This window comes from Flavobacterium ginsengiterrae, assembly GCF_039539785.1.
Taxonomy (GTDB): Bacteria; Bacteroidota; Bacteroidia; order Flavobacteriales; family Flavobacteriaceae; genus Flavobacterium; species Flavobacterium ginsengiterrae.
Map to the genome: position 1 here is coordinate 1 of NZ_BAABDU010000011.1, position 115,343 is coordinate 115,343.

The window sequence follows — 115,343 nt, forward strand, 5'->3', positions numbered from 1 at the left end:
AGAGAAGTTAAGCCCGCCTGCGCAGATGGTACTGCATCATTGTGGGAGAGTATGTCGTCGCCTTTCTTTGAAAAACCCTATCTAATTCGGATAGGGTTTTTTGTTTTATACAAATTCTTTTTCTTCTGGATAATGTACGAGATGAATTATTTTTTCAAATTTTATATTCATAATATAAACTGACATAATGGAATTTTTGTCCTAAAGTGTAATATTAAAACCTTTTAGAGGCACTAAAAACTTTATCATATACTGATATTTGTATATGTAATATCAGGCTGGTTGTGAAATTCTCGGTTTCGATATTTACATTTTTTACGGTTTATCTTTTGAGAGAGAAAATGATATAATTTTCTCTCTCTCTTTTTTTACCCAAACGGAAAAAAGTTTTTATAAAAAATTAAATTACATCTTAAATGATGTAATGGACATATATGCGTATTTTATTTTTTTACGAATAAAAACTTTTTTTTCTTAATTAAGATTCTGAAAAACAGTATATTTGTCATGTTGTTTGTTATTCATATTGTTGATTTTAATTACATACAGTTCAATTAAAATCTCTTTTACAAGCCGTCAGTACTAGATTATCTGCTTAGTATTGAAAATTCTTTTTGCAATTATTGCCAGTATATTTTTTGCGGTAATTGATTGTACATGCCCTTATTTATTAATTTACCAATTTGTGGAGTTTTTCTACAAGCGTTTTGTTTAGTCAGATCCTGTATTTTAAATATGGTATAGATCAGGCGCCAGTCTGCTGTACACTATTTATTGCATACAGTATATTTTAAGTATGCTGTTATTGTTACTGCTAAAAAAATGCCTATGCGCCTCTGCAGTTATTTAGACTGCTGACTTTGAGGAAAGATATGTCTTAAACTGATACTTTAAAATCGTTTACGGGCAGTATTAATTCAAGCATAGAAGGAACTTTGCATCGAGAGTTGTTAAATTATTAAGTAATCCAAGAGATTAAAAGGAATGTATGCGGCCTAAGTCAGTTTGCTGACTTATGGCGGTTGTATTTTTTTTAATTAAAAGCAAGATTTATGAAAACAAAATTTACATTAACATTATTGTTATTGTTGCTTCCTGTGATGTATTTCATGGGTGGTCGGATTTTTGCTCAGGCGTATCAAATTAATACGCCTGCAGCTTATCAGCCGGTTAGTATAGTACAGGGCGGTGCACCTGATACTTATAAGGTCGATGTCGTAAACAATAGCACAACGGCACTGTCCGGAAGCACTTTTACGGTAACCCTGCCGGCAGGTATGGAGTATGTTGCCGGCACAATTACAGGAGCAACACAGTCAAATGTAAGCAATTTACAAAAGCCTGTTTTTACCGTAGTTAATATTCCGTCGGGGAATATTCAGGCGGTAACTTTTCAGGCACGTATCAATTGCGGATACACGCAGGCTTCTACCATTGGCTATAGCCTTGCGTCGGGAGCAACATCTTTGGCAACAGGTACCAGTTCAGTGGCGTCTAATACACCAGCCCCGGCTTTTGTACTTTCGTCTGTTCCAAATCCGCAAGTACTTTCTATTCAATTAAAAACAGATGGTACCCGAACTATTAAATTTAAAAATAGCGGGGTTATACCCGTTACTACAGTTTATGTAGAAGGCAATGTAACAACGGCTGCGCAAATACCATCGTACAAAATTTCTAGTGCCAGTAATGGGATAGTGTCTGCTGTAACAAGCGGACAACGAGTAACATTAACAGGAGCCGAATTGCAAAATGCAATAACAACCTCAGTAGGAGCACCAAATGCGAGTTTTGATCCTGGTGAAGAAATTACAATCGTTTTAAACGAACAAATTTTGAGCTGTGTTACAGGATCTAGTATTCCGTTAGTAATAAGTGTAGGTTCCGGAGATATAAAAGGCAGTTTTTGTTTTGCCGATTCTTCTACGGCTTCTATATCTGCTATTACAGGTGATCCTGCTATTACACTGGTGCGTAATTCAGCGGCGACAACATGGCCTGATTTCTGCAATGTAGGAAAAACTTCGTATACTATTACAAATACTGGTTCTGCTTCTTTTGGAGCAGCTTCAAATATGTATAAAATTAAATTGCCCTGGAGTACTTTTTCTACAGATGCAACGCTGGTAAATACCGTAGAACCAGCAAGCCTAAGAATTACAAAAGTATCTCTTAACGGTACTGATGTTACCTCGCAGGTATTAAAACGAAATGGAACTGTAGCGCCCTATCTTATTAGTGGTGTTACCACAAATTGTTGGGTTATAGATTTATCAGGATTGACACAGGCATACGGAACCGGATTACAGGATCTTGATGGCGACGGTCATTTTGATGACCTTGCTGTTGGCAAAAGTGCTGTACTGGATTTTGAATATTCTTGGGACTTAAGTAATGTGCAAACTTGTACCTTAAATAGCTGGGGAATTCCTAGTGATCAAAATGGCCGCTTTAATCTGGGAACATCATTTCAAAATCAATGTGGGACTACGATTATAAAAAAGAATTATGCCGCCAATACTAAGGGGGCTGATGGTGCAACTTATCCTACATTTCAGGTTGGTTATCAAAATGGTCTAAGGACAACATCTTCTCTTGATGTTGTAGCTTTATATCCGGGAGATAAAACAATATTAAATGCCTCTATTCAAGGCAGTCTTCAAGGAATTTTTGGACAGCCTAATATTACAGTAAAAACTTTTACTATAACATTGCCAGACGGATTAGATTATGACCCTACAGGAAATTTAATATATTCATCAAACAGTACCTATAGTCCGTCATATATTATACCAAGCGCTGTTATAAATTATAATGCAGTAACTAAAGTGCTTACTATAACACCTTCTAATACTCAAAGCGGTATTAATGGTACAAATGATTTTTTTAAAATACCCGTTATAGCATCTAATGTTACGGTTGTTAATAAAACGGTAAGCACAAGTGCCACTGTAGGATTTACAGGCTGCAGTACAAAAGCCAGTTATGGATGTGGCACGGTACCAATAAATTATGCTATTCTTTCAGGAAATTGCCCTACTGTGGGCACAACAGCTTTTGGACTTACACGTGCCACTTTTGGTTTTGCGCCTGTTCCAGGAGGAAGTATCTGGTATCAGCCGACAGGTTTTGTAAACGAGAATACCCCCAATATTAATTTAAAAGGGGCAGTGAGCAAGGATAAAGTAAAGGTTTCATTTAACGGACGTGTAAATGGTACAAACTTTACAGAATTATGGGCACGATTTAAATTTATACCAACAGGTACAACACCACAGACATCCAATTTTATTCCCCTTTCAACCAATTCAACAGATGTAATTGGAACACTTACAGTAACAAAAGCCTCAGATGGTAGTACTTTAAGTACTGATATTCTTGCAGGAGATGTGCAGTATAATTATATTGCGGCCGAGACTCTTCAGGTCCAGCAAGTAAATTTAAGTGCTAAAATAGGTGTAGGTAAGGCTATTAATTATGTTTTGGCGTCAGGTGATACTGTAGCAGTAAACTGGCTTATGAGGGTTTCCAGAGATAATCTCAGTTATACTTACAGCCCATTAGGAAACCTTTTTGGAGACTTATATACAAAAGATGCTGGAGGTACAGAAAGTAGCTGCGAAGCTATACCAGATCAATTTAATGTACAAAGATTAACCCGCTCTTCAAATGGTTATGTAGGTCAAGCTAATTATTATGGTAATAGCTCTGTTTTAATTCAAGCGAGTATTATCAATTATAACAATGTTCTAGATGTATCGGGAGACCATTTTCCTTATGAAACTAGAGAGTATGCGCATCATCGCAGTATAACTTGGACCATAAATGGTATTTGGCAGCCAGATACAACATCATCACCTTACATATCTCAAAATGCAGTAGCTGTAAACTACGTGTTAAATTGGAATATGTTTACAATAAGTTACAGCGGTGAAAATACTATAGTTACTTTTAAGGATGATGCCTGGGGAAGTAATGGTATGCCGTCTCCAACAGCAAACATACCAGTAGTGAGTGATTTTGTTGGGGCAAACGGTAATTTTTCAGTTAGTTTTAGAATGTTAGCGATTTGCAAAAGTACTGGTCCAATAACGGCTAATGTAGTAGCAGTCGTAGATGATTTTACTACTGCAGAGGATAATAGTAATACAGAAAGCTTTACCTACAACTATACTTTTGGAACATCAAATTACATTTATAATACATATGCAGCAACTGCCACACCTAGTCTTCAAAATGTAGATGGTATATCGAGTACTGTAAATTGGCAGGTAAGTGTTACCAATACAACAGATAAAGGAGCATTCCAGAGCGGAGGGGCAAATGCAGATTTACCAAATAACTGGATGAGTTTTGTTTCTCCTAATACGACAATAAAGGTGTTTTTTTAAAGATGTTTAAAAGAAAATTTAAAAGCGATTTTGAGTTTTCTGAAGATTCATTCTTACTAGAAAATGGCAGTAAGTCAAGTGAATTTGACCGTTCTATTTTTGTGGTATACGATAAAACAGAATTACTTGATTTTTTAAAATTAGAAAAGAAAGGAAAAAACGTTATGGTTTGCCTGTTTAATAAGCAGCTGCACAACAGTTTTTCTTTTTTTAAGGATATTAAAAATTTGTTTTTAGTAGACGGATCAAAAAACAGAACAGAGATTTTTAAAGATCTGAATGTATATTTTGAAAGTAAATCGAATTTTGTTCCTAAAATTCCGGATATAAAGCTTTCTAATATAAGCTCAAGCCAAATGCAGTTTGATAACTTTCAGAAGGCTTTATTTTTTATGATGTAGGATATTTTGTTATTAGTGTTTTTATAAAAAAAGACGAACTGCTATATGCGTTCGTCTTTTTTGTTTTTATTTTAATTTATAAATTTCAGATCCGGCTAATAAGAAACATCCTAATCCATAATCCTCAAAATCAGGAATTTTATCATAAGAAAGCGGCTGACCGTCTTTTGGCTCTTTTCCTGTAGACTGCAGATATCCCAGAAATCCGTTTGTGTGCAGACTTTCTGTTGTAATAGCATTCCAGGCTTTTTGAATAACAGGCAGATATGTCTCTTTTTTTAGAATACCGCTGTTAATTCCGTAAGCCATTCCGTATATAAATAATGCAGTTCCTGAAGTTTCTTTTTCTCCAAAATTTGTTGGGTCATGCAGACTTACATTCCAAAATCCATCTGCTCTTTGTATAGGAACTAACGCAGCTGCCATTGCTTTTAGATCTTTTACATATTGTTCTCTGTGAGGTGCATTTTCCGGAATAATGGTAAGAACTTTTGCTAAAGCGCCAATAACCCAGCCGTTCCCTCGGCTCCAATAACAATTTTTGCCATTTGGTTCTTTATACGGCGGATCAAAATCGGCATCGCGCCACCATAAACCTTCTTTAGGATTAAATAAACCATTGTCTCCGTGTTTGTTTCTTGAGAACATATACATTTCATACATTTTCTCGAAATAACGGTTGTCTTTTTCTAAAACTCCCATTTTAGCAAAAACAGGCATTCCCATCTGGATAGCATCAATCCATGACCAGTCATTAAGCTGAGGAGTATTAAGGAGCATATTTATATTTGCCTTTGTATTTTTAAGTTTTTTGGCATCAGGCTCTAAATTATATAAATCGATATAGGTTTGTGCGGCGCAGTAATTGTCGGCATTTCGCGTAGTATTACCGCTGTTGAATCCCCATTTATGAAATTCGGCCCATGCAAACGCATAATCATAATACGCCTCTTTTGGAAAAATTTCATGCAGCGCCATTAATCCTTCATAATAAACCCCGCGTGTCCAGATATTGCTTGGGCGTTCTTTGTTGGTAATAATAGTTTTTCCTGTATCCGGCCATTTTTGCATAAAGTAATCATTGGCAAGCATCATTTGCTTTAAAACCAGTTTTTTATCAAAAGATTCCTGTGCTGAAAGACTGGTTACAGATAAAATTAAGACGGTTAAAATTGAGATTAATTTTTTCATTTTTGGTTATTTGGCAGTTAGTTTTGTTGTTTTAAAGCACTAAGGGTAACAGGACCTAAAAGACCTGACGGCATTGGATTCCATTTTGTCGCATCAAATTTTTTATAGTCTTTATCGACCATATTTATTTCGTAAAATATTTTCCATTCCTGACCTTTTAGTTCCATATCGCGTATTCGGTTGGCGGGAAGATTGGTGACCTGAATTTTTAAAGTATTTTTTCCGGATTTTAAATTATTAATATTCAATTTATACGGTACAGACCAGGCGGCGCCGATAAATTCATCATTAAGCCAGACTTTGGCACTTTCTCTCACATCTCCCAAATTAAGGCTCCAGTTTTTTATTTTAGAATCAGGATTTTCAAACTGAAGCGTGTAAAATGCTGTTCCTGAAAAAGCTTCGGCATCAGGATTTAGTTTTGTCCACGATTCTAAATTGGAAACCACAGTATCGGCTGGTAATTTGGGGCCGCCTTTCTCAAAAGATAATTTCCAGTTTCCTTTTAAAGCAAATGTTTCAGGAGCCGTTTCATAGTAAATCCATTTTTTTTGTGAAGCTGTAGTTTCAGTTTTTAAAAAATAGGATTGTCCGGGCTCTATTTTGATTTTGACATACGTTATTTTATTTTTTTTATTGACCATTGCATTTCCGTATTCACCCGTTAGCGGATCGAGAATAATGACTTCCTTGTTTTCAATCTGAAGCGGCACAAACTCATCAATAGTTTTAGCAGTGTGATTTACTAAAAAATATATTTTCTCACCGTCAACATCTCTGCGAATGAATTTTAATCCTGTATTTACAAGGCTTTCCGGTTGAATATTTGTATCTTCTAAACTTTTAAAAATATCAGAAACAGCTTGTATTTTGTTTTCAGTTAAAAGATTTTTAAGGTTTTGTTCTCTTTTTTTGTAATCTTTAAATCCCGGAACAGATTCTGGTAATCCTTCAAATAGAATAGAGGCGCCGGCTTTTTTTAGCTCGATAAGTTTTTGCAGTGTTTCAAAAGGCATTTTTTGGCATGACGGAATAACCAGTGATTTGTATTTTCCGCCGGGCAGTACAATAACTCCGTTTTTAAATTGTGCTTCGGCAATAAAATTATCAGATATAAAATCAACGCCGTATCCTTTTTTTATCAGGCTTTTTGTTGTGTCGTAAAAGGAAGTTCCGTACAGCCATTCTGTTAAAGAATGTATTTTGAACTGATAAAATAAAGTGCCTTTTTCATATTTATCCCAAGCATCAAAAATAGGCCAGTAAAGCAGAATTTCATTATCAGGTTTTCCTTGTTGTAAAAGTGACTGACAGTTTGAAATATAAGAAAATAAAGCTGGTGCATCTTCCCAAATCGTGTTATTTGAATTGAAATTTACAGAAGCATAAAACTGCCATCCCGGCCACACAGCCCTATCTGGCGAATACGTTGAGCCATGCAGAAAAATATGATTTACTCCATTCAGCATTAAATCTTCGGCTTCTGGTTTACATTGTGATAGCGCCGTTTTAAAATGTTCTCTAAGCCATGTGAAAGTTTCAGAAGAAACTAATTTTTTACCCGAAATATGTGCTGCAGAAGAAGAAAACTTAAGCATTACCGGATCTGCATCGCCTTCGCGGATATCTTCTTTTTCGCGTCTAAAACCCGGAATAGCAAAAGGCATCGAACCAAAAGTTTCGCATTCAGGAATATCAGCAGAAGCATACAAATCGATTAAATTTCCGGGAGAACCATGTGCCTGAAGTTTGGTTTTAAAATTTTTAGAATGCGCCCAGTTGGTCCACGATTTATCAAACTGATTTAATAACAAATCCGATATTGTCTGGCGGTAATCACTTCTTATTCGGTTTCCAATTTCATTATCGGTTTCACTTAATAATACAGGAAGTTCTTTTTTTAAATCGTAACCACGCAGTTTTTTAAATTCATCAAAAAAATCAGGAGTAAAATCGGTTCCGTACACTTCAAAACTATCGTTAAAAATGGCTCTTATTTTTCCTTCTCGTCCTTTTAAAGCATTGTTAAAAGGAACAACATACGCTTTTAAAGCATCGGCAGAATAATGATCTAACGTATAGCCTTTACCGCCGGGCGCCGCTCGTTTTACCTGTTGTCCGGTTTTACCGCTGAAAACCGCATAAATGGTATAATCAGTATTTTTGGCTTTCCATTTTAGTTTATTGGGTTCTAATTTATTAGGAAGTTTGATATTAGAACCTTCAAGTCCTTTGTCTTGTATATTTACTTTTTTATTTTGAAGTTCATTAGTTAAATCAACAAACGAACCGTCACTTCCGTATGCTGTAACGTATAAAAGCATCGCGGGTGTTTTTTCTTTATTGCTGTCAAGAGTAATGCTTCTGTCGAATGTTTCGCTTTTTTTAAGCGAATATTTTTGTACAATAAGTTTTGTTGCGGCGTGCGGCAGTGTAACATGCGAACCTCCGTACGGCCATCCGGTTCCTAAAACCATATCGACCTGCATGTTTAAACTGTCTGAAATGTGAATGGTATAATCCAGCATTTCTATCCATTTTGGAGATAAATAATCAATAAAATTATTTTCTTCACCTTTAACACCATAAATAGGCGTAATTTCTACACCGCCAATTCCGGCTTTATGAAAATCAATAAGGCTTCTTTTTAAATTTGGTTTGTCAACCGCACTTCCCATCCACCACCAGCGCGTCCAAGGCTGATTGACGTTGGTTGATTTTGGCCACGGTGAAACTGTTTTTTCCTGAGAAACCATATTAAAAACACAAAAAAATAAAAATAACAATAAGCAGATATTTTTGGATTTTTTCATGATGTATTTTCTTTTTTGATTTATTTAAAAATAATTCGTTTCTTACTTTTTTGCTTCAAAAATTGCTATCGAAACTTCTTCGAAATAAAGTAAAAGTATTATCAGTGTCTTGAAAAGCTATCCTGTAGCGTCCTGTTTTTTTTAAATATTTTAAAAAATTGATTTTTCATGTATTTAGCCAGTTGATTTATTATTTGATATTTTTTTATGTAAATAAATATGAAATGTGAAAAAATAATTTACTAAAATTTTTGATAATATATTTTTGAAATTCGCAATGAATTAAGAGTTGTAAATCAGACAGTTGTGCGTGTTTCTTGTTAAATTAAACTTAAATAATTTTATAAGATATTGAAAGTTAACAGGATACTACAGGATACTGCGAAAAGTGCTTCTAAATAAATTTGGTTTGAACTAAATAACTAACCAAATTGAACTTTTATGAAAAACAAGCTTAATCTTTTGCTGATTATAGCCTTATTTGTACTGGCGTACACATCTGGCTATGCGCAGGAAAAAACGGTTACAGGAACCGTTACTGATCCGGCCAAATTATCAATCCCTGGAGTTAACGTAATTGTTAAGGGAACTAACAGATCTACCAGTACAGATTTTGACGGTAAATATTCAATTTCGGCAGCATCTGGAGAAACATTAGTTTTTTCTTTTGTGGGATTTGTGAAACAGGAAATAAAAATTGGCACTGCAGCGAATTACAATGTTTCGCTCGATGCAGAAAGTGCCAATCTAAACGAAGTCGTAGTAATTGGTTACGGTACCCAAAAGAAAAAGCTGACATCTGGCGCCATTTCGGGAATTAAAACAGAAACTTTTACAGAACGTCCCATTTCGAGAATCGATCAGGGATTAGTGGGGCAGGTTGCCGGAGTTCGTGTTAAACAGACTACAGGTTTACCTGGACAGCCTTTTAGTATTGAAATCAGAGGTGCAGGTTCTATTACCGCAGGAAATGAACCGTTGTATGTTATTGACGGATTCCCAATTTATACAGAAGGATCAAACAGTAACGGTGCATTTGCCAACGGAAGTCCGCTTGACAATATGAATCCGAATGATGTAGCTTCAATTGAAGTTTTAAAAGATGCATCGGCAGCCGCGATTTATGGTTCCCGTGCTTCAAATGGAGTAGTAATTATTACCACAAAAAAAGGTAAAAAAGGGAAGCCAAAATTTACTTTTAATACCTACGGAGGTGTTAATAAAGAGGCAAACCGAGTAGATATGCTTTCTGCTGAAGGATGGATTAAACGTGCAAAAACGATGATCGACTCTCAATGGGTTGGATCTGGAATTGCCGGAGCTTCTGCAAGTCAGACAACTGCAGAGAGAATTGCCGCTTACAATGCAGCAAATCCAGCTGCGCCGCTTACAACGGCCAATTCAAGATATTACACGTATTTGTATGATGACCGCTGGGATATGCCGGGACATCCTGGACTGGATTACATCGACTGGCAGGATAAAGTTTTCCGTACAGGAGAATTCAGCAATTATCAATTAACGGCCTCGGGTGCTACAGATGCTGTAAACTACTATGTTTCTGCTAACTATCAAAAAAATACCGGATATATTGTAGGTACAGATTATTCTCTTTTTTCGGCAAGAGCCAATGTAGATATTAAATTGTCTGAAAACTTTAAAATGGGAATTAATCTAGCGCCGTCATATTCTATTAAAAATGATCCGGGAGTAGAAGGAAAAGACAATACTTTGTTTAAAGCGCTTACTGCAACTCCGGTTTTTGAAAGTGCCGCTAATGCTGCCGGAGAAAAATACACAACCCGCTATGCATGGGGTTCCAGCACTACCAATATGCTGAATGCTCTGGCAAGAACAGGAAGAAACTCGATGTACAGAAATCTAATTTCAGGATATGCCAGCTATCAGTTTGCTAAAAGTTTTACTTTAAAAAGCACGATTAACTTTGATAATTCAGATAACGTAAACGAAAGTTATACACCAAACGATGTTATTGCCAGTATTAGAGGAGCTTACAACACATACAGAAGACAAAACATCGTAAACGAAAACACGCTTACGTACGATAAAACATTTGGAAACCATAGTTTTAACCTGCTTTTAGGAGAGTCGTTTAATGCTTATGAAATTACAAAATCGACTATGTCTTCGGGAGCACTTTACAACAGTTCAAGTATCGAAACACTGCCTGCGGGATCTATAGGTTCTACAACGGCTGAAAAAAACACACTGCTTTCTTATTTCTCGCGTATTCAGTATAATTTCAAAGAAAAATACATTTTATCAGCGAGTATCAGACGTGACGGTTCTTCAAAATTTGGAACTGACAGAAGATGGGGAACTTTCTCTTCGCTTTCATTAGGATGGAGAGTAAAACAAGAAGCATTCCTTCAAAATGTAGATTGGTTAACTGAGTTCAAGTTAAGAGCCAGCACAGGTATAAACGGAAGTAATAATATTGGAAGTTATGCACAATATGCTACACTGGGGACTTATAACTATTCAATTGGAGGCGCAGTGGCAATTGGTCAGGGAGCAGCTTCTATTCCAAATCCTTCATTACATTGGGAAGAATCAAAAAGTATTGATTTTGGACTTGATTTCGGATTCATAAAAAACAGACTTACAGGAACATTTGAATTATATAGAAAAAATAACAGCGAACTGCTTTTAAGAGTTCCGGTTCCGGGAGATTCTGGTTTCCAAACGTATTTAACCAATATTGGAGAAGTACAAAACCAAGGATGGGAATTTGAATTGAACTCACTAAACGTAAAAACACCAAGTTTTGAGTGGAGAACTTCTGCAAACATAAGCCATAACGAAAATAAAGTTTTAGCATTAGGACCAGATCAGTCAAAAATTGAAATCAGTAATGCGTATGACGCAGGTGTTCCTTTTGTAAAATTAGAAGTTGGAAAACCAATGTACACCATTTTTGGATTGAAGCAAAACGGCGTAATAACTCAAGCTGATATTGATGCAGGAGGAACTACAATTGGAGGAAATAAACTCGTTCTTGGCGATCCAAGATATGTAGATCAAAACGGAGATAAAAAAATCAATTCTGAAGATCGTGTCGATTTAGGAAATCCAACTCCAAAATATACATGGGGAATCACAAACAGCTTTAAATACAAAGATTTTGATTTGAATGTTCTTGTTCAGGGACAAAATGGAGGAACAGTTTACGGATTAACAGGACGTGCCATTGACCGTACCGGAATGGGGTCTGTAGAGAATTCTCTAAACGTTGATCCGGCTGTAAGAGGAAACTGGAGAACATCTTTTGGATATCAGGCTAACTCAGACTGGTTGTACAAATCAGATTATGTAAGTGTTAGAAGCATTTCAATAGGATATAATTTAAGACAGGCATTAAAAGGAATTTCAAGAATTGATAATGCAAGATTATATGTAACAGGCGAAAACTGGTTTTACTGGAACAAATACAAAGTAGGTTTTAATCCAGAAGCAGTAAATACGTCAGCAAGTTCAAACAGTGATTTTTCTGTTCCGGTTGATTACGGTGGAGCGCCGCTGGCAAAATCTTTAGTAATTGGGCTGAACATTAATTTTAATTAAAAGAAAATGAAAAAATATATCTTCATAGCCGCAGGTGCTTTACTTTTATGGGCACAGTCATCTTGTACAGACGAGCTTACACAGCTGCCTTTGTCACAAGGAACAATTGAAAATTTTTATGCAACTCCCGGCGATTTTGTACAGGCCAGAAATGCAACGTATTCGATAGCTTTTCACGGAACTAGCGTTTACGGCTACGCAAACCGATTAATGAACTTAAGCGAAACCAGATCTGATAACTTGATGGCGACAACACAAGCATCAAGAGACTGGGAGGGAATTAACAGTTTTTACACTTCTATCAGCTCGAACACTTATGTAAAAGAAGCATATTTAACCAATTACAATGCGATTTACAAAGCCAATCAGTTATTAGAAAAAATAGCCGAAAAAGGAGATGCCATTTTTACAAATCCGGCAGATAAAACGTCAATGGCTGCAGAAGCCCGTTTTTTAAGAGCATTTTGTTATTTCGATTTAGTAAGATGGTTTGGCCGAGTGCCGTTAATCGACAGAACGGTTACAGCTCAGGAAGCTTCAAAAATACCTAGAACTGCTGTTGCAGATGTTTATAAACTGATTATTTCCGATTTAGAACTGGCAATTCCGGATCTTGCCCCATCTTATGATACGGCAAATTTTGGACGTGTAACTAAATACGGTGCAAAAGCATTATTAGGTTTAGTTTACATGACACGCTCAAGCCCAACTTACGGAATTGACGGCGCAACATTAGGATTAAGCGAATGGGATAAAGCATACAAAGAATTAAACGATATCAAGCTAAGTGGTTTATATGCTTTTGGAACAGATTACGATCCAATTTTTAAAACAGAAGGAAATGCCAACAAAGAAAACGTATTGGTAATTCCGTATACACAAAATATTTCAACTCCGGTAGGAGGTAACTTTATGGTAGAATTAGGTTACGAGCCTTATTTTGCATCTTTAAATTTATCTGCACAGGGCGCTTTAGAAGCCAGACCTATTTCAAACGGATTTATGAGTTTGTTTGCCGCGACTGATAAAAGAAAAACTTTTGGAATTGCAACAAGTTATACCGTAGCTTCCGGAACTTACAAAGGAAGTTATACACAACCGGTTTTTAAAAAGTATATTGATGCTTCAAGATACGGAAACGGTCGTGAAGACTGGGGAGTTGATTTTATGATTACACGTTACACAGATGTTCTAATGCTGATGGCCGAATGTACGCTGCATGGCGGAGGAGGTTCTCAGGCTGAGGTAGACGATATTGTAAACAAAGTAAGAACCAGAGCCGGACTTACAGCAAATGCTGCAAATATTACATTAGATCAATTGTTTCAGGAAAGAAGAAAAGAATTTTTTGCAGAAGGAACGAGATGGTTTGATTTAATACGTTCAGGAAAAGCTGTAGAGATAATGAATGCCTGGAAAGCGGCCGAGGATACCGAAAACAAAATCAGAACCATTGATAATAATTCGCTCTTATATCCAATTCCGTTATCAGAAATGTTAGCAGTTCCTGGACTATACGATCAAAATATTGGTTACGATTAATAAATTTTGCCCCACTTTTATTTTTTGTTTTTTGAAAGAAGCTGTCTTTTCAGACAGCTTTTTTTGTCATTTTTGTATTACGGTAAACAGGAAAGCACAGGATGCCCAACTGGTTTAACTATTTTAAATTTAAAATGTACTTAAAAAATCAAAGCCAATGATTTACTCAAAAAAAATACTATTACTTTTTTTAGTTTTAAGTGTAAAACTTTCTGTATCAGCACAGGTAAAACTGCCCGCTCTTGTTGGCGATAATATGGTTTTACAGCAAAATGCCAAAGTTAATTTATGGGGATGGGCTTCCCCAAACGAAAAAATCAATATCAGTTTAGGCTGGTCAAATGAAACAGTTGAAATAACTGCCGATGCAGAAGGAAACTGGAAAACGGCTTTTTCTACCCCAAACGGAAGCGAAAAAGCCTATGACATAACTATAAACGCATCCAACAAAATCCTTCTTAAAAACATTTTGATAGGCGAAGTCTGGCTTTGTTCCGGACAATCGAATATGTTTTTTCCGGTAGGAAGAGAAGAAGGTACATGGAAAACAGGAGTTAAAAATTACGAAGAAGAAGTAAAAAACGCTTCATATCCAAATATCAGATTATTTACTGTTGCACTTAATGCAGCACAAAAACCGCTGGAAGACGTAACAGGAAACTGGAAAGTATGCAGTCCGGAAACCATTAAAACATTTTCGGCAGTGGCTTATTTCTTCGGAAGAGATTTATATCAAAAACTAAATGTTCCAATTGGGTTAATTTCCACATCTTGGGGAGGCACAAAAGCCGAAGCATGGACAGCGCAGCATATTTTAGAAGATGATGTGGCTTTTCTGCCGATTCTTCAGGAAGATGCAAAAAATGAAAAAATATATCAGGAAAAACTCGAAGCCTATTATCTGGCTTTAACCAATGAAAAAATTGCCAGCGCAGCCAACGCACCAAAAGGACAATTAAAAAAGCCTAAAAAAGAACCCAACAAAACCTCTTATGTTTTATACAACGCCATGCTGCATCCGCTGGTAAATTATACCATAAAAGGCGCAATTTGGTATCAGGGCGAAAGCAATTCTGGAAAAGCCTATTTGTACAGAAGTTTGTTTCCGGCCATGGTAAAAAGCTGGAGAGACGAATGGAAACAAGGAGAATTCCCTTTTTATTATGTGCAGATTACACCGCATAAAGGACAAAATGCTGAGATAAGAGAAGCACAATTAATGTCTTTAAAAACAATTCCGAACAGCGGTATGGTTGTAACAACCGATGTTGGTGATGCGCAAAATATTCACCCAATAGATAAGCAGACCGTTGGCTACAGACTCGCTTTATTAGCAAGAGCAAAAACTTACGGCGAAAATAAACTCGTTTTTTCAGGACCTATTTTCAATACTATGAAAATCAAGAAACAAAAAGCACAATTGTTTTTTGATTATGCCAATTCAGGATTAAAGAAAACAGGCGATGTTTTAAAAGAATTTGAAATTGCAGGTGAAGATCAGATATTTTATCCAGCCGATGCTAAAATTGATGGAAAAACAATTGTCGTTTCATCTTCAAAAGTAAAAGAACCTGTCGCAGTTCGTTTTGCATGGAAAGCCGTTCCCGAACCTAATTTATTTAATAACGAAAATTTACCGGCATCACCATTTAGAACAGATAATTGGATGTTAACAGAGAAAAAATAATGTAATTTCTTTAGCCACAGATTGCACAAATTAAAAAGATTAATCATTGAAATCCGTTTAATCTGTGGCAAAAAATAAAATAATAAAAAAACGAAATGAACAGAAGACAATTTATTATCGGGAATTCTCTTGCCGTAATGGGATTATGTCTTCCGTTTTCGGCGAAAGCCTTTGATTTTTTAGACGATCCCAAACTTTCAGATTTTGAAAAAAGACTCAAACCTGTTGGACGTGCTTTAGAATTTGAAGATTATTACGTTTGGTGCAACAGCCCAATTGAAGGTCCCGACGGCAAAATTCACGTGTTTTTTTCGCGATGGAAAAAATCAAAAAGCATGAGCGGCTGGATCAACGGTTCTGAAATTGCCCACGCCGTTGCCAATAAACCCGAAGGTCCATACGAATATGTAAGTACTATTTTAGCACCAAGAGGTGAAGGATTTTGGGATGCAACAACCTGTCACAATCCAAGTATTCATTTTGTAGACGGAAAATATGCATTGTTTTTCATGGGAAATTCAAACGGAAAAATGAACACAAAACGAATTGGATTAGCTGTTTCAGATTCACTTTACGGTCCGTGGGAACGCCCAGATGAACCTTTATTGCTTCCGGGAGAAACCGGTTCATGGGATGATCTGCTTACAACGAATCCTTCTTTCTTAAAACATCCAAACGGAGAATATTGGCTGTATTATAAATCATTGGATACTGAAAATTATGAACATCCAAAATTCCCAATAAAAGGAAACCGAAAATACGGTTTAGCGATTTCGAAATCACTCAAAGGGCCTTATATCAAAATTAAAAATAACCCTGTAATTGATTTTTCAAAACTGGGCGATAATAAACAATGCGAAGATGCTTTTGTGTGGTACGAAAACAAGAAATTCAAAATGCTGGCAAGAGATATGGGCGTTTTTGGAATGGATTACGGACTTTACATGGATTCTGATGACGGAATTCACTGGAATGATCCGCAGATTTCCTATCAGCCGTTAGATAAATACATCAAACAGCCCGAAGCGCCAAAACATTTAAATCGTTACGGACGTGCAGAAAGACCTCAGTTGTTATTTCAAAACGGAAAACCGACTTATTTATTTACCGCTTCGCAAGGCGGAAAATATGAAACTTCATCAGCTTTTATTTTTAAAATCGTTTAAAAGTCAAAATATGGAAAACACAGTAAGAAATGCTTTTACCATGAAAGTAAAGTCAGGTTTTGAAAACGAATATAAAATACGTCATGATAAAATCTGGCCGGAACTTACTGCGTTACTCTCAGAAAGCGGTATTTGTGATTATTCCATTTTTCTCGATGAACAAACAGGAATGCTTTTTGGTGTTCAGAAATTAAATCCGCATTTTGACCGTTCAAAACTTTCCAGTCACCCGCTTATGAGAAAATGGTGGAACTATATGTCAGACATTATGGAAATAAATCCGGACAATTCTCCAAAAACAAATCCGTTAAAAGAGGTTTTCTATTTAGATTAAATGATTAAATTGTTTTCAATAAAAAAAGTAATATAATAATGAAAAGTACAATCAAACTTTACGTCCCAATTGCATTTTCGGTATTAGTTTCTGCCGGCTGTTATGCCCAGAAAAAAACAGGAAATACAATTGTATTAAAAAACACTTCAAGTATAGAACTGCCTCAAAAAGCCATTACGATTAAAAGAAATCAGCTTTCTGTTAATAATGATTCAGGAAAATATCCAATTATCATTTATAAAAACGATACAATTCCGGCTCAGGTAAATGATTTAGACGGCGACGGAAAGTGGGACGAATTGTTTTTGGTAACTGATTTTTCTGCAAAAGAAGAAAAGAAAGCAACGTTAACGTGGTCAAAAACTGATCCTAAATTTACAATAAGAACCAGCGCCAGATTCGGAAAAAGAGAAGGCAAAAATCTTCCGGTTCATCCAGATACACAAGAAGTTTTATTAGCCAATCAGGTGCATAAAAAATTGGGATATCAAAAATACCAAACCGACGGTCCAACATGGGAAAATGACAAAGTAGGTTTTAGACATTATTTAGACGGAAGAAACTGTAAAGACGTTTTTGGTAAAAAAACACCCGGAATTACACCAGAAGATGTGGGAATAAATAGTAAAGGCGCCGTAGAAGATAATTACCACGTAATGCTCGATTGGGGAAGAGATATTTTTCCTGTGGGAAGTTCTTCAGGATTGGGCGGTTTTGCTTTGCTGACCAGCGATAATAAAGTAGCAAGATTGGGAATTTTAGGAAATGACACGATTAACAATATTGAAAAAACAACTTTTAAAATCGTAAGCGAAGGTCCGGTAAATTCTGTTTTACATTACAATTATGAAAATTGGGAAGCATCAGGAAATAAATATCAAGCAGAAGAAACGGCGTCAATCTGGCCGGGTATGTACGGTTATAAAAACACGATTTCTATAAATGGATTAAAAGGAAATGATACACTTTTAATTACCCTTTCTAATATTAACAATCAAAATCCGCTGCAGGTAATTGATTCCGGCGATTTTGTATGTTTTATTCAGCATGATAAATTAACGTATGAGCGCCAATGGATTTTAGGAACGGCCATAATTGTTCCAAAAGATGTTTATAAAGGTTATTTTGAAGCTCCAAAAACAGGTCAGCTTACTGATTCATATCTTATAAAACTTTCGGCAAAAAATAATCAGCAGGTAAGTTATTACCCAATTGCCGGCTGGGAATTAAGCCAGGATAAAGGCTTTAAAGATGCCGCTTATTTTACAACCTATGTAACCACTTTAGCCAAACAATTATCAGCTAAAATTAAAGTTGAGGTGAAATAACAAGCTATAATTCTAAGAACTTTTTCAAAGCTTATAGCTTTGAAAAAGTTTAATAACCACAAAACTAACTAACCAAATGAAAACCATTTTTAAAATTCTAATCTGCGTGATTGGCTTTTCTCAGCCGTCTTTTTCGCAGAAATATTCTAATGATACCTTTCCAGACGGAAGTCCGATTTCAGATTGGTTTAAAGATTACTCTAAAATTCAATTAAAAGATTTAGGAAAAAAATACACCATAACCGATTTTGGAATTGTAAAAGACAGTACGAAAATCCAGACTGCCGCAATTCAAAAAGTAATCGACAAAGCTTCGGCAAATGGAGGAGGGGTAATCGTAATTCCAAAAGGAGTTTTTTTAAGCGGTGCCTTATTCTTTAAACCTAAAACAGCTTTGTATGTTGAACAAGGCGGAGTTTTAAAAGGCTCAGATAATATTGCCGATTTCCCTATAATGCCGTCCAGAATGGAAGGGCAGAATCTGGATTATTTTCCGGCCTTAGTAAATGCTTACGGAGTCGATAATTTCTCTATTTCAGGAAAAGGAACTATAAACGGAAACGGTAAAAAATACTGGGAAGCTTTTTGGCAGAGACGTAAAGAAAATCCAAAATGCACCAATCTCGAAGTTTCGAGACCGCGATTAGTATTTGTATGGAATTCAAACAATGTACAGCTTCAGGATGTAAAACTCATTAATTCAGGTTTTTGGACGAATCATTTTTATAAATGTAATAATGTAAAAATGCTTGATTTGTATATTTTTTCACCGCATATCGAAATCAAAGCACCAAGCACAGATGCTATTGATATTGATATTTGTAATAACTTTTTGGTAAAAGGCTGTTATATGTCGGTTAATGACGATGCGATTGCTTTAAAAGGCGGAAAAGGCCCTTATGCCGATCAGGATAAAAACAACGGACCAAATTCTAACATCATTATTGAAGACTGTAATTTCGGATTTTGTCATTCGGCTTTAACCAACGGAAGCGAATCTATTCATAACAGAAACGTAATTATGAGAAACTGTAAAATTGACGGTGCTTCGCGAATGTTGTGGCTTAAAATGCGTCCAGATACACCGCAGCGATACGAATATATAAGAGTAGAAGATATTAAAGGAGAAGCAAAAACCGGTTTGGCCATTTTTGCATGGAAACAATTTTTTGATTTAAAAGGCCGCCCAGACATTCCGCTTTCTTATGGAGATAACGTAACGCTTAAAAATATAGATTTAAAATGCGATACATTTTACGGAGTAGAGAACGATCCCAATGTGCGTTTGACCAATTTTACTTTTGAAAATTTAAATATTCAATCTGTAAAAAGCAATATTGACAAAAGCTTAATAAAGGGTGTTGATTTTAAGAATGTGTACGTAAATAAGCAGTTAATCGAGTAAAATTTCCGCACATTCTCAATTCGTTGTATAACTTTTTAAGCCAAAATCTTATATTTTTTAACAATTTTAATGTTTAATAAAAAATATTTTTACCCCGTGTGTGGTGCGTACATAAAGAGTTATGTTTTAAAATTTGATAGTAAATGTCTGATTAATAGTTTATTGTAAAATGAAAAAAATCAAAAAAAACATGAGTAAAGATTTAGTTAAATTTTGACTCGAAAAACAATGATAATTTTAACAGCAAATATGTTGTAACTATCAATCAAACTTCTATTTTTGCGCCTTAATTTAATAATTATAAGCATGAAAGATCTATTAGTAAAAATCAACGCCGAAATTGACACATTCAAAGCAGAAGCTGAATCTTTAACTGAAAAAGGTATCAAAGCTGCAGGACCAAGAGCACGTAAAGCTACTTTAGAAATTGAAAAACTTTTAAAAGAGTTCAGAAAAGTTTCTATCGAAGAATCAAAAAAATAATACAACTAAAACCTCGTCACCCGACGAGGTTTTTTTTTGCTTCAGATTTAAAAGGTTTTAAGTTTCAGGTTTTAAGTTTCAAGTTTCAGGTTTCAAGTTTCAGGTTTCAAATTGGTTTAGACTCATAATTCACCATTCACAACTCACAACTCACCATTCAACAACTTTCCTAATACATTTTGCTGCTGTCTGAGCGTTTAAATCAGCACCTTCTTGTCCGGTGTGAGTGTGGTCTTTTGGGAAAAAGGCTTTTACTTTTTCCTTTCCCAAAACTTCATATTTTTGAGCAACAGCGCCGCTCAAATCAATATAAAAAACATTTTCCTGTTCAGCGATTTCCTTCGACCATTTAATATAGGTATCAAATCGTTGTTCTACTTTATCATTTGGCCATTCGTTTCTTGGCGTTAAACTCAAAACAATTGGTATGGCACCTTTTTCTTTTGCCTCACGAATCATTTTGATCATGTACCAGCCAAAAGTATAAAACGTTTCTTTTGAACCGTCAGGACGAATTATTTCCTGAGATTCGCTGCCAATTCCTTTTAAAGAACCTCTAAACTTCTCTTTGTCAACGGCGCCCGCATCATTATGTCCAAACTGAATTAGAACAAAATTTCCGGGCTGTAATTGGTTTTTAACGTCTTCCCAAAGTCCTTCAGTAATAAAAGTTCTGGAGCTTCGGCCGCCTTTTGCTTTATTGATAACCTCAATTTTCGTTGTATCACAGTATTTAGGAAAAGAAACACCCCAGCCCACAGCATCAGGATTTCCATTATCGGCCATGGTTGAGTCGCCAATTAAAAATACTTTGTTCTTAGAGGGAAGAACAATTTTAGGATTTTTTAAAATATAATGTTTTAAAGAATTCTTACTCACTTTCAATTCATTAATAATCACAGAAGCCGACAAAACAGCACCTTTTGCAGAAGTATGCGTATGATCTCTTTTATAAAAATAAGTATCCGTTATTTTTGATTCGCCCAGCTTTTCCATTTCAAGCGCCATTTTTTCATTCAAATTAATGAAAGTCACTTTTTCCTGCAATGCGATTTGTTTCGCCCAAAGTCCATAAGAATTATCATTTCTGGGAACTTTTCCGTCTTTCCAATCGTTTCTCGGAATCGGAGAACACACAATCGGAATTGCGCCTTTGGATTTTGCTTCACGAATTATTTTCTGAATATACCAGCCATAACTATGTACAGTTTCATGTTTTTTGGTCAGGATATTATCGATTTCCTGTGTTTCATTTCCAATTCCTTTAATCGTTCCTCGCGCACGAAGACTGTCATTTATTGGGCCGTCGTCATTATGTCCAAACTGAATCAAAACATAATCACCTTTTTTAAGTTTATTCAAAACCACATTCCACAAACCTTTATCCTGAAAAGTACGGCTGCTTGTACCGCCAAGCGCATGATTTTCTATATGAATTTTGGTTGTATCTAAAAACTGACCTATAAAATCGCCCCAGCCCCAAAGTCCGCCCGCACCGTTGCCTTTTCCGTTTTTCACAGTAGAATCGCCCACCATAAATAAAGTAGGTTTATGATCTTGTTTAGTAGTAAAATTGAAAAGTAATAAAGCAAGAAAAACAAAAGCGAATATTTTAATTGATTTCATGTTTTTTTTAATTGTGAATTGTGAGTTGTGAGTCGTAAAGCTGAGCGGAGCGAAGCCTTTATAGGTAAAATCTAAAATCTAAAATCTAAAATCTAAAATCTAAAATCTAAAATCTAAAATCTAAAATCTAAAATCTAAAATCTAAAATCTAAAATCTAATCCCGAAGTTTCGGGACTAAAATCTAAAATCTCGAAAATCAAACCATAAATCCATTTTGATGCCATCATCGCCTTTTTTGATTCTGATATTTGTAGGCTGGCTTTGCGGACCTTGCTGTTCTAAAGGTTTAAAATCACGCATAGCCGGAATTTCATACATAAACGAAATATCGCCTTCTGGAAAATCAGGCTGCGGAGAACTTCCCGAAAAAGCATTTTTAGGTAAATCAGGTGTAAATAATCTCAAGAACAAATTATCAGATTCGCTGAAAACTTTAAAAGAAGATGTTCCCGCTTTTAAATCAGCGCCCAATAAATTAGCATGGTAACCTTTAAACTCCGGATAGATAAGATTTTCAAAACTTTCTCCTGTAATCGTATTGTTGTATTCTTTTTCCCAAAAACCATATGTTGTTCCTTTAATGCGGTTTTTCCAAACGCGGTACGGACCTCTTCCAAACCATTTAATTCCGGTTACCTCTTTTTCAGGAAAACTGAACGTAATACCAAAAGCATTGATTTTATCTTCAAAAAAAGCGCCGTCAAAACCATCTCCGCCAGAAGCATTTTTTAAAGCCAGCATTTCCATTTTAAATCTTCCGTCGGCTTCCATAATCCATTTTATAGATGATAAACCGCCGGAATAATTAACCTGACAAATCGCTTTTTCGCCTTTCTGAGATATTTGAATATCTTTTAATTTTGCTTTCATACCAATAAATCGCGGTCCGTTTGCCAGCGGAATGGTTGAGGTTTTATTTGATATTTTTTGAATTTCTCCTGTCTGCGAATTTATAGTTACCGTTACATCATTTCCTTTCAATGTAATTACAGAGTCAGTTTTGGTTACCAATGCTTTTGCTTTTAAATCTTGAACTTTCAAGAATTTTGAAACATAAAATTTAGCTTTATGAATAGGCCAGGTCCAGGTATAAATTTCCTTGTTGAACTGATCGAAAGCCGTTATAGATAAAACATCGCCTTCAAAGAAATTTTCAGGAAGATTAAATTTGATTTTTCTCGTTTCACCCGGATCAATACTCGGAATTTCAATATTTCCGGAACTTATTTCCTGAGCCGTTTTATCAGAATATAAAATATCATCGTCGGCTTTTAAAACTTTAAATTCCATTTTACAGGAATTCAAATTGCTGAACAAATAATCATTTGTTATTAAAAAAGAACCGTCAAACATATCTGAAATGTGTTTGGGCTGAAACTGAATGGGCGCCCAGATTTCTTTTACAGAAAAATAACTGCCTTCTCTTTCGCGATGAGGTCCCAGAATTCCGTCGGCGGCGAGAGAACCTTTAGAATCAAACTTTTGCTCACCTTTCCAGTCAGAACGTTTTACCGCTTCGTCGAGCATTGCCCACATAAAACCTCCGGCAAAAAGCGGACTTTCTTTGTAGCGGTTCCAAAAATCTTCTAATGCGGCACCGTGACCGTTATCATACGTTCCATGCATAAATTCAGTTGGGAAAAATACATTTTCACCCGAATTAAAACGATGCATTCCTGTTAAATACGTTGGATAATGATGCGTGTCCCAGCCGTCAAAATCAGCCCACGGATGAATTACAATTCTTTTCTGCGGATCATTTTCGGTAAAAACTTTATCGACTTCATAATTCCATCCGCCTTCATTTCCGTTGTCCCAAATAATTACAGATGGATGATTTACATCGCGCGCAATCATTTCTTTCGCCAGTTTTGTTCCTGTTTCGGTATCATACGAATTCTGCCAGCCGGCGAGTTCATTCAAAACAAAAAGCCCAAGAGAATCGCAGACATTCAGAAAGTGATCATCTGGCGGATAATGTCCGCGAACCGCATTCATATTCATGTCCTTAATCAATTTTACGTCCAGTTCGCTTATGCGTTTGCTTGTACTGCGTCCGCCTTCCGGCCAAAAAGAATGACGGTTAATGCCTTTCATGATAATTTTAGTGCCGTTTACGTAAATCCCGTCCTGCTTTTTAAACTCTAAAGTTCTAAAACCAATCTTTTTATGATATTCATGAAGAATCTTTCCGTTTTGTTTTAAAACCAATTTTAAGTTGTATAAATTGGGATTTTCAGGATTCCACGGTTTAATGTTTTCCCATTTTGCAGTAATTGTTTCTTTTGTAGTTTTCGCTTTAAGCGGCAATGTAAAGGCGGGAAAACTTTCGCCGTTTTTATCTGAAATAGAAGCTTCTAAAACAACATTTTTTGAGATGTACTGTAAATCCAGATCAACTGTAATCGAACCATCCATTTTTGGATTTACCGCAATATTCTGAATCTGTGTTTTTGGAGAAACTTCTAACCAAACCGGACGATAAATACCGCCAAAAAGCCACCAGTCGGCTCTTCTTTCAGCATTATTTACCGATTTATTAGCAGAATGTTTCCAGACATGAACTTCTAAAGTGTTTTTTGAACCCAATTTTAAAAGAGGCGAAATATTATATTTGAATTCATAAAAACCGCCCTGATGAACCGGTCCTGCTATTTTTCCATTGATTTTCACCTCAGTATCAGTCATAGCGCCACCAAAAGCGATTAAAACCGTTTTATCTTTATAATCAGCCGGAACATCAAATTCATATTTATAAAAACCTTCTTCTTTGCTGGGCTCTTTTTGATTGAGTTCTTTATACCAGCGTCCGTACGTGTACTCGCCAAAACCTTCTAATTCCCACTGCGACGGTACATTTATTTTTGTCCACACTTTGCTGTTTTGGCCGTCGGTGCAATAAAAATCCCATTGTACAGGATGTTCAAAATCTACTCCCGAAAGATAAATTTTATCAGTCTGCTGTGCATGGGCACTAAAAAGAAACGTAATGAAAAAAAGAAATCCGGGAATGTTTTTTAAAAGCCTTCTGTTCATATAAATTGGGTTGGTTTTGCGGTTCGTTTTCTTTCAGTTTTTAACTGCTGAAAGAAATTGTGTTATCAAATCTAATTGTTCGTTTTAGATATTGTATCCTGTACTATGATGTTAAAAAATGTAAGATTATTTTAAAAATTAGTATTTTCTTTAAATTTCTAAAATCAGGTAGGTACAGGATACTATCCGATAAAAAAACAAAGAAATTGCAACTGCATTATTTAATTGATAAAATAATAAAGGAAAAATTTTATTATTCAAATTTCAATAATCCTCAATATTTTGAATTTTTATGAGAATTAAAAAACAATCTATTTGCACTTTAGTTGTCCTTTTTTTGTCGTCGGTTGTTTTCATTTTTGGACAGGAAAAAACGTCAATCCGCAAAATACATTATGTACCAGAGGGCAATAGTTTTGTTTTAAAAAACGGAACCCGAAAATTCAACAGAGCGCTTTACGGATCTAATACGGCTTTTAGAGTTGAAACAGGAGATCTGCCTGAATTTGCCATGTATATGCCCGGAATGGGAGGCAATTTTAAAATGGCATTGGTAAATGGAAAAGAAAGCAAATGGATAACCGAAGCTTCTAAAATCGATACCCGATATGTTTTAGGAACCATGCATTATACCATTGAAGATCCGATTTTAGGAAACGGAAAATTATTTGTAGATGTTGCTGCTCTAAAAGAAAGCGAAGGTTTTATTGTAAAAGTATATGGAGAAAAATTACCAAAAAATACAAATCTAATTTGGGCTTTTGGCGGTGCGACGGGAAAGAAATTCAGCCGTGACGGCGATATTGGTGCAGATCCGGAATCGGTTTTTTATTTACAGCCGCAATATTGTCTCAATAATATATACACACTTAAAAAAGAATCTTTTGTTTTAGAGTATGGTTCAGAAAGCAACCGTCAGAAAACAGGAAATAACAGAACTTTAAGCGGTTTCTTTCCAAATTCTGAAGTTCATTTGGCTAATGCCGATCTGCAGAAAAATCCGTTGGAATTATTTAATTCAAAACCTGAATCTCTGCCTTTAATAACAGGTAAATTAAGCTCAATTTCAGAAAAAGGAAATTACTGGCTTTTTGTTCCTGAAGTTTCAAAAGTAGATTACACCCAAAAATCTATTGCTGAATTTTATGCAAAAGCGGTTGAAGAAACGCATCTTTTAGCGAATCGAATAAAAGTAAAAACGCCAGATGAATACATAAATACACTGGGTTCTGCGCTGGCAATTGCTTCAGACGGAATTTGGGAAAGTCCAGCGTATCTGCACGGAGCCATTGCGTGGCGAATGTATCTCAATGCGTGGCGAGGTGCTTACACAGCCGATCCGCTTGGATGGCATGACAGGGCAAAAACACATTTTACAAGTTACAGCAATTCGCAGGTAACCTCTCCGGAAAGCGGACCTGTGGTTTTTGATGAAGAAAAAAATTTGGCAAGACAAAAAGAAGAAATCGGAAACTCGATGTTTAGCAGCGGTTATATCAGCCGTAGTCCGAATAAAAATAATGTAGCGCACCATTATGATATGAATCTGGTTTTTTTCGACCAAATGTTTCGTCATTTTAAATGGACGGGCGATCTGGCTTTCTTAAAAGAAATGTGGCCGACAATTGAAAGACATTTAAATTGGGAAAAAAGAAATTTTGATCCGGACAATGACGGACTTTACGACGCTTATGCTTCAATTTGGGCGAGCGATGCTTTGCAGTACAGTGGCGGCGGCGTTATTCATTCATCGGCCTATAATTATTATGCGAATAAAATGGCGGCTGAACTGGCTAAAAAAATAGGTAAAGATGAAACTCCTTATTTAAAAGAAGCAGATAAAATCCTGAAAGCCGTAAACCAGCAGCTTTGGATTTCTAAAAAAGGAATTTTTGCCGAATATAAAGATGCTTTAGGAAACAGATTACTGCACGATTCACCGGGAGTCTGGAGCATTTATCACACCATCGATTCAGAATTGTCGAATCCTTTTGAGAGTTATCAAATGCTGGATTATGTCAATAATCAGATTCCGCATATTCCAATTTCCGCAGAAGGATTAGATAAAAAAGACCTATATGTAATCAGCACCACAAATTGGCAGCCTTATACGTGGTCGACCAATAATGTGGCTTTGGCTGAACAACTGCATACTTCGCTGGCTTTCTGGCAGGGCGGACAATCTGAAAAAGCCTATACAATGTGGGAAAGTGCATTAATCGAAAGTATGTATTTGGGCGCTTCGCCGGGTGGTTTCGAACAGCTTTTGTTTCAGGATGCCATGCGCGGCGAATTGTATCGCGATTTTGCTGATCCAATTGGTATGGCATCGAGAACTTTGGTCGAAGGACTATTCGGGATTCAGCCTGATGCTGTTAATGAAGTTCTGACCATTCAGCCCGGTTTTCCTGAAAAATGGAATAACGCTTCTTTAGAAATTCCGGATATTTCAATTGATTTTAAAAGAGAAAACAAAGAAGAAAAATATTCGATTAAAAATAAGTTTTCGGCAAAAATGAATTTAAAATTGATTTTGAATTCGTCTTTTGAAAGTGTAGAAAGTATTCTGGTGAACGGAAAATCAGTTTCGTGGAAATTGATTTCTGAAAGCATTGGAAAACCAAAAATCAGCATTGAATTTCCTTATAGTTCGAATTATGATATTGTGATTAAATGGAAAGGAGATTCTTTAGAAAATATAAAAGAAAAAGATTTTTATACGTTAAATGAAGCTTTAGAATTTAAAACGTCAAAAGCTGAAATTGTTTCGGTTTATGATCCGCAGGAGGTTTTAAGTTCAGTTTCAAAAGAAAATCATTCGCTTAAAGCGAAAGTAAATTCGGCTGGTAATAAAGTATTTTTTGTAGAATTGAAACAAGGAGAATTGACTTGGCAGCATCCCGTTCATTTGAATGTAAAAGCTGAAAAACAATCTAATGAAAATCATACAAATTGGGATTTACCGCTTGATAAATCAGCGAAAGTAGAAACAATACCATTAACAGCTTATTTTAATGCAAAAGTTACTGATATTTTTAATTACGAATATTTGTCGCCAAGACCTAAAACTGTGACGTTACAGCTTCCAAAACAAGGAATTGGAAATTGGTGTTATCCAAATGTAACGGTAAAAATTGATGATTCCGGACTTCGCGAAAAAGCAAAACTAAACGGGGAAATAAAAACACCAAACGGAATTCCGTTTCAAACACCTTCAAATGAAAACCTGAAAAATATTGCTTTCACCTCGATGTGGGATAATTTTCCGGAAAGTATCAATATTCCGTTAAACGGAAAAGCTTCGCGCGCTTATTTTCTGCTCGCCGGAACCACAAATCCTATGCAAAGTAGAATTACAAACGGCGAAATCACAATACATTACACTGATGGAACTTCGGAAATTCTGCCTTTAAAAAATCCGGAAAACTGGTGGCCAATCGAACAGGATTATTTTACAGACGGATTGGCTTTTACAACCGATGCTCCAAAACCACTGAGAGTTTATTTTAAAACGGGTGAAATTTCAAGAGATTTTAAAGATTTTAAAACCATAAAAGGTTTCAGTAATTATGGCGTAGACGGCGGTGCAGGAACGATTTTAGATTTACCGTTAAATAAAAACAAAACCTTGAAAAGTCTTACTTTAAAAACCATTGCCAATGATGTGGTGATTGGTTTGATGAGTGTGACTTTAATTAGATAATCTTAAAAAATAATATGAATGAAGCAGTTTGAAATTTAACCGCAAAGCACGCAAGTTTTATATGCTTGTATGATATTGAAAACCACAAAGTACGCAAAGCTTTGTGTAGAGAAAGCTTTGCGTACTTTGTAATTTACAAACGTATTACTAAGTGAAAAAAACTTGCGTGCTTTGCGGTAAAAAAACATTTCAAACTGAAACAAGAAACAAAAAAACAAACCAAAATAACCATATGAAAAACTATCAACTCATAACCGTATTCTTATTTTCGATTTCGGCTTTGGCGCAGAAAATTGATCGAAAAGTCTTAGTAACGCGTCATAATGTTCAAATTTCGGCTATTGATACTTTGGCATCTTTAACGGTTGGAAACGGTGCTTTTGCTTTTACGGTTGATGCCACCGGACTTCAGACTTTCCCGAAAACATACGAACACGGAATTCCGTTGGGAACTCAGTCAGAATGGGGATGGGACAGCTATAAAAATACGGAGAATTATAAATTTTCTGAAACCTTAAGAGATTACAAACAATACGGAAGAGATATTTCGTATACTGTTCAAATTAAAGAACCTAAGCGAAAAGTAGAAGCTGTAAACTGGTTTAGACAAAATCCGCATTTATTGCAGTTAGGGAATCTGGGTTTTGAAATTACAAAGAAAGACGGCAGTCTGGCTCAGTCTTCTGATATAAAAGCAATTTCGCAAAAACTGAATGTGTGGACGGGAGAAATCGAAAGTTATTTTGAAATTGAAGGAACGCCTGTAACCGTTTTAACAGCTTCACATCAGGAAAAAGATGAAATCGGCGTAAAAGTAAAATCAGATTTATTAAAAGAAAAACGTTTAAAAATCAGTTTGCGAATTCCGTTTCCAACAGGCGATTGGGCAGATATGGGAACCAAATATGAAGGAAAACAGGATTATAAAAGCGAGCTTATAGAAAAATCTAAAACGGAAGCTGTTGTTACACACAAAATGGACAGCATTTCTTATAATGTCAATTTTAGATGGAAAGGAAATGCTAAAATCAAAAAAGCTTCGGATCATTATTTTGTGGTGGAAGCTTCGGATGTAAATACTTTAGAATTAAGTGCGCTTTTTGCTTTGGCAGAAAACAAAACAAAAAATTCTTCATTTACAGAAATTCAAAACAGCAGTATAAAAGGCTGGGAAAAATTCTGGAAAAGCGGTGCAGCAGTAGATTTTTCGGGCAGTACAGATAAACGCGCCAATGAATTAGAGCGAAGAATAATTTTATCGCAGTATTTAACAAAAGCCCAATGTACAGGAAAAGTGCCTCCGCAGGAAACGGGTTTAACATATAACAGCTGGTACGGAAAACCGCACTTAGAAATGCATTGGTGGCACGGCGTTCATTTTGCACTTTGGAACCGTCCGGAATTGCTGGAGAAAAGTCTTCCGTGGTATCAAAAGGTTTTTGATAAAGCAAAGAATATCGCCAAAAGACAAGGTTTTGAAGGCGCAAGATGGCAGAAAATGGTTGATGCAGACGGAAACGAAAGTCCGTCTTCTGTGGGATCATTTTTAATTTGGCAGCAGCCGCATTTTATTACCTATGCTGAATTGATGTACAGAGCCAATCCAGCAAATGCTGTTTTGAATTTATACAGCGAACGTGTTTTTGCGACCGCTGATTTTATGGCTTCGTTTGCGTATTACGATCCAAAAACAGATCGTTATGTTTTAGGTCCGGGCGTGATTCCGGCTCAGGAACGTTTTAAAGCAATGGAAACATTTAATCCAACGTATGAATTGGCGTATTGGAACTGGGCTTTGAAAACGGCAATTGCATGGAAGAAAAAACTAAATCAAAAAGTACCTGAAAAATGGGAAACAGTTTTGGCTAAATTATCGAAACTTCCTGTGGCTGATAATGTATATCTGGCAACAGAAAGTGCGACAGATTCATACACAAATCCTGAATTCAAAACCGATCATCCTTCTGTATTAGGAACTTTTGGTATGCTGCCGGAAACGTCTCTTTTAGATAAAAAAATCATGAAAAATACTTTTGATCTGGTTTGGAATACCTGGTCATGGGATAAAACATGGGGTTGGGATTTTCCTATGACAGCAATGTCAGCTGCACGTTTAGGCATGCCTGAAAAAGCTGTTGATGCACTTTTTATGAATGTAACCACGAATACGTATTTAAAAAACGGACATAATTACCAAGCCGAAAGGTTGACGCTTTATCTTCCGGGTAACGGCGGTATTTTAACTGCCGTTGCGATGATGTGCGCCGGCTGGGACGGTTCGACAGAAGAAAATCCGGGTTTTCCAAAAGACGGCAGCTGGAAAGTAAAAAGTGAAGGATTTAAGAAGATGTTTTAATTGAGGGACAGAGCGGCAAAGGGGCAAAGAGGCAGAGTTTTTTTTAATTGAAAAATATAATAATCTCGCAAAGACGCAAAGGCGCAAAGTTTTTTAATTGTATAATTTCTTAATCTTAAACTTTGCGTCTTTGCGAGAAATAAACCTCGCGTGCCTTGCGTAAACCTTAGCGCTCCTTGCGGTTAAATTTCACCTTTAAAATAGAAATCATGAAACATAAAGTCTTTTTAATACTATTCCTTTTTGTAACCCTGAATATATTCAGCCAGAGACAAATGGAAAATCTCGACCGCGGGATTATTGCCCTTAAAAACAACGGACAGTTCTTTATCAGCTGGCGTGTTTTAGGAACAGATCCTGATGATCTGGCATTTAATTTATACCGAAAAAGCGGCAGTAAAAAAGCAGTTTTATTAAATGAAAAACCTATAACGGGAGCAACAAATTATATTGATTCAAAAGCAGATTCGAATACCGAAAATACCTGGTTTGTAAAAGCAGTTTTAAAAGGTAAAGAATCTGAAACTTCGGGAAGTTTTACCATTCCTGCGAATGCTTCGGATAAACAATATCTCTCTATTAAACTCAAAGAAATTGAAGGATATATTGCTAATGATATTTCGGCTGGAGATTTAGACGGCGACGGACAATACGATTTAATTGTGCACATGACCGGAAAAGGACATGATAATTCGCAGACTGGAATTACAGATCCGCCTATTTTTCAGGCTTATAAACTCGACGGAACATTTTTGTGGCAGATTAATTTAGGAAAAAACATTCGCGAAGGCGCACATTATACACAGTTTATGGTGTACGATTTAGACGGCGACGGAATTGCAGAATTGGTTTGCAAAACAGCCGACGGAACTACAGACAGTGTAGGAAATGTTGTTGGCGATGCATCAAAAGACTGGGTTGACAGAGATTCAAACTCGAAAACGTATGGCAAGATTTTAAAAGGTCCGGAATATCTTTCGGTGTTTGATGGAAAAACAGGAAAACTCATTACTACCGTAGATTATATTCCGGAGCGAGGTGATCTGGCTGGCTGGGGCGGAAACGGCGGAAGCGGAGGCAATGATACCAAAGGAAACCGAATGGATCGTTTTTTGGCTTGTGTGGCTTATTTAGACGGCGTACATCCAAGTGTGGTAATGTGCCGCGGTTATTACGGAAGAACGGTTTTGGCAGCCTGGGATTTTAAAAATAAAAAACTGGCTTCGAGATGGGTTTTTGACAGTAAAAATGCTGAGAATCCCTATTCTGGAATGGGAAATCATAATTTAACCGTTACAGATGTTGATAACGACGGAAAAGATGAAATCATTTACGGATCGATGTGTGTGGATGATAACGGACAAGGTTTGTATACAACAGGTTTCAGACATGGCGATGCGATTCATGTTTCTGACCTTGATTTGGATATTCCCGGTTTAGAAGTTTTCGGAATTCATGAAATCGAAAACAAAACTACCGGTCCGGGTGTAACTTTATTTTCTGCAAAAGATGGAAAAGTTTTATTTACAGATTCTCTAAACGGCGATGTTGGCAGGGGAGTTGCAGATAATATTGACCCAACAAGAAAAGGTGCGCAATGCTGGTGGTCGGGTTCGTCTTATTTACATGATATGAAAGGAAATAACATTGGAAAAGCGCCAAGTTCAACTAATTTTTTAATTTACTGGGATGGTGATACTTCGAGAGAGCTTTTAAATTCTAATTACATCGATAAATATAATGTGGGAAGATTGTTTACTGCCGAAGGCGCGGTTTCTAACAACGGTACAAAATCGACTCCTGGGCTTTCTGCTGATATTTTAGGAGACTGGCGTGAAGAATTAATTTTAAGATCTGAAGATAATAAAGAGCTTAGAATTTATTCTACAATAATTCCAACTAATGTACGGCAATATACTTTAATGCATGATCCGCAATATCGTTTAAGTATTGCGTGGCAGAATGTAGGTTATAATCAGCCGCCACATACAAGTTTTTATATGGGATTTGGAATGAATCCTGCACCAAAACCCAATATTGTTTTGGTACCTCTAAAAAGTAAAAATTGATGTTTATAACCATTTGAAAAGCAGAATAAATTAAAAAGATGTCAGAAAGTACTTTTACCAACATCTTTTTTTTGTTATGCTAACATAGAGAATTTTGTTAAAAAATAGAATTATTTATTTTTTAAGTTTAAAAAATTGTTAAATCTATTGAAAAAGTAATTAAAATCATTATTATCTAGAATAAATAAAAATAATTTGGTATAGTTTAATACAACGTATAAATTTGCCTTATTCAAAATAATTCTAAATAAAATGAAAGTAAAAATAGTATTGCCGCTGCTAAGCTTTTGCTTATTAGTACTGACAAGTGTCACTTCGTTTGCGCAAAACAGTACCATTAAAGGTATGATTTCGTTAAGTACAAATGAGTCTGCAGATAACGTTTCTGTATCGTTAAAAGGAACTCGTATTGGAACTACTACTGACGCTCAGGGTAATTACGAAATTAAAAACGTTAAACCGGGTAATTATACCATTAGGGTTACAGCGGTTGGATTTTCACCAAAAGAGAAATTCATCACTGTTGCTGATGGAAATGAAATTGTAGAAAATTTTACCTTAATTACTACATCTGAAACTCTTACTGAAGTATTTGTAAAAGGAAATGCAAACAAATACACAAAATCAGAAAGCGAATACGTTTCGAGAATGCAGGTTAAAAACCTTGAAAACTCACAAGTTTACAACGTAGTAACTAAAGAATTAATGAAAGACCAATTGGTTACAAATCAAGATGAAGCGTTGAAAAACGTTCCTGGTTTATACCAATTATGGGGTGCTACAAACCGTGCAGGCGATGGAGGTTCTTGGTACTCATTACGTGGATTTACTACTCAAAGTTTAGTTAGAAATGGTATTGCAGGAAAAGTAAACAGTAATTCTGATGCTGCAAACCTTGAAAGAATTGAAGTTATTAAAGGACCTTCTGCAACTTTATTCGGAAATGTTCTTTCTTCTTACGGAGGTTTAATTAACCGTGTAACTAAAAAACCATACGAAAATTTTGGCGGTGAAATCTCTTATCAGGCAGGAAGCTACGGATTCAACCGTGTTGCTGCAGATGTTAACACACCGCTTAATGATGACAATACAGCATTATTTAGATTAAATACTTCATATAATAATACAAATACTTTTCAGGATTATGGTTCTTCAAGAAGTTTCTTCGTAGCGCCGTCTTTCTCTTATAAAGTAAATGATAAATTGACTTTGTCTCTTGACGCTGAAATTGGTGATCAGAACAACTCTGGTATGCCGTTAATTTACCTTCCTTTTAATGTTTCTATTGCTGCCTTAGGTTTTAATAATGCAAAAGACCTTAACATGAATTTCAAAAGATCATTCTGGGGAGATGAGTTTATAACAAATACAAAAACATTCAACGTTTTTGCTCAGGCAAATTATAAAATTTCTGATGAGTGGACTTCTCAGTCTGTATTTAGCAGTACTTCTAACAGAGCTTCTGGACCACAAACATGGTTTTATCTTTTCCCAGACGAAGAAATCTCTAGAAATGCATGGAATGCAAACGGAAAAGATAACGCAATTGAATTCCAGCAGAATTTTAACGGTGATTTCTTGCTTTTCGGAAAAATGAGAAACCGTTTCTTAATAGGTGGTGATTTATTCCACTCAACAAACAGAATAGGATATAGATTATTACCAACAGCAGAATTTGACAGAATAAAATATACAGGAGCAGCTCCTACTTACAACAACTTTAATCCAACGACTGTTGCTAATGAATTTGTAACCGGATCTGATTATAAAACAAACAGCTCACTTTCAACATATAGTGCTTATGTGGCAGATGCTATTAACATTACAGAAAGCTTAATTGTTTCTGCAGCAGTTCGTTTTGATCATTATAATAATCAAGGAATTACAGATGATACTACAGGTCAAAAAGCAGGTGATTTTTCACAAAATGCATTTTCTCCAAAATTTGGTGTAGTTTATCAAGTAATAAAAGACCAGGTTTCTGTTTTTGGTAACTACCAAAATAGTTTTACGAATGTTGGATATATCAATGCAAATGTTGGCGGAAGTCTTCAGCTTCAAAAATTTGATCCGGAAAGAGCAAACCAGTTTGAAGGAGGTATTAAAGTAAATGCTTTTCAAAACAAAGTAAGTGCTACACTTAGCTACTACGATATTAAAGTTAAAGATATTGTAACTTCTGACCCAAGTTTACCAGATGCAAGTATGCAAAACGGAACACAATACAGTAAAGGTTTTGAATTAGAAGTTACGGCAAACCCAATTCCGGGATTAAACCTGCTTGTTGGGTACTCAAACAACGATTCTAAATTAAACGGATTAAGACCTGTAACGGCAGGACCAGAAAACTTAATTAATTATTGGATTAGCTACAACCTTCAAAACAATACATTTAAAGGTTTAGGTTTAGGATTTGGAGGTAACTATGGAGACGCTACATATATTTACAACAGCGGAACTGAAACTTTCGAATTACCATCTTACGCTGTAATCAACGCTGCATTGTACTACGATCAGCCTAAATACAGAGTTTCATTAAAAGTAAACAACCTTACAGACGAATTGTACTTTAATGGTTATACTACAATCAACGTACAAGCTCCACGTACTTTCATGGGAAGCGTAACGTATAAATTCTAATAAAATTTAGAAATAAAATAAAATGCCCGAACGAAAGTTCGGGCATTTTCCATATAAAACCTTAGCACCTTAGCACCTTAGCACCTTAGCACCTTAGCACCTTAGCACCTTAGCACCTTTGTGCCTAAAAAAAACTATATCCATTTCAGTTTAGCAGCAAGTGTGCAAGCCTCTGCTGTATTATTAACTTTCATTTTTTCGAGAATGTTCTGTCGATGACGGCTTACGGTATTAATGCTTATAAAAAGCAGAGAAGCAATTTCTTTACTTTGTTTACCCTTTTGAAGCATTTTTAAAATTTCGATTTCTCTTGAAGAAAGAAACGAAAAATTTCCGGCTTCATTTTGCTGCAGAATTTTTCCGTTTGCTGTATTTATAATCTTTCCTTCATAATGAAAAGCCTGCGAAAAATCGAAATTGTAAAGACATAAAGCAAGTTCTACATCTTCATTTTCATTCGAAAAATAAAACATTTTGTGCAGTAACGATTTAGAAGCTGTTTTATCTTTAATTCTCAGTCGGCTTATAACGCAAAAATCTTTTCTTTCATCAACCGGAATTGTTTTAATAAACTGAAAAAACTGAAGTTCTAAAAGGTATTTCTGCAAAACATCTTCATTATTGAGTTTATCAAAAAGTTCTTCTTCCCAGATACTTTCTATTTCCTGCATCTGGTTTTTTTTAAAGATATTTAATTCATCAGCAATTTTTCCAGAATATACGTAGCTTTTATTGTTATAAAGATCACTTAAAACGGCAATTCCGTTTTCTAAATCTGCAAAGTTCCGCGCAATTTCCTGACATATTTTTAATTGTTCAATGTTTTTTAAATCAGCAGCATTATGCTGTTTGAGCAGTTGTTTGTTTAGATCATTTTTTATGTTTTTCATCAAAAAATGGTTATTAATAAGCATTGTCTTATGCCTGTCTGGAAAATATATTTGTATGATTTTTTGGACTGAAATATAATAATTTAAAATGGGATTTAAAGTAATTTTAAAAGTCTTAGTTTTTTTATTTGACTTATTATCAAGCTGTTTTCTTTAAATTGCAGTTTAAAGTTTTTTAAAAAAGTAAGATTGTAACGACTGAACCGCGAATCAGTTGAAAATAACAGTAATAAAGACTAACAAACAATGTAATAAAGCTGAATATGAAACACTTTTTCTTAATTATTTTTTTTACAGGCATTTTATCTGTGCATTCGCAAAATACATCTTTGATTAAAAGATTAGACGGAAGCACCATTTCTCAGGACAGTTTAACGGCATCCATTCAAAACCTTATGAACAAGGCCGATGTAAAAGGACTGGCTGTAGCAGTTTTTAATTCGAAAAAACCGGTTTACATGAAAACGTTTGGTTTTAGCGATGTCGAAAATAAAAAGAAACTAGAATTGCAGACCAATTTATACGGAGCTTCTTTTAGTAAAGCTGTGTTTGCTGTTGTAGTTATGAAATTGGTTGACGAAGGCGTTATCAATTTAGATAAACCACTGCAAAGTTATCTGCCAAAACCTATTTATGAATACGAACCTAAAGTATGGCACGAAGATTTTAAAGAACTTAAAAATTATCCGGAATACACCAAAATAACCGCCAGAATGTGTCTGGATCATACTTCCGGACTTCCTAACTGGCGCTGGTTTGAACCTGATGAAAAACTGCGTATAAAGTTTGAACCCGGAACACGATACAGTTATTCTGGTGAAGGATTAACGTATTTGCAGGTAGTTATTGAAAAAATTACCGGAAAACCATTGGAAAAAATTGCTCAGGAAAAAGTATTTCAGCCTTTAGCAATGAGCGCTTCGAGTTATCAATGGCAGGAAAAATTTGAAAAAGATTATGCATACGGATATGATGAAAAAGGAATAAAACAGGAAAAAGACAAAGACAACGCACCAAGAGGAGCAGGAACGCTGGAAACAACAATTGAAGATTACAGTAAATTTCTCTCGGCAGTTTTAAATAAAAAAATACTGAGTTCAAAATCTTATAAAGAATTATTCAGCCCGCAGATTCGTATTCGCTCTAAAAATCAATTTGGCCCCGGAGCATTAGAAGACGGAAACTGGAATGACGCAACGGAACTTTCGTACGGTTTAGGCTGGGGATTAGTTAAATCACCATACGGATACGGCGCTTTTAAAGAAGGGCAGGGCTCAGGTTTTCAAAACTATAGTATCGTTTTTCCGGATAAAGGCATCGGAATGCTTATCATGTCTAACAGTTACAGCACAGGAAAAATAATAAAATACCTCTTGGAAACCGGTATAAAAGACACTTACACACCATGGGAATGGGATCAATACATTCCTTATGATGCCAAATAAAAAGAAAGCTCCAAATTAGTATAATTTGGAGCTTTTTTATAGCGTTAGAACCTCAGAACCTTAGTATCTCAGCACCTTAGAACCTTTGAAACTTTAAATCGAATTCCTGTCAATAAAATTAAACGGCACTTTAAACTGTCCTTTTTCTTTGTTTAAAATCATTCTTGCAGCAGTTTCACCCATTACATTAAAGTCTGTAGACATAACGGTTATGCCCAGTAATTCTTTTAAAGGTGTATCGTTGTATGAGATTACGCCAATCTCTTTTCCTAAAACATATTCTTCATCGCGAATTTGCTTTACCAGATTTACCAGATCAGATTCTTCAATGGTAATAAATAAATCACCTTTTTTAAGAATCATATCGTCGTAAACTTCGCTTAAAATTTCAAAATTGATTTCGTGTTCAACACAAAATTTTCTAAAACCATGCAGGATTCTTCTAGGATAAGGATAAACGGCTTTATCAGGATAAACCAGAATTAATCGTTTATATTTAGTTATTTTAGAAAGACCTTCTTTTAATGCATTATAAATATCATTTTCAAAGTCCTGATATATTTTAATAACATCATCGCCGGTTCCTAATTTTATATTATCTAAAACAACTAATTTTTCCTGCGGAATATTTTTAATGGCATTTACTACTTCATCAGTAAAACTTAAATGTTTTAGCTCATCAGTTTTAAAATGCGTTGTAATAACGTAGTAATCGTAAGCACCTTCAAACTTGTCCAGAATATTTAAAAACAAGGTTTCATCGCAATGGTAAATCTGAAGATCGACGTGTGCATTGGCTCCAAGAGTATTAATAAAAGCACTGTAAGTCTTCATTTTATACGAGCTCAATTTATTAGTCAAAAACAGAATGTTGACTTTAGATTCCAGTTTTGTACGGGTAATATAATAGCCTTTTCCTCTAATCGATGAAATGATTTTGCGCTCTTTTAAAATATTATAAGCTTTCTCGACAGTATCGCGTGACATATAAAATTCTTCGCTGAAGCTGTTAATGGAAGGAATTTTTTGGTTTATTTTTAAATTTCCGTTAGCAATATTCTGCAAAATCGAGTCTACAATCTGCTTGTATTTTGGAACCCTCGAATCCTCGTCTATTTTAATTAATTTAATCATGCTTGTATGTGGTAAATTGAAATAACGTTAAAACTTAATTTCAATTTTTTTAATTGTAATTTAAAAAAAAGCAAACTTAAAAAATCGCTTCATGTATTGATTTTGCTACTTTCCTTACAAAAAATATAAATTAAATAAAGGCTTACTTCGTTTTCAGGCTCTTAGATTAATTTTATATTAAATTAAGGTAAAAATAATTACGAAATCGATTGCTAAAATAGGGTTTTTAAATTTATTTTTCCAATATAATGCGATCGTTCTTTGCATTTAGTGTGCATTTTTAACAAAAAATACATAAATCATAAAGGATAGTACAGGACAGTTTTAATTTTTACATTATATTATTTTACAAAACCAAACTAACTATCACAATTAACCAAAACAAATTATTAAATGGAATCATTATTAGGAATCATTTTTCATTCTATCGGAGGATTCTCTTCAGGTAGTTTTTATATGCCTTTTAAAAAAGTTAAAGATTGGGCCTGGGAAAGCTACTGGCTTGTGGGAGGTTTCTTTTCATGGTTAATTGTACCGCCTGTTGCTGCTTATTTAACGATTCCAAATTTTACTGAAATAATCATTGCTGCTTCGCCAACAATTAAAGCCTTTACATTTTTAATGGGGTTAATTTGGGGAATTGGAGGTTTAACATACGGATTAGGCGTTCGCTATTTAGGAATGTCATTAGGAAACTCAATCACACTTGGATTTTGTTCTGCGTTTGGTGCCTTGGTTCCTTCAATATATTACGATTTATATCCAACAGACGGTAAAATTTCTTTTACTGATATGCTTGCGACTTCGGGCGGACAACTGGTTTTAATTGGAGTTGCGGTTTGTCTTTTAGGAATTGCTATTTCCGGAAAAGCAGGAATGCTCAAAGAAAAAGATTTTGCAACTGGGCATGAAGATAAAGACAAAGATTTTAGTTTGGTAAAAGGTTTAACGGTTGCTGTTATTTCGGGTATTTTAAGTTCATTTTTTAATTATGGAATCGAAGCCGGAAAACCAATGGCAGAACAAGCAGTTGAATTTGGCTGTAATCCGTTATTTCAAAACAACGTAACCTATATTGTACTGCTTTGGGGAGGTTTAACAACCAATTTTATATGGTGTATTTACCTAAACTTTAAAAACAAAACGATTGGCGATTATACTAACAAATCGACGCCAATTACTAAAAATATCCTTTTTTCTGCTTTGGCTGGAACAATGTGGTTCCTGCAGTTTTTCTTCTACGGTATGGGAGAAAGCAAATTAGGAAACGGTGCCAGTTCATGGATTCTGCATATGGCAACCATTATATTAACTGCTAATTTCTGGGGCTTTTATCTTAAAGAATGGAAAGGTGTTTCTAAAAAAACATTCAACACTTTCCTTTTAGGAATAGGATTAATTATGCTTTCTATTGTTTTAGTGGGAATAGGAAACTCTTTGTAAAAACTGAAAAATACATATGATAACAATGTCAAATACAAATACAAAAATTATGAATTTTAAGCATGTAAGCTACCTTTGGGATGACGCTAAGGCCGAAGCATTAGCTGGTGATGAAGTAGCGCTTTTCATTTATCGTTCTAATTTATTAGGAGCCGATTTAAGATTGACAAACTATGGAGGAGGAAATACTTCTGTAAAAATTACTGATAAAGATCCGTTAACTGGCGAATCTTCAGAAGTAATGTGGATTAAAGGTTCTGGAGGAGATATTGGAACTTTAACAAAATCAGGCTGTGCGGCATTGTATTTAGACAGACTTCGTAATCTTGAAAATGTATACAGAGGAATTGAGTTTGAAGACGAAATGGTAGAATTATTCAACCACTGTATTTTTGATTTAGCTTCAAAAGCGCCATCTATCGATACGCCTTTACACGGTTTTTTACCATTTAAACATATTGACCACCTTCATCCAGATGCGGCAATTGCAATCGCAGCGGCAAAAGACGGAGCTAAAATCACTGAAGAATTATTTAACGGTGAAATTGGCTGGGTAGGATGGCAGCGTCCTGGTTTTGACTTAGGGCTTCAGTTAAGAAGCTGTTTAGAAGAAGCTGAAAAGAAAGGAAAAAAACTAAGAGGAATTATGTTAGGATCTCACGGTTTATTTACCTGGGGAGATACTGCATACGAAAGTTATATCAACACACTTGAAGTAATCGAGAAATGTGCTGAATACTTAGAAAGCAACTATGGAAAAACACGTCCGGTTTTTGGAGGTAAAAAAATCGACAGCCTTGCACAAGAAGCACGTAAATTACAAGCAGCAAAAGTGGCGCCGATTTTAAGAGGTTTCTGTTCATCAGAACGCCAGATGATTGGACATTATACAGATGATGCAAGAGTTTTAGAATTCATTAATTCTAATGATTTAGCAAAATTAGCTCCACTTGGGACTTCTTGTCCGGATCACTTTTTAAGAACAAAAATCAGTCCGTTGGTTTTAGAATTAGATCCAAGCGAAGATTTATCAGATATAAACGCGGTAAAAGCAAAATTAGCTCCGGCTTTTGAAGCTTACCGTGCTATGTACAAAGACTATTATAATGCCTGCAAGAAATCGAATTCTCCTGCAATGCGTGATCCAAATCCGGTTGTGATTTTATATCCTGGAGTTGGTATGTTCACTTTTGCAAAAGACAAAACGATGGCGCGTCTGGCATCAGAATATTATATTAATGCTGTAAACGTAATGAAAGGTGCAGAAGCAGTTTCTGAATATACTTCATTACCACATCAGGAAGCTTTCGATATCGAATACTGGTTATTAGAAGAAGCAAAATTACAGCGTATGCCAAAACCAAAAGCATTATCTGGAAGAGTAGCTCTTATTACAGGTTCTGCAGGAGGAATTGGAAAAGCTATCGCTAAAAAATTCGCTCAGGAAGGTGCGTGTGTAGTAATCAACGATATTAACGAAGAGCGTTTAGAAGGTGCAACAGCAGAGTTTATAAAAGCTTTTGGTAAAGATGCCGTTTCAAGCACTTTATTAAACGTAACAGACGAAGTAAGCACAGAAAAAGCATTAGATGAAGCTTCTCTTGCTTTTGGAGGTGTAGATATCGTAGTAAACAATGCCGGAATCAGTATTTCTAAATCAATCGCAGAACACACTCTTGAAGAGTGGGACAGATTATACGATATCTTGGTAAAAGGACAATTTATTGTTTCTAAAGCCGGAATCGAAGTAATGCGTAAACAAGGTTTTGGAGGTGATATCGTAAACATTGTTTCTAAAAATGCAGTAGTAGCAGGACCAAACAATCCTGGATACGGTTCTGCAAAAGCAGCTCAGGCGCACTTAACACGTTTAATGGCGGCAGAATTAGGAGCAGATAAAATTCGTGTAAACACAGTAAACCCAGATGCTGTAATTTCAGATTCAAACATTTGGTCTGGCGGATGGGCAGAAGGACGTGCAAAAGCATACGGAGTTACAGTGGAAGAACTTCCTGCTTACTATGCAAAACGTACTTTATTAAACGAAATTATTCTGCCGGATGACATTGCCAATGCATGTTTTGCTTTTGTTGGAGGTTTACTTGGTAAATCTACAGGAAACGCCTTAAACGTAGACGGCGGTGTAGCAATGGGCTTTTATAGATAGAAATTATTTAAGTTTTTTTATAAGTTTGTTTAAGCAAAAGTGGTTTTTTGTGGTCTAACGTTCGATTTATCGAGCGTTAGATTTTTTTTAGAAATAACTTTTTAAACAAACAAGATTCATTAAAATATAAAGTTAAACAAAGAGTCAGGTTTATAATCGGAATATTTTTGAAATTAAATTTTATGTGTTAAAAATACACGTATAAAAGAAAATTATATATCTTGTAAGCTCTATTAAAATATAAGTATTATGATAATCGGATCAAACAATATTGAATCTCATAACGAAGGATTATTAAAAAAACACCAGAACAAACTGGTTTTTACAGCATCAGAAATTGATAATACAGAGGCGATTATCCAAAAATTAATCGATTTTCAAATTGCCATTCCATCTTGGGCTTTAGGAACAGGAGGAACAAGATTCGGGCGTTTTGCCGGAGGAGGAGAGCCGCGTTCAATTGAAGAAAAAATTGAAGATGTAGGACTGCTTCACAAATTAAACAGTGCTTCAGGAGCTATTTCGCTTCACATTCCGTGGGATATTCCACAGGATTACAAAGCCATCAAAGCACTTGCTGCACAGCACGGTTTAAAATTTGATGCCATGAACTCAAACACGTTTCAGGATCAGGCAGATTCTGAACATACTTATCGATACGGTTCATTACAAAACGTAAACAAAGCAGTTCGCAAACAGGCAATTGCACACAATATAGAAGTTATAAAACACGGAATCGAGTTAGGATCTGAGTCATTAACAATCTGGCTTGCAGATGGATCTAATTTTCCGGGACAGTTAAACTTCCGTAAAGCATACCAAAATACATTAGAAAGTTTAGAAGAAATCTATGATGCCCTGCCTTCAAACTGGAAATTATTTTTAGAATATAAATGTGCTGAGCCTAACTTTTATTCAACGACCGTAGCAGATTGGGGGCAGTCTTACTCGTATGTTAAAAAGTTAGGCGATAAAGCGCAGACTTTAGTCGATTTAGGACACCACCTGCCAAATGCAAACATCGAACAGATTGTTTCTTTATTATTAATGGAAAACAAACTAGGCGGATTCCACTTTAACGATTCAAAATACGGAGACGACGATTTAACTGCAGGCGCTTTAAAACCATATCAATTATTTTTGATTTTCAACGAACTGGTTGAAGGAATGGACGCTAGAGGAATGAACCATGCTAAAGATTTAGGCTGGATGATCGACGCTTCACACAACATCAAAGATCCGTTAGAAGATTTATTACAGTCAGTTGAAGCCATTATGATCGCTTATGCACAAGCACTTTCTGTAGACAGAAAAGCATTAGAAAAAGCACAAGAAGAAAACGACGTAGTAAAAGCACAGGAAATTCTTCAAAATGCATTCCGTACAGACGTTCGCGCTCTGGTTGCAGAAGCACGTTTACGTTCTGGAGCCGCTTTAAATCCGGTAGAATTATACAGAAGCCTTTCAGTAAGAAAAAATCTAATTGGCGAAAGAGGATTAAAAACATTGGCTACAGGCTTATAAAATAGAATTTAAATGAATGTAGTTGCAATTTTTGATATTGGAAAAACAAACAAAAAGGTTTTTTTATTTGATGAAAACTATAGAATCGTTTGGGAGAAATCAGTAAACCTTGACGAAACAGTCGATGAAGACGGTTTTCCATGCGAAGATATAAACGTACTTAAAAATTGGATTTTTGAACGTTTAGAAGAAATAAAAAACCTAACCAATTATGTTTTAAAAGCCATCAATTTCAGCACTTACGGTGCGAGTTTTGTCTACATTGATAAAGAAGGAAAAGTTTTAACTCCTCTGTATAATTATCTAAAAGATTATCCGGAGGATTTAAAATCCGACTTTTATAAAAAATACAAAGGTGAAGAATCTTTTGCCGTAAAAACAGCTTCTCCGGTTTTAGGAAGTCTAAATTCCGGAATGCAGATTTACCGTTTAAAAGAAGAAAAACCAGACTTGTTTAAACAAGTAGAATATTGTTTACACCTGCCTCAGTTTTTAAGTTATCTTTTAACTAATGAAGCTTACGCCGATATTACAAGCGTAGGCTGTCATACCAATTTGTGGAATTTCAAAAAAATGAAATATCATAAATGGCTTAAAAACGAAGGAATTGCAGCTAAAATTCCTGAATTTCATTATGGAAAAGATGTTATTAAAACCAAAGAAGGTTTAGCCGTTGGAGCAGGACTTCACGACAGTTCATCGGCCATAATTCCGTACACGATAAATTTTACAGAACCTTTCGTTTTATTGTCAACAGGAACCTGGAGTATTTCCCTAAACCCTTTCAACAATAAATCGTTAACGTACGAAGAATTAAAAAACGATTGTTTGTGTTATCTTCAATACACCGAAAAACCTGTAAAAGCAGCAAGGCTTTTTGCAGGAAACGAACACGAAGTACAAACAAAACGTTTAGCAGAACATTTCAATGTGCCCCTTGATACCTATAAAGATGTGTATTTTGATAAAAACATCGTATCAAATTTACGGGCTTTGAACTTTCAAATCATATACCCTAAAAAGTATAATTATGATATTTTAAAGGAATGTCCTTTTCAAAAAAGAGACCTTTCGACATTTAAAAGCTACGAAATCGCCTATCATCAATTAATGCTCGATTTAGTAGAACAACAAGTTTTTTCAACTAATTTAGTCATTCATAACAGCCCTGTAAAGAAAATTTTTGTTGACGGGGGATTCAGTAAAAATTCAATATTTATGAATTTACTGGCAGAGGCTTTCCCGGATGTAGAAGTATATGCCGCTTCGATGGCGCAGGCAAGCGCATTAGGAGCCGCGCTGGCAATTCATCAAAACTGGAATCCAAAGCCAATCCAGAATGACTTAATTGATTTGAAATTTTATAAGCATTAAATAGATTTTGTTTCACGCAGATTTATCAGATTACAGCAGATTGCTTTTTTATCAATTCAAATCGGCATTAATCATTTTAAAATCAGCGTGAAAAAATATAAATTACCAAGAATATGAAAATCGGACTATTTATACCGTGTTATGTCGATCAGTTTTACCCAAAGGTAGGAATTGCGACATACGAACTTTTGCAGAAATTAGGCTGTGAAGTTGAGTTTCCGATGGGGCAGACTTGTTGCGGCCAGCCAATGGCAAACAGCGGTTATGCACATTTAACAAAAGGCTGTGATGCCAATTTTATAGACAATTTTTCAGGATTTGATTATATTGTATGTCCTTCCGGAAGCTGTGTTTTACATGTAAAAGATCATTTACACGACGAAAAACAGGAAGAAAAAGCCACAGCGATTCGAAATACAGTTTATGAACTAACCGAGTTTATAACTGATGTTTTAAAAATTGACCATATCGACGGAAGATTTCCTTTTAAAGTGGGAATGCACGTAAGCTGCCACGGACAAAGAGGATTAAAACTTTCGCAGATGTCAGAACTTAATGCACCCTTTTTCTCAAAACCAGAACAATTACTGCACAGTATAAAAGACCTTGATCTGGTTGCCTTAACAAGAAAAGATGAATGCTGCGGTTTTGGAGGAACATTTTGTGTTACCGAAGAAGCCGTTTCTGTAAAAATGGGACAAGATCGAATTAAAGATCACGAAAGTCATGACGTGGATTATATTACCGGTGGAGATATGTCGTGTTTAATGCATTTAGAAGGAATTCTAAAAAGACAAAAAAGCAGGATAAAAACCATTCATATTGCTGAAATATTAAATTCACTCGAAAATTAGAAATAGACTATGAGTGTGTTTTTTAACCGCAAAGTCCGCAAAGAAAAAAACGCAAGGTTCGCAAAGTTTAAAATAAGCTTTGCGAACCTTGCGTAAAACCTTGCGGGCTTTTCGGTTAAATAAAAGTACCAATGATAAAGATTTCAAAATTGACTTTTAAATTATAAAAAATGTCATCAGAAAAAATAATACAGCACAGCGAAGCCGCCACTAAATTCAATAAAGATGTGGAGCGTGTTAATTGGCATGACGAAACGCTTTGGTTTGTTCGTGCCAAAAGAGACAAATCTGCGCACCAGATCGAAGACTGGGAACTCCTTCGCGAAACAGCTTCAAAAATCAAAGCCAATGTACTTTCAAATATTCACGATTATTTAGTTGAATTTGAGGCCAATGCGCAAAGAAACGGCATTATTGTACATTGGGCAGCAGATGCTAAAGAACATAACGAAATAGTACATTCGATATTGGCAAAACACGATGTAAAGCAAGTGGTGAAATCAAAATCAATGCTTACAGAAGAATGCCATTTAAACGATTATTTAGCCGAAAAAGGCATCGAAGTAATCGATTCAGATTTAGGAGAATATATCGTACAGCTTCGTAAAGAACCGCCAAGCCATATCGTACTTCCTGCTATTCATCTTAAAAAAGAAGATGTAAGCGAAACTTTTCACGAACATCTTGGAACGGAAAAAGGCAATATAAATCCGCAGTATTTAACAGAATCAGCGCGTCACAGTTTACGAAATACTTTCCTGACCAGAAAAGCAGCTCTTACCGGAGTTAATTTTGCTGTAGCAGAAACAGGAGAATTTGTTGTCTGCACCAATGAAGGAAATGCCGATATGGGCGCGCATTTAGCCGATGTTCATATTGCGTCTATGGGATTTGAAAAACTTATTCCGAAAAGAGAACATTTAGGTGTTTTTCTTAGATTATTAGCCAGAAGCGCCACCGGACAGCCTATAACTACTTTTTCAAGCCATTTTAAAAAGCCAAGAGACGGTAAAGAAATGCATATTGTAATTGTAGACAATGGCAGAAGCACACAATTAGGAAGAGAAGATTTTAGAAACTCGCTAAAATGCATTCGCTGTGGTGCGTGTATGAATACCTGTCCGGTTTACAGACGAAGCGGCGGACACAGTTATCATAATGCTGTTGCAGGACCAATTGGTTCTATTTTGGCACCAAATCTCGATATGAGCAAAAATGCTGATTTACCATTTGCCAGCACACTCTGCGGTTCATGCACCAATGTCTGTCCGGTAAAAATTGATATTCACGATCAATTATACAAATGGCGTCAGGTTTTGGTTAAAGAAGGACATACGCCAAAAGCCAAAACAATTGCCATGAAAACCATGTCGACCGTTTTAGCCAGCCCGACTATTTTTAACATTGCGGGAAAATCAGGACGATTTGTTATGAAAAATATTCCCGGAATGGTAAATAATAAAATGAACAAATGGTACGACCAGCGCGAAATGCCAGATGTTCCTCAGGAATCTTTTAGAGAATGGTACAAGAAAAATTCGAGAGAATCTAAAGCAAAAGACAATGAGCAGTAAAGCCGAAATTTTAAAAAGAATAAAACTAAATCAGCCTGATATAGTGACAGACCTTCCTGACTTAACTCTTTTAGGTTCTGAGAATTTTGACACAATCGAAACCTACAAAACAGTCCTGAAAGGAATTGGAGGCGATCCTGTAGAAGTATCCACTTACCAGGAAATACTAGATTATATAAAAGCCAATTATAATCTGGAAAAAAGACTGATTACAACACTGCCTGAGCTTTCTGAAATAGCTTCCTTAGACTGGAATAATCTAGAACCGCATTCGCTTCAGGATGTAGAATTAACCGTTGTAAAAGCGCATTTTGGTGTTGCAGAAAACAGCGGACTTTGGGTAACAGATGATATTTTAGGTCAGCGTGTTGCTCCTTTTATAGCACAATATTTAGCGATAATAGTTCATAAAAAAGACATTGTACGCACTATGCAGCAAGCCTATGACAGAATTGGAAATAAGGAATATGGTTTTGGAACTTTTATAGCAGGACCATCCAAAACGGCAGACATTGAGCAGTCATTGGTTTTAGGTGCACATGGAGCCAGAGGACTAATTGTTTTTTTACTGGATTAAATTAATTGATTTAAAAAATAAAAAATTTAAAAAAGAGGATTTTCAAATCCTCTTTTTTAATTACATATTGTCTTATTCTGGCTTTTATTAATCTTTTAGAGGAGGTTTTAAATTTTCTTTATTTCTAGTTTTGGAAAAATTTTTTATACCGAAATATAATGAAAAAGAAGCCGATATTATTCAGTATGCTGTTATTAAGTATTATTTCATGTTCTGATGATAAAAAGAAAAGTAAAGAAGATTATAATCATTTTTTAATCAGTGAAATAACAAGAATTTCAGATGAAAAAGAATATAAAGAAAATTACAGCTACAAAGAGAATAAAATTATAGACTGTGATGGTTCTAAAAAATATTATTACCAGGCAGATAAGATTACGAAAATAGAATTAATAAATTCTAATAATGAAATTATTAAAACTATAGAGTATAAGTATTTGAATAACAGAGTCGATTACTACACAACTGTAGAATATGGCATGGTTTTTAAAACAAAATATACTTATGAAGAAAATGGAGATGTTTTATATGATACGTTCCAGTTATATGAGTCAGGAGAAGAAGAAGAACTTGACAATTATGGTACTTATACTTTTAAAAATGGGAATTTAATAAAACTAGAAGAATTTTTAGATGGAACTGAAACAGTTACAGAATATGAATATGATAATCAGAAAAATCCATGGGAAAATGTCTTGGGATTAAACCTTTTATTAGATCAAAAACCATCCGTTAATAACGTCGTTAAAGAAAAATTTAATGAAATAGATGGCTATTCAGGAAATACAACGTATTCTTATAAATACAATTCAGATGGATATCCAGTTGAAAAAAAAGCAATTTATGAAGATGGAAATGTAATATTTTTAGAGAAATTTAAATATTAATTACTTAAAAAAGTATGTAAAACTAAAAAGCATTAATTTTTTTTCTACTACATTAAAATATACTTATAAATAAAAAGAAAGGGGACTTTTATAGTCTTCTTTTTTTGTTTAAATTATATAGGTAAAATCGCAAACATGAATAAGATTCTATAAGTAAAAAATGATAAACAGAATTAATTACAACGTATGGTTATATTCTATAAGCTGCTTTGTAAGAAAAAAAAAGTGATTATACGTAATATTGCGAAATGATGTGCTGTTATTTTTCAGCATTTCCAAAAACATATTTTTTAAGCCTAAGCCAAATTTAAAAAAAGTTCTCCCCCAAACTTTTAAGAATTTGTATTTTTTAAATTATTTATCATTATGTTCATTTCACTTATTCATGATCAGGTGCAGTTTTGCTATGGATCAAAAAAATGGCAGTACAGTTTTAATGAAATTGTAGAACTTTGCCTGCTCAAAAAAAAGAGAACCTACCTCTTAGAAAATGGAGTCTTTGTTGCAGTAACGGTTTTAGCCTATTATTGTATGATTTTTACCAATTTAATGGAGCTCTATTACGTAATTCCCGCTTTACTTTGTTACGCGTTTCTAATTATTATGAGATTTCACAACAATACCGAGTTCGATTATTTCGTTATTGTAAAAGATATCTACCTTAAAGAAACCAAAGTAAAAATTAATGCTCAGGATCGCTCGGCGATTGGTAAGCAGATTGACAACTATCTAAACTTTGAATTTAATCGAATTTTAGAAGAAACAAATATCTAGACAATTACAATGAATCGAATGTTGAACGAGGTTTCTAATTACGATTTTGCGTTTGTTTTTATTGCTCTAGTGTATGGTTTTACAATTACAACTAGAAAAAAATAAGCGAATTCGGCTTCATTTCCTACAACGCAAAAGTCGTTTTTAGATGCTCAAAAAAACATAGCTGCAGTAACCCTAATTTTATTGGCGGCTGTTACAGCTATAAAGTCCATACCCAAATCACACTTATGGCTACTTCAATAAAAAGCAAAATAAAAAGCATTAGAGAGTTAAAAAATTATACTCAGGAATATATGGCAGATCAACTTGGTGTAACTCAGGCAGGTTATAGTAAAATAGAAAAAGGGAAAACTATTTTATCTTACGTAAAATTGGTAGAAATTGCCCGAATATTAGAAGTTAGTGTAGAAGATATTATCAGTTTTGACAGCCAGAGATATTTCAACAGCTTTAACACCGTAAAAAACAACAAAAACAACGGAAACATATCAATTAATTCTAATAATGACCAGGCCCTAAAAGAACTTTACGAAGACAAAATTAAACTTCTGGAAAAACTACTTAATAAAACCGAAGAAGAATTAAATCTTTATAAAAAGAAATTTGGTCATTTATGAACAAAAAAAACGAGGCTTTATGCCTCGTTTTTTAATTTGTATATTTTTTGGTTTAAGATGTCTGATCATCAACTGCAGCATCCGCCGCATTTTTCTTAACAGATTCAATTCCGTTTTCTCTGGCAGAAACGCTTTCATACATTTCACTTGCACCTATAATCTGACCGTTGCTGGCCTTTAAATTAAAATAAGGTTTTCCGCTTTTAGATTCTAATCGGTCATAGCGCCCATCGTCTGACGCATTTTTTTTAACAGATTCAATTCCGCCGGAGCAGGCCGCCTTTGTAGTATAGCCTTCACTCGTTAAAATTGTCTGACCGTTGCCGGCTTTCAAATTAAATTGGAATTCACCATTGGTTCTTTTGGTAATTACAAATTTTCCCATTTAGTTTATTTTTAAGTTAACTATAAATATTTTGCTATTGATAAAAATACAAAACTTGCTGATATAAATGATATTGTAAGAAAAAATAATCGTTTATTATTTGTTAACTCATAAAAACAGAAACATTCTAACCAATATAATTTTTAAATATTCGTATAAGAAATTTCGGTATATTTGAATAAATGAAAAATAGAACGAAGATGAAAAATGCACTCATTTTATTTGCTTTTGCGATTCAATTAACCGCTTGCAATTCAAAAGCAAAAGAAGAAATTAAAACAACAGCAGATTCTACAGCCATAAATACAGAAACTGCACCAAAAAACCAGATTCAAAATGTTTTGATTTACGAAGGATTACTGCCTTGTGCAGATTGCAGCGGAATTCAAACGGTTCTTAAAATTGATGTAGGAGATGGAACTATGGAAGACCAAAAGTTTGAATTATCAAGCATTTATAAAGGTAAATCGCCCGAAAAAGAATTTGTTGAAAAAGGAAACTTTAATACCGAAAGAGGTTTAGAAAGCGATCCCAACGGAACTATTTTTGTCTTAAACTGGAAGAAACCTGTAGAACAACAAATCTATTATGGTTATTTTAGTTCAGATACCAACAAGATTTACATGCTCGACCGCGATAAAAAAATCATAAAATCAAAACTCAATTATTCTTTGGAACTTAAAAAATAAAGAACATTTTTATATTAAAAATATTATAAACCTGAACAATGCGTTTAAGTTTATAATATTTTTTTATTTTTAAAGTATCAAAGAATCATCAATACTAATTTCTGTTGATGAATACCATTTTATGAAAGAAATCAACGAAATTCTTAAAACATATTCACGAGCAGCATCTGAAGGAAAAAAAACAGCTTTGGCTACCGTAGTCAAAGTCGAAGGATCATCGTACCGTCAGCCCGGAGCGCGTATGCTTATTACGGAAGACGGCGAACTTACAGGCGCAATCAGCGGAGGCTGTCTGGAAGGAGATGCACTTCGAAAAGCACTTCTTTCAATCCATCAAAAACAAAATAAACTCATTACCTATAATACCAATAACGAAGACGATATTGAACTGGGATTGCAGCTGGGATGTAACGGAATAGTTCATATTCTTTTTGAATATATTGATAATGAAGCTGTAAATAATCCAATCCAATTTTTACAACAGCTAGAACTCGAAAGAAAAGAAGCCGTAATTGTTACCGTTTTTTCTTTAAAAAGAAACGCCTCGCAAATAGGAACTGCTTTGTTTTTTAGAAAAAACAGCCCAGTTCTAAGTTATAAAAATGATATTTTAGATTTAGTTTCAGACGTTAATGAAGTATTAGAAAACAAAACTTCAATAGTAAAAAAGCTTCAGCCGGAAAACAGCACCGAAGCCTTAATAGAATATATTAAACCCGCGATTTCGCTCGTTATTGCCGGAGCCGGAAACGACGTGCAGCCTTTGGTAAAAATCGCTTCCATTTTAGGCTGGAAAATTACTGTAGGAGACGGAAGGGCAACACATGCAGTAGAAAAACGTTTCCCCAAAGCCAATCAGGTCAGAGTTCTAAAACCTGAAGATTTTTTAGAAGATATTCTAATCGACGATCAAACCTATTTCGTTTTAATGACACATAACTATAAGTACGATTTAGCCGTTTTAAAATTACTTTTAGAAACCAGCTGTCAATATATTGGTATTCTTGGCCCTAAAACCAAATTAAACCGAATGCTGGATGATCTTCAAAACGAAGGAGTAAATCTTAACCAAGAACAGTTAGATCGTATTTACAGCCCTATTGGATTAAATATTGGAGCAGAAACATCAGAAGAAATTGCGTTATCTATCGTTTCAGAAATAAAATCCTTTTCAACACAAAAAACAGGAACTTCTTTAAAATTTAAAGAAGGAAAAATACACGATGAAATTCACTATAATGAATAAGTTTCAAGATAAAACCGGAATTATCATTCTAGCTGCAGGAAGTTCTTCCAGATTAGGACGACCAAAACAATTGCTGCAATACAATGAATCAACACTTTTAAAAAACACAGTTACAGAAGCTTTAAAAGTCCCAAATTCATTTGTTATTGTAGTTACAGGGTCTAACAAAGAAATTATAGAAAAAGAACTCGATTCATATTCTATTTCAATTTGTTTCAATCCCGAATGGGAAACCGGAATGGCATCTTCAATTGCAAAAGGTATTCAGGAACTAAATTCTGAGAATACACAATGCATTTTAGCCGTTTGTGATCAGCCTTTTGTAAATGCTTCTGTTTTTGAAAATCTAATAAACGAATCTAAAAAATCAGGAAAAAGAATTGCAGCTTCTTCTTATTCAGAAACTTTAGGCACACCGGTTTTATTTCACCAAAAATACTTTGAAGAACTTCGAGATTTAAAAGGAAACGAAGGAGCCAAAAAACTCATTACAAACTATTCTGAAGATGTAATTTCTGTACCTTTTGAAAAAGGAAATATTGATATTGATACCGAAGAAGATTATTTGAAGGTGATTTCTTTTTTAGAGTAACAAAGAAGCAGAGTGACAAAGGTTTAAAGTTTCTTCTTTAATTGTGGATTATTTTTATTCGAAGGAGAAGTCTTTTACTGGAAATTTTTACAAAGATTATTCACATATTCTGGAAACACTTCTTACGAGGTTTCTTGTAAACGTCTCGCTGATTCAAAAACCTGCTCTACTGCAATATCAATTTCTTCAGAAGTTGTAAAACGTCCAAGACTAAAACGAATTGAACTCAATGCTTCTTGATCCGTCAGTCCCATTGCTTTTAAAACATGCGAAGGTTCAGATGTTACTGCTGAACAAGAAGCGCCGTTTGAAACCGAAATATTTCCCAAAGCTAAAATCAGCTGTTCTGAATTGACGCCCGGAAAACAAATATTTGACGTGTTATAAATTCGGTTTTCAGTATTTCCATTTACAAAAGCATCTTCAAATTGCAATAAACCGGTTTCAAGTTTATTTCGTAAAAACTCAATTCTTTTTTGATTTTCATTTTGTTCATTCACAGCGATTTCAGATGCTTTTCCTAAACCAATAATTCCGGGCACATTAAGCGTGCCGCTTCGCAGTTTTTTCTGTTGCCCGCCGCCCAGAATTTGCGGTTGCATTTTTATTTTGGCTTTCGCCGAAACATACAAAGCGCCAACTCCTTTTGGACCGTAAAATTTATGTGCAGATAAGGCTAAAAGATCAATGCCAAGTTCTTTTACATCAATGAGAATTTTCCCAACAGCCTGTGTCGCATCACACATAAAAAGGACATTTTTGGCTTTCAGAATTTCAGAAATCGCACTGACATTTTGTATGACACCTGTTTCATTATTGGAAAACATGCCAATGAAAACCAGAGTGTTATCTGTAATTACATCTTCTAAAAGTTGAATGTCTAGAATTCCGTCAGATCGAGTTGGAAGATAAGTAACTTCAAAGCCAATATTTTCCATAAAACGGCAGGTTTCCAGCACAGCTTTATGTTCAGTCTGAATGGTAACAATATGTTTTCGATCTTGATAAATGAGACCTTTTATCGCCAGATTTATGGCTTCTGTCGCACCAGAAGTAAATGTGATTTCTTCGGCTTCAGCATTTATTAAATCAGCCGTTTGCCAGGCGGCATTTTCTACAGCTTCTTTAATCGTTAAACCCGAAATATGCGATCCTGTTGAATTGGCATAGAATTCCGTAAAATAAGGAAGCATTGCCTCCAAAACACGATCATCGACGCGGGTTGTAGCATTATTATCAAGATAAACGATTTGCTGTTGAGACATAAATTTAAATTAGTATTGTAAAAATACAATTATGTGAAAAATTAACCGCAAAGTGCGCTAAGGATTTTCGCAAAGAACGCAAAGTTTTCTTAGAGATGAAGGTATGTGGCATAGCGTTTACAAAGTTATATGTAAAGCTTTGCGTTCTTTTAGCTTTTTTTAAGTCTTAAATAATAAAATTTCTTTGCGCTCTTTGCGGTTTAAAAAAAAGAAATTGTAATAATTCTAAATAAGGCTAATGTTTGAATTTTATAATTTTTTCTTACAGAAGATCGTTAAATTTGTTAGAATGACAAAAATGAATTTGCTAATTTAACAAATAGATTGAATGGCTTCTAAAAAAACAAACGAGAATAAAGTAACGTCAGAGGACTCCAATTCTCGCCGTGACTTTATCAAGAAATCAGGACTTTTTACTGCTCTTGCCCTGACACCGCCTTCATTAGTAATGGCTTCGGAAAAGAAATGGGATGAAAAAATCGCCGAATATTTAGAAACAGTACCGCTTTCTATTGAAGTAAATGGCGAAAAACATAATTTAAATATCGAGCCAAGAACTACACTGCTCGATTTGCTGAGAGAACAATTGCATCTTACCGGAACCAAAAAAGGCTGCGATCACGGACAATGCGGTGCGTGTACAGTTCATGTTGACGGAATAAGAATTTTGTCTTGTTTGTCTTTAGCATCCATGCAGCAAAACGCAAAAGTGGTGACTATTGAAGGACTTTCGAAAGGTAAAAAACTGCACCCAATGCAAGAAGCTTTTATTAAAAATGATGGTTTTCAATGTGGTTATTGCACGCCGGGACAAATTATGTCTGGAATTGCCTGCATAAAAGAAGGCCACGCCAACAGCAGAGAAGAAATCAGCGAATATATGAGCGGAAACATCTGCCGTTGCGGTGCCTATCATAATATTGTAGATGCAATTGTTGAGGTTAAGGAAGGAGGGAAGTTGATATGAAAAACTTTCAAATCATAAAAGCATTGTCGGCAAAGACAGCCGTTACAAATCTAAGTAAGGAAACCGATGCAAAGTTTATTGCGGGCGGTACAAATCTTGTTGATTTGATGAAAAAAAACATCACTGCGCCAGATAAATTAGTAGATATAAACGGACTCGATTTAAAGAAAATTGAGTTCTTGAAAGGTAAAACTGTAATTGGAGCTTTAGCCAAAAATTCAGATGTAGCTTCAGATAAAACGATAAAAGAAAATTTTCCGTTGTTGTCTTTGGCGTTAAGTGCCGGAGCTTCACAGCAAATTAGAAATATGGCAACCGTGGGAGGAAATATGCTTCAGAGAACGCGTTGTTCTTATTTTTACAATACCGATATGCCTTGTAACAAAAGAGTTCCAAAAAGTGGCTGCGGGGCAATTGGCGGTTCCAACAGAATGAGCGCTATTTTTGGCGCATCAGAAAGCTGTATTGCCGTTCACCCAAGTGATATGTGCGTTGCTTTGGCCGCTTTAGATGCTGTTGTTACGGTTGAAGGTCCTAAAGGAAGCAGAAAAATTGACTTTAAAGATTTTCATCGTCTTCCGGGAAATACGCCTGAAAAAGATACTACTTTAGAAAATAAAGAACTGATTACTTCAGTAGAAATTCCAGAAAATCACTTTGCTAAAAACAGTCATTATTTAAAAATCAGAGATCGTACAAGTTATGCTTTTGCATTAGTTTCAGTCGCGGCCGCTTTAGATTTAAACGGAAAAAATATAAAAGAAGTTCGCTTGGCAATGGGTGGCGTTGCGCACAAACCGTGGCGATTAACCGAAGCTGAAAAATTTCTAAAAGGAAAAGAAGTTTCTGAAACAGTATTTACACAAGCAGCTGACTTGGCTATGAAAGAAGCAAAAGGGTACGGAGATAATAATTTTAAGTTGACTTTAGGTAAAAATGCGATTGTAGAAGCATTAACCATTGCAGCGTCTAAATAATTTGAATTATGAGTAAAACAAGTAATATAAATAGAGTTGACGGATTTGCAAAGGTTACAGGATCAGCAACTTATTCTGCCGAATATAAAACTGCTGGTGTAGTTTATGCTTGTCTGGTGGGAAGTACAATTGCAAAAGGCAGAATTAAAAGCATCGATACCAAAAAAGCGGAATGGGCGCCGGGAGTTTTAAGTGTTATAACGCATTTAAATGTTGATAAACCTGTTGGTTATAAAGACGCAAAAGATCCGCATAATTTCGGACAGCCTTTGCAGATTTTTAAAGATGACAGCATTGTATATTACGATCAGCCGATTGCGTTGGTTATCGCTGATACTTTTGAACGAATGCAATACGCTGCAAGTTTAATTAAGGCAGAATATTTTAAAGAAGAACATTCAACAGATTTAAATAAAGCAAAAGATAAAGAACGAAAAGTTGACACCAAAAAAGGTGACGATTATAACAGAGGTATACAAGACGGTTATAAAAATGCTGCAGTAATTTTAGAAGCAGATTATACAATTCCGACCGAAGTGCATAACCCAATGGAATTGGCGAATATAATAGCAAAATGGGACGGCAATAAACCTACACTTTATACCAAAAGTCAAGGTGTTGAAGGAACGCGAAGAAGCGTTGGAAAAGTTTTTGGAATTGCACCGGAAGATGTTTCTGTAAATTCAGAATATTTAGGAGGCGCATTCGGAATGGGACTTCATACTTGGCCGTATGAAATTGCTGCTTTAATTGGTTCTAAGAAATTAGGAAAACCTGTAAAGCTGGTTCTTCATAGAGAACAAATGTTTACCAATGTTGGATATCGACCATATACCATTCAGAAAATTGGTTTGGGAGCTACGAAAGAAGGTAAAATTGTAGGTTTAACGCATGAAGCTGTTGCGCAGACTTCTTCGTACGAAGATTTTATGGAAGGCACCGTAAATATGTCTCGTTTTCTGTATAATTCAGAAAATGTTACTACAAGATATCGTATTGTTCCAATTGATATTTGCACACCAATCTGGATGCGTGGCCCAGGTGAAGCAACGGGATCTTTTGCGCTGGAAAGTGCTATGGACGAATTAGCTCATAAATTAAATTTAGATCCGATTGAATTTCGAAAACTGAATTATGCCGAAAAAGATCAGGAACAAAATAAGCCTTGGAGCAGTAAATTTCTTTTAGAATGTTACGAAGGAGGTATGGAACGAATTGGCTGGAAAAACCGTAAAAACGAACCTGGATCCGTTCGCGAAGGCGACTGGCTGGTAGGTTACGGAATGGGGACAGGAACTTTTGGCTGTTATAGAAGTCCGACTTCTGTTAAAGCAAAACTGTTAGCAAACGGAAATTTAGTTTTGCAATGCAGTGTAAACGATATGGGACCTGGAACTGCAACGATGATGACGGCAATTGGAGCCGATGTTACTGGAATTTCCACAGAAAATGTTATCATTGAAATGGGAAAAAGCGGTCTTCCAAAAGGTCCAACACAAGGAGGTTCTGCAACGACATCTTCTGTTGGTTCTGCGGTTAATGATTCCTGTCAGTTATTAGTAAAAAAAATAATTGATTTGGCTTTATTAAATCCAACTTTCAAAAATGCAAAAGCGGATGATTTATCTTTTGTTGATGGAAATGTAATTTCTAAAAAAGAGGCTTCAAAAACTATTTCTGTAATGGCTTTATTAGAAGCAAATAAACTTCAGGAATTAGAAGTTGAAAACCAATCAAAAGCTGATGAAGAAGCGAAGAAATATTCAATTTATTCGTATTCTGTGCATTTTGTTAAAGTTTTAGTGAATCCGAAATTGGGTAAAATCAGATTGGCGCATGTGGTTTCCTGCGCCGATATCGGAACCGTTATTAACCAAAAAACATCGGCTGGACAAATGTTTGGCGGTGCAGTAGGAGGAATCGGAATGGGATTGATGGAAGCTCTTGAAATCGATCATCGTTTCGGCCGCCCGATTAATAACAATTTTGCCGATTATCATGTTCCCGTAAACGCGGATATTGAAAAGCAGGAAGTATTTTTTGTAAATAAAAAAGACCCAATCAGCAATCCAATGGGGACAAAAGGTTTGGGAGAAACTGCTTTGGTCGGAATGGCGCCTGCAATAGCAAATGCCGTTTTTAACGCAACAGGAAAACGAGTTCGAGATTTACCAATTACATTGGATAAAATTATAGAAACCGCTAAGGTTTAATGATCAAAGAATAAAAAAACGAGACATTGAAAAATGTGTTTGTTCCAAGAATTTTAATAAAAAAAGAGACATTGAAAAATGTCTCTTTTTTTATTAACGAAGTCCCAGAGGGACGAAATATTTATAGAATAATTTAACCATGATTTTATTAAGCTCCGGAGGAGTGAAATATGTCGCTCCTCCGGAGCTTTTATTTTCAAGGTCATTTTTTTCTATACATATTTTGCTCTTCCAGAGCAATATTTTTTTTGATTAGCCTTAGCGACTTTGTGCCTTCGTGGCCTATATGATTAAAAATTACTTAACTGTAATTGGCAGTTCAACCGTAGTTTTATCCCATCCAATAACTAAATTAGCTACAGAATCTTTAGTTGTAAAAGCAATAGATAAAGCTTCAATTACATCAGAAACGTTTTTAACAGGAACAGAAACTCTTACAACATCTTTCTTTTCGTCATAAGCATAACCACCCCATAAATCCAATTCTTTATTGATAATGATTGTCCATTTGTCTTTTTCAGGAATTGCAAATAAACTGTAGTATCCAGCAGCAACTTTTTTACCACCGATTGTTACGTCTTTGTAGAATTTAATCTCAGTATTTTCGTTAGCACCAACTCTCCAGATTTCGCCAAACTTTACTACATCACCAAAAATAGTTCTTCCTTTTACAGAAGGTCTTGCATAAGTAACTTTAATAACTGGGTTTGGAGTATCCGTTTTTTTGAATTTTACCGCTTTGTTTGGGAAATACGAAATATCAACAGGACTATTGTCAAGTGGAGCAAATTTTACCACATCCTGAGCCTGAACTGTAAAAGCAGCAAACAATGTAACTGCTAGTAAATAAATTTTTTTCATAAGATTACAATTTTTAGAATTACTACAAAGTAAATTAATAATGAAGAAAAATCATATAAATCAAAGTCGGTTTTTTGTTAATGAATTGATAACAGATTGAATTAATATTAAATCTTGTGAAAAAAAACGACTTCTTATTTTTAACCGCAAAGATCGCTAAGTTTTTTTTGAATTACTGTATATTATAATATATTCAAAGTTCGCAAAGCTTTGTGTAGAAATAGCTTTGCGAACTTTGAATGCATGAATGTATTATAAATAAAAATCCTTGCGTCCTTTGCGTTTAAAAATTATGCGGACTGATAATTACATTCAATTATTAATTTTGTTCTTTTTTCTTCTTTGCATAAAAATCCTGCATGATGTAAAAGGCTTTCTTTTTCTCGCCGTCATTAGAAATTAAACCTTTACGGTTGTAACCATCCTGAATTCCTGGAAGAAGTCTTTTTGGCGATCTGAAATCAACCAGAATCCATGGACTCAATCCGCTTAAGTGTGGAATCTTTTCAATCATTTTTAAGTTCTGAATGTATAAATATTCCTGATATTCTTCTGTCCAGCGTTCGTTTTTTTCTCCGTGAAAACCCGCTTTTGCATCACCGCCAAATTCAGAGACAATAATTGGCTTGTTATATTTTGATTTCCATACTTTTTTTTCAGCATCTTCAAGATTTCCTCCATACCAACCTAGATATTGATTGAAAGCCACAACATCTAAAACCTCGCCGATTGGATCATCTATAGTCTCATTTTTAGTTAATAAAGCCGCACTAATTAATCTCGTATTATCTAGAGATCTTGTGTGTGTTGCTAAGTTTTTAATGAAAGTATTTCTCGCATCAGAAATTGGCGTTTCATTTGCCATTGACCAAATAATAATGCTGGCTCTGTTTTTATCTCTCGTGATAGAAGCCGTTAATTGATCTTCGGCATTTTGATAGGTGTTTTTGTTGGTGAATTCTACTGTCCAATACACCGGAATTTCTTCCCAAACCATAATTCCCATTTTATCAGCTTCGCGAATAATATTTTCGTTGTGCGGATAATGCGCCAATCGAACATAATTACAACCCATTTCTTTTGCCCAGTTTAGTAGACGCAAAGCATCTTCTACAGAATTTGCACGTCCGCCTTTGGCATTTTCTTCGTGAATTGAAATTCCTCTTAAGAAAACAGGTTTTCCGTTTAATAGAATTTTATCTTCTTTGGTTTCGATAGTTCTAAAACCAATTTGATCATTCAATTTTGTTCCGTTAAAGTCAATCGAAACATCGTATAATTTCGGATTTTCCGGAGACCAATAAGATATTTTCTTAGCAGGAATTTCAAAATTCAAATTTCCGTCTGAGCCGACTTTTCCTTTATAATTAATCTTTAATTCTGGAATCGAAATGGAAACATTGTTTTCTGAAGCCTGTAAATTATTGATTTTAACAAATCCAGAAATAACATTTGCATTGCCTTTTTTTAGTTGAATGGTATAATCTTCTACAAAAGATTCCTTTTCTTCAATTAAAGTCACATCGCGCGTAATACCGCCGTAATTCCACCAATCGGTGTTTACTGTTGGAACATCTTCTTTATGGCGTGTATTATCGACTTTAATAACCAAATAATTGCCTTTTGGCTGTACGATTGAAGTTACTTCATAATTAAACGGAGTAAAACCGCCTTCGTGCGTCCCAAGTTTTTTTCCGTTTAAATACACATCAGCTTTGTAATTAATGGCTCCTAAATATAAAAACAAACGTTTTTTAGACGCTAAATTGTAATCAAATGATTTTTTGAACCAAACATTTCCTTCGTAATATTTTAGTTCTGCAATCTGCGAATTCCAGTCGCCTGGAATTGTAATTGTTGGCGATTTATCAAAATCGTATTCTACTAATTCTTGCTTGTTTTGAGCATGATAATTTGTGAAGAATGCGCCTTTTGCCGGTTTTTCGCTTTTGTCGTATTGATCTAAGTGAAAGCTGTAAAATCCTGTTTGGTAAGGATCGATAATATAATTCCAAACTCCGTTTAGCGAAGTTGTATTTCGGTTGGAGACATTCGAGATTAGATTTTGTGCAGACACCAAAACGGAAGAGGTTAGGAGTAATGCAGTTAATAGTTTTTTCATTTTTTTTGCTTTTTTGTATTTGTGTGTGGTTTAACCGCAAAGGCGCAAGGTTTACGCAAGGTTCGCCAGGTTTTGTTTTTATTCTCGCAAAGTCGCTAAGACGCAAAGAATAAATAACTTTGCGTTCTTTGCGTAAGTCTTAGCGAACTTTGCGGTTAAATAAAATTTAGGGTTCAATTCTCAAGTATTCCCCCTTAAAACTTTGATTCAAAGCCGTCATTTCTATCGGATTTCCAGAACCATCAGGAATTACTTCAATCGAAGCTTTTCCGTTTGCCATTCTGATGGATTCGCTTCCCGTTGGTGTTCCTTGATTTTTTAATGTTTTTCCTCCCTTTAAACATTGAAAATAAACACTCGCTTCATAATCCAGACAGCGTAAATTATTGTTGTCTACTGCAATTGCAGTAACTAAATAGTTCCCGTTTTTTAGTTTTTCTGATGATAATTGAAGAGAAACCGCCGTATCATTTTTATTGAAACGATAATTCACTTTCAAGGTATCAGAAACTGTTTTACCTTCTTTTGTTTTTCCAACAGCTAATAAAATATTCTCGCCTTTTTTGAAATTGACATCCCAAGTTAAGCCATTTGCAGGATAAAGAGAAAGATTTCGTTGTTTTTCTCCCAATGATTTTCCATCATGAAATAAAGTTACTTTTTCGCAGTTACTGAAAACGCTGATCATTCTTGGTGTATTTTCAGGGCCTTGACGTTCAGTCCACGTATGGGATTCTATGTAAGCGAAAGGTTCTTTTGCCCAATAACTTTTAAAAACATAATACGCATCTTTCGGAATTCCGTTTCGGTCTGTCAAACCTTTTTGATTCATGTACGGAATGTCATCTTCCGGACGTAACGGCGTTGCAAAATCCTTAAATGCCCACTGAACATTTCCAACGAAATTCGGGTCATTCTCGGATATATGCAAATGCCAGTCAAACAAATCGACAATGTAATTTTCGCTCCAGTCGCCAATTTGGGCAATGTTGGCCACTTTGGTCTGAACAATCGCTTCTTCCCAGCCTTCTGATTTTATGACATTTTCTCCTGTTATCGGTTTTTCACTGTGACGGCCTACGTGACTGTCGCCGCCATATTCGGCATGAATAAAATGTTTGTATTCTTTTTTATAAACATCAATTGCTTTTTGGTAACTTTTGTAACTACCAGAATACCAGCCCGACCAGATCGAAGGCGAGAAAACATCTACAATATGCGAACCTTCATAATACTTTCTAATCGCCGTTTTTCTCGTTGGGTCTAGTTTGTGTGCAATGTCATTCAATTCAGTTAAAATAGCATTGGTTTTTTCTGGATTATCTCCGTCAGGAAAATCAGGAAGCCAGTTCATTTCGTTGCCTAAAGACCAGATTATAATACTCGGATGATTGTAATTTTGATTGATGATTTCTGCCAGCATATTTTTGGTGTTGGTTTTCCAAACCTCATTTCCAATACCGCCGCGACACCACGGCAATTCATCCCAAACCAATAATCCCAATTCATCACAAGCTTTGTAAACTTCAGGATCTTGCGGATAATGCGCTAAACGAACAAAATTAGCGCCCATTTCTTTTATCGATTTCATATCAGCCCAATGTTGTTCGTTGCTCATCGCAGCGCCAACTCCGGCTTGTTCTTCGTGGCGATGTGTGCCTCGAATTAATAAACGTTTTCCGTTAAGGTAAAATGGACCGTGATCTTTAAACTCAAACCATCTAAAACCAACTTTTTCTGAAACGCTGTCTTTAATTTGATTTTTTTCTGATAAAGAAGCTGTAAGTTTATATAAATTTGGTTTTTCGGTATCCCAAAGTTCAGGGTTTTTGATATTTTCAAAAGTGATTGTTGAAACTTTGTCTGAAACCGGAATGGTCTTGCTAGCCACTTTTTTTCCTTTTGGAGTTTTTAAAGTGATCGTTAACGATAAATCTTTTGAATTATCAGGATTTACAACAGATGAAACAATCTGAACCGAAGCTTTTTTAGCCGAAACTTCAGGCGTGGTTATTTTCAGGTTTTCGATATGGCTTTTGTATTTCGAAACCAGCCAGACATCGCGCGTGATACCGCCGTAAATAAAGAAATCACTTTTTTGAGACGGAATAACTTCAATATCATAACTATTATCAACACGAACAAAAATATCGTTGTTTCCTTCTTTAATCAATTTCGTAATATCGATAGAAAAACCAATATAACCGCCAATATGCGATCCGGCTTCTTTTCCGTTTACGTAAACTTTTGTGGTAACATTAGATCCTTCAAAATACAAAGAATACACTTGATTTTGATCGATTTTAGCAATATCGAGTTTCTTTTGATACCAGCTCGCGTCGCGTCGGTAGCCTGGATATAAATCGGTAGCATCTTCAGCATTCCAAGTGTGCGGTAAGTTTAAAGAAACCCAGTTTGACGCTTTTTGTGCTTCGCTGAGGTTTGATGTGTGATTTTCTAAATATTGCCAATTGTTATTAATATTCATCTTTGTCTGAGCAAAACTGCTGCTCAGACAAATCTGAAAAAAAACAAAAAGCGCAAAAATTGAAAATGTATTTTTATGTCGTTTTTTCATGGGGTAAAAAGGCTTTTTAGTTACAAAGAGACAGAGTTACATAGTGACAAAGGTTTTTGGCCTTTGGATCTTTGTCACTTTGCACCTTTGTCACTTTGTCGAAGAAGTGCTTCTAGAAAATAATAATCGGCGTAAATTATTGGTTCGTCGATTTCGTCGTGTTTTGGCCAGTTTCCTGTACTGTGATCGAATAGGAAAGGAGCTTTGATCGATGTATTTATAATATACTTTTCAGATTGTACAGAAGCCATTAGCTTATCCGCGAAAGCGATATAACTTTTATCTTTTGTATAAGTATACAATTCGTATAATCCTGAAGCCATCACCATTGCTGCAGAAACATCACGTGGTGAATTGGGAATACTCGGATCTTTTAAATCCCAATACGGAATTCCGTCTTCTGGCAGGTTTTTATTCATCATAAAAAACTTCGCTGTTCCTTCGGCCTGTTTTAAATAAGCAGGATCTTTGGTATATCGGTACGACATTGTAAATCCGTAAACTGCCCAAGCCTGACCGCGTGCCCAAACCGAATCATCATTAAAACCTTGTAATGTCGTTTTCTTTCTGACTTCGGCTGTAGTTGGGTTATAATCGATCACATGATAACACGAATTGTCTTCTCTAAATTGATTTTTTAAAGTTGTATTAGCATGTTTAATAGCAACGTCGCGATATTTCGGATTTCCTGATATTTTGGATGCTTCAAAAAGTAATTCCAAATTCATCATATTATCAATGATTACAGGATAATCCCAAATTTCTTTGTTGAAATCCCAAGAACGAATTGAACCCACTTTTGGATTAAACCTTGTGCATAAAGTTTCGGCGCCTTTTACAATTACAGCTTCGTATTCTTTATTGTTTTCCACTTTTAGGGCTTCTCCAAAACTGCAAAACACTTTAAAACCTACGTCATGCGAATTACTATTGACACTTTCTTTTTTGCTGAAAGGAGTCCATTTTTGAGCTTGTTCTTTGTATTTTGAATCGCCTGTAAGACGGTATAACTGCCAAAGATTTCCGGCAAAGAATGCGCTTGTCCAGTCTCTTGACGGCACTTTTCGAATTTCCTGCGTTTTGAGATTCATGCTTCTCGGCATCGACATCGAATCGACTGGATAATCGAGCAGCATTTTGTAACGCGTATTTAGAAGACCGCTTACCGAGGTTGTACTTTTTGTTTGATGATTAATTCCTGATTTGCATGCTGATGTCAGCGATGCAAATCCAAGAACTAAACAAATGAAACTAACTTTATTCATAAATGCATATTATTTTTTGATGGAGTATGGTATCGCCACTTTTCAATTTATGTCGAATCATGGCGATCTCTTACTAATTAATGGAACCTTTTGAGTTAAATAAATTTATACTCAGGAGAGTCATTAATTTTAATTTTTAGTAACCCGGATTATTTGGTTTTAAATTCGGATTAATAGCCAATTCTGTTCCCGGCAGCGGCCACAAATAATCTCTGTTTGGATCGAAATTAGCGTGCGGTTCTAAACCATTCGGACCAAAAACTTCAGGGCCGTTTTTTAATCTTTTAATGTCATACCATCTGATATATTCAAACGCCAATTCTAATCTTCTTTCGTCAATAACCATTTTTCTAAAATCTTCTTTAGATAATCCAGGAGTTACGTTTGCCGGAAAAGAAACTAGTTTTCCTGCTTTGTTTCTTGCTCTGGCACGAACTCGGTTTACATAACCATCAGCTTCTGTAGTTCCCGGAGTAATTTCGTTTAAAGCTTCGGCAGCGGTTAACAAAACTTCGGCAAAACGCATTGTGATATAATTATGCTGTGAAGTTCTTCCGTTAGCTCCAGCTTTTCCCGGAAAACGAAAATATTTGGCAATATGCGGACGAGGCGCTTTTTCGTTATCGCTTGACGGATAAACCTGCAATGCACCGCCCGGACCTGTTTTCTTTCTGATAATCGTATCAAAACTTACGGCTCTTCTGTAATCACGCTGATCCCAAGTGTTGAATACTTTTAAAGAAGGAACAGCAACCGAAAATCCTTGTCCATAGCTGTAACTGTCGTCTTTTAAAGATCCTGTAAAAAACGCTGTATAATCCTGACCGTAATTTCCTGATGTTAAGTTGTTAAAGTCAATTGTAAAAAGAGGTTCTTTAAGCGAAGCCGTTTTTGTAGCATTAAACAAATCCTGAAAATCGGCATCAAGACCTAAACCAAATTTGGCTTCGTTTGTAATCACATATTTAGATTCGTCATACGCTTTTTGGAAATTTCCTAAAGTCAGGTAAACCGAAGCTAAATAACCTGCAGCAGTTCCTTTTCCTGGCACCGCTTTTACTTTTGGTTTGTCTTCCAGCCATTGTTTTGCAAATTCTAAATCGGCAATAATTTTTGGATACACATCAGCTTCTTTAGTTTTGCTCATCGAATTAATTTGAGAAACATCATTTACAACAAAATCAATGTATGGAATGTCTCCAAAAAGACGCACTAAATGATAATAGGTAAAAGCTCGCGCGAAATAAGCCTGCGCTACAATGGCATTTACTTTTGCCGGATCTCCCGGTGTTTTTTTAGCACCCTCAATTGCCTGATTCGCCGCTGTGATAATCACGTAAGATTGAGGCCAAAAATTCGCTACAAGTGCATTTGTATCATTCATGCTCATATCATTTACATCGATACGCGCTGCCTGAGTCGTTCTGTCACCAATGTCAGACATATCGTCGCGAAGCATCAAGGCGATTGTAAATTCTCTTCCCCAATAGTTATTGTGGGCAATGTTGGCAAAAGCGCCGTTTACAGCCGCTTGTAAATCGTCGGTATTGTTGAAGAAGTTGTCCGGACGAATGATTCCAACCGGTTTTTCTTCGAGATCAGAACAGCTGAAAAAAGCGAGTGTTCCGATAAATAGAAAAGCTATATATTTTTTCATGATTTTTGCGTGATTAGAATTTTACATTAAATCCAAAAGTGAAGGTTTTTACGTTTGGATATCCTCCGTAATCCAATCCTAAATTGGTGTTACTTCTTGAATTTGTGTCATTTAAGTAATTCGTTTCAGGATCACTTCCCGGATAATCAGTAATCGTCCAAAGGTTTTGAGCACTGATGTAAAAACGAACTTTGTTTAATCCCATTTTTGAAACAATTTTCTCATCTAAACTATATCCGATAGAAATATTTTTCAAACGAATATAACTTCCATCATACACAAATCTTGAAGTGATTCTTTTCGTTCTTGCCGCATTTGCCGGAACATTTGTATCTGTATTTGTCGGCGTCCATGCATCCAAAACTTCTGTTGTTGCATTGTTGTTTCCAGAAGCCAATTCCATTAAAGTATAATTCAAAATCTGATTGCCTTGTGAACCTTGGAAAAAGATATTCAAGTCCAGATTTTTATAAGTAAAATCATTGTTGAAACCGAAAATAAAATCTGGATTCGGATTTCCGATAATCGTTTTATCCTGAGAATCTAATTTTCCGTCGCCATTGTAATCTCTGAATTTTTCTCCTCCAGGAGCTGTTTCAAAATTCCCTGGTAAAACGGTTTCGCCTTGCTGAATTACACCATCATAAATAAATCCAAAGAAAGAACCAACTGGCTGGCCAACTCTCAAAATTTGAGATTCTGTTGCTAAGAAATGTCCAGGAGCAGAGTTGATTAAAAGATCTTTGTTATCGGCCAATTTCAATACTTTATTTTTGTTAGATGAAATGTTAAAGCTTGTTGACCAAGTAAAATCTTGACCTGTAAAGTTTCGGGTATTGATTCCTAATTCCCATCCTTTATTTTCTAATTCACCCACATTTTGAAGCTGTGAAGCAATTCCTGAAACTCCCGGAAGCGGACGATTGAACAATAAGTCTTTGGTAATCGTTTTATAATAATCTGCCGTAATGCTGATTCTGTTATCAAATAAACCTAAATCAATTCCGTAATCCTGCTGATACGATGTTTCCCATTTTAAGTTCGGATTATCCAATGAAGTCAATTGAACCGCATTTACAATAACGTCACCGCTTACGTAATAGATTTCAGAAAAACGAGAAAGCGTAGAGTAGGCGCCAATTGACGGATTTCCTGTTGCTCCGTAACTCGCTCTTAATTTAAGGTTTGAAATGGTTTTGTTTTCTTTTAAGAAATTTTCTTTCGCAATGTTCCATCCAATTGCTCCAGAAGGGAATGTTCCGTATTTGTAATTTTTACTAAAGCTTGAAGAACCATCTCGTCTGGCCGTAAACGTTAGTAAATATTTATCAGCATAATCAAAGTTTAAACGACCGAAAGCAGAAATCAATTCGGTTTCAGATAAACCTGAATCTGGTTTTAAGAAAACAGTTCCAGCACCTAAATTTCTGTACGAATTGGTATTCGTTAAAAATCCTCTTGAAGCCGCATAAGAGTTTTCGTTTTTGTTTTTTTGGTATGAATAACCTCCAAGAACCGTTAAAATACCTTTGTCGATAATTTCACGTTTAAAAGTCAAATAGTTCTCTGTCAGGAAAGAAGAAAATCTTGTGTTGTTTACAGAAGCTTCTCCTTTTATATTTTTCCCTGCAATTAAAGTCGACGGAATAAATCTTCCTGTCTGCGAATTATTATCGGTTAAACCTAAAGTTGTTTTAAAGTCAAGATCTTTAGTGATTTGATACTGCGCAAAGAAATTGCTTCTGTTTACAATAGAAACCGTTTCCAAAATATTCTCCATTGCCGTTGCGTACGGGTTGTCAATATCATCACCAATTGGTGCTGTAGTGGTATACGTTCCATCAGCATTGTAAATTCCTTTGTCAGGCATAAAACGATACGCAGAAGCAATCACACCAGCTGCACCAGTTCCTCCAGCGCCGGTCTGGCTTACAATTCCTTCTTTATTTTGTTTACTTGTAAAGGTGTTTAAACCCACTTTAAACTTTGGAGATAAATCAGCCTCTAAGTTGGCAACAATAGTGTATTTGTCGATTCCAGAATTGATTACGACACCATTTTGGTTGAAATATGTTCCAGAAACATAATACCTTACGTTTTCAGAACCTCCGGAAAATGACAATTGCGTATTCGAAATCATTCCGTCACGATAAATAACATCTTGCCAGTCTGTATTTGCCGGACCTTGTGTATGCGTAGTAAAACTTTTTCTGTAAGCCGCAAACTGATCTGCGTTTAATAAATGCAGTTTATTGTTTACTGATTGTACAGAAGTCGAGTTGCTGAATTCAATAACTGGTTTTCCCGGTTTTCCTTTTTTCGTCGTCACCATGATAACCCCGTTTGAACCTCTCGATCCGTAAATCGCTGTTGCAGAAGCATCTTTTAAAACCTCAATCGAAGCAATATCCTGAGGCGCTGGCATGGCAACTCCAGCAAAACCATCTACAACGACAAGTGCATCACCGCTGGCATTAATAGAAGTTCCTCCACGAACCCTGATTTTTACTGGCGCGCCCGGTTCACCTCCGTTATTCGTCATAACAGAAACCCCTGCAGCACGTCCTTGCAAAGCCTGTTCTGCATTTAAAAGCGGATAAGCCGTTAATTCTTTTGCCGTAACAGAAGAAACAGAACCTGTAATGTCGCTCTTTTTACGAGTTCCGTAACCTACTACAATTACTTCGTCCAGCGCTTTAGTGTCTGGTTTTAAACTTACGTTAATAACAGATTTAGTGCCAACCGGAATTTCTACGGTTTGAAATCCAACGAAGTTGAAAACTAAAACGGCATTTTTTTCATTAACAATTACGGAGTAATTTCCGTCCATGTCGGCAGAAGCACCAACAGACGAATTTTTAATATAAACATTAGCACCAGGAAGCCCGAGTTGATCCTCGCTGGAAGTAATTTTTCCAGTGACTTTTTTGTCCTGTGCATTCACAATGAAATTTACCAGTAAAAAAGATACCAGTAAACACCATTTAAACGATTTGTTTTTGTGATTTGTAAACATTCATTTTTTGGTTTTAAGGTTATAAGTTAGCTGTAATAAAAAATCAATAAACTCATTCCGATGATGATTACGACAAATAAAATCTGTAGCAATGAGAAGTAGTTTTTCTTGATTTTCATATCGCAAATGTAGATGCCGAAAACGATATAGAAATACAAAAAAGGGTATCTAAAAATACAGATACCCTTTTTTAACCCTTAAAAACACTGGTTTTTTTAATTTACAGTCGAAGATTTGTAAAATTTGTCAGCATATTGTGACGGAGTTTCTCCATACTTTTTCTGAAAGCATTTGCTAAAGTATTTTGGATTGTTGAAACCAACTTTATAACTGATTTCTGAAACCGTCAATTTGTTTTGTTCTAATAATTGCGCCGCACGTTTTAATCTTATTTCATGAATAAATTCATTTGGAGTGCAATTCGTCCACGCTTTTATTTTTAAAAATAACATGGTTCTGCTGACACCCAATTCAGAACAGAAAAACGGAATATCAAATTGTTCGTTCGAAATATTTTCTTCGACAATTTTGAATGCTTTTTTCAAAAGTTCCTCATCTAAAGAAGAAACCGTGATTTCTGACGGAATAAAACTGTCTTCACTTGAAAACTTCATTTTTAAACGTTCTGTCATATTCAAAAGATTCTTAACGCGAAGTCTGAATTCCATTAAATTAAATGGTTTACTGATGTAATCGTCGGCACCGCTTTCTAAACCTTCAAATTTATAAACCAAAGAAGAACGTGAAGTTAGTAAAATAACCGGAATATGACTGGTTTTGATGTTTTCCTTTATTTTCGAACACAATTCAGTTCCCACCATTTCAGGCATAATAACGTCGCTGATAATCAGATTCGGAACAAATTTTAAAGCTTTTTCTAAAGCAATTTTTCCATTCTCAGCTTCAATAATATTGTAATCTTTTTTGAGCAGGTTTTTCATGAATTTCCTCAAAACCTTATGATCTTCAACCAATAAAATCGTTTGTTTTTCTTCGTTTACAATTAAATCTTCCAGATCTTCATTTTCAATAACTTCCGAAGGTTCTAATTGTGCCTGATATTGTGCAATATCGTCGCTGATTTTAAAATCAGGAATAATTTCATTGTCCAGAAGATGTTCGCGTCCAAGCGGTAAAGTCACTTTAAAAATAACGCCGCCTGAAGGTTTATTGGTGACATCGATTTTCCCTTTATGAAGTTCAACAATGTTTTTTACGATTGAAAGCCCGATTCCTGTTCCTTTATTATAGTTTTTCTGAACCTGATTGTGTGTCGGAACTTCAAAAAACAAATCAAAAATTTTATCAATATGTTCTTCAGAAATACCAACGCCCGAATCTTCAACCGCAATAAAAAGATTTTGATTGTCGTGATTGATTTTAATATTGATCGAACCGCCTTTTGGAGTATATCTAAAAGCATTCGAAATCAAATTATAAAAAACACGCTCCAATTTGTATCGGTCAAAATATACCAGAATTTCCTCGTTTTCAGTTTCAAACGTATAGTCGTAACCGCCGTCTTTGGCATATTCAATAAATGACAAAAAGATTTCTTTGGTAAATTTGACAATATTTCCGTTTGCCGATTCCAGCGTAACCTGATGATTTTCGAGTTTTCTAAAATCCATTAAACGGTTAATCAAACTCAAAAGATGATTCGCGCTTCCTTCAATCACCAAAAGCTTTTTATACATTTCGTTTGTTCCGTTATAATCGGCCAGAATTTGCTGTAACGGCCCTAAAATTAAAGTCAATGGTGTTCTGAATTCATGCGAAATATTGGTAAAGAAATCCAGTTTTAATTTGTTGTTTTCCTCAATTCGCTGTGTTTCTAGATATTCCAGTTCGAGTTTTTGTTTCAGTCTGGCTTTCGATTTCATAATCCAAATCAAGCCATAAAGTCCTAAACCAATTACAATTCCGTACAATAAAAATGCCCAAATACTGCGCCACGGAGCAGGATTTACCACAACGGTTAAAGTGGTTGGAGTCTGATTCCAAACCCCATCGTTGTTAGCACCGCGAACTTCAAAAGTATACGTTCCCGGATTCTGAATCGCAAAATTAGCTTCGCTGTTTTTGGTTGTCGTCCAGTTATTTTCCAGTCCAATTAAACGATAACTGTATTGATTGTTTTTGGATCGAATGTAATTTGGAATCGCAAAATTGATCGAGAAATTCGCTTTATCATAATCCAAAATAATGGTTTTGGTAAAACCAATGCTTTGTTCTAAAATTCCGTCTTTGTCGTGCGCGTTTACGGTTTCGTTTTTGATTTTTAAATCGGTAATTAAAACCTGCGGAGCGTATTGGTTTAAGGAAATTTTTCCTGCATCAAAATAAGTCGCTCCCGACGGACTTCCAAAATAAAACTGATTCGCGCCGACTTTCAAAGCCGAATTATCATTGAATTCATTACTCGCCAAACCATCTTTCTGATCGTAAATTGCAACAGTTCTTTTAGTTGTGTTGTATTTTAGAATTCCTTGATTGGTGCTGATCCATAGGTTTTTATCGTCATCTTCTAAAATGGAGTGAATAGAAGTAATGACCGAATTTCCAATTTTTAAATTGATTCGATTGAATTTTTTCCCATCAAAATAATGTAGTCCTTTTGCTTTTGTTCCAACCCAGATTTTGTTCTGAGAATCTTCAAACAAAGTCAGAATATCGTCGCCTGACAAAGAAGAATGATCGTAAAAGAAATGCTGTATTGCATATTTTTTAGGATTGAAATTTCGAAGCGAAATACGATTCAAACCATTTTGTGTTCCGAGCCAGATCGAATTTTGTTTGTCAATTAAAATACTTCGAACCATATTATTGGTTAGAAAAACGGGTTTGGCAATATCGTTGCCGATAATTTGAAAAGTTTTATCTGAGGTGTTGTAACGAATCAAACCTTTACCAAAAGTTCCAATCCATAAAATTTTATTTTCCGCTTTAAGCGAATAAACACCACTTTCTTTTAATAATTCGGTTAATTCAGGAGAAATCCTGTTGTCTTCGATTTTTTTGGAAAGAGTATTGTAAGCCGATAATCCTTTTGAAAAAGTTCCAATCCATAAAATATGATCGTCAGAAAGGCACATGGCTTTGATGTCATTTTTATTGGTTTGTCCGGTTTGGCTGTTGATGTAACTTACGGCTTCGGTATTTTTATTGAAAATCGTAATGCCACCACCTTCAGTTCCAAAATAAATATTCTGATTTTTATCAGCGATAATCGAACTTACCACATCAAAACTCATCGGTATCTTTTTCGAATTCTGATTGTAATTCGAGAAATTGACATTCGAAACATCCCAAAGATTAACGCCTTTGTAATAACAGCCAATCCAGATAGAACCTTTTCGATCCATAAAAACCGATTTTACCTTGTCGATTCCGTTGTTGTTATTCGTGTTATTAATTTTTTGAAGGCTTTTGTCAGAACCCAAAATATAAATTCCATCATAAGCTCCAACCCACAAAGAGCCTTGATTGTCAATTATTAAAGAACGGATATCCGTATTGATTTCGCGGTATTTGTCAGCTGGTAAAAAAGAAACAAAAGCTTTTTCTTTTAAATTAAATTTCAAAAGGCCTTTGTTTTTTGTTCCCACCCACAAACTGCCGTCTTTATCCTCAATTACCGATTGTACATTTAATAAATCGGTTGTATTTAAAGGATAATTTTTAAATGAAAACTTGCCGTTTTTTCTGCTGATTAACTGGCATAAACCTTTCGTAGTTCCAATCCAGATTTCGCCTTTTTTAGTTTTTAAAATGCTCAGAATATTATTGCTCGGAAGGGTAGAAGCATCTTCATCTGAATGAAAAACCGATGTAAACAATCCCGATTTTTTATTATAAATCGTTAATCCTTTAGAAGTTCCAAACCACATTTCGCCTCCAATTTCGCGAATGCTCCAAACCGCATTATTACTGATAGTGTGATTGGCTTTGGTATGAAGATATCTCGTAAAACGGTTAGAAACAGGATCGTAACAGTTTAAACCATTGTAAGTTCCCACCCAGATTTTTCCCGAAGCATCTTCGTCAATTGCCAGAATATCGTTATTGCTGATCGAATATTTATCTGATGCATCATTCCTGAAAATCGTAAAACGGCTTCCATCATATTTATTCAATCCATCGCGGGTTCCAAACCACATCTGCCCAAATTTATCCTGATGAATAGCTATGACAGAACTCTGCGAAAGCCCATCGGTCGTAGAGAAATTTTTAAGGCGGTATTTATTTTGAGAAAAAAGATTTCCGAAAATAAATACAATTGCGAGAAAAGCTATTTTGTATTTCATAGCGGGATATTTTTTTTTTAGCCACAAAGGCGCAAAGGCGCTAAGTTTTATTTAAAATTTTGAATGTTATGAATTGAGAACAGAAAGTTTTTTATTCTTTTTTGTCATTTCGAAGAAGGAGAAATCTCCGCCAGAAACTCTACAAAGATTGGAGATTTTGTTTGTCGAGCTACTTGCAGAGATTTGCTTCGCCTGTTCACTATCGCTCGGGTCTCCTTCGTCGAAATGACAAACAGTATCGATTAATCTTAAGAATGAATAAAAAAACTTTGCTCCTTAGTGCCTTTGTGGCAACTTTTAAACTTACCTCAAGCGTCTTTGCAATTGATAATCATACAACGAAGGCACTTTATCAATCGACTGATTCAAAAACTCAATATAAGGATCAACATCATATTTAATTTCAAATTTTGTATTTCCGTGAACGCCAATGATTCTGGCTAAGGCGCCGTCTTTCATTCCGTACAGTAAAACAGGTTTTGGAGCATCTGGATTTTCAACCTGAACATTCAGATTCCAAAAAGTACTAAAAGGTCCGTGAGAAGGTTTCCAGTAATCAGCGCCTCCGCCTCCGAATAAGAAATAACTATTGTTTTTATCAGCTTTTAAATGAACGGTAATATTGTCAAACAAATTTTGATGATTAGCTCCCGAATGCTGATCTAAAAGCGGATCTGTAAAAATCTCACAGTTTTGATAAACATTTTTAGTTGAAAAAGTATTGAAACTTAACGGATGAACAGTTGAATTGTAAATTTTAAGATTCTTAACCAAAATATTATGTACGCCGCCTAAAGTTACGGTATAATGTGCCAAATGTGGACCGTCAGTTATAATATCCTGAATGGTAGTATTGGCAACTTCTTCGGCAAGAATTCCGCTGTCGGCATTGGTGATTTTGACGTCTTTAACCCAAGAATTAAATAATCGGGTTAAGAAAATCCCATTATTTCCGGGTTCAACATGATGCGCAACTCTTGGAATATCTGGAAAAGTGAAACGAAGATGTTCGATTCCGACTTCGTTTAAATGTTTCCATTCAACCAACTGTGCCTGATAACTTGGTTTTATGGAAATGGTTAAAGGTGTTTTTAAAGTGATTTTAGAACCAGAAATTTTAGTGATTTCAACCTGTTGTCTCACAATCGGAAGTTTTGGAAATTTCCAATGATGCGAACCCGGTTTTACTTTGGCGCCCTGATATAAATCTGTAATGATTTCGCCGTTTTCGCCGTCTTTATTGAACAACTGTAATTCGACAACATCGCCAGCTTTTAAGCCTTTTACATCAGAAACCGAAATAATATGTTCGCCCATTTTTCCCGAACTCACTTTCGCCAGCGGATTTGATTCGGGTTCGTATTTATCCAAATATGATTTTACACGCTCGCCTGGAACCTGTGTCCATATAAAACCGCCTGACCATGCGTATTGCGAAAAAGGAAGATCAATGTTATTTTCAGGTTCGCGTTGTCTTTTGTCAAATGTGGTTAAATATTCGCGAAGTTCAGCCAAAACTTCAGGATCTTTAAGATACATCATTGGTCTTGGGCAGTAAATCTCAGTTCCGTTTTCGGCAGAACCGGCACCGCGAAGTACAAAATTGCTTTTTTCGATGTAGAGAATTTCGCTAAGGATAATTCGTCCGGCTGGTAATTGCAGAATTACATTTCCATCCACAGCATTAGCGGCTTTAAAAGCTTTTAAAAGCGCTTTTGAATCGTCTAATTGATCATTGGCTTTAACACCAAAATCAACTGCGTTAATAATTTTTCCGTTGGATTCAGGAAGTGGTTTTTCGCCAAAATGGTAACCTGCATAACTGAAATCGGGAAGGTAGTTTGTTTTTTGAGATAGGATTTTAGGGATTTCCTGCGCAACTAAAGTATTCATGAAAAGACCGCAGGATATAAGGATGGTTTGGCGAATCATGGTTTGTGGTTTTTGTGGTTAGTTAGTTTTTTTTATTTTGCCGCTAAGGCGCTAAGGCACAAAGTTTTTTTCTGTTCTCGCAAAGTCGCAGAGGCGCAAAGTTTTTATTTTAAGTTTTTAATAATTTCAATTCTCATTTTTTGTCATCCTGAGCGAAGTCGAAGGACACGTAAGCGTTCCGCGAACTAAATCGCCAATCTTTGTCGAATTACTTGTGTGTCCTTCGACTTCGCTCAGGATGACAAACTAGAGTTAAAAAACTTTGCGCCTCTGCGACTTTGCGAGATTAAAACAAATTACTTTAAAAAATCTTAGTGCCTTAGCGTCTTAACGGCAAAAACCTTTATAAAGATCGCTTAATTCCCAATTCAAGTCCGCGTAGTTCTGCTAAACCTCTTAAACGGCCGATTGCAGAATACCCCGGATTTGTTTTTTTCTTTAAATCATCCAGCATTTGGTGTCCGTGATCGGGACGCATTGGTAATTGGCTGTTGTTTCTTTTTTCTACTTCCAAAATGGCTTTTACCACTTCGTACATATCAACATCGCCTTCAAGATGATTCGCTTCGTAGAAACTTCCTTCTTCGTCGCGCTGCGTGCTTCTTAAGTGAATGAAATTCATTTTATCACCATGACGTCTTACGATTCCGGGTAAATCATTATCAGCGCGCACACCGTATGAACCCGTACACATTGTAAATCCGTTTGATGGAGAAGGAGCCGCGTTCATTAATTCGATCAAATCTTCTTCGGTGCTTACCACTCTCGGCAAACCTAAAATTGGATAAGGCGGATCGTCTGGGTGAATCGCCATTAAAACGCCTTTACTTTCGGCAACTGGAATAATTTCTTTTAAAAAGTGAAAAAGATTATCCTTTAAAGCCTGTCTGTCAATATGGTTGTAAGCGCTTAACGTTACTAGGAAATCTTCAACTGTGTATGCTTCTTCAGCGCCAGGAAGTCCAGCTAAAATATTTCGCTGTAATTGAATTTTATCTTCTTCTGTTAATTTCTCAAAATACGCTTTTGCTTTTTGAGTCTGTTCTTCAGAATATTCTTTTTCTGCGCCCGGTCTTTTTAAAATGAATAATTCAAAAGCAGCGAAAGCATTAATGTCAAAACGCAGTGCTTTTGAACCGTCTTCAACGGTGTATGATAAATCAGTTCTTGACCAGTCTAAAACAGGCATGAAATTATAACACACACATTTAATCCCGCATAAAGCCAAATTTCTGATGCTTTCTTTGTAGTTTTCAATGTATTGAAGATAATTTCCAGTCTGTTTTTTAATGTCTTCGTGAACGGGAATACTTTCTACAACCGACCAGATTAAACCAGAAGCGCCTTTTTTAGGATCGCCGTCTTCATGTTCGATTTCAACTTTTCGTTTAATAATTTCATCGATTGTCCAAACTTGTCCGTTTGGAATATGGTGTAAAGCTGTTACTATTCCGGTTGCTCCGGTTTGTTTGATATCTTGTAAAGAAACAGGATCATTTGGTCCGAACCATCTTAATGTTTGTTCCATTTTTTATGTTTTTATGTCCTGCAAGGTTTTCAAAACCTTGTAGGTCTGATTTTAAAGTTTTGTAATTCTAAATACCTGCAAGGTTTTGTCCCGAAGCTTCGGGATTGCAGGAGAGATCGCAACTAAATATTATATACTTGTAGCAGCAAAACCGCCGTCTACTTTTAATATAGTTCCCGTTACGAATTTTGACATGTCGCTGCATAAAAATAAAAGCGCACCGTCAATATCTTCTGGAGTTCCGAATCTTCCCATTGGTGTGTGATCAATGATTTTTTCGCCTCTTGGCGTTAATTTTCCTTCTGGAGTTAATAATAAAGCACGGTTTTGTTCTCCAATGAAAAATCCTGGAGAAATAGCGTTTACACGAATTCCTTCTCCATATTTTGAAGCCAGTTCAACCGCCATCCATTGTGTGAAGTTATCAATTGCCGCTTTTGAAGCCGAATATCCTACAACTCTAGTTAATGGTCTTTGTGCCGATGCTGATGAAATATTAATGATATTTCCTGATTTCTGTTTCGCAAAAAGTTCCGCAAAAACCTGAGTTGGAAGCATAGTTCCAATAATATTCAAGTCGATAACTTTTTGTAAGTCATCGCTTTTCATATCATAAACTGCTTGGTCTGGCTGAATTGTTGCTCCCGGCATATTTCCTCCTGCAGCATTAATCAAGATATCAAGACGTCCGTATTTTTCAGCGATAAAATCTCTTGCTTTTTCTACTTCTTCTTTGTTTAAAACATTCGCCTGAACCGCAAAACCTTTTCCACCGTTTGCTTCAATGTCTTTTACAGTATTTTCTGCTTTTTCAAGTGACTGCGAAACGATTCCCACAATTACGTCTTGCTGTGCTAAAACGTTTGCAAATCGGCTTCCTAATACACCTGCACCGCCTGTGATTAATGCAATTTTTCCTTTTAAATTAAATATTGAATCCATTTATAATTTTTAAATTTTCAATATTTTAAATTCCTTCCGAAGTTTCGGGACCAATCTGGAATCTAAAATACGGTTATGGTTAGTTTATTATTATAAGTTTTAATTGTGATTTAGAATTTCAAAAAATGAGACTTAATCCAACTTTATATTTTTACTTTAAAAACGAGTTTTTTCAAAAAACCTTCGCCAATCATCGCCGCGTGTACATCTTCGGGAAATAAAATGGCAAATTGTTTTTCCTGTAGTTCAAAAAACATATCGGGTTTATCGTGAAAAAAACGAACGTCTTTTTCGTCACTGTAATCGCCGTTTGGGCTTACGCATTTTTCTCTTGGTTTCCATGCAAAAGTTTCAGGTCCTTGTATGGAAATTTGAATGTCAATGTTTTTGTCGTGGCATTCAAAACCTTTAATGCTTTCTTCTCTCGAATTTCCATCGCCGTGAATCACAATTAACTTTAAACCTTCGTTGATTTCTATAACGCCTGCTTCAAGATTAGCAATATCAGTTTGGGATGTATATTCAAAAGCCTTTTGAAAATTTGGATGCAGACCGTAATATTTTGCTGCATTATGCAATGAGTCTATTATCATTTTGTATACTGTATTTTAATTTTCGATATAAAATAAAACTAAAAAAATCTTGTCATTTTTATAATATGTGTAATTTTACGTGTACGCACACGGTATTTTACAAATGTATGTAAATTGTAATGTAAAACAACTTATTTTTGCTAAAAAAAAATAATTCTTACAAACAGAACTTTTATTATTTTAACTAAAAAAGAATCAATATCATAACGATCAAAAAAATTGCGGAACTGGCCAATGTTTCTCCGGGAACTGTTGACAGGATTATTCATAACCGTGGTCAGGCCGCGCAGGAAACTGTAGATAAAGTCAATGCTATAATTGAAAAGTTTGGTTATAAGCGAAATATTCTGGCAAGTAATCTGGCTTTGAATAAGAAATTTCATTTTGCAGTTTTTCTTCCTAAGTCTGAAACGCTGGAATATTGGCAGAGTCAGGTGGAAGGAATTGAAAAGGCTGCAGCAGAGTTTGGCAAATTTGGGATTGTGTTGGATTACTTTTACTACGATTATAATTTGTCTTCTTTTAAAGAATCGATGCAGAAAGTAATGAATTTTGACTGCGACGGATTATTGTTTGCGCCTGTTTTTTATGAAGATTCTGTTCAGTTTTTAAAAGAATATGATCAGAAAAATACTCCGGTAGTAATGATCGATTCGAATATTTCTGAAGAAAACGCTCATGCTTATGTGGGACAGGATGCTTTTCAGAGTGGTTATCTTGCGGGAAGATTAATCAGTTTTGCTGTGAAAAATGAAAGGCAGGTTTTGGTTTTTAAAATCGCAAGAGAAATTGAAAGTACTTCGGTTTATTTACAGCGTATAAAAGGATTTTATTCGTATTTTAAAGATCATGATGAACTTACAAATTTTAAGTTTTCTGAGGTTACAATAAAAGATTCTGGTATCGATAAACTTAATATGGAAATGTTTTCTGGAATAAGCAGCGTTTTTGTGCCCAATTCTCGTGCCTATATTGTGGCCGAATTTTTAGAAAAAAACAATATAAAAGGTGTTCGAATTATTGGTTTTGATTTACTTAAAGAAAATATAGAATATCTCAACAAAGGTGTAATTGATTTTTTAATTAACCAAAGACCTGAACAACAAGGGTATTTAGGAATTAACTATCTCTATAAAAAATTGGTTTTGCAGGAAACTGTAGAAAAAATCCAATATATTCCTTTGGAAATTATTTTGAAGGAGAATTATTTTCCTGCTAAGCGATAAAGTTAATTTGCTGCAAAGGCGTTAAGACGCGAAGTTTTTTTTAAATCTCGCAAAGTCGCAGAGGCGCAAAGTTTTTATTTAAAGTCTAGTTTGTCATCCTGACGAAGGAAGGATCTTCGCAAGTAACCCTACAAAGATTGGAGATTTTGATTGCGGAGCTACTTGCGGAGCTACCTCGTTCCTCGGAATGACAAAAAGTGAGAATTAAGATCTACAAAAAACTTAAAAATAAGAACTTTGCGTCTCTGCGACTTTGCGAGATTTAAAAAAAACTATTTCTTAACTTTTACAACCAAAGGGTTATTAACTTTTTGAGCAAAGTCACTTAAATACTTTTCCCATTCTTGTTTAGTCTGAAACGGACTTCCTTTTTTCCATCCAAAACCAACATAATAAATAGCTTTATTGTTTTTAACAGCAATATTTCCGTAAAGATTGCTAAGATCTTTTTCTTCTGTAACATGATTATCAAAACTAGTTAAAGAACCTTTTGGCGCCACAAGTCCAATTCCAATTTCAGAATCGTCGATAGGTTCCCAATAGCTTAACCAGCCTTCTTTTAGATTGGTGCCAATTGTTCCTTTTTTCTCGTGAAGTGTTAATCCGGCGGCGATTTCTTTTGTTCCTGTAATATTGATTTCAAAGCGGGAAAGCTGACTTCCGTAATCCAAACTGATTAATTTCGATTCCGTTATTTTATTTCCTTTTGCATCCCAATCCGCATATGTAAGAATAAAACTCGTTCTGATTGGACCAGTCGTAATGGTTTTCCAGCTGATGAAATTTTTCGAGAAATAATATTTTCCGTCTACTTTTATGGCAATTCCGCCCACGCCGCGACTGTCGCCTACATGAAAATTATCCAGACCTTCGCCAGTATCTTTATGGTACGTTCCGGTTCCGTTTGTGGCTTTTTCGTACCATTTATTAATAATTGGATAATCGACTCTTTTTAGCCACGCATCGATTCCGCTTGTTAATGTTCCGCCTGGAATTTTATCTTCAACCATTTTTTGAGCAACCGGACCGTAAGTTCTAAAAGCGACTTTGTTGTTTTCCCACGCATAATCGTCTGTACGTTCTGGTACAAAGCGCGAATAACAATTCGCAACTTTTGAAGCCGAAGGATTTGTTCCGACTAAAACTTCAAAATCCTGTTTTGATGACGCTTTTATTTTTGGCTGAAATAACAAAACATCGGCTGTTCCGTCGCCGTCATTATCTACGGTTTGAATTTCAAGAAATGTATTATTTTCTTTAATGGCATAATCTTCTAGTTTTGATGATTCTGGTAAACCCAAAGATTTTTTAGTTAATTCGATTGTTTCAAATTCGCGGTCAACTTTTAAATTATTGCTGACAGTTATAACTTTATTTTGAGACTGAACTGTAAAGCTTCCAGCCAGAATTACGATGGATAAAAGGTGTTTTTTCATTTTTTAAATTACGGCTTTTTTTTATTTCATAAAAATACAAATCTGATACAGTACAGAAATACATAAAAGGTATAATTGTGTACAAAATGCTGATAATGAATTTTATATAAAATATTTTTTTAAGTCGTATTAATTCTTTTCCTACTTTTAATAATTCATAAAATCATTGTAAGGGTATGAAAAAGAGATATGTAACGATTTTGGTTTTGTTTTTGGCTTTTCTCGATTTGCAAAGTCAAGTTGAAAATATAAATGAAGTTAAAGAAAAACTGACAGTAATTAACAATCAGATTTCTGAATCATTTTTGCATAACGATTCTAATATCATTATGAAGTATTATGATGAAAAAGAACCAGTATGCATGCCAGAATATCACAATGCATTGTACACCAAACAAGATATAAAATCCTATTATGAGCAATGGCTTTCGAATTTTAAAATTAACGATTACAAACGCAGTATTTATGAAGTACAACTTATTGAAAATTATGTTGTAGAAATCGGAACTTTTAATGTAAATGCTGTCGGGAAAAGTGATGTTTCATTGGCTTATGAAGGAAAATATATGAATGTTTGGAAAGCCCTTAAAAACAAAAAACTGGTTTTAGTATCGGAGATTTGGGGAGCAGATAAAGCAATTGATGGTTCTCAATTTTTAGTCATTAAAACCAATAGTATTAAGATCCCAAAATCTAAAATAAATCAATCTATAGAAGAGGAAATATACAAACGAAACGAGCGAATTGCCGAACTTGTAAAAAATCGAGAGGGAGAAAAACATGCTGCTGAATTTTTTACAAAAGATGCCATTTATTTAACTTATGATACTCCAATGCTGATAGGTATGGATAATATAAAACCCTATTTTGTTGAACACGAAAAACCAAATGGTGTTTCTATCGATTCTTTGTCTATTAAAGCAAGCAGAATAATTCCGTTGAAAAATTATAGTATTGAATACGGTTATTATTTTGTTGATGTTTCCTGGGATAATAAAAAAGGAAAAGCATCGGTTTCGGGAAAAAGTGTAAATCTGTGGAAAAGAGATGAAAATGGAATATTGATGCTGTATCGTCAGATGGTAAATCATAATTAAAAAGAATATTTCAAAAAGTATTGCGATATTTATAGAATGTATTTTGAAAAATAATAACAACTTTATGAAACAGAGCGCCGGAATTTTAGCTTATAAATTTGTCGATAAAACAATTTTCTTTCTTTTAGTTCATCCGGGCGGACCGTTTTGGAAAAACAAAGATTTAGAAAGCTGGTCGATCCCAAAAGGAGAATTTACAGAGGAAGAAGATCCGCTGGAAGCCGCTATACGCGAATTTAAAGAAGAAACCGGTTTTGAGGTCGATGGCGATTTTATTAAGCTGGAATATGTCAAACTCAAGTCAGGTAAAACGGTACATGCATGGGCCGTAGAGTTTGATCTTGACCAAACTTTAATTAAGAGTAATAATTTTGAAATGGAATGGCCTCCTAAATCTGGAAAACTTCAAAGTTTTCCTGAAATTGATCGTGCCGAATGGTTTCAATCGGCGGAAGCCATAAAGAAAATAAATCCTGCACAAGCCGATTTTATTGTTCTAAAATCTCTTCTTCACTTTAAAAATACCCAGTTTTACAAGATATTTTTGTATTTTACATTTTGATTTTCTGACTTCATAGATCAGATGAGGAAAAAATGTAAAATAGAATTATGGATATAAAATGTATAATTTTCGATTGTGACGGGGTTTTAGTCGACACAGAAAAAATCGGAAACGGAATATTATTGGCAATGGCTCAGAAACATGGTTTTGAAATGGTATTAGAAGATGCTTATCGCTATTTTAACGGCCGTAGTTTAAAAGATTGCTTTCGTCATATTGAGGAAGCCATTGATCAAAAATTACCAGAAAGTTTTGAAAATGAATATCGTGAGAAAAGTTTTGAAGCTTTTAAAACACATGTAAAACCTATGGAAGGCGTTGAAGATTTTATCAATAAATTAAAAATTCCGTATTGTGTGGCTTCGAGCGGACCCGTTGAGAAAATTCGTTTGAATCTGGAGGTGTCAGGTTTGCTGGATAAATTTGAAGGTAAAATATTTAGTTCGTACCAAATTGGCAGCTGGAAACCCGAACCAGGAATATTTCTTCATGCTGCCAAAGAAATGGGTTTTGATGTTCAAGACTGTATTGTGGTTGAAGACAGCAAGGCTGGAGTAAAAGCTGGAATTAGCGGCGGATTTAAAGTTTATGGTCTTGTAAACGGTTTTAATAATGAAGATTTAGAAGAAGAAGGAGCAGTGCTTTTTAGTTCTTATGATGAATTAAGTAAGCTGCTTAAACTGTAAAATGGACTTCAACTTCGCTTCGCCTGACACGCCTGATTTCGGAATTTGTTTTTTAAAATTGGAATTTCATAACCTAATTGTCATTTTGACTAATTCTTAATTTAAAATGTAATTTGTTGCATTAAAATTATATTTCATATATTTGATTTTATACATTCGTTTTTTTAATTGCTTATTGTTATTAAATTAGTAATGAGTAGTTGATGTATGAGAATGTTTTTTGCCTAAAAAATAATCTTCCCAAAGGATTATTTTTTAAAGCTGTGATTTCCCAAAATTGCAGTATAACCTACAGACAGAAACAAAATGACGAAATTTATAATTAGACTTTTAGTTCTATCATTATTACTTTTTTCTCCGGTTGTTACTTCCCAGATAAAAAAAATTGGAGTTCCGTTTATTACCAGTTACAGCCCAAAAATGTATAAGGCCGCTTCTGAAAACTGGGATGTTATTCAGGACTCTAAAGGCATGATGTTTTTTGCTAATCATTTTGGTATTATGCAGTTTGACGGCGTTCGCTGGAGTATTGTAACACAGCCTGAAAACCGCAGTATGGTTCGTTCGCTTGCTATAGACAAAAACGACAAAATGTATGTAGGCGCGCAGGGCGATTTTGGGTATGTAATTCAGTTGTCAAACGGTCAGTATCAGTATACTTCTTTAGTGAAATTACTGCCGGATTCGGCACGAAATTTTGGCGATGTACAGCATACGGTTATTAGAAATAATGAAGTTATTTTTTTCTCTCATGAAGGAATTTTTATCTTCAAGAATAATAAAATCAAGGTTTTAAAGACAAAATCTAATTTCGACGATTTTTTCGAAGCAGGAAATGAAATTTATGTTTCTGATAATGAAAAAGGTTTGTTGCAGTTAAAAAACGATGCATTAGTTTCATTTTCAAATGGAGAAAAGTTTGCCGGAATGAAAATCAGAAAGATTTTTAAAACAGAAAAAGGACTTTTATTATTTACTCAAAAAGATGGACTTTTCTTGTATGCTCAAAATCAAATAAAACCTTTTGTAACAGAAGTTGATTATATAGTAAAACAAAATCAAATTTCGGCTGGAATCCAATTTTCTGATGGATATTTTGGAATTGGAACACGTCAGTCCGGGTTGATAGTTATAGATAGTGCCGGACATTTGATTCAGCATATTAATAAACAAACCGGACTGCAAAATGATTACGTCACGAGTTTTAAAGTCGACAGAGAAGGCAATTTATGGGTAATGCTGAAAGAAGGAATTTCGCTTATTCAGATTTCTTCGCCTTTATCCAGAATTCTCGACGTTTCAAATTCTGAAACAAAAATATACTGCAGTCAGATTTATCAAAATAAATTATACATCGCGACCGATAATGGTTTGTTCTGGCTGGACTGGCAGGCGTACAAAAATGGAAAACGCGACAATATTCACTTTCAGCATATTTCAGGAATGTCTGAAAATGTGTGGAATATTGGGATTTTTGGAAATTCACTTTTAGCTTTTGAAAAGAACGGAATATTTGAAATTTCTGGAAATTCGGCAAAACTACTGGCAAAAACAGATGGCGCCTGGCAGGGAATTTTAGTTCCTAATCGTTCGGATTTACTCCTTGTTGGCGGTTATACAGGATTGTATCTTTTAAAAAATATAAATGGTTCATGGGTATATCAGCATAAATTAAAAGGTTTTGAAGAAAGCAGCCGCGTAATAGAAACTGATGCAAATAATGCCATTTGGATAGCTCACGGTTATAAAGGCATTTTTAAAATTAAGCTGAACAAAACGTTTGATGCTGTTTCTGAAGTTCAGTTTTATAATCAGAAAAATGGATTTCCTTCGAGTTTGTTTCTCAATACATTTAAGATTGATAATCAAATTCTTTTTGGAACAACAAAAGGGATTTACAAACAGAATCCTGCTTCAAAGAAAATGGTTCCTGATCCTGTTTTTAAAAAATATCTGGGGCTCGAAAATCATATTCGTCTTTTAAAACCGGACAATCAGGATAACATTTGGTACATTTCTGGAGAAAATACTGGTAAAATGACCCGTAAAGCAAAAGATAGTTTTAGTGTTGAAGAACTGCCTTTTAGAAAGCTTCGCTATTTATATATTCCAGGTTTTGAAAATATTCAGACAACAAACAGCGGTGATGTTTTTTTTGGTACTCAGGATGGTTTAATTCATTACAATTCAGTTAAAAACAAGAAATACAAAACCAAATTTAAAGCTGTAATTTCTGAAGTAAAATGCATTATTCCAAAAGACAGTCTGCTGTTTTCAAGCCGATATGATGTGCTTCCAAACAAAAACGGATCGGCTAAAGATAAATTTTCTGTCGTACTGCCGTATGAAAATAATGCACTGCATTTTTCTTTTGCTTCGCTTTTTTATGATGAAGCCGAAGCCACTAAATATGAATACTGGCTTGAAGGTTTTGAGCCAAAATGGTCAGACTGCAGCCTTCAGACCGAAAAAGAATATACCAATTTGCCAGAAAATGAATATGTTTTTCATGTAAGAGCAAAAAATATTTATGATGTAGTTAGTGAAGAAGCTGTTTTTCGTTTTGAAGTTTTACCGCCTTGGTACAGAACAATATGGGCTTACATTTTGTATTTTTTACTCTACAGCGTGGTGATTTATTTAATTATTAAGTACCAAAAAACACTAGCAGGAAGGCAGCGTCAGCAGTTAATTCAGAATCAGGAAAAAGAACTCCTTAGAAGCCGTGCAGAACTTAACGAACAGAAGCTGACTCTGGAACAGGAAAATATGGCTATTATGCGGGAAAATCTTGAAGCAACTATTAATTTAAAAAATGCAAAAGTGGCTTCAAGTACGGTGAATCTTATTCATTTAAATGAAATTTTGCTTTCGATAAAAGATCTTATCAGCCAGATTGATAAGAAAAACGAACCGAATGTAAACTTTAGTCTGTTAACCAAAATCAACAAATTAATTGATCACGAATTACAGGGAGATAAGCAATGGAATGAGTTTGAGGAGATTTTTAATCAGCTTCATGATAACTTTATGCAGAGGCTGAAACAAACTTATCCGGAATTAACGCCACGCGATATGCGATTGTGTGCTTATTTGCGAATGAATTTCAATACAAAAGAAATTGCACCGCTTTTAGGAATTTCTGTAAGAGGTGTAGAAGATACAAGATACCGAATTCGTAAAAAATTGCAGCTTCCTTCTGATACCAACATAACAGAATTCATTCTTAATTTTTAGTTTTTTATTACAAAGTAAAATCTTAGGTAGTTTTACGGTTTTTGAGGGCTGTTTATTACAATTTTTTATAAACACCGTAGTCAAACCGTAGCCAAAAATGTAAGTCTAGCCTGATTTATTTGTTAATATTGTCGGATTATTACCAAAATAATGACCTCGTTTCTGCAAAAGCAGGTTTTTACACTGGAATAGACTTTACTAACAAAAAACTAAAAAAATGAATCAAAATGACTCTTTTTTCGGCCGACCACCGAAAGACAATTTTTATTATTTTAAACTATTAGCCGTGGCCGTATTTCTATTACTGCCATTTTTAAAAATTCAGGCACAATGCAGAACATTGGTTTGGTCTGATGAGTTTAACGGAACTACAGTAGACTTAACGAAATGGCAGAGTATTTCTGGAAATGGCTGTCCTTCGCTTTGCGGATTTGGAAATGCCGAGGCACAGCGTTACGATCCTAATCAGGCTACAATTGTCAAAGAAGGAACAAACAGCTATTTGAACATTGAGGCTAAATATCAGCCTACGTCACAATTTCCGGATCAGCCGTATGCTTCTTCAAAATTAACTACAGAAGGAAAATATTCGCTTAAATACGGAAGAGTAGAAGCCCGTATGAAACTGTCGAACGGACAGGGCGCGTGGCCGGCTTTCTGGATGCTTCCGGTAAACGGAAACTGGCCATACACAGGTGAGATTGATATTATGGAAGCTAAACACAGAAATCCAAAGTCTGTGGATGGTACAATACATTATGACGGAAACGGATATCATTTTACAGGAAGAAGCTATAGTTCGCCAACAGATTTATCAACAGATTTTCACGTTTATGCGGTAGAATGGGGACCAAATTTTATTAAATGGTTTGTAGATGATGTTTTGTTTCATACAGCAACACCTAATACTACTGTAAACGGCGGATGGCCTTTTAATGACAGTCAGTTTTATATTATACTAAATTTAGCTGTTGGTAGCGCAGGAACACCTTACACAAGTGTAAACGGGGCAGGAGTACCGCCAATTCCGGCTGATTTCCCGGCAAAACTACAAGTAGATTATGTTCGTGTTTACGACGGAAGTTATAAATACGGTGTTGCAGGAGATACAAAAGTATATCAAAATGAAAGCGGTAAAACGTATTCTATAAATGCTGTTGCAGGAGCATCATATAATTGGACAGTTCCTGCGGGAGCTTCAATCACTTCAGGACAGGGAACTAATGCAGTTACTGTAAACTGGGGAACAACTGGTGGCGATGTTTCGGTAACTACGACAGTTTCGGGCTGTGCAGCCAATACGTATAAACTGGCTGTTAAAACAGAAGCGCCAATTCCGGTAGAAAGAATTTATGAAGATTTTCAGTCAAACCGAAATGTCGTGTACGGACTTAAAACGGGAGTTTTAACAGAAGCTGTGGCGAATCCGTCAGCAACGGGAATTAATACTTCGGCTTTGGTTGGAAGATACGTTCGTAATTCATCTGAACTTTATGATGTATTCAATATTAAAAACGTAGTAATCAGTAATGCCAATGATTACGTTTACGGAAGAAAAAGAATTTCTTTTGATTTGTATACTTCGGCACCTGTTGGAACCAAAATTTCGATGCAGTTAGAAAACAGTAATGTTACAACGGCAACGAATTATCCGTCAGGAAGACACAGCGGTTATAAAGCGGTTACAACGGTTCAGAATAAATGGGAAACGATCGAATTTGAATTCGAAAAAATAATCGACCCAAATACAAGTGCTTTAACAATTAATAATGTGGTTTTCCTTTTTGAATCGAATTCAAACTCAGGAGCAACTTATTATTTTGATAACCTGCTTACAAGAGCAGAAACAGAAAAACCAATTGTTGCCACAGATGTTTTGCAGAATTATGACGGCATCAATAAAATTATAAAAGGAACTACAACAGGAACATATTCTGTAGTAGCAAATCCGGGATCAAACTCTGTTAACTCGTCTGCAAATGTGGCGAAATATGTTCGAAATGTTACAGAACAGTATGATGTGCTTTTCTTTAACACGCAGGCGACTATTGAAGATGCAGGTTTATTTAAAAGTCAGACCAATAAAATTATGATCGATGTGTATACAACGGCTCCGGTTGGAACGGTTGTAAGCATGAATTTTGAAAACAGCGCGACTTCGCTTCCTGCAAATTATCCAACAGGAAGAAACAGTAATTATGTGGCGATTACAACGAAACAAAATCAATGGGAAACGCTGACTTTTTACTACAATTCAAGTCCAGATGCCGGAACTTCGAATCTTGCTGTAAACCAAATGGTTTTATTATTTAATTCAGGTTCTTATACAAACGATACATACTATTTTGATAATATCAGAATTGGATCGACTAAACTTCCGGATACATTTACACCGGGCGTAGTTTATGAAGATTATCAAAACACACATAATATCAGTTTTAGAGATGCTATTGGAACTTACACGGCAAATACGCCAAATCCCAGCGCATCTGGAATTAATACATCTTCAAATGTTGGAAAATACGTTCGTAAGTCAACAGAAATGTATGATAACTTTTCATTCAACACGAGTTTAACCAATATTGGTGATTTTAAAGCCGGAACTAAAAAGTTCGCTATGGATGTTTATACATCGGCTCCGGTTGGATCTATAATTTCTTGGCAGGCAGAGAGCAGTGCTTCGGTTCCGTCTAATTATCCTGTTGGAAGACACAGTATTTATCAGGGCGTTGTAAAACAAACGAATACATGGCATACGATTACGTTTACGTATGTAAGCACGCCGGATGCTTCAACTTCTGATAATGAAGTAAACCGTTTTGTTTTCTTGTTTGAACCGGGAACTAATTCTGGAAACACATATTATTTTGACAATATCAGAGCTTTAAATTTAGTTTCTACAGAAACTCCGGCAGGATTGCCTGCGCCTTGGATCAGTACAGATTTAGGAGCAGTAACGCCAGCGGGAGAAGCGGCACATTCTAACGGAACTTTTACCATAAAAGGTGCCGGAAATGATATTTGGGAAACCAGCGATCAGTTTCAATATGTTTATCAGCCTGTTACCGGCGATGCCGAAATTATTGCAAAAGTAAGTTCGTTAACGAATACCAATACTTATGCTAAAGCAGGAGTAATGTTCCGTGAAACCTTGACACCAACTTCTAAGCATGCAATGACTACGATTACAGCTGCAGCAGGAGTAGAATTTTTGTCAAGAGATGCAGTTTCGGCAGCAACGATTCAGCAAGGAGCCGCGGGAACTTTCCCAAAATGGCTGCGTACTGTAAGATCAGGAAATACCTTTACATCTTACACATCAGATAACGGTACAACATGGACTCAGGTTGGTACAGCAAGAACCATAACTATGGGCAGTACTATTTATGTAGGTATGGCTGTAACATCACACAATAATGGAACTTTAGCAACGGGAGTTTTCAGCGATGTTATTGTTCGAAATATTACACCAAATCCAAATGTAAATCTGGCTCTTTCTAAAACGGCAACTGCTTCTACAGAAGAAAATCCAACACTTTCTGCCGGCAAAGCTACAGATGGCGATGCAACAGGAACAAGATGGGCAAGTTCTTTTGCCAATGCAACAGAATGGATTTATGTTGATTTGGGAAGTAATTACAATCTTAATCGTGTAGTACTGAAATGGGAAGCTGCTTATGCAACGCAATATAAAGTACAGCTTTCGACTGATAATGTTTTCACAGAAAATGAAACCATAAACACACAAACAGCTTCTGACGGCGGAACAGATGATTTAACAGTAAGCGGCACAGGAAGATACCTGCGTATTTTATGTACAGCAAAAGCGCTGGCTCCATACGGTTATTCATTATATGAAATCGAAGCTTACGGATCAGCTTCAACGGCTAAAAAAGTAAACAGCGCTGTTGAAGAAACTCAGGCAGAAAATACAGTTTTTGCAGTATATCCAAATCCTGCTGTTAATTATATTCAGCTTTCATTACCTGAAAAATTAGACAATAAAATCATTTCGATTTATGATAATTCAGGAACATTAATTCTTCAGAATACACCTGAAGCAGATGCGAGCGAAAGTGTAATTGATATCAGCAGACTGACAAAAGGAATTTATATTTTGAATTTCAAATCAGATCAAAAAAGCTGGACTAAAAAGCTTATTAAGCAATAATTTTTAAAATCCGTTGGGTGTAATTCATTTTAAAGTAACCCCCAATTCAAAAAGCTGGAATAAAATTTAAAAGGATAGCACCACGAATTGCACCTGACGGATTATTAAAGTCATTTTTTTAAAAATGACATTGGTTTAGAATCTATTTATGTAACCCCCAAAATTATTTAGATATGAAAAAAAATAAACTTCAAAGATTATCCATTTTGACAATACTCTTTCTAGTATTTTCAAGCTTAATGCACGGTCAGGGACCAGTTCCTTTTACCATTGCCAATAATTCAACTTTCGCCGACAGCGATTTATATGTGGCTATTGTCGGGATCGATTATACAACCGGAAACCACGTTTGGGTAAATGCCAAAACAAGTCAGGTTTTACCAATGAATGCTTCTTACAATACGGTTACAGGACCAACTTACGGCGGTAATACAGGACCTGGGCAAAACTCAAAATACGCAGCTTGTTTTACCAAGCTGAGTGAAATTCCAAACAAAACTTTCACTTTACCTTTAATCGCAGGATGCCGCGTTTTTATTTCTAAAGGTTCGCAATTGTATTTCTACTTTTTTGGAGCTAACGGAGCACCTTCTGGATATGCATCGCCAAATCCGCAGAATGCTACCGACCCAAATCAGGGAATTTTATATGAAATGATCGAGTTAACTAACAATCAGTATGGTTTCTTTGGAAACCCAACTCGTGTAGATTCGTATAAGTACCCAATGGGATTGGAGCTTTTTGGAGCCGGAGGTTACCAAAAGAAAGTGGGAGATTTAAAAAAACATGCTGATATCGTAGCCGCTTTTAAAGCCAATGTTCCTGTAGAATTTCAAGGCTGCGTAAACGATGCAACAGGAGAAATTACAGCGCCATCTAAAACTCCGGCTTATGCTCCGGGATCTGGACAATATGCTAATTATTTAAAATCATATATCGATGCAATCTGGAATAAATACAAAAACGAAGATTTAATTTTTTATGCTGGAGACGCAGGTGTTTTTAAAGGAAGAGTTATTGGTGAACAACTGGAAATGGTTGGCCAATCCGGAGGTTTTGTTGGAAGAACAGGTCGTGTTCAAAATCGTCCTACAACGCAGGAAGCATTAGAAGGGAAAGGAGTTTTGGACAGAAGATTAGTTGACGGAGATCTGGATCTTGTAATTCAGGCTCAGTTAACCGCAGCTATAAACCGTCATGTTGTAAATACAACAACTGCAAATCCGGGACAGCAAAACTGGTACGATTCATCTAAATACTATCAGGTAAACCCAACAAACCATTATTCTAAATTCTGGCATTTACCGGGAATTAATATTGATAATCTGGCTTACGGATTTGCTTATGATGATGTTGCAGATCAGTCGCCATCGCTTCATTCGCCTCAGCCAACAAAAGTTATCGCTACTTTCGGAGGATATTATGGAATACTTAATCCTTCAGTTCCGGCTACTACAGATGTAATTACAGTTTATAAAGACTGTAACTACGCAGGATTTTCAGGCGGATTAACAATTGGTGATTATAATTTGGCACGTTTAAATTCTTTAGGTGTTCTAAATGATGATATTTCGTCACTAAAAGTGGCGCAGGGTTACAAAGCAATTTTATATATGGATGATAATTTTACAGGAACTTCAACTGTAATTACTTCTGATAATTCTTGTTTGAATACAACCTGGAATGACAAAGTAAGTTCTATCAGAATTCTTCCTAACGGTGTTACAACTTTAGGTAACCAGACTTTCTTCCTTCAAAACAGAAACAGTAATTTGTATATGGATGTTTGGAATGCAAGTATGTCAAATGGTGCAGGAATCAATCAAGGTGGTTTGACTTCTGGAAATAACCAGAAATTTACTTTCACACACTTAGGCGATGGAATGTATAAAATTATTGCAAACCACAGCGGTATGTCTATGGATATCAATAATTTCAACAAAGCAAACGGTGCAAGAGTAGAACAATATCCATACAATGCTACAACAAACCAGCAGTTTATTTTGGTAGATGCAGGAAGTGGATTCTACAAAATTGTGGCTCGTCACAGCGGCAGAATTGTTGAGGTTGCTGGAGCAAGTACAGCTTCGGGAGCCATTGTACAACAGTGGGATAATAACAATCAGACTTGCGGACAATGGAAGCTGGTTCCAGCGACTTCTTCTCAAACTTCAGTTTTAATTCAGGCAGAAGATTACTCAGCAATGAGCGGTATTCAGGTTGAAGCGACCACAGATACTGGCGGAGGTTCAAATGTAGGTTACACAGAAACTGGTGATTGGTTAGCGTATAACAGCATTAATTTTCCAACAACAGGTTCTTATTTAATTGAGTACCGAGTTGCAAGTGCTTCAGGCGGCGTACTTTCTTCAGATTTGAATGCCGGTGCTATTGTTTTAGGAAATGTAACTGTTCCAAATACCGGCGGATGGCAGAACTGGCAGACGGTTTCTCAGACTGTAAATGTAAATGCAGGAACATACAATTTCGGAATTTATATTCAGACTACCGGTATGAACATCAACTGGATTAAAATTACAAAAGTAGGTGCAGGCGCAGCAGCTAAAACGGCTTCTGTTGAAACAGCGGCTGAAGAACCAGAAGCTTCTGTTTTAAATGTATATCCAAGTCCTGCCGAAAATACGCTTTTTGTTACAACTGCGGTTAGCAGCGAAAAAGTAAGTATTGTAGACCAGACAGGAACTGTTGTTTCTCAGCAAAAAATAAACAACAACACTATTGATGTTTCGCGATTAAGAACCGGAATTTATTTTGTGGTTTTTGAAAACAATGGCACAAAAACGATAAAGCGTTTTATTAAAAAATAATTGCAGCGTGTAGATTTTAGATTGGTTTGCAATGACTTGTAAATCAATCTAAAATTTATTCCGATAACCATAAGGAGTAAATCTAAAATCTGCATTCTAAAATTTAAAATTCAAGAATACCGTCCCCCTTATTTACGAATTTATTAATCTATTAAAACAATTATTATGAAAGACAATTACAAAAGAATGTCGGCAAAATGGATTCTCATTTTAGTATTGGGTATTTTTAATTATTCGGTTGCTCAGAAAAAAGTAATCGCGTACGTTCCTAACTGGGTTGATTTAAACTCCTTTGCGAGTACCATTCAGTACAGTAAATTAACGCACATTAATATTGCGTTTGAAAATCCGGATGCTAATGGTTACCTGAGTTTTAATTCAGGAAATAATGCTATTATCAATACTGCACATGCTAATAATGTAAAAGTTTTTGTTTCTCTTGGAGGAGGAGCAATTTCTGAAGGCGGAGCCATTCGCGACAATTATTTCAACTTAATAACCCCTGCAAACAGAACAGCTTTTGTTCAGAAAATCTACGATTATGTAGTAGCACATAATTTTGACGGTGTCGATGTAGATTTAGAGGGTCCGGCCATTAACGGCGATTACGGCGGATTTGTTATTGCTTTGGCCAATAAGCTTCATGCTAATGGAAAATTAATTACAGCAGCGCTTTCAGAAGGATATGGTGGTGCAAATGTACCTTCATCTACTTTTGCAGCTTATGACTGGATTAATATCATGGCGTATGATGCAACTGGACCTTGGGCACCGGGAAATCCTGGACAACACTCTCCGTACAGCATGGCCGTAAATCAGTTTAATTACTGGACAGGACGCGGATTACCGGCAAGTAAAGCAGTTATTGGAGTTCCGTTTTATGGTTACGGATTTGGAGCTTCTGCAAATCAGGGAATTTCGTATGCAAATATCGTAGCGCAATATCCGGGAGCAGAAAATCAGGATCAGGTTGCAAATACGATTTATTATAACGGAATCCCAACTATTAAACAAAAAACAACTTTTGCAATTCAAAACGCAGCCGGAGTTATGATCTGGGAATTATCTCAGGATGCAACAGGTTCAAAATCATTGCTTACTGCTATCGATCAGGTTGTAAAAGGAAGCAATCCTCCAACAGGAACCGGAACTTTAATTCAGGCAGAAAATTACAATACGATGAGTGGTGTACAAACTGAACCAACAACAGATACTGGCGGAGGTTTAAATGTAGGTTACTGCGATACAGGAGACTGGATGGCGTATTACAATGTTAATTTCCCAACTTCTGGAAATTATGTAATTGAATACCGTGTGGCAAGTGCCGTTACAGGCGGAAGATTATCATCTGACCTAAATGCAGGAACGATTCAGCTTGGAGCGATAAATGTGCCAAATACTGGAGGATGGCAAAACTGGCAGACAATTACGCAAACTGTAAACGTAAATGCCGGAACATATAACTTCGGAATATATGTTCAGAACACAGGATTTAATATCAACTGGTTTAGAATCACAAAAGCCGCTTCTGGTTTAGCGGCAAAATCAGCTGCTCCGGCAGAAACTCCTTCGGATATTGCAAGCGTTACAATTTATCCAAATCCAACACAAGAAACTATTTTCTTTAGTTCAGAAGTTTCCGGAGCAGACGTAAGCGTTATCAATTCTGAAGGCGGTGCAACTGTTTCATCACAAACAGTAAACAACAACAGCATTGATGTTTCAAATTTAAAAAGCGGTATCTATTTTATTTCATTAGAGAAAAACGGAATTAAAACCGTGAGACGCTTTATTAAAAAATAAGTTTTTAACCGCAAGGATGCAAAGAAAAACCGCAAGGTTCGCAAAGCTTTTAAATTCTTTTAAAATCTTTGCGAACCTTGCGTAAAGCCTTAGCGTGCTTTGCGGTTACTATTTCATCGCTTATATCGTAACCCTTTTTACCCCCAATTATATGAAAAACAATTACAGATTTAGTCTGAGTCTGCTCGTATTTTTAATTTTTGGAAGCTTTGCATTTGCGCAGACTTCATTAGGATCGAGTAAGACTTTTATGAGCACTTTAAAGAAAGAACTGACCAATTCAACAGCTTCAAAAAGTGCAGAAAAAACATTTTTATTACAAGCGGCGAATTCTAAAAGTTTTAATGCCAAAATAAACTACAAAGAATCAGATGCTGCAAGCGAGTTTATAATCGGCGAAATTAAGAACATCGCAGAATCATCTTTTTACATCAGAGTAAAAGACAAATCATTAGAAGGTCATATTATTCTAAAAAAAACAAAAGAAGCCTACAAATATTTTTCTGATATGCAGGGAAATGCTTTTGTAGAAAAAGTCGACATTAATACCTTAGTCTGCATCGATTATAAAAATGTACCAACAAAAGACAATACTGCAAGTAAAACTGCAGCTGCGCCGGAAATTGGTCAGGCTTTACTAAATCTGCAGAGTCTGCCGGGAGCTGCAGGCTGTATAATGCTCGATTTTGACGGTTATTATATGCCGGCAGGAAATCTTTGGAATAACGGAAACGCTATAAATGCGGCAGCTTCAGGTATGAACGATGCAGCGGTACAGCAGCATTGGGAAGTAGTTTCAGAAGACTATCGTCCGTTTAACGTAAACGTTACCACAAACGAAGCCGTTTTTAATTCTTATCCAAAAAACAGAAGAATGCGCGTTGTAGTTACGCCAACCAATACTGCGGCTCCGGGAGCGGGCGGGGTAGCTTACATAGGTTCTTTTAACTGGGATAATGATGTGCCTTGCTGGGTATTTATTACATCTGGAAAATCAGGTGGTGATGCTTCTTCTCACGAAGTTGGTCATACTTTTGATCTTGGACATGACGGACGCACAAGCCCTGCCGAAGATTATTTCTTAGGTTTAGACGGAACTTCTTGGGCGCCTATTATGGGAGCAGGTTACTACAGACCTGTTGTACAATGGAGTAAAGGTGAATACAATAATGCTAACAACAAACAGGATGATGTTGCCATTATTGCCAGCGCTAAATTTGGAGTGGGTTACCGCGGAGATGATTACGGAAATACGATCGCTTCTGCAGCAACTTTAGATTATAATGCAAGCGGACAGATTAATCAAAAAAATGGAATCATTTCAAGCGAAGCTGATTATGATTTCTTCTCTTTTACAACTGGAGGAGGAAATGTTTCTATAAACGCCAACACAGTTTCGAGAGACGGAAATCTTCACCTTCTAATCAGATTATATAATTCAGCAGGAGCAGAAATGGGAACGTACTGGAATTCAGATCCATTTGCTTTAAATGCTTCTATGAATGTTAATTTGGCAGCTGGTAAATATTATATTGGAGTTGACGGAACAGGAGCAGGAAATGCCGGAAGCGGCGGTTATTCGGCTTACGGTTCTATCGGAAGTTATTCAATTACCGGAACAATTCCTCCGGGAGGCAATATTGCTTCTTCTACAGATGTGATTACAGTTTATAAAGACTGTAACTACACAGGATTCTCAGGCGGATTAACAATTGGAGATTACAATCTGGCTCGTTTAAATTCACTTGGAGTTTTAAATGATGATATTTCTTCGTTGAGAATCACACAGGGTTATCAGGCAATTTTATATCAGGATGATAATTTTACAGGAGCTTCAACGGTAATTAATTCTGATAATTCATGTTTAAACACAACATGGAATGATAAAGTAAGTTCTATTAGAGTTATTGCAAACGGAACAACAACTTTAGGAAACCAGACTTTCTTCCTTCAAAACAGAAACAGTGGTTTGTATATGGATGTTTGGTCGGCAAGTATGTCAAACGGAGCCGGAATTAATCAGGGTGGTTTGACTTCCGGAAACAATCAGAAATTTACGTTTACGCATTTAGGAGACGGAATGTATAAAATTATTGCCAACCACAGCGGTCAGTCAATGGACGTTAATGGATTCAATAAAGCAAATGGTACGCGTGTTGAACAATATCCGTATAACGGAACTACAAATCAGCAGTTTATCTTAGTTTCTACAGGAGACGGATTCTATAAAATTGTGGCACGTCATAGCGGCAGAATTGTTGAGGTTGCGGGCGCAAGTACAGCTTCTGGAGCGATTGTACAGCAATGGGACAATAACAACCAGACTTGCGGACAGTGGAAACTGATTGCCACTACAACATCGCAGACATCCACCTTAATTCAGGCAGAAGATTACTCAGCAATGAGCGGTATTCAGGTAGAACCAACTACAGATACTGGCGGAGGTTCTAATGTAGGTTATACTGAAACAGGTGACTGGCTGGCGTATAATAATATTAATTTCCCAACTACAGGTTCATATTTAATTGAATACAGAGTTGCAAGTGCTTCTGGTGGCAGATTATCATCTGATTTGAATGGCGGTACCATAATTTTAGGAAATGTTGATATTCCAAACACTGGCGGATGGCAGAACTGGCAGACGGTTACACAGACTGTAAACGTAAATGCAGGAACATACAATTTCGGAATCTATATTCAGAATACCGGAATGAATATCAACTGGATTAGAATTACCAAAGTTGGAAATGCAGCGCCTTCTGCAGCGGTTTCAGCAATTTCTGCCGAAGAACAAACTGAAGAGAATATTTTAAATATTTATCCAAATCCGGTTTCAGATGTATTGTCGTTTACAACAAATGTAACAGGAGGAAAAATCAATATTATAGATTCTCAGGGAGCCATTATTGGATCTCAAAAAGCTGAAGAAAACAGTTTGAATGTTTCGAATTTAAAACAAGGAATTTATTTTCTGGTTTTAGAAAAAGAAGGTAAAAGAACAATAAAACGTTTTATAAAGAAATAAAAATTAACCCATTTGCCATAATGGTTTTAATGCATTAAATTTTTTGGTTTTTAATGTAATGAAAAGGCTGTCAGAGATGACGGCCTTTTTTAATGAATTATTTGAAAAAACGCAGCGTTTTTGTAGTTAAAAAACAATCATTCCATAACAATGGCATAAACTCCTTTTAGCTTTAAATCAATAAAATTGCTGCATATTAAAAGCTTTATGCCCAATGAATTCAAAATATACTCCACTCTATATATTATCTTTTTTTATTTTTTTCAACAATACAATTTATGCCCAAAAAAACAAGAATTTAAACGGTGTTCAGGTTGCTTTTTTATCAGATGTGCACCTTCAGGATTTGTTTGGCACGTTATCTGATAATGATTTTAAAGGTGTTTTGAATACCAAAACCGGAAAATATGCGTTAATAAGAACGATGGCCTCGCAGTTGCATTCGACGAGAATTTTCAATGAAAATTATTTTGCCTTCATCGCAGCGCTGGAAGATATTGCTAAAAGAAAGATAAAATACGTGGCACTTCCTGGCGATTATACAGATGACGGACAGCCGATACACGTGCGCGGATTGAAGAAGATTTTAGATCAGTATCAGAAAAAATATGGTATTGAATTTTTTATAACTACCGGAAATCATGATCCGGTTGGACCATTTGCACAAGAATCGGGTAAAGAAGATTTTTTAGGTAAAGAAGGAAAAAGCCAACCCATTTTTAGCAAAGACGGCATGTATAAGCCTAACATGAATATCGAACAGCCAGTTGTAGTAACAGCCGATATTGCTAAAATGGGTTATTTAGGCATAACAAATGACCTTAAAGATTTTGGTTTTTATCCCAATAAAAAGTACAAGTTCTGGGCAACTCCTTTCAGTACTTACAATTCACAAACTTACAATTACAAAAAAGCTGTCGAAGCTTCACAATTAACCAACAGGGTTTACAATGTTGCACCCGGTTTTGAAGTTCCGGACGTAAGTTATGTTGTAGAGCCAATCGACGGATTATGGCTTATGGCAATCGACGGGAATGTTTATATTCCGAAGAAAACTGACGGTGATCCTAAAGATTCTAAAAATTATTCTGAAGCCAGCACAGGATATAATAATGTACTTTCCAACAAAAAACATCTTATAAAATGGGTTCAGGATATTTCGGCGGAAGCAAAACTTAGAGGAAAAACTCTCGTTGCTTTCAGTCACTTTCCTATGATTGATTTTAATGACGATGCTTCTTCAGAAATAAAAGAACTTTTAGGACCAAACAAATGGCAGTTAAACCGTGTTCCTGTTGAAGAAGTTGCGCAGGTTTTTGCCGATGCAGGTTTAAAAATCCACTTTGGCGGACACATGCACATTAACGATACAGGAGTTCGTACCACACAAAAAGGCAATACTTTAGTTAATATTCAGACGCCTTCGCTGGCGGCTTATATTCCGGCTTATAAGTTGCTAACGATTAAAAAAGATAATCTTATAGATATTCAAACCATAACGATCAATAACGTTCCGGGATTTGACGAACTTTTTGATTTGTATAAAATGGAATATCAGTTTCTGGAAAGCCAAAATGATAAAGATATTTGGAATATCGATATTTTGAAAACCAAAAGTTATCATGATTTTACTGATTTCCATTTAAAAGAATTAGTTCGTCTTCGCTTTCTAAAAGACGACTGGCCGTCTGCTTTTAAAGATTTTATTCTGAATGTTTCTGCGAAAGATTTATTGGTTCTGTCGAATATAAAATCAGATAAGGATTTTGATTTTATTCTGAAAAATAAATCACAGTTTCAAAAAGAATGGAATGAAGCCGAAACAGAATCGGAACAAATTTTAACGCGGAACAATCTTAAAAAAGAAGATTTCAACTGGACAGGAAATGATCTTTTAATCGATTTTTACCGTTTTAGAAGTGCCGATGAACTGGCTCTTGCAGATGTTGGCATTCAAAGAGCAAAAGAATATAAAATCCTTTCAAATTTGTTTTTAGAAGGTTCTAAAGCCAATTTTTCAAAAGATACACCACTGCAAAAACAAATGAAATTATTCCTGATAATCTTCAATAAATTCATGCACGAAGTTCCGGCAGATCATTTTACAGTTGATTTGAAGAATGGGGAAGTTAAGGATTTGAAATAAAGTTTTCAGGTTTAACCGCAAAGATCGCTGAGGTTTACGCAAGGCACACAAAGTTTTTTTATTTTTTAAATTGCTCGCAAAGACGCGAAGACGCAAAGAATATTAAAAACTTTGCGTCTTCGCGTCTTTGCGAGATTAAAAAAACTTTGCGTGCCTTGCGGTTAAAACTAAAAACCGTTAACCGGATTAACTCTCACATAAGTCCCGTCATCATATTTAATTTGATAAGGAGAATTAAAAAAAGTACTCGGCAGATAATAATCAGTTGTAATAATTTGAGCACCTGATTTCTTTGCGGCTTCAAAATGCGAATAATCATTGGCACGGGCTTCTTTGGTGTCAGAATCGGCTCTGGTTCTTATAATATAGCCTTTTTTAACCAAATCTTCAATCTGTGGATCTTCAGAGTTATTTCTAAATAACCACGCAGCTTCCGGTTTTCCTGGTTCGGCATTTATAAAAACGGCGCGTCCTTTTAAGGACGGATGATTTAATGCGTACAAATCTCTTTTTGCGCCGTTGTTATCTAACAAAAACAAGAACTTTCCTTTTGCATTTTTCAGCGTTGGCCAGTTATTATTCAAAACTGCTTCTTCAAGTGTTTTGTATTTTCCTCGAACCATGTCGGGCGTAATTAATTTATCTTTTCCAAGATTTTTATGGATTACTTTATCCATTTCATCAAAAACGGCAGCGGTAAAATCTTCCGGTTTGGTGCCGAAGAAATTAGCATCGCCGTCTTTTGGTTCCAGCGTAATAAAAACCGGAATGTGATCAGGATTGGCATCAGACCATTTTTTTAATTCCTGAAGACAGATTTCGAAAGTATAACACGAGGTTCTAAAATCAATATCAGGCATGTGGAAAACCTTAAAACCCGGTTTTTTCATTAAACCGTCAGGATCATACGCTTCTTCTGGTTTTACAACATCTAAACCTTTTGGGTGAGCGTATTTTCCGCCTTTAGCGTCAGCAAAAATGTCAATTTCCAGATTTCGTAATCCTTTGTTTAATTGTTCTGTAATGCCAATATGGGTGTATTGTAAACCCTTTAGCGAACGAGTGGTATCTTTTGCCTGAATCAGATTGTATAAATCTTTTTCGATAGCGTGGCGGTAACTGTTGTGCGAACCGATAACTTGTATTTGGTTGATTTTTAGATTATCATTTTGTGCGTGGCCTACTTGTATCCCGGCAAAAAATAATGCAAACAAAATTTGTTTCATGATTTAATGAAATTTGAATGTGTGAATTAAGATTGCGCAGCAAAAGAGAATTGCTTTTTTAGAGTAATACTAAAGTAAAATTACGATTTATTTTTTGTGTTAGCTAAACGAAAAGAAATCGAAAAACTATTGTCATTTTCTGTTCAAAATAGTAGTATTTCTACATCAAAAACATTTATTATTTAATTTAAAGATAACTTTCAGGCAAAAAGCATTGGTTGAACATTTTATTATTTTACACTACTTAATGTTACCCAAATTACCAATGAAGAATCCTGAAATTTTTGAAAAAACGTATACTGATTACTGGCAGAAACTCAATGCCTTTTCCTATACGATGACTCAGGATAAAGATTTGGCACAGAACATAGTTCAGGATGTATTTATCGATTTATGGGAACGAAAAGATGATTTAAATATTAACGCTGTAGAACCTTATTTGTTCAGAGCAGTAAAAAATCAGATTTTTAAACATTACCAGAATAATCGTTTTGATAAGACGATTATGGAAGACAAATTCGAAGATTACATAATCGACAATTTTTCGACTATTGATCCAGAAGTAACGGATTTATTGTATTCGTTACTTGATAAACTTCCGGAGAAAAGAAAAGAGGTTTTACTAATGTATAAATTTCAGGATATGTCAATCGATCAGATTGCAGACGAACTTGGAATTTCAAAACAAACGGTAAAAAATCAAATTTCATCGGCATTAAAACAATTGCGCGAAGGCTTGAAAGATCTGGCCTGGCTGGCACCGATTATCTTTTTTAAACAAAATTTTTAAGATAACTTTCTGTTGATGTTTTCATAATATTTACAGATAGTACGATTTTTCTTTTTGGGTACTTATAGGTAACAATAAGTATTATGATAAAAAGAATTAAACATAGTTTAGAATATTTAATTGATAAAAGTTCAAGAAATAAAACTTCGCAGGCAGAAGAAAATTTATTACAGAATTTTGCTTTAAGCGAATACCAAAATGCAAAATGGGATCAGGCATTGATGGGAAATTCTGATGAGGTTTCTAAAAATATATACGATGGAATTCAGCTTCGAATTGTAAAAAAGAAAACCATCAATCCTTATATAAAATATATGGCAGCTGCCAGTATTCTTTTTCTTGCCGGTTTGGCATTTTTTTACAAACCAATAACTGCAAACGAGAAGCAATTATCATTTAAAACGTCAGATATCCCCAAATCTATCAAATTAAGTGACGGCTCGAAAATTTATCTGGCAGCAAACTCATTATTTCAGTATCCTGAAAAATTTAACGGCGATCAAAGAAAAGTAGTGCTTTTAAAAGGAAATGCCTTTTTTGAAATCGCTAAAGACAAAAAGCATCCTTTTATTATTACTTCCGGCGAAATCAAAACGAGAGTTGTAGGAACTTCATTTCACATTCAAATGTCGAAAACAAAATGTGAAGTAATTGTCGTTACCGGAAAAGTAAATGTTAGTTCAAAAGGGCAAAGTGTTGATTTAATTCCAAATGAAGAAGCTCTTTTTGAATCACAAAAACTTACCAAACAGCTTGCAGATAAATCATTTTTAGTCAATTGGTACAATACAGATGTTACCTTAAACCAGACTACACTTAAACAGGTTATTACAATTTTACAATATAAATACGGTGTTTCATTTCAGTACGATAATGAACAGGTATTAGCGGTGCCGTTAACGGTATTCATTAAAAAAGACGCAGCATTAGAGAATGTTTTAGAACAAATAAATTATATCACCAACCTAAAATTCAAAGTTTATGGCGAAACAGTAAAAGTGGATTAAAAACAAAAAAGCAGCTGCTGAGAACAACTGCCATTAATAATTAAGTATCGATAAAAAAACAATAACTTAAATCATGTATTTTAAACCTTCTTATTTAAATCTAAAGAGTTTTATCTTTTTAGTACTAGCGTTACTAACCATTGAGAGTGGTTTTAGTAAAACTATTTTAAAAAAATCAAAAATAGAAAATAAAATAGAAAAAGCAACTCTGGTTTCTATTTTTTCAAAATTAAGCCAGCAGACAGATTATAAATTCAGCTACGGACAAGCTGTAATTGCTGATAATACAGCATATACTGTAAATTTTACAGGAGAATCAGTTACAGAAATTTTAAGTGATCTTTCTAAAAAAGCCAGTTTTAACTATAACATTAATGGAAAATTAGTTTTAATTCAAAAAACTGCCGCTGCTAAAGTTATTCATGCAAAAGCAGCTGACAAAATTAAAGTAAAAGGAAAAATTGTAGACGAAAACAAAGTGCCAATTCCTGGAGCAACAGTACTTGAAAGCGGTACTACAAACTCTGCAGTTACTGATTTTGACGGTGTTTTTGAACTTTCTGTCGGCGAAGGAAAAACGATCGAAATTTCATACGTAGGTTACAAAAGCAAAACACTTCCTGCACAGGCTGGTTTTATGACCATTCAGTTAGAGCCAAGTACATCAGAATTAAATGAGGTTTTAGTTGTAGGTTATGGTAAACAATCAAAGAAAGATGTTACCGGAGCAGTTACACAATTAGAAGCAGCAAATTTTAAACAAGGTGTAAACGTTTCTGTAGATAATTTAATGCAGGGAAAAGTAGCCGGTGTTCGTGTTGTGAGTACAAGTGGTGAACCCGGAGCAGGAGTAAATGTTACCATTCGTGGTGTAGGATCTATTAGAAGCGGAAGTACGCCATTATTTGTTGTTGACGGTATGCCATTGTCGAATGATGATGTAAGCCCAACGGGAAGTAATGTTGGATTTGGATCTTCATCTGCAAAAAATCCATTAAACTTTTTAAATACAAGTGATATCGAATCGATTACAGTTCTTAAAGATGCATCTGCGGCCGCAATTTATGGAGCAAGAGGGTCTAACGGAGTTGTTTTGGTTACAACCAAAAAAGGATCGAAAGGCGAGGGAACATTAACATTAGATTCTTATATGGGAGTTTCTACTGTCGCTCATAAATTAGATGTTTTAAACGCAGGCGAATATAGAAATGCTATTAAAGATAAATCATTTGATCACGGAGGAAATACTGACTGGCAGGATGTAATTTTCAGATCGGCTATTACAAAAAATAATGCTTTGTCTTTTGCAAAACAAACAGAATCAGGAAATTACTACGCATCTGTTGCTCAAATGGATCAAGAAGGTATTATTCGTAACAGTAATTTCAAACGTCTTTCAGGAAGACTTAATGCTTCTGAATCATTTTTAGACAACAAACGTTTAAAATTAAAATTAAACCTTACAGCCAGCCAGACAACAGACGACGGTGTTCCTACAAGTGACGACGGCGGTTCTAACGGGCAGTTAATCGTACATACTTTAATGGCAAACCCAACTCGTTCTGTATTTGATGCTAATGGAAATTACACCAACTTTAATATGAACGCGCATTATAACCCTGCTTATTTATTAAGTATTTATGAAGATCAAACGCGTACATTGAGAGTTTTAGGAAACTTAGAAACTTCTTTTAGAATAGTTAACGGATTAGAATATAAATTAAATATTGGTATTGACCGTTCTACATCAGAAAGAAACACAACAATCTATCCAAACGTTACAGATATTAGTAAAATAGGTAAATATGTTCAAAATAATCTTGATTCAAAAAACTCATTAATCGAGCATTATTTAACATACAATGTAACATTAGACAAACATAAAATTGAGGCTTTGGGTGGTTTCTCTTATCAAAAATTTGAAAGATCAGGAACAAGTTTCAGTATTGAAGGTATTACAGAAAAAGGAGTTGGTGTAAAACCAGAAATCAATCCCGGATTTAAAGGTATTCTTCCTGTGCTTTCTGGGTATGCTCAGGAAAACGAATTACAGTCTTATTTTGGAAGGTTAAATTATACTTTTAACGATAAATATTTATTGACTGCCTCGATGAGAGCTGACGGTTCTACTCGTTTTGGAGATAATAACAAATACGGTTATTTTCCTTCATTTGCTTTAGGTTGGAACATTTCTAAAGAAAGTTTCTTAGAAAACGTAACAGCTTTAAACAATTTAAAATTAAGAGCAAGCTGGGGACAAACCGGAAATCAGGAAGTTGAAAACAAGATTACAAAAGCAAGTTATTCTTTATCTGGTGCAGATGGATATTACTTGTACGATGATTTAAATTTAGTAAACGGGGTTTCTGTAGTTAGAACACCAAATCCTGATTTAAAATGGGAGGTTGTAACGCAGGCAAACCTTGGTTTAGATTTTAGTTTATGGAATGATAAATTGTACGGAACTCTTGATTATTTCAACAAAACAACTACAGATGCGATCTTAAATATTCCTTCGCCTCCGTTGAGCCCAACACCAACAGTATGGACAAATATTAATCAGGGAAAAATTATCAATAAAGGTTTTGAGTTTATGTTAGGTTCAAAATTAATTGATACTAAAAATTTCAGCTGGAATGTTGATGTAAACGGAGCAACGTTAAACAATAAAATTGAAGACCTTCCGGTTTCAGAAATCTTAACAGGAACTATTTCTGGTCCCGGACAATCAGGAGTAAATGCTAATATTTACAGAAGCGGTTATTCTGCAGGATCTTTCTACTTATTACAACATATTGGTTTTGATCAAAATGGAGCAAACGTTTTTAAAGATCAAAACGGAGACGGTAAAATCGATAACAGCGACAGAGTTATTATTGAAGGTGCACTGCCAACTTTTTACTACGGTATTAATAGTGATATGCGATATAAAAACCTGAGTTTTTCATTCTCAATTATTGGGCAGACTGGCGGATATTTATTAAATAACACAGGTTTAAATGCTTTAAATATTAACAACTTAGCATCAGATCGTAACGTAGCAACAGGATATTATGAGTCTGGAGCAAACCCTGCAAACTCTCCAATTTTATCGACACTTTTCTTAGAAAAATCTGATTTCATCCGATTAAATACAGCTCGTATAGGTTATAATTTAGACTTAAAAGGAGTAAACTGGTTAAACGGATTAACACTTTATGTAACAGGAAATAATCTAATTACAATTACACATTATTCAGGATTTGATCCATTAATTAACAGCCCGAAGCCAAACGGAGGAAACCAGTCTATTGGTATTGATTATGCTGCTTATCCAACTTCTAGAACATTCAGTTTTGGAGCAACTTTAAAATTATAAATCATGAAGAAAAAGACATTTTTAAGTATAAAAATTTTAACAATATTCTCTTTTATTTTTCTCCTAAACAGCTGTACTGATTTAGATGAAGTGGTTCTGGATGAAAAATCAGGAAATTCTGTATCAGATCCTGCGGGTTCTCTTGCAGCTGCTTACGACCGTTTAGGAGACGGAACTTTCGTAGATCACGGTGCTGTTTTTGCCATGCAGGAATATACTACAGATGAAGCCATTTTACCAACCCGCGGAAGTGACTGGGGAGACGGCGGAAAATGGAGAGACATGCACGAGTTTACATGGAGTTCCAGTAATGCCATTATTGTTTCAAACTGGGATTTATTAACAAACGGAATTACACGTTCTTTAACTGCCATAAAATCAGCGCAAGAAACTTCTTTTCCTGAAAAGACACTATTTTTAGCAGAATCTAAAGCGCTTTTGGCTTATTACACATATACAACACTAGACTTATACGGACAGGCTCCCTATAGAGATCCAATGAATCCTAGTGCGCCTTTACAGATTTTAAAAGCAGATACACAGATTGACCAGTTAATTAAAGATGTTGAAGCTTTACTTCCTGATTTGGCTGATATTGGAACACAGCGCACGTACCACGGAAGATTTACAAAACAGGCTGGTTATGCTTTTTTAGCAACGATGTATTTAAATCGAGCCGTATTTAAAGACCGTTACAATGCTTCTTCAAACTTTAATTTTAACGAAGCTGCTGTAACGGGAACAGGAACAGATATGGATCGTGTTATTTACTACACATCATTATTGATCGATTCAGGAAAATACAGTTTAGAAAGCGATTATTTTAAAAACTTTGCAAGAGATAATGAAAATGGTAAAGAGCTTATTTTTGCAATTTCTCAAAAAATAGATTACATCCGCAACGGTTCTAACAGCTTTGCTTATGTATGTATGGAACGTAACCAAAGAACATCTGCAGCAAACAGAGGAACAAATGCAGCTTGTACAACGCCGGAATTTTATGCAACATGGGATGGAAATCATGATGATCCAAGATTTGAACAGCACTATCAATACTCAGACGGAACGTGGTTTATGAACGACGGTACAGATGTAAGTGTACCTGCAACTGACATTGTGCCAAAAAGCAGCCCAAGTCTTCCTTGGTTTCATTTTAACAGAGGAATTCAGGCTGGACTTCAGTATGGACCAATATTATTATCTTCTGGATCTCTTGAAATGGTAGGGAACCGTATTAAAGTTTCTCCGTTATATATGGAAAAAAGCACAACAACAAGAATGAATTTTACGCCTACACTGACATTTGCTGATCCAACAAAATCTGTTTTTGCTCAAAATGAAATAAATCAGGGAGCACGTGTGTTTAAGTACGAATTTGATCCGGAAGGAGGAAACGGAAACAGTAATGTTGATATTCCATTATTCCGTTTAGGAGGAATGTATATAATGAGAGCCGAAGCTAATTTTAGAAAAGGAAATGTTGGTCCGGCTATGGATGATTTAAATATGTTACGTACCAGCAGAAAAAGAGAATCTCTGTTTGGAAATGCTGCCGGAAAAGCACTTACATTTTTAGACGCTCAGCAGTTATATAAAGAATTAGGTTTTGAATTATACTGGGAATTACAAAGAAGACCGCAAAGCATTCGTTTTGGAAAATTTGATTTAGCCGGAACAGCAAAAGCTGCATCACAGCCGTTTAAAAGATTATTTCCAATTCCGCAGACCGTTATTGATCAAAAAGTATTCCAGCAAAACCAGGGATACAATTAAGATTTTGTGTTAGTTTATTTTTTATTTTTTGTAAAAAGCCTGTTTTCGGAAGAAACAGGCTTTTTCTTTTAAAATTGCTAAGTTAATAAATGTATAAAACGCTTGATTACAGTATTTTGAATTATTTATTTTAGTAAATTTACTAGTATGATTTCTGATTTTAATTTATAAAAATCAGTAAAAAAAGCATAGGTATTGTGTAAGAATCAGACGATAAAATGTAAGATATATCTGTTGTTCTATAATTAAATTTGAGCAGCCAGATTATACATTTTAAATGAATCTGGCAAAACTAAAATAATAACTCAAATTGTATAAAATCATGATACATCAAATTGACACTACCGATAATATTGTTGCCTTTAGAGCATTGGCAGAAGTAACAAAAGACGATTTTTTAACAGCAGTTGTTCCTGCAGTCGAACATTTGGTAAAACAAACAAATGAAATCAATTTTTTATTAGTATTGGATACCGATATTAAAAATTTTACTGCCGGTGCCTGGCTTCAGGATGCTCTTTTAGGATTAAAACATTTAGGAAAATGGAACAGAGCTGCAATTGTAACAGATTCTGAAGATATAATTTCTTTTACAAACGGATTTAGTTATGTTGTACCGGGCGAATTTCACGGTTTTAAAAAAGAAGCATTCAATAAAGCTTTAAACTGGGTAGAAGGAAACATTAACCTTCCGGCAAATTAAAAAAATAATTCCACGAGTTTAAAAATACTCATAGTGCGTAAAAATTACCCGGCAAATTAAACATGACATTAATAGAAAATGCCCGTTAGGTATAAAACCTTAACGGGCATTTTCGCAACTAGCAAATGTTTCCCTTTTATTTATTTGCTATTTTTTTATAAACTGCAGCAGATAATAATGGCAGAGCAAGGCTTCCCACAATTGCAGCAGTTTTTGTATGTCCGGTTTTCTTTAAAACAGCTCCAACCAAAAGAGAGCCAAATCCGGCGCACGCCAGCTGTTTTACTGAAAGATTTTTTGTATTGTTTTCTAAAGGTTTGATTCCGTGCAATAGCGGGTCAATAAACTGTAAATTTTCCATGATTTTTACTTATTTAATTAAACGTATTTTTATTTTGTGTTTACATTTTTTTCGTTGTCAGTTTCAGTTTCGATTTTTTCAATTTCCACCTTTTCTTTTTTAATTGCCTGCCTAAGCAAAGCAAAAAGACTCATATAAACATTTGCCATAAATACCAGCGAAAATCCGGCCAAAATGTAACCGCGCCAATCGTTTAACAAAAGTTTATAATTGCAGAGAATTAAAAAAGCAATCGTAACATAATGACTAAAACAATATTCGCAGGTAAGCAGATAAAAAAACTTTCTCGATAAAATATAGCGGTCATTCTGCGATCGTTTGACACACCATTCATGAGGTTCTCTAAAAATTTCTTCGTGCGTTACCGTCCAGCTTATACAGGCTATGGGAACTGCCAGTACAAAAAGCCAGACAATTTGAGCTGTTAAAGTCATAAACCAATTTTTTTACTAATTGTTATTCTCTAGGATGATTTTCAGGATAATGCTCTGCATCAAAATCATCTAAATTTTCCGGAGCATCCTTATCGTCATCAACGCTTCTTTCTATTTCATTTTCTTCCTCTAAATCAGGATTGTATTCATCATTCAGATCACTTTCGGTATCATCATTCGTAATAGCATCATCTTCATTTACCACCCGTTCCTCATTCGGAATATTTTCAGCTCTTACATTATTGTTATTTTCGAAATCCTGTTCCGGATGATTTAAATCTCCAATAAATTCTTCCTGATATTGATACGGATCTTCGTCTCGTGCATAATTATCATTATCAACAAGAGTATTTTGGTCGATTACATCGGGATCACTTTCTCCAAATTCCTGAGGAGTATCATTCTTTAGAATCTGCTTGTATTGGTCCTCATTAGAATAAGTTCCGTCAACAAGTGTATTTTGATCGATATAGTCAGGATCAGTCTGACCATATTCGAAGTTATTTGGCTTTTCCATGACATTTGTATTTAAGTTGTTATTTTTTCACTTAGCATGTTTTACAAATTTAGTTATGAAGGCTTTGGAACTTCTTACAGGAAAATAAGTTATAGCTGCATAATTAACAGTTACTTATAATATAAATATTGTAAGAAATTGTGTAATTTTCATATAAGGGAACCATTTACATTTGAGTAGTAATTTGTTTAATTAAAACATTTAAATAATATGGCTTCTGATAAAGTAACTGCCTGTTGTCAGGCTCTCATAGAAAAAAATCTAACTATTACATTTGTTGAGAGCGCTTCGGCAGGAAAAATGAGTTATGAATTTTCGACAGTTTTTAATTCCGGACGAATATTGATAGGAGGAATGGTATGTTATCACACATCAATGAAAGAAGATTTACTTCATATTCCGTGGGGCACAATAGAAAAATACAGTGCAGAATCTGAAGAAGTTACCAAACTCATGGCACAAAATTTTTATCGATATATGAATTCAGATATTTGTGTTGCTTTAACCGGACTTACCACTCCAGGCGGAAGCGAAAGTGAAGATAAACCGGTAGGTACAATTTTTATTCATATTGTTTTTTCTCATACAGAAACAGCCCGCCGTTATGAATTTAAAGGTAATCCCGAAAGTATCATAAATCAGGCAATTGATGCCGTTGCCGATTTAATTTTGAAAGAAATCAGCTAATGATTTTTTTAAATATAAAAATGACTTATTTTTATGTTCCTAAAAAACAGCGCCAAACTGCTAACCAAAACTGCATGGATACAATTTACACTATTGGAAAAATACATTCAGTAACGCATGCTGACATTCAAGAAATCCAAAATCAGATAACATTTCCGTTACCGGAAGATTATACCGAATTTATCTCTAAATATGGTTTTGGAAACATAAATGAATTATTGATGATCCAGCAGCCTGATCCGGATTTTGTAAAAGTAAATTTTGGAGACTACATGGATTTTTGGGATTTACAAGAGCAGGAAATACCTTCTGTATTAAACTCACTTACTATTGCTTCAACAATCGATGGTGATGTAATTACTGTTATAAACAATACAGATAAACCAATCGTAATATTGCCGCGTCATTCTGAAGAACCCGTTCGCTTTAGAACATTTAAACAAGTAATAGAATATTATAATAATACTTATAAATTCAATAACGACCTTTATTTTGACTGCTATTACAATTCTGAAAGTCATTATATAAGCTTCGTAAAAGACGGCGAACTCAAGAAAAAGCTTTTTGATGATGTACATCAGATTTTTCTAAATACAGTTTCGTTTGATAAAATCTTCAATGCCGAAACACAGCCCAAATATATTATTCAAAAAATAGGAGGCTGGGTATATTTTGATTCTATTGGTAAAAGTGCTGTGAGAGTTAAATATCAAACTCAATTTAAAGAAGAAGCGCAAAAAATCATTAATATTTGTTTGGCTTAAAGTATTCAATTTATGACGTTATTGGATAAATTTTCTATTTTGATAACAGTAATTTTGAAAATAGTTTATCAAATATTAAAATAATATGTCTTATACAATTAAAAAAGAAGAAGTTATTCAGTACAACCCTGATGAATTAAAAAGTTTTAATTTATATATCTATGAATGGATTGATAATCTGCATTTTGCTCTCGATCCAAAATTATTTCTCAACAATGCAGAAGAATACATAACAGAGGCAAAAAAACTTTTTAAAAAAGCTGGATGGCATGGCGACGGTGAAATACAATTAATATGGATTCCCCCTTTTATGTATTCTGATTATGGTTTTGGTGAATTGTCAAAAGGATTTGTAATTTGGCACGTAAAACAAGAGTCGGATGGAATTTCATGGATTCTTTCACCGGATAAAATTCCTTTTTGCGAAAATAGCTGATTAATTCTGAAAGCACATTGATTAAAAAATAATAAAGCCGGAAATAACTTCCGGCTTTATTTATAAAACTAAACGTTTAATACAAAACGAGCTTTTTAATCGTAGTTTATTCATAAATAATCAACCTTCTTATAAGACAATCTTTCGGTGAGTTATGGATCTGTTTACTAATGAATTATTTCTAAATACATATTTTATTTACTATCACGTTTTGTAAATTTTCCCTTCAGAACAATTCGTTGGTAGAAAAAACAATTGCGATTTGACAATTTTACGTTCCGTAGGAAGGTTTGATAATGGGTTTCTATTTTACAAAATAAAGAGAGCCATTTTTAATCGTTTTTTTATCCAGTTTTCCTTTTCTAAATAACTCTTCTAAAATAATCGAAGCGTCATTTACAGAAATCTCCTGAATAACTGCATATTCTTTAGGTGCTAAAGTTGGATAAATTTCAAAAAGTGATAACGTATTCTTATTTTCAAACTTTTTCTTTTTTGCTTCAGGATACAATGCCAAAAGAGCATTTTCATAAGAAGCAAAAGGCTTAGATCCGTAAACAGTTAATTGATTATTATTTCCGTCAGAGAAAAAGAAAGTTGGAAAACCTCTAACACCAAGTTTTCTTGCCAGGCTTAAATCGTCCTCAAAAAGTTTTTTTGCATCGCCGTCATAATCTGTTTTTAATCTTTCTATATCAAGATTGGCTGTTTTGGCTGCATCGGCAATATTTTCCCATTTGGCAATATTTTTCTTTTCCAGATATAAATTTTCACGTAGAATGCGCATAAACTGAATCGCTTTTTCTTTACTCTGTATTTGTGCCGCTTTCATGGCAATACAAGACGGATAAGAAGAATCAAGCGGATCTTCAAGCCATACATTTCCATCAATTGGCATTTCATAATACAAACTCG

Annotated in this window: 74 protein-coding genes (1 of these 74 running past the window's edge); 49 read left to right on the forward strand and 25 right to left on the reverse strand. The window is 35.2% G+C overall.

Annotated elements, in window-relative coordinates:
• The first annotated feature begins 1,052 nt into the window (after window positions 1–1,052).
• Both ABD859_RS22710 and ABD859_RS22715 read left to right on the forward strand, forming a co-directional pair.
• Complete coding sequence (locus tag ABD859_RS22710; RefSeq protein WP_345147072.1) at window positions 1,053–4,391, forward strand: hypothetical protein; 3,339 nt, start codon at window positions 1,053–1,055, stop codon at window positions 4,389–4,391.
• 2 nt (window positions 4,392–4,393) lie between these two features.
• Complete coding sequence (locus ABD859_RS22715; RefSeq protein ID WP_345147074.1) at window positions 4,394–4,792, forward strand: hypothetical protein; 399 nt, start codon at window positions 4,394–4,396, stop codon at window positions 4,790–4,792.
• A 66-nt stretch (window positions 4,793–4,858) separates the two neighbouring features.
• Here the strand turns inward: ABD859_RS22715 and ABD859_RS22720 are convergent, their stop codons facing one another.
• Both ABD859_RS22720 and ABD859_RS22725 read right to left on the reverse strand, forming a co-directional pair.
• Window positions 4,859–5,983 (reverse strand): glycoside hydrolase family 88/105 protein, encoded by a 1,125-nt coding sequence (locus tag ABD859_RS22720; RefSeq protein ID WP_345147076.1) that lies wholly within the window; start codon window positions 5,981–5,983, stop codon window positions 4,859–4,861.
• Window positions 5,984–6,000: 17 nt separating this feature from the next.
• The gene (locus ABD859_RS22725) at window positions 6,001–8,796 is read right to left on the reverse strand and encodes a glycosyl hydrolase (RefSeq protein ID WP_345147077.1); all 2,796 of its coding nucleotides are present in this window, start codon (window positions 8,794–8,796) and stop codon (window positions 6,001–6,003) included.
• A 441-nt stretch (window positions 8,797–9,237) separates the two neighbouring features.
• Here ABD859_RS22725 and ABD859_RS22730 point away from each other — a divergent pair, with 441 nt between their 5' ends.
• The 8 genes from ABD859_RS22730 (at window position 9,238) to ABD859_RS22765 (ending at window position 20,326) form a co-directional block, all read left to right on the forward strand.
• Entirely contained in the window at window positions 9,238–12,381 is a 3,144-nt protein-coding gene (locus ABD859_RS22730) for a SusC/RagA family TonB-linked outer membrane protein (protein WP_345147078.1), read from the forward strand.
• Between the two features lie 6 nt (window positions 12,382–12,387).
• Window positions 12,388–13,923: a RagB/SusD family nutrient uptake outer membrane protein gene (locus ABD859_RS22735; RefSeq protein WP_345147079.1), complete on the forward strand. Its 1,536-nt coding sequence runs from the start codon at window positions 12,388–12,390 to the stop codon at window positions 13,921–13,923.
• 157 nt (window positions 13,924–14,080) lie between these two features.
• Window positions 14,081–15,610, forward strand: coding sequence for a sialate O-acetylesterase (locus tag ABD859_RS22740; protein WP_345147080.1), 1,530 nt, complete (start codon window positions 14,081–14,083; stop codon window positions 15,608–15,610).
• A gap of 95 nt (window positions 15,611–15,705) precedes the next feature.
• A complete protein-coding gene (locus ABD859_RS22745) occupies window positions 15,706–16,776 on the forward strand; it encodes a glycoside hydrolase family protein (RefSeq protein ID WP_345147081.1) in 1,071 nt (356 codons plus the stop codon).
• A 10-nt stretch (window positions 16,777–16,786) separates the two neighbouring features.
• Window positions 16,787–17,110: an L-rhamnose mutarotase gene (gene rhaM / locus ABD859_RS22750; protein WP_345147083.1), complete on the forward strand. Its 324-nt coding sequence runs from the start codon at window positions 16,787–16,789 to the stop codon at window positions 17,108–17,110.
• Window positions 17,111–17,148: 38 nt separating this feature from the next.
• On the forward strand, window positions 17,149–18,438 hold the full coding sequence (locus ABD859_RS22755; RefSeq protein ID WP_345147084.1) for a DUF4861 domain-containing protein: 1,290 nt from the start codon (window positions 17,149–17,151) through the stop codon (window positions 18,436–18,438).
• A gap of 76 nt (window positions 18,439–18,514) precedes the next feature.
• Window positions 18,515–19,843 (forward strand): rhamnogalacturonidase, encoded by a 1,329-nt coding sequence (locus ABD859_RS22760; RefSeq protein WP_345147085.1) that lies wholly within the window; start codon window positions 18,515–18,517, stop codon window positions 19,841–19,843.
• A 306-nt stretch (window positions 19,844–20,149) separates the two neighbouring features.
• Window positions 20,150–20,326: a histone H1 gene (locus ABD859_RS22765; RefSeq protein WP_026729959.1), complete on the forward strand. Its 177-nt coding sequence runs from the start codon at window positions 20,150–20,152 to the stop codon at window positions 20,324–20,326.
• Between the two features lie 150 nt (window positions 20,327–20,476).
• Here the strand turns inward: ABD859_RS22765 and ABD859_RS22770 are convergent, their stop codons facing one another.
• Window positions 20,477–21,952: a rhamnogalacturonan acetylesterase gene (locus ABD859_RS22770; protein WP_345147086.1), complete on the reverse strand. Its 1,476-nt coding sequence runs from the start codon at window positions 21,950–21,952 to the stop codon at window positions 20,477–20,479.
• A gap of 175 nt (window positions 21,953–22,127) precedes the next feature.
• Window positions 22,128–24,989: a glycoside hydrolase family 2 protein gene (locus ABD859_RS22775; protein WP_345147087.1), complete on the reverse strand. Its 2,862-nt coding sequence runs from the start codon at window positions 24,987–24,989 to the stop codon at window positions 22,128–22,130.
• A 292-nt stretch (window positions 24,990–25,281) separates the two neighbouring features.
• Here ABD859_RS22775 and ABD859_RS22780 point away from each other — a divergent pair, with 292 nt between their 5' ends.
• The 4 genes from ABD859_RS22780 to ABD859_RS22795 all read left to right on the forward strand — a co-directional run bounded on the left by ABD859_RS22780 (window position 25,282) and on the right by ABD859_RS22795 (window position 35,757).
• The gene (locus tag ABD859_RS22780) at window positions 25,282–28,692 is read left to right on the forward strand and encodes a DUF4450 domain-containing protein (protein ID WP_345147088.1); all 3,411 of its coding nucleotides are present in this window, start codon (window positions 25,282–25,284) and stop codon (window positions 28,690–28,692) included.
• Window positions 28,693–28,924: 232 nt separating this feature from the next.
• Window positions 28,925–31,048 carry a hypothetical protein gene (locus ABD859_RS22785; RefSeq protein ID WP_345147089.1) on the forward strand — a complete coding sequence of 708 codons (2,124 nt, stop codon included), beginning with the start codon at window positions 28,925–28,927 and terminating at the stop codon, window positions 31,046–31,048.
• Window positions 31,049–31,257: 209 nt separating this feature from the next.
• A complete protein-coding gene (locus tag ABD859_RS22790) occupies window positions 31,258–33,117 on the forward strand; it encodes a rhamnogalacturonan lyase (RefSeq protein ID WP_345147091.1) in 1,860 nt (619 codons plus the stop codon).
• 252 nt (window positions 33,118–33,369) lie between these two features.
• Complete coding sequence (locus tag ABD859_RS22795) at window positions 33,370–35,757, forward strand: TonB-dependent siderophore receptor (RefSeq protein WP_345147092.1); 2,388 nt, start codon at window positions 33,370–33,372, stop codon at window positions 35,755–35,757.
• A gap of 134 nt (window positions 35,758–35,891) precedes the next feature.
• Here ABD859_RS22795 and ABD859_RS22800 read toward each other — a convergent pair whose 3' ends face one another.
• The gene (locus tag ABD859_RS22800) at window positions 35,892–36,647 is read right to left on the reverse strand and encodes a response regulator transcription factor (protein WP_345147094.1); all 756 of its coding nucleotides are present in this window, start codon (window positions 36,645–36,647) and stop codon (window positions 35,892–35,894) included.
• Between the two features lie 263 nt (window positions 36,648–36,910).
• Between ABD859_RS22800 and ABD859_RS22805 the strand changes: the two genes are divergently transcribed.
• Window positions 36,911–38,092, forward strand: a complete 1,182-nt coding sequence (locus tag ABD859_RS22805; protein ID WP_345147095.1) for a serine hydrolase domain-containing protein — start codon at window positions 36,911–36,913, stop codon at window positions 38,090–38,092.
• Between the two features lie 93 nt (window positions 38,093–38,185).
• Here the strand turns inward: ABD859_RS22805 and ABD859_RS22810 are convergent, their stop codons facing one another.
• On the reverse strand, window positions 38,186–39,226 hold the full coding sequence (locus tag ABD859_RS22810; protein WP_345147096.1) for a GntR family transcriptional regulator: 1,041 nt from the start codon (window positions 39,224–39,226) through the stop codon (window positions 38,186–38,188).
• Between the two features lie 393 nt (window positions 39,227–39,619).
• On the opposite strand from ABD859_RS22810, the gene rhaT reads away from it, so the two are divergent.
• From rhaT to ABD859_RS22860, 10 genes are all read left to right on the forward strand, one after another.
• Window positions 39,620–40,669 carry an L-rhamnose/proton symporter RhaT gene (rhaT, locus tag ABD859_RS22815; RefSeq protein ID WP_345147097.1) on the forward strand — a complete coding sequence of 350 codons (1,050 nt, stop codon included), beginning with the start codon at window positions 39,620–39,622 and terminating at the stop codon, window positions 40,667–40,669.
• A gap of 25 nt (window positions 40,670–40,694) precedes the next feature.
• On the forward strand, window positions 40,695–42,836 hold the full coding sequence (locus ABD859_RS22820; RefSeq protein WP_345147099.1) for a bifunctional aldolase/short-chain dehydrogenase: 2,142 nt from the start codon (window positions 40,695–40,697) through the stop codon (window positions 42,834–42,836).
• A gap of 249 nt (window positions 42,837–43,085) precedes the next feature.
• Complete coding sequence (locus tag ABD859_RS22825) at window positions 43,086–44,360, forward strand: sugar isomerase (RefSeq protein ID WP_345147101.1); 1,275 nt, start codon at window positions 43,086–43,088, stop codon at window positions 44,358–44,360.
• A 12-nt stretch (window positions 44,361–44,372) separates the two neighbouring features.
• Entirely contained in the window at window positions 44,373–45,734 is a 1,362-nt protein-coding gene (locus ABD859_RS22830; protein ID WP_345147103.1) for an FGGY-family carbohydrate kinase, read from the forward strand.
• Between the two features lie 113 nt (window positions 45,735–45,847).
• Window positions 45,848–46,588 carry a (Fe-S)-binding protein gene (locus ABD859_RS22835; protein WP_345147105.1) on the forward strand — a complete coding sequence of 247 codons (741 nt, stop codon included), beginning with the start codon at window positions 45,848–45,850 and terminating at the stop codon, window positions 46,586–46,588.
• A gap of 170 nt (window positions 46,589–46,758) precedes the next feature.
• Entirely contained in the window at window positions 46,759–48,162 is a 1,404-nt protein-coding gene (locus ABD859_RS22840; protein ID WP_345147106.1) for a lactate utilization protein B, read from the forward strand.
• Complete coding sequence (locus tag ABD859_RS22845) at window positions 48,152–48,739, forward strand: LutC/YkgG family protein (RefSeq protein ID WP_345147107.1); 588 nt, start codon at window positions 48,152–48,154, stop codon at window positions 48,737–48,739. Before ABD859_RS22840 ends, ABD859_RS22845 begins: the two co-directional genes overlap by 11 nt.
• A gap of 158 nt (window positions 48,740–48,897) precedes the next feature.
• On the forward strand, window positions 48,898–49,626 hold the full coding sequence (locus tag ABD859_RS22850; RefSeq protein ID WP_345147108.1) for a hypothetical protein: 729 nt from the start codon (window positions 48,898–48,900) through the stop codon (window positions 49,624–49,626).
• 366 nt (window positions 49,627–49,992) lie between these two features.
• A complete protein-coding gene (locus ABD859_RS22855) occupies window positions 49,993–50,400 on the forward strand; it encodes a hypothetical protein (RefSeq protein ID WP_345147109.1) in 408 nt (135 codons plus the stop codon).
• Between the two features lie 230 nt (window positions 50,401–50,630).
• A complete protein-coding gene (locus tag ABD859_RS22860) occupies window positions 50,631–51,020 on the forward strand; it encodes a helix-turn-helix transcriptional regulator (protein ID WP_345147110.1) in 390 nt (129 codons plus the stop codon).
• A 52-nt stretch (window positions 51,021–51,072) separates the two neighbouring features.
• Here the strand turns inward: ABD859_RS22860 and ABD859_RS22865 are convergent, their stop codons facing one another.
• Complete coding sequence (locus ABD859_RS22865) at window positions 51,073–51,405, reverse strand: YegP family protein (RefSeq protein ID WP_345147111.1); 333 nt, start codon at window positions 51,403–51,405, stop codon at window positions 51,073–51,075.
• Window positions 51,406–51,605: 200 nt separating this feature from the next.
• Here ABD859_RS22865 and ABD859_RS22870 point away from each other — a divergent pair, with 200 nt between their 5' ends.
• The 3 genes from ABD859_RS22870 (at window position 51,606) to ABD859_RS22880 (ending at window position 53,932) form a co-directional block, all read left to right on the forward strand.
• Complete coding sequence (locus ABD859_RS22870) at window positions 51,606–52,094, forward strand: copper resistance protein NlpE (protein WP_345147112.1); 489 nt, start codon at window positions 51,606–51,608, stop codon at window positions 52,092–52,094.
• 121 nt (window positions 52,095–52,215) lie between these two features.
• Entirely contained in the window at window positions 52,216–53,340 is a 1,125-nt protein-coding gene (locus tag ABD859_RS22875) for an XdhC family protein (protein WP_345147113.1), read from the forward strand.
• Window positions 53,333–53,932, forward strand: a complete 600-nt coding sequence (locus ABD859_RS22880; protein ID WP_345147114.1) for a nucleotidyltransferase family protein — start codon at window positions 53,333–53,335, stop codon at window positions 53,930–53,932. Before ABD859_RS22875 ends, ABD859_RS22880 begins: the two co-directional genes overlap by 8 nt.
• Window positions 53,933–54,054: 122 nt before the next feature.
• Here ABD859_RS22880 and ABD859_RS22885 read toward each other — a convergent pair whose 3' ends face one another.
• The gene (locus tag ABD859_RS22885) at window positions 54,055–55,197 is read right to left on the reverse strand and encodes a cysteine desulfurase family protein (protein WP_345147115.1); all 1,143 of its coding nucleotides are present in this window, start codon (window positions 55,195–55,197) and stop codon (window positions 54,055–54,057) included.
• Window positions 55,198–55,525: 328 nt separating this feature from the next.
• On the opposite strand from ABD859_RS22885, the gene ABD859_RS22890 reads away from it, so the two are divergent.
• Genes ABD859_RS22890 through ABD859_RS22900 form a run of 3 tightly spaced genes read left to right on the forward strand, consistent with a single transcriptional unit; the run spans window position 55,526 to window position 59,354 of the window.
• Window positions 55,526–56,164 (forward strand): 2Fe-2S iron-sulfur cluster-binding protein, encoded by a 639-nt coding sequence (locus ABD859_RS22890; RefSeq protein ID WP_345147116.1) that lies wholly within the window; start codon window positions 55,526–55,528, stop codon window positions 56,162–56,164.
• Window positions 56,161–57,141, forward strand: coding sequence for an FAD binding domain-containing protein (locus ABD859_RS22895; RefSeq protein WP_345147117.1), 981 nt, complete (start codon window positions 56,161–56,163; stop codon window positions 57,139–57,141). Before ABD859_RS22890 ends, ABD859_RS22895 begins: the two co-directional genes overlap by 4 nt.
• A gap of 8 nt (window positions 57,142–57,149) precedes the next feature.
• Window positions 57,150–59,354 carry a xanthine dehydrogenase family protein molybdopterin-binding subunit gene (locus ABD859_RS22900; protein ID WP_345147118.1) on the forward strand — a complete coding sequence of 735 codons (2,205 nt, stop codon included), beginning with the start codon at window positions 57,150–57,152 and terminating at the stop codon, window positions 59,352–59,354.
• 297 nt (window positions 59,355–59,651) lie between these two features.
• On the opposite strand, the gene ABD859_RS22905 is transcribed toward ABD859_RS22900, so the two are convergent.
• The 11 genes from ABD859_RS22905 to ABD859_RS22955 all read right to left on the reverse strand — a co-directional run bounded on the left by ABD859_RS22905 (window position 59,652) and on the right by ABD859_RS22955 (window position 80,155).
• Entirely contained in the window at window positions 59,652–60,215 is a 564-nt protein-coding gene (locus tag ABD859_RS22905; protein WP_345147120.1) for a DUF2911 domain-containing protein, read from the reverse strand.
• A 319-nt stretch (window positions 60,216–60,534) separates the two neighbouring features.
• Window positions 60,535–62,337, reverse strand: a complete 1,803-nt coding sequence (locus ABD859_RS22910) for a glycoside hydrolase family 2 protein (RefSeq protein WP_345147121.1) — start codon at window positions 62,335–62,337, stop codon at window positions 60,535–60,537.
• Window positions 62,338–62,503: 166 nt separating this feature from the next.
• Window positions 62,504–64,915: a glycoside hydrolase family 2 protein gene (locus tag ABD859_RS22915; RefSeq protein ID WP_345147123.1), complete on the reverse strand. Its 2,412-nt coding sequence runs from the start codon at window positions 64,913–64,915 to the stop codon at window positions 62,504–62,506.
• A 74-nt stretch (window positions 64,916–64,989) separates the two neighbouring features.
• Window positions 64,990–66,180: a glycoside hydrolase family 88 protein gene (locus ABD859_RS22920; RefSeq protein ID WP_345147124.1), complete on the reverse strand. Its 1,191-nt coding sequence runs from the start codon at window positions 66,178–66,180 to the stop codon at window positions 64,990–64,992.
• 136 nt (window positions 66,181–66,316) lie between these two features.
• Window positions 66,317–67,837, reverse strand: a complete 1,521-nt coding sequence (locus ABD859_RS22925; RefSeq protein ID WP_345147125.1) for a RagB/SusD family nutrient uptake outer membrane protein — start codon at window positions 67,835–67,837, stop codon at window positions 66,317–66,319.
• Window positions 67,838–67,850: 13 nt separating this feature from the next.
• Window positions 67,851–70,853 carry a SusC/RagA family TonB-linked outer membrane protein gene (locus tag ABD859_RS22930; RefSeq protein WP_345147126.1) on the reverse strand — a complete coding sequence of 1,001 codons (3,003 nt, stop codon included), beginning with the start codon at window positions 70,851–70,853 and terminating at the stop codon, window positions 67,851–67,853.
• Between the two features lie 215 nt (window positions 70,854–71,068).
• The gene (locus tag ABD859_RS22935; protein WP_345147127.1) at window positions 71,069–75,160 is read right to left on the reverse strand and encodes a two-component regulator propeller domain-containing protein; all 4,092 of its coding nucleotides are present in this window, start codon (window positions 75,158–75,160) and stop codon (window positions 71,069–71,071) included.
• Between the two features lie 303 nt (window positions 75,161–75,463).
• On the reverse strand, window positions 75,464–77,092 hold the full coding sequence (locus ABD859_RS22940) for a hypothetical protein (protein ID WP_345147128.1): 1,629 nt from the start codon (window positions 77,090–77,092) through the stop codon (window positions 75,464–75,466).
• A 343-nt stretch (window positions 77,093–77,435) separates the two neighbouring features.
• The gene (gene uxuA / locus ABD859_RS22945; protein WP_345147129.1) at window positions 77,436–78,620 is read right to left on the reverse strand and encodes a mannonate dehydratase; all 1,185 of its coding nucleotides are present in this window, start codon (window positions 78,618–78,620) and stop codon (window positions 77,436–77,438) included.
• Window positions 78,621–78,749: 129 nt separating this feature from the next.
• Window positions 78,750–79,562 carry an SDR family oxidoreductase gene (locus tag ABD859_RS22950; protein ID WP_345147130.1) on the reverse strand — a complete coding sequence of 271 codons (813 nt, stop codon included), beginning with the start codon at window positions 79,560–79,562 and terminating at the stop codon, window positions 78,750–78,752.
• Window positions 79,563–79,705: 143 nt separating this feature from the next.
• On the reverse strand, window positions 79,706–80,155 hold the full coding sequence (locus tag ABD859_RS22955; protein ID WP_345147131.1) for a NanQ anomerase/TabA/YiaL family protein: 450 nt from the start codon (window positions 80,153–80,155) through the stop codon (window positions 79,706–79,708).
• 218 nt (window positions 80,156–80,373) lie between these two features.
• Here ABD859_RS22955 and ABD859_RS22960 point away from each other — a divergent pair, with 218 nt between their 5' ends.
• Complete coding sequence (locus tag ABD859_RS22960; RefSeq protein WP_345147433.1) at window positions 80,374–81,381, forward strand: LacI family DNA-binding transcriptional regulator; 1,008 nt, start codon at window positions 80,374–80,376, stop codon at window positions 81,379–81,381.
• 272 nt (window positions 81,382–81,653) lie between these two features.
• On the opposite strand, the gene ABD859_RS22965 is transcribed toward ABD859_RS22960, so the two are convergent.
• Window positions 81,654–82,817 carry a DUF4861 family protein gene (locus ABD859_RS22965; RefSeq protein ID WP_345147132.1) on the reverse strand — a complete coding sequence of 388 codons (1,164 nt, stop codon included), beginning with the start codon at window positions 82,815–82,817 and terminating at the stop codon, window positions 81,654–81,656.
• A 176-nt stretch (window positions 82,818–82,993) separates the two neighbouring features.
• Between ABD859_RS22965 and ABD859_RS22970 the strand changes: the two genes are divergently transcribed.
• The 9 genes from ABD859_RS22970 to ABD859_RS23010 all read left to right on the forward strand — a co-directional run bounded on the left by ABD859_RS22970 (window position 82,994) and on the right by ABD859_RS23010 (window position 102,372).
• The gene (locus ABD859_RS22970; protein ID WP_345147133.1) at window positions 82,994–83,914 is read left to right on the forward strand and encodes a hypothetical protein; all 921 of its coding nucleotides are present in this window, start codon (window positions 82,994–82,996) and stop codon (window positions 83,912–83,914) included.
• 64 nt (window positions 83,915–83,978) lie between these two features.
• Window positions 83,979–84,476 carry an NUDIX hydrolase gene (locus ABD859_RS22975; RefSeq protein WP_345147134.1) on the forward strand — a complete coding sequence of 166 codons (498 nt, stop codon included), beginning with the start codon at window positions 83,979–83,981 and terminating at the stop codon, window positions 84,474–84,476.
• Window positions 84,477–84,523: 47 nt separating this feature from the next.
• A complete protein-coding gene (locus ABD859_RS22980) occupies window positions 84,524–85,162 on the forward strand; it encodes an HAD family hydrolase (protein ID WP_345147135.1) in 639 nt (212 codons plus the stop codon).
• Window positions 85,163–85,468: 306 nt separating this feature from the next.
• Window positions 85,469–88,399, forward strand: a complete 2,931-nt coding sequence (locus ABD859_RS22985; protein WP_345147136.1) for a triple tyrosine motif-containing protein — start codon at window positions 85,469–85,471, stop codon at window positions 88,397–88,399.
• Window positions 88,400–88,616: 217 nt separating this feature from the next.
• Window positions 88,617–92,570: a family 16 glycosylhydrolase gene (locus tag ABD859_RS22990; RefSeq protein ID WP_345147138.1), complete on the forward strand. Its 3,954-nt coding sequence runs from the start codon at window positions 88,617–88,619 to the stop codon at window positions 92,568–92,570.
• Between the two features lie 173 nt (window positions 92,571–92,743).
• A complete protein-coding gene (locus ABD859_RS22995; RefSeq protein ID WP_345147140.1) occupies window positions 92,744–95,398 on the forward strand; it encodes a beta-1,3-glucanase family protein in 2,655 nt (884 codons plus the stop codon).
• 165 nt (window positions 95,399–95,563) lie between these two features.
• Window positions 95,564–97,201: a glycosyl hydrolase family 18 protein gene (locus ABD859_RS23000; protein WP_345147141.1), complete on the forward strand. Its 1,638-nt coding sequence runs from the start codon at window positions 95,564–95,566 to the stop codon at window positions 97,199–97,201.
• A 151-nt stretch (window positions 97,202–97,352) separates the two neighbouring features.
• Window positions 97,353–100,226 carry a carbohydrate-binding protein gene (locus tag ABD859_RS23005; RefSeq protein WP_345147142.1) on the forward strand — a complete coding sequence of 958 codons (2,874 nt, stop codon included), beginning with the start codon at window positions 97,353–97,355 and terminating at the stop codon, window positions 100,224–100,226.
• Between the two features lie 214 nt (window positions 100,227–100,440).
• The gene (locus ABD859_RS23010) at window positions 100,441–102,372 is read left to right on the forward strand and encodes a metallophosphoesterase (RefSeq protein WP_345147143.1); all 1,932 of its coding nucleotides are present in this window, start codon (window positions 100,441–100,443) and stop codon (window positions 102,370–102,372) included.
• A gap of 167 nt (window positions 102,373–102,539) precedes the next feature.
• Here the strand turns inward: ABD859_RS23010 and ABD859_RS23015 are convergent, their stop codons facing one another.
• Entirely contained in the window at window positions 102,540–103,598 is a 1,059-nt protein-coding gene (locus ABD859_RS23015; RefSeq protein WP_345147144.1) for a phosphatidylinositol-specific phospholipase C1-like protein, read from the reverse strand.
• A gap of 265 nt (window positions 103,599–103,863) precedes the next feature.
• Between ABD859_RS23015 and ABD859_RS23020 the strand changes: the two genes are divergently transcribed.
• The 5 genes from ABD859_RS23020 to ABD859_RS23040 all read left to right on the forward strand — a co-directional run bounded on the left by ABD859_RS23020 (window position 103,864) and on the right by ABD859_RS23040 (window position 111,229).
• Window positions 103,864–104,388 (forward strand): RNA polymerase sigma-70 factor, encoded by a 525-nt coding sequence (locus ABD859_RS23020; protein WP_345147145.1) that lies wholly within the window; start codon window positions 103,864–103,866, stop codon window positions 104,386–104,388.
• A gap of 83 nt (window positions 104,389–104,471) precedes the next feature.
• Complete coding sequence (locus ABD859_RS23025; protein WP_345147146.1) at window positions 104,472–105,395, forward strand: FecR family protein; 924 nt, start codon at window positions 104,472–104,474, stop codon at window positions 105,393–105,395.
• 73 nt (window positions 105,396–105,468) lie between these two features.
• A complete protein-coding gene (locus ABD859_RS23030) occupies window positions 105,469–108,753 on the forward strand; it encodes a SusC/RagA family TonB-linked outer membrane protein (protein ID WP_345147147.1) in 3,285 nt (1,094 codons plus the stop codon).
• A 3-nt stretch (window positions 108,754–108,756) separates the two neighbouring features.
• Window positions 108,757–110,526, forward strand: coding sequence for a RagB/SusD family nutrient uptake outer membrane protein (locus tag ABD859_RS23035; protein WP_345147148.1), 1,770 nt, complete (start codon window positions 108,757–108,759; stop codon window positions 110,524–110,526).
• A 322-nt stretch (window positions 110,527–110,848) separates the two neighbouring features.
• Complete coding sequence (locus ABD859_RS23040; RefSeq protein ID WP_012026140.1) at window positions 110,849–111,229, forward strand: SpoIIAA family protein; 381 nt, start codon at window positions 110,849–110,851, stop codon at window positions 111,227–111,229.
• Between the two features lie 136 nt (window positions 111,230–111,365).
• On the opposite strand, the gene ABD859_RS23045 is transcribed toward ABD859_RS23040, so the two are convergent.
• From ABD859_RS23045 to ABD859_RS23055, 3 genes are read right to left on the reverse strand one after another with little or no spacing between them, the layout of a single operon-like run.
• The gene (locus tag ABD859_RS23045; protein WP_345147149.1) at window positions 111,366–111,590 is read right to left on the reverse strand and encodes a PrgI family protein; all 225 of its coding nucleotides are present in this window, start codon (window positions 111,588–111,590) and stop codon (window positions 111,366–111,368) included.
• 29 nt (window positions 111,591–111,619) lie between these two features.
• Window positions 111,620–112,024, reverse strand: a complete 405-nt coding sequence (locus ABD859_RS23050) for a hypothetical protein (protein WP_345147150.1) — start codon at window positions 112,022–112,024, stop codon at window positions 111,620–111,622.
• A gap of 22 nt (window positions 112,025–112,046) precedes the next feature.
• Window positions 112,047–112,541: a hypothetical protein gene (locus ABD859_RS23055; RefSeq protein ID WP_345147151.1), complete on the reverse strand. Its 495-nt coding sequence runs from the start codon at window positions 112,539–112,541 to the stop codon at window positions 112,047–112,049.
• A gap of 210 nt (window positions 112,542–112,751) precedes the next feature.
• On the opposite strand from ABD859_RS23055, the gene ABD859_RS23060 reads away from it, so the two are divergent.
• From ABD859_RS23060 to ABD859_RS23070, 3 genes are all read left to right on the forward strand, one after another.
• Window positions 112,752–113,228: a CinA family protein gene (locus ABD859_RS23060; protein WP_345147154.1), complete on the forward strand. Its 477-nt coding sequence runs from the start codon at window positions 112,752–112,754 to the stop codon at window positions 113,226–113,228.
• A gap of 74 nt (window positions 113,229–113,302) precedes the next feature.
• Window positions 113,303–113,992 (forward strand): SMI1/KNR4 family protein, encoded by a 690-nt coding sequence (locus ABD859_RS23065; protein ID WP_345147155.1) that lies wholly within the window; start codon window positions 113,303–113,305, stop codon window positions 113,990–113,992.
• Between the two features lie 85 nt (window positions 113,993–114,077).
• A complete protein-coding gene (locus ABD859_RS23070; protein WP_345147157.1) occupies window positions 114,078–114,428 on the forward strand; it encodes a hypothetical protein in 351 nt (116 codons plus the stop codon).
• 304 nt (window positions 114,429–114,732) lie between these two features.
• Here the strand turns inward: ABD859_RS23070 and ABD859_RS23075 are convergent, their stop codons facing one another.
• Window positions 114,733–115,343 carry the 3' portion of a DsbA family protein gene (locus ABD859_RS23075; protein ID WP_345147159.1) on the reverse strand. The gene runs 307 nt beyond the window's last position, so 611 of the gene's 918 nt are visible here — the last part of the coding sequence; its start codon lies beyond the right edge, outside the window — the gene reads right to left on this strand; the stop codon is at window positions 114,733–114,735.

What these genes read in the sequence shown, in the direction of transcription:
- ABD859_RS22710 (WP_345147072.1), top strand. Translation starts at nt 1,053, where the DNA reads ATGAAAACAAAATTTACATTAACATTATTGTTATTGTTGCTTCCTGTG.
- ABD859_RS22715 (WP_345147074.1), top strand. Translation starts at nt 4,394, where the DNA reads ATGTTTAAAAGAAAATTTAAAAGCGATTTTGAGTTTTCTGAAGATTCA.
- ABD859_RS22720 (WP_345147076.1), bottom strand. Translation starts at nt 5,983, where the DNA reads ATGAAAAAATTAATCTCAATTTTAACCGTCTTAATTTTATCTGTAACC.
- ABD859_RS22725 (WP_345147077.1), bottom strand. Translation starts at nt 8,796, where the DNA reads ATGAAAAAATCCAAAAATATCTGCTTATTGTTATTTTTATTTTTTTGT.
- ABD859_RS22730 (WP_345147078.1), top strand. Translation starts at nt 9,238, where the DNA reads ATGAAAAACAAGCTTAATCTTTTGCTGATTATAGCCTTATTTGTACTG.
- ABD859_RS22735 (WP_345147079.1), top strand. Translation starts at nt 12,388, where the DNA reads ATGAAAAAATATATCTTCATAGCCGCAGGTGCTTTACTTTTATGGGCA.
- ABD859_RS22740 (WP_345147080.1), top strand. Translation starts at nt 14,081, where the DNA reads ATGATTTACTCAAAAAAAATACTATTACTTTTTTTAGTTTTAAGTGTA.
- ABD859_RS22745 (WP_345147081.1), top strand. Translation starts at nt 15,706, where the DNA reads ATGAACAGAAGACAATTTATTATCGGGAATTCTCTTGCCGTAATGGGA.
- rhaM (WP_345147083.1), top strand. Translation starts at nt 16,787, where the DNA reads ATGGAAAACACAGTAAGAAATGCTTTTACCATGAAAGTAAAGTCAGGT.
- ABD859_RS22755 (WP_345147084.1), top strand. Translation starts at nt 17,149, where the DNA reads ATGAAAAGTACAATCAAACTTTACGTCCCAATTGCATTTTCGGTATTA.
- ABD859_RS22760 (WP_345147085.1), top strand. Translation starts at nt 18,515, where the DNA reads ATGAAAACCATTTTTAAAATTCTAATCTGCGTGATTGGCTTTTCTCAG.
- ABD859_RS22765 (WP_026729959.1), top strand. Translation starts at nt 20,150, where the DNA reads ATGAAAGATCTATTAGTAAAAATCAACGCCGAAATTGACACATTCAAA.
- ABD859_RS22770 (WP_345147086.1), bottom strand. Translation starts at nt 21,952, where the DNA reads ATGAAATCAATTAAAATATTCGCTTTTGTTTTTCTTGCTTTATTACTT.
- ABD859_RS22775 (WP_345147087.1), bottom strand. Translation starts at nt 24,989, where the DNA reads ATGAACAGAAGGCTTTTAAAAAACATTCCCGGATTTCTTTTTTTCATT.
- ABD859_RS22780 (WP_345147088.1), top strand. Translation starts at nt 25,282, where the DNA reads ATGAGAATTAAAAAACAATCTATTTGCACTTTAGTTGTCCTTTTTTTG.
- ABD859_RS22785 (WP_345147089.1), top strand. Translation starts at nt 28,925, where the DNA reads ATGAAAAACTATCAACTCATAACCGTATTCTTATTTTCGATTTCGGCT.
- ABD859_RS22790 (WP_345147091.1), top strand. Translation starts at nt 31,258, where the DNA reads ATGAAACATAAAGTCTTTTTAATACTATTCCTTTTTGTAACCCTGAAT.
- ABD859_RS22795 (WP_345147092.1), top strand. Translation starts at nt 33,370, where the DNA reads ATGAAAGTAAAAATAGTATTGCCGCTGCTAAGCTTTTGCTTATTAGTA.
- ABD859_RS22800 (WP_345147094.1), bottom strand. Translation starts at nt 36,647, where the DNA reads ATGAAAAACATAAAAAATGATCTAAACAAACAACTGCTCAAACAGCAT.
- ABD859_RS22805 (WP_345147095.1), top strand. Translation starts at nt 36,911, where the DNA reads ATGAAACACTTTTTCTTAATTATTTTTTTTACAGGCATTTTATCTGTG.
- ABD859_RS22810 (WP_345147096.1), bottom strand. Translation starts at nt 39,226, where the DNA reads ATGATTAAATTAATTAAAATAGACGAGGATTCGAGGGTTCCAAAATAC.
- rhaT (WP_345147097.1), top strand. Translation starts at nt 39,620, where the DNA reads ATGGAATCATTATTAGGAATCATTTTTCATTCTATCGGAGGATTCTCT.
- ABD859_RS22820 (WP_345147099.1), top strand. Translation starts at nt 40,695, where the DNA reads ATGTCAAATACAAATACAAAAATTATGAATTTTAAGCATGTAAGCTAC.
- ABD859_RS22825 (WP_345147101.1), top strand. Translation starts at nt 43,086, where the DNA reads ATGATAATCGGATCAAACAATATTGAATCTCATAACGAAGGATTATTA.
- ABD859_RS22830 (WP_345147103.1), top strand. Translation starts at nt 44,373, where the DNA reads ATGAATGTAGTTGCAATTTTTGATATTGGAAAAACAAACAAAAAGGTT.
- ABD859_RS22835 (WP_345147105.1), top strand. Translation starts at nt 45,848, where the DNA reads ATGAAAATCGGACTATTTATACCGTGTTATGTCGATCAGTTTTACCCA.
- ABD859_RS22840 (WP_345147106.1), top strand. Translation starts at nt 46,759, where the DNA reads ATGTCATCAGAAAAAATAATACAGCACAGCGAAGCCGCCACTAAATTC.
- ABD859_RS22845 (WP_345147107.1), top strand. Translation starts at nt 48,152, where the DNA reads ATGAGCAGTAAAGCCGAAATTTTAAAAAGAATAAAACTAAATCAGCCT.
- ABD859_RS22850 (WP_345147108.1), top strand. Translation starts at nt 48,898, where the DNA reads ATGAAAAAGAAGCCGATATTATTCAGTATGCTGTTATTAAGTATTATT.
- ABD859_RS22855 (WP_345147109.1), top strand. Translation starts at nt 49,993, where the DNA reads ATGTTCATTTCACTTATTCATGATCAGGTGCAGTTTTGCTATGGATCA.
- ABD859_RS22860 (WP_345147110.1), top strand. Translation starts at nt 50,631, where the DNA reads ATGGCTACTTCAATAAAAAGCAAAATAAAAAGCATTAGAGAGTTAAAA.
- ABD859_RS22865 (WP_345147111.1), bottom strand. Translation starts at nt 51,405, where the DNA reads ATGGGAAAATTTGTAATTACCAAAAGAACCAATGGTGAATTCCAATTT.
- ABD859_RS22870 (WP_345147112.1), top strand. Translation starts at nt 51,606, where the DNA reads ATGAAAAATGCACTCATTTTATTTGCTTTTGCGATTCAATTAACCGCT.
- ABD859_RS22875 (WP_345147113.1), top strand. Translation starts at nt 52,216, where the DNA reads ATGAAAGAAATCAACGAAATTCTTAAAACATATTCACGAGCAGCATCT.
- ABD859_RS22880 (WP_345147114.1), top strand. Translation starts at nt 53,333, where the DNA reads ATGAATAAGTTTCAAGATAAAACCGGAATTATCATTCTAGCTGCAGGA.
- ABD859_RS22885 (WP_345147115.1), bottom strand. Translation starts at nt 55,197, where the DNA reads ATGTCTCAACAGCAAATCGTTTATCTTGATAATAATGCTACAACCCGC.
- ABD859_RS22890 (WP_345147116.1), top strand. Translation starts at nt 55,526, where the DNA reads ATGGCTTCTAAAAAAACAAACGAGAATAAAGTAACGTCAGAGGACTCC.
- ABD859_RS22895 (WP_345147117.1), top strand. Translation starts at nt 56,161, where the DNA reads ATGAAAAACTTTCAAATCATAAAAGCATTGTCGGCAAAGACAGCCGTT.
- ABD859_RS22900 (WP_345147118.1), top strand. Translation starts at nt 57,150, where the DNA reads ATGAGTAAAACAAGTAATATAAATAGAGTTGACGGATTTGCAAAGGTT.
- ABD859_RS22905 (WP_345147120.1), bottom strand. Translation starts at nt 60,215, where the DNA reads ATGAAAAAAATTTATTTACTAGCAGTTACATTGTTTGCTGCTTTTACA.
- ABD859_RS22910 (WP_345147121.1), bottom strand. Translation starts at nt 62,337, where the DNA reads ATGAAAAAACTATTAACTGCATTACTCCTAACCTCTTCCGTTTTGGTG.
- ABD859_RS22915 (WP_345147123.1), bottom strand. Translation starts at nt 64,915, where the DNA reads ATGAAAAAACGACATAAAAATACATTTTCAATTTTTGCGCTTTTTGTT.
- ABD859_RS22920 (WP_345147124.1), bottom strand. Translation starts at nt 66,180, where the DNA reads ATGAATAAAGTTAGTTTCATTTGTTTAGTTCTTGGATTTGCATCGCTG.
- ABD859_RS22925 (WP_345147125.1), bottom strand. Translation starts at nt 67,837, where the DNA reads ATGAAAAAATATATAGCTTTTCTATTTATCGGAACACTCGCTTTTTTC.
- ABD859_RS22930 (WP_345147126.1), bottom strand. Translation starts at nt 70,853, where the DNA reads ATGTTTACAAATCACAAAAACAAATCGTTTAAATGGTGTTTACTGGTA.
- ABD859_RS22935 (WP_345147127.1), bottom strand. Translation starts at nt 75,160, where the DNA reads ATGAAATACAAAATAGCTTTTCTCGCAATTGTATTTATTTTCGGAAAT.
- ABD859_RS22940 (WP_345147128.1), bottom strand. Translation starts at nt 77,092, where the DNA reads ATGATTCGCCAAACCATCCTTATATCCTGCGGTCTTTTCATGAATACT.
- uxuA (WP_345147129.1), bottom strand. Translation starts at nt 78,620, where the DNA reads ATGGAACAAACATTAAGATGGTTCGGACCAAATGATCCTGTTTCTTTA.
- ABD859_RS22950 (WP_345147130.1), bottom strand. Translation starts at nt 79,562, where the DNA reads ATGGATTCAATATTTAATTTAAAAGGAAAAATTGCATTAATCACAGGC.
- ABD859_RS22955 (WP_345147131.1), bottom strand. Translation starts at nt 80,155, where the DNA reads ATGATAATAGACTCATTGCATAATGCAGCAAAATATTACGGTCTGCAT.
- ABD859_RS22965 (WP_345147132.1), bottom strand. Translation starts at nt 82,817, where the DNA reads ATGAAAAAACACCTTTTATCCATCGTAATTCTGGCTGGAAGCTTTACA.
- ABD859_RS22970 (WP_345147133.1), top strand. Translation starts at nt 82,994, where the DNA reads ATGAAAAAGAGATATGTAACGATTTTGGTTTTGTTTTTGGCTTTTCTC.
- ABD859_RS22975 (WP_345147134.1), top strand. Translation starts at nt 83,979, where the DNA reads ATGAAACAGAGCGCCGGAATTTTAGCTTATAAATTTGTCGATAAAACA.
- ABD859_RS22980 (WP_345147135.1), top strand. Translation starts at nt 84,524, where the DNA reads ATGGATATAAAATGTATAATTTTCGATTGTGACGGGGTTTTAGTCGAC.
- ABD859_RS22985 (WP_345147136.1), top strand. Translation starts at nt 85,469, where the DNA reads ATGACGAAATTTATAATTAGACTTTTAGTTCTATCATTATTACTTTTT.
- ABD859_RS22990 (WP_345147138.1), top strand. Translation starts at nt 88,617, where the DNA reads ATGAATCAAAATGACTCTTTTTTCGGCCGACCACCGAAAGACAATTTT.
- ABD859_RS22995 (WP_345147140.1), top strand. Translation starts at nt 92,744, where the DNA reads ATGAAAAAAAATAAACTTCAAAGATTATCCATTTTGACAATACTCTTT.
- ABD859_RS23000 (WP_345147141.1), top strand. Translation starts at nt 95,564, where the DNA reads ATGAAAGACAATTACAAAAGAATGTCGGCAAAATGGATTCTCATTTTA.
- ABD859_RS23005 (WP_345147142.1), top strand. Translation starts at nt 97,353, where the DNA reads ATGAAAAACAATTACAGATTTAGTCTGAGTCTGCTCGTATTTTTAATT.
- ABD859_RS23010 (WP_345147143.1), top strand. Translation starts at nt 100,441, where the DNA reads ATGAATTCAAAATATACTCCACTCTATATATTATCTTTTTTTATTTTT.
- ABD859_RS23015 (WP_345147144.1), bottom strand. Translation starts at nt 103,598, where the DNA reads ATGAAACAAATTTTGTTTGCATTATTTTTTGCCGGGATACAAGTAGGC.
- ABD859_RS23020 (WP_345147145.1), top strand. Translation starts at nt 103,864, where the DNA reads ATGAAGAATCCTGAAATTTTTGAAAAAACGTATACTGATTACTGGCAG.
- ABD859_RS23025 (WP_345147146.1), top strand. Translation starts at nt 104,472, where the DNA reads ATGATAAAAAGAATTAAACATAGTTTAGAATATTTAATTGATAAAAGT.
- ABD859_RS23030 (WP_345147147.1), top strand. Translation starts at nt 105,469, where the DNA reads ATGTATTTTAAACCTTCTTATTTAAATCTAAAGAGTTTTATCTTTTTA.
- ABD859_RS23035 (WP_345147148.1), top strand. Translation starts at nt 108,757, where the DNA reads ATGAAGAAAAAGACATTTTTAAGTATAAAAATTTTAACAATATTCTCT.
- ABD859_RS23040 (WP_012026140.1), top strand. Translation starts at nt 110,849, where the DNA reads ATGATACATCAAATTGACACTACCGATAATATTGTTGCCTTTAGAGCA.
- ABD859_RS23045 (WP_345147149.1), bottom strand. Translation starts at nt 111,590, where the DNA reads ATGGAAAATTTACAGTTTATTGACCCGCTATTGCACGGAATCAAACCT.
- ABD859_RS23050 (WP_345147150.1), bottom strand. Translation starts at nt 112,024, where the DNA reads ATGACTTTAACAGCTCAAATTGTCTGGCTTTTTGTACTGGCAGTTCCC.
- ABD859_RS23055 (WP_345147151.1), bottom strand. Translation starts at nt 112,541, where the DNA reads ATGGAAAAGCCAAATAACTTCGAATATGGTCAGACTGATCCTGACTAT.
- ABD859_RS23060 (WP_345147154.1), top strand. Translation starts at nt 112,752, where the DNA reads ATGGCTTCTGATAAAGTAACTGCCTGTTGTCAGGCTCTCATAGAAAAA.
- ABD859_RS23065 (WP_345147155.1), top strand. Translation starts at nt 113,303, where the DNA reads ATGGATACAATTTACACTATTGGAAAAATACATTCAGTAACGCATGCT.
- ABD859_RS23070 (WP_345147157.1), top strand. Translation starts at nt 114,078, where the DNA reads ATGTCTTATACAATTAAAAAAGAAGAAGTTATTCAGTACAACCCTGAT.